This is a genomic window from Sphingobium sp. PAMC28499 (assembly GCF_004795815.1).
GTDB lineage: Bacteria > Pseudomonadota > Alphaproteobacteria > Sphingomonadales > Sphingomonadaceae > Sphingobium > Sphingobium yanoikuyae.
Window position 1 is genome coordinate 3,567,186 of record NZ_CP039248.1, and the last position, 90,315, is coordinate 3,657,500.

General features: G+C 65.1%; 74 protein-coding genes, 2 tRNA genes, 2 rRNA genes, 1 other RNA gene and 1 other annotated feature (2 of these 80 running past the window's edge). Of the genes, 40 read left to right on the top strand and 39 right to left on the bottom strand.

Going from position 1 to position 90,315, the window contains the following annotated elements; translation table 11 throughout:
- On the bottom strand, positions 1 to 454 hold the 5' portion of the coding sequence (locus E5554_RS17025) for an arylsulfatase (RefSeq protein WP_038292613.1). The gene continues 1,091 nt to the left of window position 1, outside the view; the window shows 454 of its 1,545 coding nt (coding positions 1-454); the start codon lies at positions 452 to 454; its stop codon lies beyond the left edge, outside the window.
- A gap of 242 nt (positions 455 to 696) precedes the next feature.
- Between E5554_RS17025 and E5554_RS17030 the strand changes: the two genes are divergently transcribed.
- On the top strand, positions 697 to 1,206 hold the full coding sequence (locus tag E5554_RS17030) for a hypothetical protein (protein ID WP_247594292.1): 510 nt from the start codon (positions 697 to 699) through the stop codon (positions 1,204 to 1,206).
- A 73-nt stretch (positions 1,207 to 1,279) separates the two neighbouring features.
- Here E5554_RS17030 and E5554_RS17035 read toward each other — a convergent pair whose 3' ends face one another.
- From E5554_RS17035 to ssrA, 4 genes are all read right to left on the bottom strand, one after another.
- Complete coding sequence (locus E5554_RS17035) at positions 1,280 to 3,979, bottom strand: TonB-dependent receptor (RefSeq protein WP_136187517.1); 2,700 nt, start codon at positions 3,977 to 3,979, stop codon at positions 1,280 to 1,282.
- A gap of 91 nt (positions 3,980 to 4,070) precedes the next feature.
- Positions 4,071 to 5,726, bottom strand: coding sequence for a hypothetical protein (locus E5554_RS17040; protein ID WP_136187518.1), 1,656 nt, complete (start codon positions 5,724 to 5,726; stop codon positions 4,071 to 4,073).
- 253 nt (positions 5,727 to 5,979) lie between these two features.
- Entirely contained in the window at positions 5,980 to 6,360 is a 381-nt protein-coding gene (locus E5554_RS17045) for a hypothetical protein (protein ID WP_004207460.1), read from the bottom strand.
- Positions 6,361 to 6,658: 298 nt separating this feature from the next.
- Positions 6,659 to 7,013: a transfer-messenger RNA gene (gene ssrA, locus E5554_RS17050) on the bottom strand.
- A 24-nt stretch (positions 7,014 to 7,037) separates the two neighbouring features.
- On the opposite strand from ssrA, the gene E5554_RS17055 reads away from it, so the two are divergent.
- Genes E5554_RS17055 through E5554_RS17065 form a run of 3 tightly spaced genes read left to right on the top strand, consistent with a single transcriptional unit; the run spans position 7,038 to position 8,485 of the window.
- Positions 7,038 to 7,802 carry an NRDE family protein gene (locus tag E5554_RS17055; protein WP_136187519.1) on the top strand — a complete coding sequence of 255 codons (765 nt, stop codon included), beginning with the start codon at positions 7,038 to 7,040 and terminating at the stop codon, positions 7,800 to 7,802.
- Between the two features lie 51 nt (positions 7,803 to 7,853).
- Positions 7,854 to 8,105, top strand: coding sequence for a type II toxin-antitoxin system prevent-host-death family antitoxin (locus E5554_RS17060; RefSeq protein ID WP_136187520.1), 252 nt, complete (start codon positions 7,854 to 7,856; stop codon positions 8,103 to 8,105).
- The gene (locus E5554_RS17065; protein ID WP_136187521.1) at positions 8,102 to 8,485 is read left to right on the top strand and encodes a type II toxin-antitoxin system VapC family toxin; all 384 of its coding nucleotides are present in this window, start codon (positions 8,102 to 8,104) and stop codon (positions 8,483 to 8,485) included. The genes E5554_RS17060 and E5554_RS17065 overlap by 4 nt, the downstream gene beginning before the upstream one ends.
- Here the strand turns inward: E5554_RS17065 and E5554_RS17070 are convergent, their stop codons facing one another.
- The 3 genes from E5554_RS17070 to E5554_RS17080 form a co-directional block, all read right to left on the bottom strand.
- Positions 8,486 to 8,827, bottom strand: a complete 342-nt coding sequence (locus E5554_RS17070; RefSeq protein WP_136187522.1) for a gamma-glutamylcyclotransferase family protein — start codon at positions 8,825 to 8,827, stop codon at positions 8,486 to 8,488.
- A 16-nt stretch (positions 8,828 to 8,843) separates the two neighbouring features.
- On the bottom strand, positions 8,844 to 10,241 hold the full coding sequence (locus E5554_RS17075) for an aldehyde dehydrogenase family protein (RefSeq protein WP_136187523.1): 1,398 nt from the start codon (positions 10,239 to 10,241) through the stop codon (positions 8,844 to 8,846).
- Positions 10,242 to 10,415: 174 nt separating this feature from the next.
- Complete coding sequence (locus E5554_RS17080; protein WP_247594293.1) at positions 10,416 to 10,820, bottom strand: cupin domain-containing protein; 405 nt, start codon at positions 10,818 to 10,820, stop codon at positions 10,416 to 10,418.
- A gap of 76 nt (positions 10,821 to 10,896) precedes the next feature.
- Between E5554_RS17080 and rnr the strand changes: the two genes are divergently transcribed.
- The 3 genes from rnr (at position 10,897) to E5554_RS17095 (ending at position 14,371) form a co-directional block, all read left to right on the top strand.
- Entirely contained in the window at positions 10,897 to 13,224 is a 2,328-nt protein-coding gene (gene rnr / locus E5554_RS17085; RefSeq protein WP_136187525.1) for a ribonuclease R, read from the top strand.
- A gap of 206 nt (positions 13,225 to 13,430) precedes the next feature.
- Positions 13,431 to 13,721, top strand: a complete 291-nt coding sequence (locus E5554_RS17090; RefSeq protein ID WP_234792173.1) for a hypothetical protein — start codon at positions 13,431 to 13,433, stop codon at positions 13,719 to 13,721.
- Between the two features lie 59 nt (positions 13,722 to 13,780).
- Positions 13,781 to 14,371 (top strand): aminodeoxychorismate/anthranilate synthase component II, encoded by a 591-nt coding sequence (locus E5554_RS17095; RefSeq protein WP_007708936.1) that lies wholly within the window; start codon positions 13,781 to 13,783, stop codon positions 14,369 to 14,371.
- Between the two features lie 71 nt (positions 14,372 to 14,442).
- On the opposite strand, the gene E5554_RS17100 is transcribed toward E5554_RS17095, so the two are convergent.
- Positions 14,443 to 15,933 carry a SulP family inorganic anion transporter gene (locus tag E5554_RS17100; protein WP_136187526.1) on the bottom strand — a complete coding sequence of 497 codons (1,491 nt, stop codon included), beginning with the start codon at positions 15,931 to 15,933 and terminating at the stop codon, positions 14,443 to 14,445.
- A gap of 64 nt (positions 15,934 to 15,997) precedes the next feature.
- Positions 15,998 to 16,053: a sequence feature (sul1 is cis-regulatory element that is thought to sense ions involved in sulfur or methionine metabolism; They are found in Alphaproteobacteria), on the bottom strand.
- Positions 16,054 to 16,119: 66 nt separating this feature from the next.
- Entirely contained in the window at positions 16,120 to 17,874 is a 1,755-nt protein-coding gene (locus E5554_RS17105; RefSeq protein ID WP_136187527.1) for a chloride channel protein, read from the bottom strand.
- Between the two features lie 132 nt (positions 17,875 to 18,006).
- Here E5554_RS17105 and trpD point away from each other — a divergent pair, with 132 nt between their 5' ends.
- The 5 genes from trpD to lexA all read left to right on the top strand — a co-directional run bounded on the left by trpD (position 18,007) and on the right by lexA (position 22,216).
- Positions 18,007 to 18,999 carry an anthranilate phosphoribosyltransferase gene (trpD, locus tag E5554_RS17110; protein ID WP_136187528.1) on the top strand — a complete coding sequence of 331 codons (993 nt, stop codon included), beginning with the start codon at positions 18,007 to 18,009 and terminating at the stop codon, positions 18,997 to 18,999.
- Positions 18,996 to 19,787 carry an indole-3-glycerol phosphate synthase TrpC gene (trpC, locus tag E5554_RS17115; RefSeq protein WP_136187529.1) on the top strand — a complete coding sequence of 264 codons (792 nt, stop codon included), beginning with the start codon at positions 18,996 to 18,998 and terminating at the stop codon, positions 19,785 to 19,787. The genes trpD and trpC overlap by 4 nt, the downstream gene beginning before the upstream one ends.
- Entirely contained in the window at positions 19,784 to 20,269 is a 486-nt protein-coding gene (gene moaC / locus E5554_RS17120) for a cyclic pyranopterin monophosphate synthase MoaC (protein WP_136187530.1), read from the top strand. The genes trpC and moaC overlap by 4 nt, the downstream gene beginning before the upstream one ends.
- A complete protein-coding gene (gene glp, locus E5554_RS17125; protein ID WP_136187531.1) occupies positions 20,266 to 21,450 on the top strand; it encodes a gephyrin-like molybdotransferase Glp in 1,185 nt (394 codons plus the stop codon). The genes moaC and glp overlap by 4 nt, the downstream gene beginning before the upstream one ends.
- Positions 21,451 to 21,538: 88 nt before the next feature.
- Positions 21,539 to 22,216 (top strand): transcriptional repressor LexA, encoded by a 678-nt coding sequence (gene lexA / locus E5554_RS17130; protein WP_097383507.1) that lies wholly within the window; start codon positions 21,539 to 21,541, stop codon positions 22,214 to 22,216.
- Here the strand turns inward: lexA and E5554_RS17135 are convergent.
- Complete coding sequence (locus tag E5554_RS17135; RefSeq protein ID WP_168708733.1) at positions 22,207 to 24,339, bottom strand: ComEC/Rec2 family competence protein; 2,133 nt, start codon at positions 24,337 to 24,339, stop codon at positions 22,207 to 22,209. The genes lexA and E5554_RS17135 overlap by 10 nt on opposite strands.
- A 19-nt stretch (positions 24,340 to 24,358) precedes the next feature.
- Between E5554_RS17135 and gltX the strand changes: the two genes are divergently transcribed.
- Together gltX and E5554_RS17145 are read left to right on the top strand one after the other, a co-directional pair.
- Positions 24,359 to 25,831 carry a glutamate--tRNA ligase gene (gene gltX / locus E5554_RS17140; protein WP_169861118.1) on the top strand — a complete coding sequence of 491 codons (1,473 nt, stop codon included), beginning with the start codon at positions 24,359 to 24,361 and terminating at the stop codon, positions 25,829 to 25,831.
- A gap of 20 nt (positions 25,832 to 25,851) precedes the next feature.
- Entirely contained in the window at positions 25,852 to 27,138 is a 1,287-nt protein-coding gene (locus E5554_RS17145; protein WP_010336542.1) for a citrate synthase, read from the top strand.
- A 60-nt stretch (positions 27,139 to 27,198) separates the two neighbouring features.
- Here the strand turns inward: E5554_RS17145 and E5554_RS17150 are convergent, their stop codons facing one another.
- The 5 genes from E5554_RS17150 to E5554_RS17170 form a co-directional block, all read right to left on the bottom strand.
- The gene (locus tag E5554_RS17150) at positions 27,199 to 27,540 is read right to left on the bottom strand and encodes a gamma-glutamylcyclotransferase (RefSeq protein WP_136187533.1); all 342 of its coding nucleotides are present in this window, start codon (positions 27,538 to 27,540) and stop codon (positions 27,199 to 27,201) included.
- Positions 27,541 to 27,616: 76 nt separating this feature from the next.
- Positions 27,617 to 29,008 (bottom strand): HAMP domain-containing sensor histidine kinase, encoded by a 1,392-nt coding sequence (locus E5554_RS17155; RefSeq protein ID WP_136187534.1) that lies wholly within the window; start codon positions 29,006 to 29,008, stop codon positions 27,617 to 27,619.
- Positions 29,005 to 30,090, bottom strand: coding sequence for a DUF2336 domain-containing protein (locus E5554_RS17160; RefSeq protein WP_210729762.1), 1,086 nt, complete (start codon positions 30,088 to 30,090; stop codon positions 29,005 to 29,007). The genes E5554_RS17155 and E5554_RS17160 overlap by 4 nt, the downstream gene beginning before the upstream one ends.
- 76 nt (positions 30,091 to 30,166) lie before the next feature.
- A complete protein-coding gene (locus E5554_RS17165; RefSeq protein WP_136187535.1) occupies positions 30,167 to 31,339 on the bottom strand; it encodes a hypothetical protein in 1,173 nt (390 codons plus the stop codon).
- Between the two features lie 89 nt (positions 31,340 to 31,428).
- Positions 31,429 to 31,731 carry an Hpt domain-containing protein gene (locus E5554_RS17170; RefSeq protein WP_037511783.1) on the bottom strand — a complete coding sequence of 101 codons (303 nt, stop codon included), beginning with the start codon at positions 31,729 to 31,731 and terminating at the stop codon, positions 31,429 to 31,431.
- Between the two features lie 81 nt (positions 31,732 to 31,812).
- On the opposite strand from E5554_RS17170, the gene E5554_RS17175 reads away from it, so the two are divergent.
- Positions 31,813 to 34,488 (top strand): hypothetical protein, encoded by a 2,676-nt coding sequence (locus tag E5554_RS17175; RefSeq protein WP_136187536.1) that lies wholly within the window; start codon positions 31,813 to 31,815, stop codon positions 34,486 to 34,488.
- 38 nt (positions 34,489 to 34,526) lie between these two features.
- Here E5554_RS17175 and E5554_RS17180 read toward each other — a convergent pair whose 3' ends face one another.
- Complete coding sequence (locus tag E5554_RS17180) at positions 34,527 to 35,612, bottom strand: anhydro-N-acetylmuramic acid kinase (protein WP_136187537.1); 1,086 nt, start codon at positions 35,610 to 35,612, stop codon at positions 34,527 to 34,529.
- Between the two features lie 55 nt (positions 35,613 to 35,667).
- Between E5554_RS17180 and tyrS the strand changes: the two genes are divergently transcribed.
- A complete protein-coding gene (tyrS, locus tag E5554_RS17185; protein ID WP_136187538.1) occupies positions 35,668 to 36,885 on the top strand; it encodes a tyrosine--tRNA ligase in 1,218 nt (405 codons plus the stop codon).
- 76 nt (positions 36,886 to 36,961) lie between these two features.
- Positions 36,962 to 37,318: a PilZ domain-containing protein gene (locus E5554_RS17190; protein WP_004207490.1), complete on the top strand. Its 357-nt coding sequence runs from the start codon at positions 36,962 to 36,964 to the stop codon at positions 37,316 to 37,318.
- Here the strand turns inward: E5554_RS17190 and E5554_RS17195 are convergent.
- Positions 37,290 to 38,393: a mechanosensitive ion channel family protein gene (locus E5554_RS17195; protein WP_136187539.1), complete on the bottom strand. Its 1,104-nt coding sequence runs from the start codon at positions 38,391 to 38,393 to the stop codon at positions 37,290 to 37,292. The genes E5554_RS17190 and E5554_RS17195 overlap by 29 nt on opposite strands.
- 166 nt (positions 38,394 to 38,559) lie before the next feature.
- On the opposite strand from E5554_RS17195, the gene E5554_RS17200 reads away from it, so the two are divergent.
- Positions 38,560 to 38,892, top strand: a complete 333-nt coding sequence (locus tag E5554_RS17200; RefSeq protein WP_247594296.1) for an endonuclease domain-containing protein — start codon at positions 38,560 to 38,562, stop codon at positions 38,890 to 38,892.
- Positions 38,893 to 38,906: 14 nt separating this feature from the next.
- On the opposite strand, the gene recG is transcribed toward E5554_RS17200, so the two are convergent.
- Positions 38,907 to 40,970, bottom strand: coding sequence for an ATP-dependent DNA helicase RecG (gene recG / locus E5554_RS17205; protein ID WP_136187541.1), 2,064 nt, complete (start codon positions 40,968 to 40,970; stop codon positions 38,907 to 38,909).
- Positions 40,971 to 41,057: 87 nt separating this feature from the next.
- Between recG and E5554_RS17210 the strand changes: the two genes are divergently transcribed.
- Positions 41,058 to 41,324, top strand: coding sequence for a succinate dehydrogenase assembly factor 2 (locus tag E5554_RS17210; RefSeq protein WP_136187542.1), 267 nt, complete (start codon positions 41,058 to 41,060; stop codon positions 41,322 to 41,324).
- 113 nt (positions 41,325 to 41,437) lie between these two features.
- Positions 41,438 to 44,914, top strand: a complete 3,477-nt coding sequence (mfd, locus tag E5554_RS17215) for a transcription-repair coupling factor (protein ID WP_136187543.1) — start codon at positions 41,438 to 41,440, stop codon at positions 44,912 to 44,914.
- Between the two features lie 1,035 nt (positions 44,915 to 45,949).
- Here the strand turns inward: mfd and E5554_RS17220 are convergent.
- A complete protein-coding gene (locus tag E5554_RS17220) occupies positions 45,950 to 46,279 on the bottom strand; it encodes a DUF2322 family protein (protein ID WP_136187544.1) in 330 nt (109 codons plus the stop codon).
- 478 nt (positions 46,280 to 46,757) lie between these two features.
- On the opposite strand from E5554_RS17220, the gene E5554_RS17225 reads away from it, so the two are divergent.
- Positions 46,758 to 47,165, top strand: coding sequence for a hypothetical protein (locus E5554_RS17225; protein WP_048936909.1), 408 nt, complete (start codon positions 46,758 to 46,760; stop codon positions 47,163 to 47,165).
- Positions 47,152 to 47,889, top strand: a complete 738-nt coding sequence (locus E5554_RS17230) for a TorF family putative porin (RefSeq protein WP_136187545.1) — start codon at positions 47,152 to 47,154, stop codon at positions 47,887 to 47,889. Before E5554_RS17225 ends, E5554_RS17230 begins: the two co-directional genes overlap by 14 nt.
- On the opposite strand, the gene E5554_RS17235 is transcribed toward E5554_RS17230, so the two are convergent.
- Entirely contained in the window at positions 47,878 to 49,890 is a 2,013-nt protein-coding gene (locus E5554_RS17235; protein WP_136187546.1) for a bifunctional diguanylate cyclase/phosphodiesterase, read from the bottom strand. The genes E5554_RS17230 and E5554_RS17235 overlap by 12 nt on opposite strands.
- Positions 49,891 to 50,011: 121 nt before the next feature.
- Here E5554_RS17235 and moaA point away from each other — a divergent pair, with 121 nt between their 5' ends.
- From moaA to E5554_RS17250, 3 genes are all read left to right on the top strand, one after another.
- Positions 50,012 to 51,025 carry a GTP 3',8-cyclase MoaA gene (moaA, locus tag E5554_RS17240; protein WP_136187547.1) on the top strand — a complete coding sequence of 338 codons (1,014 nt, stop codon included), beginning with the start codon at positions 50,012 to 50,014 and terminating at the stop codon, positions 51,023 to 51,025.
- Positions 51,022 to 51,798 (top strand): NAD kinase, encoded by a 777-nt coding sequence (locus E5554_RS17245; RefSeq protein ID WP_136187548.1) that lies wholly within the window; start codon positions 51,022 to 51,024, stop codon positions 51,796 to 51,798. The genes moaA and E5554_RS17245 overlap by 4 nt, the downstream gene beginning before the upstream one ends.
- Before the next feature lie 76 nt (positions 51,799 to 51,874).
- A tRNA-Asn gene (locus tag E5554_RS17250) sits at positions 51,875 to 51,949 on the top strand.
- 103 nt (positions 51,950 to 52,052) lie between these two features.
- Here E5554_RS17250 and E5554_RS17255 read toward each other — a convergent pair.
- Positions 52,053 to 54,173, bottom strand: a complete 2,121-nt coding sequence (locus tag E5554_RS17255) for a TonB-dependent siderophore receptor (protein WP_136187549.1) — start codon at positions 54,171 to 54,173, stop codon at positions 52,053 to 52,055.
- Between the two features lie 487 nt (positions 54,174 to 54,660).
- Here E5554_RS17255 and E5554_RS17260 point away from each other — a divergent pair, with 487 nt between their 5' ends.
- The 8 genes from E5554_RS17260 to E5554_RS17295 all read left to right on the top strand — a co-directional run bounded on the left by E5554_RS17260 (position 54,661) and on the right by E5554_RS17295 (position 63,735).
- On the top strand, positions 54,661 to 56,229 hold the full coding sequence (locus E5554_RS17260; RefSeq protein WP_136187550.1) for a PepSY-associated TM helix domain-containing protein: 1,569 nt from the start codon (positions 54,661 to 54,663) through the stop codon (positions 56,227 to 56,229).
- Entirely contained in the window at positions 56,226 to 56,516 is a 291-nt protein-coding gene (locus E5554_RS17265) for a DUF3325 domain-containing protein (protein WP_136187551.1), read from the top strand. Before E5554_RS17260 ends, E5554_RS17265 begins: the two co-directional genes overlap by 4 nt.
- The gene (locus tag E5554_RS17270; RefSeq protein ID WP_125985779.1) at positions 56,513 to 56,809 is read left to right on the top strand and encodes a hypothetical protein; all 297 of its coding nucleotides are present in this window, start codon (positions 56,513 to 56,515) and stop codon (positions 56,807 to 56,809) included. Before E5554_RS17265 ends, E5554_RS17270 begins: the two co-directional genes overlap by 4 nt.
- A gap of 2 nt (positions 56,810 to 56,811) precedes the next feature.
- The gene (locus tag E5554_RS17275) at positions 56,812 to 57,573 is read left to right on the top strand and encodes an energy transducer TonB (RefSeq protein ID WP_136187552.1); all 762 of its coding nucleotides are present in this window, start codon (positions 56,812 to 56,814) and stop codon (positions 57,571 to 57,573) included.
- A complete protein-coding gene (locus E5554_RS17280; RefSeq protein ID WP_136187553.1) occupies positions 57,570 to 59,624 on the top strand; it encodes a TonB-dependent receptor in 2,055 nt (684 codons plus the stop codon). The genes E5554_RS17275 and E5554_RS17280 overlap by 4 nt, the downstream gene beginning before the upstream one ends.
- Positions 59,621 to 59,983: a hypothetical protein gene (locus tag E5554_RS17285; protein WP_247594297.1), complete on the top strand. Its 363-nt coding sequence runs from the start codon at positions 59,621 to 59,623 to the stop codon at positions 59,981 to 59,983. The genes E5554_RS17280 and E5554_RS17285 overlap by 4 nt, the downstream gene beginning before the upstream one ends.
- Before the next feature lie 158 nt (positions 59,984 to 60,141).
- Positions 60,142 to 62,283 carry a TonB-dependent receptor gene (locus E5554_RS17290; RefSeq protein ID WP_136187554.1) on the top strand — a complete coding sequence of 714 codons (2,142 nt, stop codon included), beginning with the start codon at positions 60,142 to 60,144 and terminating at the stop codon, positions 62,281 to 62,283.
- A 114-nt stretch (positions 62,284 to 62,397) separates the two neighbouring features.
- Positions 62,398 to 63,735: an LLM class flavin-dependent oxidoreductase gene (locus E5554_RS17295; RefSeq protein WP_136187555.1), complete on the top strand. Its 1,338-nt coding sequence runs from the start codon at positions 62,398 to 62,400 to the stop codon at positions 63,733 to 63,735.
- A gap of 58 nt (positions 63,736 to 63,793) precedes the next feature.
- Here E5554_RS17295 and E5554_RS17300 read toward each other — a convergent pair whose 3' ends face one another.
- The 8 genes from E5554_RS17300 to E5554_RS17335 all read right to left on the bottom strand — a co-directional run bounded on the left by E5554_RS17300 (position 63,794) and on the right by E5554_RS17335 (position 70,896).
- On the bottom strand, positions 63,794 to 64,444 hold the full coding sequence (locus E5554_RS17300; protein ID WP_136187556.1) for a peroxiredoxin-like family protein: 651 nt from the start codon (positions 64,442 to 64,444) through the stop codon (positions 63,794 to 63,796).
- A gap of 95 nt (positions 64,445 to 64,539) precedes the next feature.
- Positions 64,540 to 65,331 (bottom strand): class II aldolase/adducin family protein, encoded by a 792-nt coding sequence (locus tag E5554_RS17305; RefSeq protein WP_136187557.1) that lies wholly within the window; start codon positions 65,329 to 65,331, stop codon positions 64,540 to 64,542.
- Between the two features lie 17 nt (positions 65,332 to 65,348).
- Entirely contained in the window at positions 65,349 to 66,302 is a 954-nt protein-coding gene (locus tag E5554_RS17310) for an ABC transporter substrate-binding protein (RefSeq protein ID WP_136187558.1), read from the bottom strand.
- A 1-nt stretch (position 66,303) separates the two neighbouring features.
- Positions 66,304 to 67,392, bottom strand: coding sequence for an LLM class flavin-dependent oxidoreductase (locus tag E5554_RS17315; protein ID WP_136187559.1), 1,089 nt, complete (start codon positions 67,390 to 67,392; stop codon positions 66,304 to 66,306).
- 21 nt (positions 67,393 to 67,413) lie between these two features.
- Positions 67,414 to 68,676: a rhodanese-like domain-containing protein gene (locus tag E5554_RS17320; RefSeq protein ID WP_136187560.1), complete on the bottom strand. Its 1,263-nt coding sequence runs from the start codon at positions 68,674 to 68,676 to the stop codon at positions 67,414 to 67,416.
- On the bottom strand, positions 68,673 to 69,287 hold the full coding sequence (locus tag E5554_RS17325; protein WP_136187561.1) for a cysteine dioxygenase: 615 nt from the start codon (positions 69,285 to 69,287) through the stop codon (positions 68,673 to 68,675). Before E5554_RS17325 ends, E5554_RS17320 begins: the two co-directional genes overlap by 4 nt.
- Positions 69,284 to 70,075, bottom strand: coding sequence for an ABC transporter ATP-binding protein (locus E5554_RS17330; protein WP_136187562.1), 792 nt, complete (start codon positions 70,073 to 70,075; stop codon positions 69,284 to 69,286). The genes E5554_RS17325 and E5554_RS17330 overlap by 4 nt, the downstream gene beginning before the upstream one ends.
- Positions 70,076 to 70,077: 2 nt before the next feature.
- Entirely contained in the window at positions 70,078 to 70,896 is an 819-nt protein-coding gene (locus E5554_RS17335; protein WP_029547546.1) for an ABC transporter permease, read from the bottom strand.
- 266 nt (positions 70,897 to 71,162) lie between these two features.
- On the opposite strand from E5554_RS17335, the gene E5554_RS17340 reads away from it, so the two are divergent.
- Positions 71,163 to 71,999 (top strand): LysR substrate-binding domain-containing protein, encoded by an 837-nt coding sequence (locus E5554_RS17340; protein WP_136187563.1) that lies wholly within the window; start codon positions 71,163 to 71,165, stop codon positions 71,997 to 71,999.
- A gap of 141 nt (positions 72,000 to 72,140) precedes the next feature.
- Here E5554_RS17340 and E5554_RS17345 read toward each other — a convergent pair whose 3' ends face one another.
- The 6 genes from E5554_RS17345 to E5554_RS17365 all read right to left on the bottom strand — a co-directional run bounded on the left by E5554_RS17345 (position 72,141) and on the right by E5554_RS17365 (position 77,768).
- A complete protein-coding gene (locus tag E5554_RS17345; RefSeq protein WP_136187564.1) occupies positions 72,141 to 73,085 on the bottom strand; it encodes an NAD(P)-dependent oxidoreductase in 945 nt (314 codons plus the stop codon).
- Positions 73,086 to 73,089: 4 nt separating this feature from the next.
- A complete protein-coding gene (locus tag E5554_RS17350; RefSeq protein ID WP_136187565.1) occupies positions 73,090 to 74,265 on the bottom strand; it encodes an acyl-CoA dehydrogenase family protein in 1,176 nt (391 codons plus the stop codon).
- 4 nt (positions 74,266 to 74,269) lie between these two features.
- Entirely contained in the window at positions 74,270 to 75,244 is a 975-nt protein-coding gene (locus E5554_RS17355) for an ABC transporter substrate-binding protein (protein WP_136187566.1), read from the bottom strand.
- Position 75,245: 1 nt separating this feature from the next.
- Positions 75,246 to 75,389 (bottom strand): hypothetical protein, encoded by a 144-nt coding sequence (locus E5554_RS23115; protein WP_168708734.1) that lies wholly within the window; start codon positions 75,387 to 75,389, stop codon positions 75,246 to 75,248.
- A 124-nt stretch (positions 75,390 to 75,513) separates the two neighbouring features.
- A complete protein-coding gene (locus E5554_RS17360) occupies positions 75,514 to 76,791 on the bottom strand; it encodes a DUF2264 domain-containing protein (RefSeq protein WP_136187567.1) in 1,278 nt (425 codons plus the stop codon).
- A gap of 2 nt (positions 76,792 to 76,793) precedes the next feature.
- A complete protein-coding gene (locus tag E5554_RS17365; RefSeq protein WP_210729763.1) occupies positions 76,794 to 77,768 on the bottom strand; it encodes a DUF4861 family protein in 975 nt (324 codons plus the stop codon).
- A 123-nt stretch (positions 77,769 to 77,891) separates the two neighbouring features.
- Here E5554_RS17365 and E5554_RS17370 point away from each other — a divergent pair, with 123 nt between their 5' ends.
- The 6 genes from E5554_RS17370 (at position 77,892) to E5554_RS17395 (ending at position 88,169) form a co-directional block, all read left to right on the top strand.
- Entirely contained in the window at positions 77,892 to 78,605 is a 714-nt protein-coding gene (locus tag E5554_RS17370) for a FadR/GntR family transcriptional regulator (protein ID WP_037520836.1), read from the top strand.
- A gap of 92 nt (positions 78,606 to 78,697) precedes the next feature.
- Complete coding sequence (locus E5554_RS17375) at positions 78,698 to 81,559, top strand: TonB-dependent receptor (protein ID WP_210729764.1); 2,862 nt, start codon at positions 78,698 to 78,700, stop codon at positions 81,557 to 81,559.
- Positions 81,560 to 81,621: 62 nt separating this feature from the next.
- Positions 81,622 to 82,932, top strand: coding sequence for an MFS transporter (locus tag E5554_RS17380; protein WP_136187569.1), 1,311 nt, complete (start codon positions 81,622 to 81,624; stop codon positions 82,930 to 82,932).
- Entirely contained in the window at positions 82,929 to 84,068 is a 1,140-nt protein-coding gene (locus tag E5554_RS17385; RefSeq protein WP_136187570.1) for a glycoside hydrolase family 88 protein, read from the top strand. The genes E5554_RS17380 and E5554_RS17385 overlap by 4 nt, the downstream gene beginning before the upstream one ends.
- 20 nt (positions 84,069 to 84,088) lie before the next feature.
- Positions 84,089 to 84,925 (top strand): 5-dehydro-4-deoxy-D-glucuronate isomerase, encoded by an 837-nt coding sequence (kduI, locus tag E5554_RS17390; protein WP_136187571.1) that lies wholly within the window; start codon positions 84,089 to 84,091, stop codon positions 84,923 to 84,925.
- Between the two features lie 10 nt (positions 84,926 to 84,935).
- Positions 84,936 to 88,169: a glycoside hydrolase family 2 TIM barrel-domain containing protein gene (locus E5554_RS17395; RefSeq protein WP_136187572.1), complete on the top strand. Its 3,234-nt coding sequence runs from the start codon at positions 84,936 to 84,938 to the stop codon at positions 88,167 to 88,169.
- Between the two features lie 70 nt (positions 88,170 to 88,239).
- Here the strand turns inward: E5554_RS17395 and E5554_RS17400 are convergent.
- From E5554_RS17400 to E5554_RS17410, 3 genes are all read right to left on the bottom strand, one after another.
- Positions 88,240 to 88,316, bottom strand: a tRNA-Met gene (locus tag E5554_RS17400).
- A gap of 110 nt (positions 88,317 to 88,426) precedes the next feature.
- Positions 88,427 to 88,541: ribosomal RNA gene (rrf, locus tag E5554_RS17405) — 5S ribosomal RNA — on the bottom strand.
- A 143-nt stretch (positions 88,542 to 88,684) separates the two neighbouring features.
- A 23S ribosomal RNA gene (locus tag E5554_RS17410) occupies positions 88,685 to 90,315 on the bottom strand; it runs 1,161 nt beyond the window's last position.

The window sequence follows — 90,315 nt, forward strand, 5'->3', positions numbered from 1 at the left end:
TGTCCGGTTCGTTGAGCGGATAATTTTCCATCTCCGGCTCTTCTTCGGCGTTCAGGTGATAGAGATTGCCGAAAAATTCGTCGAAGCCGTGATTGGTCGGCAGCATATGGTTGAGGTCGCCCAGATGGTTCTTGCCGAACTGGCCGGTGGCATAGCCCTGTTCCTTCAGCAGCGCGGCGATGGTGATGATCTTGTCGCTCATGCCCACCGGCGCGCCGGGAATGCCGACCTTGGACAGGCCGGTGCGCAGCACGCTCTGTCCGGTGATGAAGGAAGAACGGCCGGCGGTGCAGCTCTGCTCGCCATAGCTGTCGGTGAACTTCATCCCCTCCCTGGCGATCCGGTCGATATTGGGCGTGCGATAGCCCATCACCCCGTCGGTGTAGCAACTGAGGTTCGATATCCCGATATCGTCGCCCCAGATGACGAGGATATTGGGTTTCTTGTCGGCCATGGTGCTTTCCCTTCGCATGAACAGGAATTGGGTCGCCTTTGTCTGCATCCTGCCTGACCAGCCGGCTATCGGGGAAAACCCTGTGAAGCGTCCGCGATGATGCACGGACAACATGCTTGCCCGCGTCCAGCCCCTCCCCGAACGCGCGTCCATGCCCCCGTCCGGCCACGCGCACCGCCAGCCTCTTTCCTTTCGCACCCGTCATGGCATGATGGAAGAAATGCGCTGGGGGGGGGGCTCGCGTGATTACAGCCTATGACAGGAGCATGGCGCCGTTCGACTGGGCCGCGATCCTCTATCTGATCTTCTTTGCCCTCTTGTTCCTGGGCGCCCGCTGGTGGAAGCGATCCGGGCGACGGATGCCGCGCCATATGCCGGCCGCGATCCTGCTGGCCGGTCTGTGGTTCGGCGGCCTGCCGCTGTTCGACCAGTTGCGGGTCGGCGCCATGGACATGGACCAGATGAGCGTGACCAAGGGGCGGATCAGCAAATTATGGGACATCCGCACGCGCAGCCGGAATACCGACCCCCTCTCCTTCCAGAAGCATCAGGCCAATATAACCCATGGCTTCGACATCGGCGGGGAGAGTTTTTCCTGGCACGAGGGCAGCCGCTGTCCGGTGGCGACCTTCTGCGGCTTTGCCGGCGGCCCGCCCTATCTGCGCGAGGGGCAGAAAGTGGAGGTAACCTGGTTCGCCGACCCGCTGCGCTTCGGCAAGCGCCGGATCGTGAAGCTGCTGATCGAGAAATGAGCCCGCACCGCCGATCCCCCAACGCAAAAGGGCGCCCGATCGGGCGCCCTTTCCGTTTCGGCTGTGCCTGACGTCAGAAGGTCGTCGAAAGCGAGAAGTTGAAGGTCGTGCCATAATTATAGGCATTGTAGATGACCTTGTTGGTGCCGTTCGACTGGCTTTCCTCATAGTCGTTGCCCAGGATGTTGCGCACCTCGAACTTGGCGTCGAACTGGCGCCCTGCGACATAGACGCCCTGGCGCGCCACGAAGTCCAGGTTGATGCCGGGATGTTCATAGACGTCCGGCTGGTCCTGGTTGGCCAGGCCACGGCTGGTCACGCGCTTGCTGGCATAGGACAGGATCAGCGTCTGCTGCGACAGCTTGTCCTGATCTTCCAGGCCGAACTGGAAGTTGACCAGATGGTCCGACTGGCCCGTCAGCGGCGAACCGTTGCGGAAATAGTCGGTCGCCAGCGTCGACGACGCGCCGAACACGGCGGTCGTATCGCCTTCCTTCACCTTCAGCTTCGACTTGGTGTAGGTATAGTTGGCGATCGTCACCAGACGGCGGGTCGAGAAGAACGCGCTGTCAGACATGGACGACAGGTCGAAATATTTCTGCAGTTCGACTTCGCCGCCATAGAGGTCGGCCTTGGGCGCATTGGCGAAGCTGGTGATGAACGCGTCGCTGTTAAGCGAGATGAAGGTTTCGATCGGATTGTCGATCGTCTTGTAGAAGCCCGACAGCGTAAAGCGCTGATCCCGCGCGAAATACCATTCATAGCGCGCTTCCGCGTTGAACAGCTTGCTGTCCTGCAGATAGGGGTTGCCCTGATAGCGACGGTTGGTGTCCGGGTCGAAATAGAACTGATAGATCAACTCGCGGAACTGCGGCCGGGCAATGGTCTTCGACGCGTTCAGGCGCACCTGCATGTCGTCGCGCATCTGCCAGGTCAGCGTGCCGCTGGGCAGCCAGTAATTATTGTCGAGCTGGGTCGAGGCCGTGCCAGCGCCCGGCGTGCTGAACACCTGCAGTGGCGACACATTGAGCTTGGCCGTTTCATAACGCACGCCCGCGTCGAGTGACAGGTCGTCCAGTATCTGCCAGTTCAGCTTGCCATAGCCGGCATGGTTCTTGAGCGTCGCGCGGAAGGCGGGATTGCCTTCGTTGGTCTCGATCAGGGCAATGTCATAAGCGTTGACGATGCCCGGTGCCAGCAGCAGGTCGGGGCGCAGCACGCCCACGCCTTCGGGCATGTCGCTCGACGCGCGGAACTGGAAGTCGCGGCGCGAGCTGGTGCGGTTGGTGTCGACATAGGCATAGCCGGCGGTCAGCGCCATGTCGGCCGACGGCTTCCAGGTCAGGTCCGCGCCGCCCGACCACAGATCCTCGTTGAGGTCGGAGAAGCTGACCGTCGCGGTCTGGCCGGTATTGCCGTTCAGACGGTTGACGAACAGATTGCCATAGGGGTCGGCCGCCGCATTGGTGCGGATATATTCGAACGACAATTCATAGGGGGCTTCGCGCTGCGAATTGGCGAAGCCGCCGCGCACGTCCAGGCTGAACGCCGGGCTCAGCTTGAACTCGCCCACCACCTGCGTGTCGATCAGTTGGCGCTCATACCAAGCGGTATCCTGCTCCATGATGTCCGACGTCGGCTGGGTCTGGGTGTTGCCCAGGCCCATGCGGGTGTGCTTGAGCGTGTCGCGGATATAGAGGTTGGTCCAGCGGATCTTGTTGTCGCCAAACTCCAGGCCCAGGCCCAGCAGGCCGTTGACGACGATGCGATTGTCGGTGGTGACGCGCTGGAAATCCGAATTGAGCGCCGACAGGTCGGGCGTGATCGAATTTTGCTGACGCTGGTCGCGCGTGGTCCACTTGTTGCTGTAGCCCGCGGTGGCGATCAGCCCCAGGGTCGAACCGCCCAGGTCGAACGAGGTGCCGCCCGAAATGGTCGCCGAATAATTGGGGTCGATATCCTTGATGCGCTGGACGGTGCCCTTGCTGAAGCGCACCATTTCCGCCGCGATCGCGGTGGTATCGACATTGCCCGAGCTGATCCGTTCGCCGCTGGCGAAGAAGGCGGCGAGCGCCGGCGGAATGTCGCGGCTGCCATTGTCGAAGCCGGTCCAGTCGCTCTTGCTGCCATAATAGCTATAGCCCATCTGATAGGTGGTTTCGGTGTTGGCACCGATACCGCCGCTGACCGTCAGGAAGCTTTCCGCCGGCACCGCATTGGTCGTCAGGTTGATGACGCCGCCGCCGAACTCGCCGGGATAATTGGCCGAATAGCTCTTCTGCACCATCGAGGACGAGACGATGTTCGTCGGGAACAGGTCCAGCGGCACGACGCGCTTGAGCGGCTCGGGGCTGGGCAGCGGCGAACCGTTCAGCAGCGCGAGCGAATAGCGATCGCCCAGGCCTCGGACATAGACATAGCCGTTGCCGACCACCGACAGGCCGGTGACGCGGCCCAGCGCGCCGGCAATGTTGCCGTCGCCCGTCCGGGCGATATCGGCGGAAGACAGGACCGAAACCACCGCCGGAATATTCTTCTGGACGTTGGCACTGCGGCGGCCGGTGACGATGATGTCGGAACCGGGGACCGAAATGTCGGGCGCCGCCTCCGGATCCTCGGCGGTCGAACGACCGGCAGCGGCAGCAGGATCGGCCGCCTGCGGGTCGGACGTGGTGGCATCGGCGGGCGCGGGCACTTCCTGGGCCAGCGCGGCCGGCGCGACCAGCGCAGTGGAAAGCAGCAGCAGGCCCGCGAACTTGAGCGGCGTCGCCATCGAATATCCCCTAGATAAGGTCATTGCACGTTTCGGGGCGGGATGCGGCCGATCATGGCCGCGTCCCGCCCCGCATCAGGTCCGTCCCGTCTTAGAGCGGGATCGAGGTGCAGGCGCGGCGCGCGGTGCTGGTGCTGTCAAACGGCGCGTAGGCCGAGTTGCAGGTCCAGCCGGCGAACCAGGTGTCGTTGGCGTCCTTGACCGCGCCGACATAGGTCGTCGTGTCGAAGAAGCTGTCCAGCGTCTTGGCGTCGATCGCGGTGGCGGCGGTTTCGGCCGCACCGTTGATGAACACCGCGCTCAGCGAGGCCGTGTAGGCATCATTGTTGTTGTTGCCGCTGAAGATCGCGGCGACATCGGCGGCGGTGTAGGCGGTCGCGCCGCTGCCCGAACCGATATACTTGGTCGCGTTGCACTGCATCAGCACCGAACGAGCGGTCAGCGTGGCGCGGGTCGCGGCAGTGCCGGTGCCATGCAGGCGGACGCACTCGTTGTTCGGCGACACGACGATGCCGTTCACCAGCGACAGGTCGCTGTTGCCGCGGTTCAGGATCGATGCCTGGTCATTGGCTTCGTTGTTGCTGCTGACCTGCGACTGGATCGCGGTGAAGTTGGCGACGATGGTGTTCTGGCGCGGGGTATCGCTTTCCAGACCATTGCTGTCGACTTCCATCAGCGCGTCGCCCTGGCCCGGACGCTGCACGATCAGCACATATTGGAAGCGGCCCTGGATGCCGGTGTCGGCGTCGAGGCTGTCGTCATCCGCGCCGGTGGCGATATAATGCTTCATGTGGACCGTGCCGCCGAAGAATTCCGCGCCGTCGTCCGAGCTGTTGAAGCTCTGGATATAGTCCAGCGTGGTGGCGCTGCCGGTGCCTTCGGTCGTCAGCGCCTGCAGCTCCGAGTTGGAACCCAGAACATAGCCCGAATAGCGGATCTGCACATATTTCATCGTGCCCGCATTATAGGTGTCGTCACGACCACCATAGACGGCCGGATCGGCCGAACCTTCGGTCTGGCGCTCGCAAGTGTCTGCGCCAACGGAACCGCCGCTGTTGCAGTCGGTGACGCGCGCACGGCCCATCAGCACGACGCCGCCCCACTGGCCCATCGAGTTTTCAGTCGAGTTGCCGTTGATATTGTCGCGGCTGGTGAAGATGATCGGCGCGCTGGCGGTGCCGACGGCGTTGATCTTGTTGCCGCGGTTGACGGCCAGCCAGCTCGTGCCGGTGCCGCCATAGACGATGACGCCCGGCTCGATGGTCAGAGTGACGTTGGTGTCGGCGGTCAGTTGGCCACCGACCAGCGTGAAGCCGTTGGCGGTGGTGCAGCCCACGGTCGAGCTGGTGACGGGTGCCGAGGCGGTGGGCGCAGCGAAGCCGCTGTCGCAGCCGACGTCGACGCGGCCCTTCATCTGATAGACCAGGCCTGCGATCTTGGGCAGGGTGATGCTCTTGGCGATGATCGAAGGCAGCGTGCAGACGCGCCAGGCATCACCGTTCGCGCTGGAAATGGTGCCCTCGTCGGTCAGACCCTTGGGGTCGGCGATCGTCGGGCAGCCCGCAGCCGGGGTAACGGCGGCCGGGGTCGGCGTGGGCGTCGGCGTCGGCGTGGGGGTCGGCGTCGGATTGATGATGACGTCGCCGCCGGTGCCGGGCGAAGCGATATCGTCCGCGCCGCAGGCAGCCAGCGCCGCGCAGGCGCAGCCCGCCATCAGGATATTATGGATACGGTTGATCTTGGCCATGTCGTCTCCGCTCCGGCTTCTGCCGGGTTTGTTGCGATGCGGAGCGCAAGGGGGAAAAGCGAATCGGACAACGCCCCCTGTCGCCCTCGGAAGCGGCAGGTAGGCGCGGTAAATGACAGCCTCATTTTCCTTTTATGACATATCGGGGTCTGTAAAATTACAGTTCAAAGACAGTGGCCCAACCGCCACAGCCAACAGAAAGGGGCGCCGTCCACCGGACGACGCCCCTGCGCGAGCCACTGAAACAGGGCGTTCAGCGCATCGCATAGCTCGTATTCAGGCGGGCCGAAGCGCGCTGCGCGATCGAGCGCGAGGATTCCTCGCTGCCGTCGGCCAGCACCAGCGTCATGTCGGGCACGCGCGCAACCGCAGCATAGGCCTCGCGCGCATCGCTGGTGCGGCCCATGCCCGCATAGGCATTGCCCAGGTTGATCAGGCGCGCCGGATCGTTGATGGTGTCGGGCCAGACCGCCTGCAGCTTGCGCGCGGCCTTGTCGAAATCATGGGCGAGCAGCGCCGACGCGGCCAGACCCGCATCCGGCACGACGCTGACGATCACGTCATCCGCCGCCGATGCCATGGCCGGCACTGCCGAAGCCAGAAGAAAGCCCGCAACTGCCGCTGCCTTGAACATCGATTTTCTCCGAAAAAAACTTTCCAACATAGCCGGAATTATTTCATCTTGATGACATCGACACAAGATCAGGCATGGGCGCCGATTCCATTTTATATCGGCGTAATTTCAGCGCCTTATGCGTTTTTCACATCAATGTCATAAAAGTGAAATCGAATGCGACATGCAAATTTCACCCGATTCGAATCGCATCATGGACGCGCAAAAAGGCCATGCGCCGCAAGCGGCGTGGCCTGAAAAAACATCGTCGATGGATTGGGTCCGGAGGCTTCTGTTGCCCGGCGCCTCCGGGGGCCGCTGAATTCCCTTCTGTTGCCCGGTGGGTTCAACCGCGCTATTTTAGAGTAATGTCAGGCCGTGAGGCCCTCAATTACGCTGCAATGGCGAGTGCTTCGTTATCGTTGGCACTTGTGAGTTTTGCACAGTTTAACGGCTTACACGGGCCGGGTAAAAGCATCGCCTTTGAACACACGTCGATCCTAGTTCGGCCCCATCAGACGCCCCGCCAGACCAAAGGTCTTCCGGGACATGTGGTGGAACCGCCGGGTACTGCCCCCGGGTCCGCTGCGTCTATTATACGACACGATTTATCACCATAGCCGGGCGAGCCCGGCACCCCCTATATGGCGGCGGCCGCGCCATTTATCAAGCCGGTGTTGCAGGATGGAGGCGGCATTATGTGTATCGTGGCACTGGCCTGGCGGGCGCACCCGCGCTGGCAGCTCGTCCTGATCGGCAATCGCGACGAATATCATGCCCGTCCCGCCGCCGCGATGGCGCGCTGGGACGACCGGCCGGGCCTGATCGCCGGGCGCGACCTGCAATCGGGCGGCACCTGGCTCGGCGCGGACGAGGATGGCCGGGCCGCCGTCATCACCAATTTGCGCGGCTATGGCGATCCCCTGCCCGACCGCGCCTCACGCGGCGCGCTGGTGACCGACCTGCTGACCGGCAGCGGCACCTATGCCGATCCCCATGCGGCGGCGCTCGACGATTTCAACCCGTTCAACCTGCTGCTCGCCGACCGCGACCGGCTCGTCTTCCTCACCAATCGCCCCGAACCCCAGCGCAGCCTGCTCGCGCCCGGCCTCTATGGCCTCTCCAACGGCCCGCTCGACCAGCCCTGGCCCAAGACACTCGCGCTCAAGGAGGCGATGCTGCAATGGCTGGTCGCCGGCGCAATCGATCCCGAAGACCTGTTCGGCGCCCTGCGCCGCGAGACCCTGCCGGACACCGGTATCGCCCCGGCCACACCGTCCGACGCCCCGCTGGAGCCGCCCCTCTCCCCCATCTTCATCCGCAACCCCATCTATGGCACACGCTGCAGCAGCATCCTCGCCATCGCGCCCGACGGCACCGGCCTAGCGCTGGAACGCCGATTCGACGCGGAAGGCCAGATCACGGGCGACAGCCGCATCCCGTTCCATTGGCCGAAATCTTGATTTGGTCCATGTAATGGTCCATATTCAGACCCATTCATCAGGAGCTTTTCGATGCGCATTTCGGTCTCAGAAGCAAAGGGCCAGTTGACCGATCTCGTCCGCCGCGCAGAAGCCGGAGACGAGGTCATCCTGACCCGCCATGGCCAGGCCGCCGTCCGCCTTGTCCCGATCCGCCAACCTGTTGACGGTGCCAGCCGACGCGCGCTGATGGAAAAATTGCGCGCGGCCGCGCGCCCCGCGGCCGGGCCGGACGCCGCCCGCAGCCAGAACTTTCTCTATGGTGAGACGGGCCTGCCCGAATGATCGTCATCGACACGTCGGCGATCATGGCGATCCTGCTCGACGAGCCCGAAGCGGACCGCTGCATCTCCGCGATCGCGGGAAGCGAGATTTTGCTGATGTCAGCGGGCACGCTGGCGGAAACGCTGATCGTCGCCGATCGCCGCGCCGTCGGAACGGAAGCCGCCACGTTGATCAACGGCCTCGGTGTGGAGGTTGTCCCGGTCACCCCCGAAGACGCCCGCCGGGTTGCCGCTGCCTACACGCAATGGGGCAAGGGCCTTCATCCCGCCGCGCTCAATTTCGGCGACTGCTTCGGCTATGCGCTGGCGCGGGAGCGCGATTGCCCCCTGCTCTTCATCGGCGAAGATTTCGCGCGCACCGACATCGTCAGCGCCACCTGATCATGCCCCCTTGTCCCCATAGACAAAGGCCCGCCGCCCCGACCGCAGCAGCACTTCGCGCCGGACATAATCGACCTCATAGGCGTCGGCGCTGGCGACATCCGCTTCCGTCAGGCGGAACAGCGTCCCTTCCACCGCATCCTCGGGATCGTCGCTCGGCTCGACCATCGGGTGCCAGCGCGTGCCGCTCTTGGCTATCACGTCCGGGTCGCTGATCTCGATCATGCGCTGGCGATAGCCTAGCATCGCATCCGGCTCGCCCTGCACCAGCCGGCCGAACAGCGCCCTCTGCACCTCTGCCAGCCGCAGCGTGCCATAGGAAAAGAGCAATATCTCGGTCATCTGCGCGCTCCTCCGTTCAGCCCAGGGCCGCGTTGACGATGCGGATCTGGGTGAATTCCTCCACCCCGGCCAGCCCCTGGTGCCGGCCAATGCCCGATTGCTTGGCACCGCCGATGGGCACGTCGAAGGGCAGGTCGAACAGCCGGTTGACCCAGACCAGCCCGCTGTCGATCCGCGCCGCCATCGCCTGCCCGCGCGCCGCATCGGCCGTCCATACCGACGCGCCCAGCCCATAGGGGCCATCATTCACCCGGCGGACCAGTTCCGCCTCGTCATCATAGGCGAGCAGCGGGATGATCGGCCCAAACTGCTCCTCGCGCACCAGCCGCGTCGCGTCGGGCAGGTCGGTGACGATGGTCGGCGCAATATAATAGCCTTCCCCCTCGATCGCCTCACCGCCATGCAGCACCCGCCCCTGCGCCCGCGTCTCCGCCAACAGATCGACCAGCCGCGCATATTGCGCCCTATTCTGCACCGGGCCGATCGTTGTGCCGGCCGCCCGCCCGTCGCCGACCACCGCCCGCTCCGCGCATTCGACCAGCGCCGCGCCCAGCGCCGGCATCAGCGCGCGCGGCGCATAGATGCGCTTGACGCCCAGGCAGACCTGCCCGGCATTGCCCATCGCCCCGTCGAACAGGATCGGCGCCACCGCCGCGACATCGGCATCGTCCAGCAGGATCGCCGGATCATTGCCGCCCAGTTCCAGCGTGAAGCGCTTCACCGTGTCGGCCGCCGCCGCCATCACCCGTCGCCCGGTCGCGGTCGATCCGGTGAAGCTGACATGAGCGATCCCCGGATGCGCGGTCAGCATCGGCCCGACATCGCCGGCATCGCCCAGCATCTGCACCACCCCGGCGGGGAAGATGTCGGCCGCCAGCGCGCCCAGCATCAATGTCGTCAGCGGCGTCGTCGGCGCGGGCTTGGCGATCACGCAATTGCCCGCGATCAGCGCCGGCGCGAGTTTGAGCGCCAGCAGCAGCAGCGGATAATTCCACGGCACGATCGCCGCGACCACGCCCAGCGGATGGCGCTGCTCGACCACGCGCTCGGTCGCGCTATCCTTGAGCACCACCGGCTCCAGCCGCAGCCCGGCATGATAGCGCAGCGCCGCCACCGCCCCCTCTATCTCGCCCCGCGCCTCAGCCAGCGGCTTGCCCTGCTCCTGCGTCAGCCGCGCGGCGAAATCCTCGGCCCGGCCCTCCAGCGCATCGGCCAGCGCCGCAATCCGCGCACCACGTTCGGCAAAGTCCAGCGCGCGCCAGCCGGCAAAGGCCCGCTGCCCGGCCGCCACCGCCCGCTCCACCTGCGCCGTATCGGCACAGGGCGCGGCGGCAAAGACCTGCCCGTCCGCCGGATTGACAAGGTCGATCGCGCGCGCGCCATCGACCAGTTCACCATCGATAAGAAGCTGCATCCCGCCCCTCTACCGCCAAGCCTGTCCTACAGCCAGCCCGACAGGCTAGAATGTCGCCATGCCATGCACTCGCTTCCCGGACAGCCCCCTCCCCGATCCCGCAACAAGATTTCCAACAATTGTTCCAAAATATCAGAATGTGCAGGAAATATGCGAAGTTAAGCGGGGGATTTCCTATTTTTCCGCCAGCGCGTCGACCCGGTCGCCATGGCTTTTGGGCGTCGAATTGACCAGGAAATCGACCGGCGCACCGCTCCTGTTCTGCGCCCGGTGCGGCACGCCCGGCGGCACTTCCAGCCCCTGACCCGCTTTGAGCACATGGGTCACCCCGCCCGCCTCCAGCGTCAGTTCGCCCGACAGGACATAGAAGAATTGCCGGGCCCGCCGATGATAATGGCGCACTTCCGCCCCACCCGGCACGATCCGTTCCTGGATCACCGACATCTCGTCGCGCTCCACCAGATGCCAGCCGTCATTGCTGCCGCCCCAGACATAATGTTCGGCATTGGCCTTATCCATCGGCGTGATCGGGGCATCAGGCGCGGCAGCGAGCAACAGGGGGAGAAGCAATATCGTCATGCCCGTCCCAACGATCCGCCACCCCCATCCCGCCATGCCACTGGCGCCCATGCCCCCTGCCCCCTATAGCGGAGCCATGGCATCGACCCAGAAGCAGAAGAAGGCGGCCCCGGCCCGCGCGAAAGTCCGTCCCGCCGGGTTCCCCACCCGGCAGCAGGTGATGGACTTCATCACCGAGTCCGACACCCCGGCCGGCAAGCGCGAAATCGCCAAGGCGTTCGGCCTCAAGGGGCAGGAAAAGATCGCCTTGAAGGCGCTGCTCAAGGACATGGCGGACGAAGGCCTGCTCGACATCGGACCGGCCCGCGCCTTCCACAAGATGGGCGGCGTGCCCAAGGTGACGGTGCTGCGCATCGTCGATGTCGACGACACCACCCTGATCGCCACCCCCGAACGCTGGGAGGCCGAAGGCCAGCCCGCGCCGCGCATCCGCGTGGTCGAACGCGGCAAGCCCAAGTCTCGTTCAAGCGCGCTGACGATCGGCGACCGCATCCTCGCCCGCACCGAGGAAGCGGGCAAGGGCTGGCTCGCCCATCCGATGAAGAAGCTCGCCAAATCGACCGAGATGCTGCTCGGCGTGGTCGAGGAAATGGCCGACGGCAAGCTGTGGCTGCGCCCGGTCGACAAGCGCATCCGCAAGGATACGCCGATCAGCGACATCGGCACCGCGAAGAAGGGCGACCTGGTCCTGGCCGAGCCGACCGGCCGCCCGCCACGGATCAGCGCACGCGTCACCGACATTCTCGGCGATCCCTTCGCCCCGCGCAGCTTCAGCCTGATCGCGATCCACAAGCATGGCATCCCCCATGTCTTCCCCGAAGCGGTGGAGGAGGAAGCGGTCGCCGCGTCGAAGCTGCCGTTGCATGAGGACAAGCGCGAGGATCTGCGCCATTTGCCGATCGTCGCGATCGACCCGGTCGATGCCCGCGACCATGACGATGCCGTCTGGGCCGCGCCGGACGAAGACCCGGCCAATGAAGGCGGCTTCAAGGCGATCGTCGCGATCGCCGATGTCAGCTATTATGTCCGCCCCGGCAGCGCGCTTGACCGTGAGGCGCGCAAGCGCGGCAACAGCGTCTATTTCCCCGATCTGGTCGTGCCGATGCTGCCGCACCAGCTCTCGTCCGACATGTGTTCGCTGCGCGCCGGGCAGGACCGCGCCGCCATGGCCTGCCATCTGGTGATCGACGCGCAGGGCAAGGTGAAGAGCTTCCGCTTCTCCCGCGCCATCATCCGCGTCGCCGCCGTCCTCGCCTATGAAAATGCGCAGGCCGCGATCGATGGCGAGCAGGATAATGAGTTGCTCGAACCGGCCCTTAAGCCCCTCTGGGCCTGCTGGGCGCTGCTGCGCAAGGCCCGCGAAAAGCGCGATCCGCTCGCGCTCGACCTGCCCGAACGGCGGGTGGTCCTCGACGAATGGGGCAAGATCGTCAGCGTCGCGGTGCGCGAACGGCTCGACGCCCATATGCTGATCGAGGATTATATGATCGCCGCCAACGTCGCCGCCGCCAAGGCGCTGGAGGCGAAGAAGGCGCCGGTCATGTATCGCGTCCATGAAACGCCGGGCCGCGACAAGCTGGTCGCGCTCAAGGAATATCTCGCCACCTTCGACATCGACTTCGCGCTCGGCCAGGTGATCCGCCCGTCCACCTTCAACCAGCTGATCAAGAAGGTCGGCGAGTCGGAGGAGAAGGAGCAGATCATGACCCAGATCCTGCGCTCCCAGACCCAGGCCTATTATGCGCCGCAGAATATGGGCCATTTCGGCCTGGCGCTGGGCAGCTACGCCCATTTCACCTCGCCCATCCGCCGCTATGCCGACCTGCTGGTCCATCGCGCGTTGGTCGGCGCCTATGATCTCGAACTGCCCGCGCCCAAGGACAGGGCGATCCCCGATCGCTCCTCCCTTAGCCAGGAGGATTATGAGAATATGGGCCGGGTCGGCGAGATGATCTCGGGCCATGAACGCCGCGCGATGGAGGCGGAGCGCGAGACGATCGACCGCTATGTCGCCGCCTTCCTGTCGGCCCATGTCGGCGAAGTGGTGAAGGCGCGGATCACCGGGGTCCAGAATTTCGGCTTCTTCGCCACGGTCGAGGGACTGGGCGGCGACGGCCTCGTGCCCGTATCGACGCTGGGCGCCGAGCATTTCTTCTTCGACGAAGCGGGCAAGGCGCTGCAGGGCGTCGAAAGCGGCGACCGCTATACGGTGGGCCAGCGGCTTGAACTGCGCCTCGCCGAAGCCGATCCGATCAACGGCGCGCTGCGCTTCGAGCTGCCCGACAATCCGGCCCCGCGCGGCAGCCCGCTCAAACGCGACCGCACCCGCCCGAAAATCCACCGCGGCCGCCCCACCAACATCCGCCACATCGGCAGCAGCCGGGGCAAGCACAAGAAACGATAGGGGATAGCGGTGGAGCGCTGCCGCCCCCTTTTACTCGGTCATGCCAGCCTTTTTTTTACCGTCATCCCCGCGAAGGCGGGGATCCATCTCCCACCATAACCCCAGCCGCGAGGTCCGGTGATGGTTTCCCGCTTTCGCGGGAATGACGAAAGTCAAATGATAGCGGTCTGCTTTTCCGTGCCATCAATTATGTGTAGTCAGACTGCATGAAGCCAAACGAATATGCGCAAGCTCAGGCTTGGGATTCCATGATACGTATCATGGTCGTCGGCTGTCTGTTTCTCAGCGCCTTCATGGCTGCCTGTTCAGCCATCGTCCTCAGCATCCTGGCGGACTCTGGCGATGCCATTCTTCTGCGAAGCGCCCTTTTGGTGTTTGGCACATTGGCGTTCGCGGCGGGCTTGGCTTTCAGAAAAATCGATCGCCTGACCTGGAAGCACTGGTCAGTCATATGCTTGCTCGCCGCGCCAGGGGCAATTTACATGTTAGTCCACTAAGATCAGGCGTTGTTCGCCCCCTTCCCCCCATCGTCATCCGCGCCTATAGGCTGTGTCCCATGATCCTCGTCATCGACAATTATGACAGCTTCACCTGGAACCTGGTCCATTATCTGATGGAACTGGGGGCCAAGGTAGAGGTCGTGCGCAACGACGCCATCTCGGCGGGCCAGGCCCTGTCGAGCGGGGCCAAGGCCTTCCTGCTGTCGCCCGGTCCCTGCACCCCCAATGAGGCGGGTGTCAGCCTGGATCTGGTCGCGGCCTGCGCCGATGCCGGCGCACCGCTGCTCGGCGTGTGCCTGGGCCATCAGGCGATCGGCCAGCATTTTGGCGGCAAGGTGGTGCGCGGCGGGCTGATGCACGGCAAGACATCGCCGGTGCGCCATGACGGCACCGGCCTGTTCGCCGGCCTCCCCTCGCCCTTCACCGCGACCCGCTATCACTCGCTGATCGTCGAGGATATTCCGGCCGACCTGGTGGTCAACGCGACCAGCGAGGACGGATCGGTCATGGGCTTCCGCCACGCGACCCTGCCGATCCACTCGGTCCAGTTCCACCCGGAAAGCATCGCGACCGAACATGGCCATGACATGCTGGCCAATTTCATGAAGATCGCCGGCATCCCGGTCCGCGAGCGCGAAGCGGCGTAAAGCACCTCCGCCGCTTCACTCTTCTACGCCATCCCGACTTCCGTCAGGATGACGGCGGGGCAGGCCGCATGTCAGTGCGGCACCGCCCCCGTCTCCACCCCAATCTTGTCGTGCAGGGCGAAGCGGTCGACGATGTCGGCGCTCGCTCGGTTATAGCCGACCACTTCGACCATGCGCCCTTCGCGCCGCAGCCGGGCGATGATCTTGTCGAGCGCGCCGACGCCCGAAATATCCCAGAAATGCGCGCCCGACACGTCGATCAGCACATGGGTCGCGCTTTCCTCGCCCGTGAAGGCGCGGGTGAAGCGATCGACCGAGGCGAAGAAGATCTGGCCGGTGACGCGGTAGGTCGCCCGACCATCGGCCTCGCTGCGCTCCACCGCGAACATGCGCTGCACCTTGGCAGCGAAGAATATGCCCGACAGCAGCACGCCGGTCAGCACGCCCAGCGACAGGTCGCGGGTCGCCACCACGACCACCACCGTCGCCAGCATGACGGCCGAGGAGGTCGGCGGATGGCGCCGCAGATTGGCGATCGAGGCCCAGCTGAAGGTGCCGATCGACACCATCACCATCACCGCGACCAGCGCCGGCATCGGGATGCGCCCGACCCACGGCCCCAGCACCGCCAGCAGGAACAGCAGGAAGGCGCCAGCGACGAAGGTCGACAGCCGCCCGCGTCCGCCCGAGGTGACGTTGATCACCGACTGGCCGATCATCGCGCAGCCGCCCATGCCGCCAAACAGGGACGCGACGATATTCGCCCCGCCCTGCCCCATGCATTCGCGCTGCTTGTCGCTGTCGCTATCGGTCATGTCGTCGACGATCTGCGCAGTCAGCAGCGATTCGAGCAGGCCGACTGCCGCCATCGTCACCGAATAGGGCAGGATGATGCGCAGCGTCTCCCAGGTCAGCGGCACCTGCGGCAGGGCAAGGCTCGGCAGCCCCTCAGGCAGCCGCCCCATGTCGCCAACGGTATGGACCGGCAGGCCAAGGCCGATCGACAGCGCGCTCAGCAGCGCGATCGCCACCAGCGGCGCCGGCACCGCCTTGGTGATCCGGGGGAAGAGATAGATGATGGCGAGGCCCCCCAGCACCATCGCATAGGTCTGCCAGCCGACATTGGTGAGCTGCGGCAGTTGCGCCATGAAGATCAGGATCGCCAGCGCATTGACGAAGCCGGTGATGACCGATCGCGACACGAACTGCATCAGCAGGTCGAGCCGCAGCAACCCGGCGATGATCTGCACCACGCCCATCAGGATCGTCGCGGCAAACAGATATTCGACGCCATGCTCGCGCACCAGCGGCCCGACCAGCACAGCGACGGCGGCGGTCGCGGCAGAAATCATCCCCGGTCGCCCGCCGATCAGCGCGATGGTGATGGCAATCGCCACCGAGGCATAGAGGCCGACGCGCGGATCAACCCCGGCGATGATGGAGAAGCCGATCGCTTCGGGGATCAGGGCGAGCGCGACGACGATGCCGGCCATGATGTCATGGCGCGCCGTCCGGGCGTCGCTGAACCATTGGCGGCGATAGCGGCTGAAAAATTGGGTCATGTCGAAAATCCACATCAATGCACATGGCGCCGGCTCCGGGCGCGCGTTCGATAATCATGTGTGATGTTGTCCGGCGGATCGGCGGCCGGAATAGCCACCCGGAATTTCACCGGGTCCATGCGAATGGCCGCCTTCTACAGCCCTGCCCCGCCAATGCAAGCCCGCGCCGGCCCGCGCGCCCCTCCTCTACCCTTCCCCGAACAGCGCCCGCTGCGAACTCTCGATCTCCTCGAAATAGCGCCGCCGCGCATGTTTCTCGGTCAGCACGCCCAGCACCAGCCCGCTTTCGTCCACCACCGCCAGCTCGTCCGCCGCCGCCTTGTCGAACAGCGGCAGGATCGCGCGGATATCCGCGTCGGCGCGCAGCGCAATATCGGCCATCGTTGCCAGCGGCGCGATCGGTGCATCCTCCGCCAGTTCGGGGCGATAGGCGGCTGCCGTCGGCACGATGCCGCGATAGCCGCCCGCGCCGTCGATCATGATCGCCTTGCTCGCCGACCCCAGCGGCACCAGCGCACGAAACTGGCCAATGTTCATCGTATCGGGCACCGACACCCAGTCGCGCCGCATCATCCGCCCGGCGGTCAGGTTCATCACCCAGCCAATGTCCCGCGGGCTGCGGATGGTCGATCCGCGCAGATGCAGCCGCCAGGTGGAGAAGGAGTAACCGAACATTTCCCGCGTCACCGCGCTCGACAGCAGCGACGCGGTCAGCACCACGCCCATCAGCTGGAAATCATGGGTCGTCTCCAGCATCAGCAAGCCTAGCGTCATCGGCCCGCCGACGATCGCGACGCTCAGCGCTGCCATCCCGACCAGCGCCGCATCATTGGGGTCGAGCGACCAGCCGATCCCGACAAGGTCGACGATCTGCGCGAAAATCTGCCCCACCAGCGACCCCAGGAACAAGGACGCGAAGAACAGCCCGCCGCGAAAGCCGAAGCTCAGGGAAATCACCGACGCCGCGATCTTGAGGCACAGGATCATCAGCAGCACGGTCCAGTCGGGCAGCAGGATGAGGTTGAGGTGCAGTGCGCCATGCCCGGCCGACAAGGTCTGCGGCGTCAACCAGGCGAGCGGCATCAGCAGCACGCCGCCGATCACCGGCCGCCACCGCCCCGGCCAGGTCCAGCCCTGCACCCGCAGCTCGGCAAAGGTCACCATCCGCATGATGAGGATGCCCAGCCCCGCGCAGAGCAGGCCCAGCAGCGCGTAGAGAAGATAGTCCGCCGTCCCCAATATCCGGTCCGCCGTGGTCGCGATCAGCCAGGGTTCGACGCCCAGCGCGCGGGTCACGAAGGCCGCGCTCAAGGCCGCTGCCACAACCGGCGCGATCGCGGCCGGCGTATAATGGCCGATCACGATCTCGAACGCATAGAAGGCGCCGGCCAGCGGCGCGCCGAAGGCCGCGCCCACGCCTGCCCCCGCGCCCGCGCCGACCAGGGTGCGCAGATCATTGCGCCGCAGCTTTAGCCATTGGCCCAGCAGCGACGCAACGCCGCCGCCCATCTGCGCATAGGCCGCCTCCAGCCCAACCGAGGCGCCTGCCCCGTTTGACAAGACCGTCTGCCCGGCGATGACCAGATTGTCGGCCATCGGGATGCGCCCGCCATGCAGCGCATTGGCCTCCACCACGTCGATCAGCGGCCGTTGCCGCCGGCGCAGCAGCCGCGCCAGCAACACCAGCGCCAGCCCGCCCAGCGGCAGGCCCAGCAGCCGCCAGGGATGGCGGATCTCGCCCAACGCGCTCAGCCGGTTGATGCTGACGCCATAAAGCAGTTCCTGAACGCCGTGCGCCATCAGCTGCAACAGGTTGGTGATCACCCCCGCCGCCACGCCCGCCAGCACGGCGAGCAGGATGAAGGCCGCCTCGCTCTCGCGCAGCCGGCGGCGCTGGCGGATGGCAAGGCTCCAGAACAGGGTCGACCAGGAACGGCGCATGGCTTTCCCGACAACGCCCCTTTGGCGCCCGCGTCAAGCCAATTGCCGGACCACGCAACAAAATTCCAATTGGCGGGCAAATAGCATGTCGCCCTCGACTTTCGCGCGCGGCCGGGACTAAAGGCTTGGCCCATGACCCTGTTGCCCGATCCCAGCGCGCCCCTGGCCGCCGACGAAGCCGCCCGCGCCTTCGACCTGCTGTTCGACGCCGATCTGTCGGACGAGGCGATCGCCGGCTTCCTCGTCACCATGGCGCGGCGCGGCGAGAGTGCGACGGAAATCGCCGCCGCCGCCCGTGCGATGCGCGCCCGGATGATCCCGGTCGATGCCCCCGAAGGCACGATCGACGTCTGCGGCACCGGCGGCGACGGCCATCATACGCTCAACGTCTCCACCGCCGTCAGCCTGGTGGTCGCAGCCGCCGGCGTGCCGGTCGCCAAGCATGGCAATCGCGCCGCCTCGTCCAAGGCGGGGGCCGCCGATACGCTGGAAGCGCTCGGCCTCGACCTGGATCGCGCCGCCGCCACGGCGGAAGCGACGCTCAAGGATCTGGGCATCTGCTTCCTGTTCGCGCAAAATTATCATCCTGCGCTCAAGCGTCTCGGTCCGATCCGCCGGTCGATCGGCGAACGCACCATCTTCAACCTGATGGGGCCGCTCGCCAATCCCGCCAATGTCCGCCGCCAGCTCGTCGGCATCGCTCGCCCCGCTTATGTCCCCATCTATGCCGATGCGCTGGGCCAGCTGGGCGCGACCCATGCGATGATCGTGTCGGGCGACGAAGGGCTCGACGAACTCTCGCTCGCCGGTGGCAACGACATTGCCGAGGTGACGGCCGACGGCGTGGTCGCGATGCGTCGCCTGACGGCGGCGGACCTCGGCCTCTCGACCCATCCCGTCACTGCCATTCGCGGCGGCGACCCGGCCCATAATGCCGCGGCGCTCCGTGCCCTGCTCCAGGGTGAGGCCGGCGCCTATCGCGACGCCGTGCTGCTCAACGCCGCCGCCGCTTTGGTGGTGGCTGACGCTGCCCATGATTTCCAGGAAGGCGTCGAACAGGCCGCCGAGGCGATCGACAACGGCCTTGCCAACGCGCTCCTCAATTGCTGGATTGCCTATCAATGACCAACAAGCTCATCGAAATCTGCGATTTCAAGCGCGAGGACGTCGCCCGCCGCAAGGCCGCGACAACGATCGCGTCGCTCCACGCCCGCGCCAGCGAGCAGACCCCGCCGCGCGGTTTCCGCAAGGCGCTGGACGACGCCGCCCGTTCGGGCTTCGGCCTGATTGCCGAGGTGAAGAAGGCCAGCCCGTCCAAGGGGCTGATCCGCGCCGATTTCGATCCGCCCGCCCATGCGGTGGCCTATGCCGCCGGTGGCGCTGCCTGCCTTTCGGTGCTGACCGACGAGCCCTATTTCCAGGGTCATGACGATTATCTGATGGCCGCCCGCTCTGCCTGCGCCCTGCCCGTGCTGCGCAAGGATTTCATCGTCGATCCCTGGCAGATCCTCGAAAGCCGCGCGCTCGGCGCCGACGCGATCCTGATCATCGTCGCCGCGCTGGACGACGGCCAGATGCAGGAGATCGAGGATGCCGCGCTTGGCCTTGGCATGGATGCCCTGATCGAGGTGCATGACGAGGCCGAACTTGAACGCGCGCTCAAGCTCCGCTCACGCCTGATCGGCGTCAACAACCGCGACCTGCGCGATTTCAGCGTCGATTTCGCCCGCACCTATGAACTGGTGGGCAAGGCGCCCGACGGCTGCACCTTTGTCGCCGAAAGCGGCCTTGGTTCGCATGCCGACCTCACCGCCATGGCCGATCATGGCGTGCGCTGCTTCCTGGTCGGCGAAACCCTGATGCGCCAGGCCGATGTCGAGGCCGCGACACGCAACCTGCTGACGGGCGCATGACCGGCCTCACCCATCTTGATGAAGACGGCGCCGCCCGCATGGTCGATGTCTCGGCCAAGGCCGTGACTGCGCGCGAGGCGGTGGCCGCCGGCCGCATCACCATGGCCGCCGACGCCGCACAGGCGATCGCCGCCGGCCTCGTCAAGAAGGGCGATGTGCTGGCCGTCGCCCGCGTCGCTGGCATCATGGCGGCCAAGCGCACCGCCGAACTGATCCCGCTCTGCCATCCGATCCCGCTGAGCGCCGTCACCATCGACTTTACCCTCCACGACGACGGCGTCACCGTCACCGCAACCGCGCGCACCGCCGGCCAGACCGGGGTGGAGATGGAGGCGCTGACGGCCGCGACCGCCGCACTCCTGACCGTCTATGACATGGCCAAGGCGCTCGATAAGGGCATGATAATCGGCGATGTCCGCCTGCTCGCCAAGCGCGGCGGCAAGTCGGGCGACTGGACCGCGCCGGAGCATGCCAGCCGATGAGCCTGATGCCGGTCGCGGACGCGCAGGCGCGGCTCCTTGCCCTTGCCGATCCGCTGCCGGCCGAACATGTGCCCGTCGCCGCCTGTGCCGGTCGCTGGCTCGCCACCGACATCACCGCACTCCGCGACCAGCCCTGGGCCGATCTTTCCGCGATGGACGGCTATGCCGTGCGGGCGTCCGAAGGCGCCGGGCCGTGGCAGCTGGTCGCCACCAGCAGCGCGGGCGACGCCGATATCCCGGCCCTGCAACCGGGCCAGGCTTGCCGCATCTTCACCGGCGCGCCCTTGCCGGCCGGCGCCGATGCGATCCTGATCCAGGAAAATGCCACGCGCGACGGCGACAAACTGACCGCGCATGACGGCATATTGACGCCCGGCAGGCATGTCCGCCCGCTCGGCTCCGATTTCCGCGCCGGCACGCTGCTGGTCAGCGCCGGCAGCCGCCTCACGCCGGGTCAGATCGCGCTTGCCGTCCTTGGCGGCCATGGCAGCCTGCCCGTCGGCGCCCGGCCCCGCATCGCCCTGCTCTCGACCGGCAATGAACTTGTTCCCCCCGGCGCGCCGACGCCGCCGGGCTATCTCCCCTCGTCCAACGCGCCGATGCTCGCCGCCCTGCTCGCCGCCCTGCCCTGCGACGTGATCGACCTTGGCATCGTGCCCGACGATCTTGACGCCATGACGCAGGCGCTGGAACAGGCGGCACAGGCCGACATCATCGTCTCGACCGGCGGCGCCTCGGTCGGCGATCATGACTATGTCCGCCCCGCCTTTGCGGCCGCCGGCGGCACGCTCGATTTCTACAAGATCGCGATGCGGCCGGGCAAACCGCTCATGGCCGGGCGCCTCGGCAACGCGACCTTTCTCGGCCTGCCGGGCAATCCGGTCTCCGCCTTCGTCACCGGCACCCTCTTCCTCTGCCCGATGGTCCGCCATCTCGCCGGATCGCGCGCGCCGCTGCCGCCGATCGTGCAGGCCCGCCTTGCCGCGCCGCTCGGTGCGACCGCCGAACGCGACGATTATCTGCGCGCCTATCGCGCCACCGACGGTATTGTTTCCGTCACCGCGCAGGACAGCGCCGCCACCGCCGCCATGGCGCTGGCCGACTGCCTGATCCGCCGTCCGGCCGGTTCAGCCCCCGCCATTGCCGGCGACATGGTCGACATCATCCCGCTCACTGCCTGACCGGCAAAAGCGGGGCATGGCTTAACGCGCTTGACTTGCCCCCTTCCGTTTCCTATGCGTTCTTCATTCGTTCCATGGAGGACCGCCGATGTTGACGCCCAAGCAGCAGGAATTGCTGAGCTTCATTCAGACCCGGCTGGAAGAAGGCGGCGTGTCCCCTTCGTTCGAGGAGATGAAGGACGCGCTCGACCTGCGCTCCAAGTCCGGCATCCACCGGCTGATCAATGCGCTGGAGGAACGCGGCTTCATCCGCCGCCTGCCCAACCGCGCCCGCGCGCTCGAAGTGTTGAAGCTGCCCGACGCGATGCATCGCGCACCCGCGCCGGCCATTCCGACGCCCAAGATATCGGCTCCGGCCGTGCTGCTGCCGACCGCCGCCAATGACGTGATCGAAATCCCGCTGCACGGCCGCATCGCCGCCGGCGTCCCGATCGAGGCGATGGAAAGCCACACCATGCTCTCCGTCCCCGCCGCCTTGCTCGGCTCGGGCGATCATTATGCGCTCGAAGTCTCGGGGGACTCGATGATGGAGGCCGGCATTCTCGACGGTGACTTCGCGCTGATCCAGCGCACCGATGTCGCGCGCGAAGGCCAGATCGTCGTCGCCCTGATCGACGACGCCGAAGCGACGCTCAAATATTTCCGCCGCGAAGGCAGCCGGGTCAGGCTCGATCCCGCCAATGCCGCCTATGAACCGCAGATCTACGATCCGCGCCAGGTCCGCATCCAGGGCAAGCTCGCCGGCCTGTTGCGCCGCTACAACTGACCGGCTGTTCGGGGCCGGCGGCGCACGATCCACGGATGCGCGTCTCCGGGCCGATGGACGGTGTGAACTTTGCCGCTTTCAAGGCCAATCGATAGGCCGCTGGTGCGGGATAGCAGCCGGCGGTCGATCTTCATCCAGCGCGGCCGGCACCACCAGGGCAGGCCCCGGTCGCTGATGACGATATCCGCCGCCGCGCAATCCCGCTCCAATATCGGCCGATCGACCAGCATCGCATTGCGCGTCACCAGCAAGCGCCAGTCGCGCCCGCCCCGCGGCAACGTCACGGCGCACAGATCGGTCGAACAGCGCGCTTGCGGCATCTTCGCGATCGCCTCCAGCGTCCCGTCATAGCCCGCGCTCTCGCTCAGCACGTCGCGCACATAATCACCCGCCCCCTCGCGTAGCAGCGCCATCGCCCCCGCCGGCGTCCGCACCGCGACATGCCGCCCATCGCCCGTCACCACGATATCGGGCGGCGCCAGCAGCGCGATGCCGGCCAGGCCGATTGCGATTGGCCCCAACCCCAGCCAGCGCCAGCGACTGCGCCACAGCAGGCACCACAGACCACCAACGACAATGATCCCGAAAATCCAGCCCGGCACCGCCGGCGCCAGCATCACCGCCATCGGGCTGGCCGCCACGCCGTGCGCCACGGCCAGCAACAGCGCGATCGCCTTGGCCGTGAGCCACCAGAAGGGCGCGCCCAGCCCGACGAGGTCGAAGCCCAGTGCCAGCGCCTCCAGCGGCATGATGACGAAGGTGGTGAGCGGGATCGCGACCAGATTGGCCACCGCGCCGAGCAAACCTGCCTTGTGAAAATGGAAAAGGGCAATCGGCGCCAGCACCAGTTCGATGGCAAGGCCGGTCATCAGCATCGCCGCCACCGTCCGTCCGGCCTTGCGCGGCCAAGGCTCGTCCCGCGCCATCGCGAACGCCTTGAACCGCCGATGCTCGCCCAGCGCCACCAGCGCGACCACGGCGGCGAAGCTCATCTGGAAGCTCGGCCCGATCAGCGCCTCGGGCCAGAAGACCAGCACCACCAGCGCCCCGGTCGCCACCAGCCGAAGGGTGATCGCCTCGCGCCCCAGCGCCAGCCCGCCCAGCACCAGCAGCGCCGCGATGCAGGATCGCACCGTCGGCACCTCCGCGCCCGTCAGCAGCGTATAGCCGATCCCCGCCAGCGCGCCGCCGGCCGCCGCGATCAGCATCAGCGGCCAGTCCAGCGCCGCACGCGGGATCAGCGCCAGCAGGCGCAACAGCAGAAATATCACCGCCCCGATCAGCGCCGTCACATGCAGGCCGCTGATCGAGAGAAGATGGGCAAGGCCGCTACGCCGCATCGCCTCTGCATCCGCCTCGGCAATCGCGCCCTGGTCGCCGGTCGCCAACGCCACCGCAATCCCCGCCGATGCGCCTGCCACCTGTCCGCTGATATGATCGAACAGCCGCGCCCGCAGCATCGGCGCCTCGCGCGCCTGCTCCACCATCTCGACCGGCGCCAGCGCCCGCCCGGTCGCCCCGATCCCCTGGAAATAGGCGCGTCGCGCGAAGTCGAACGCCCCCGGCACGCTCGGCGGCGCGGGCGGCATCAGCCGCACGCGAAAGCGCAGCACCGCCCCCTTGCCCAGTCCTTCGGGCACCTCCGCCTCCGCGATATTCACCCGGATCGCCGCGGGCAGCGCCGGCGCCGCGATCGGGCGCAAGCCCACCCGCACCATCTGCTGCGCCGGCAGCTTGGCAACCGCCGTCACCGTGCCGGTCACCTGTGCGAATATGGGACGGGCCAGCGGCGGCTGACCCAGCCATGTCGCCTTGCCCCAGACCAGCAGGCAACCAACACAAGCCAACAAGCCGCCCGCCACCAGCATATGCCGCAATCGCGCGCCCACCGGCAGCAACAGCGCCAGACAGGCCAGCCCCAGCGCCCCGCAGCAGCAGGCCAGCCAGTGTGCCGGCCCCGGCAGCACGAACCAGCCGGCAATGCCCGCGCCCAGCGCCACCGGCACCCACAAGGCAAGCTGTTCGCGCTCCACCTCCAGCCATTGTTCGATCCGCGCAAATCCATTGTGCGCAATACGCACCGTCCTGCGCCCAACGGACGTTTGTCGTGGCTCAAAAGCCATGCTAGGGGGCGTCGCATCCATGGATCAGGCAGGAAGAATGTCAGCGAATATGACGGCAAGTGCAACGGGATTGAACAAGCAGGTGGTGACCCGTTTCGCCCCGTCGCCAACGGGCTTCCTGCATATTGGCGGCGCCCGCACCGCGCTGTTCAACTGGCTGTTCGCGCGCCATCATGGCGGCAAGTTCCTGCTCCGCATCGAGGATACGGATCGCGCCCGCTCCACCGAGGAAGCCGTGGCAGCCATCTTCGACGGTCTGGAATGGCTGAACCTGGGCGGCGATGAGCCCGCCGTGTTCCAGTTCGAGCGCACCCCGCGCCATGCCGAGGTCGCCAATCAGTTGCTCGCCAATGGCCATGCCTATCGCTGCTATGCGACGCAGGAAGAGCTGGCCGAGCTGCGCGAACAGCAGCGCGCCGCCAAGCAGCCGATGCGCTATGACGGTCGCTGGCGCGACCGCTCGCCCGAGGAAGCGCCCGAAGGCGCGCCCTTCGTCATCCGCATCAAGGCCCCTCGGACCGGCGAAACGGTCATCGAGGATGCGGTCCAGGGCCGCGTCGTGGTGCAGAATGCCGAACTGGACGACATGATCCTGCTCCGGTCGGACGGCACCCCCACTTATATGCTGGCCGTCGTGGTCGACGACCATGACATGGGTGTCACCCATGTCATCCGCGGCGACGACCATCTCAACAACGCCTTCCGCCAGCTCGCCATCATCAAGGCAATGGGCTGGGAAGAGCCGGTCTATGGCCATATCCCGCTGATCCACGGGTCGGACGGCGCGAAGCTGTCGAAGCGCCACGGTGCGCTCGGCGTCGACGCCTATCGCGACGAGATGGGGATGCTGCCCGAAGCGGTGCTGAACTATCTGCTGCGCCTGGGTTGGGGCCATGGCGATGAAGAGATCATCTCGATCGAACGCGCCATCGAACTGTTCGATATCGACGGCGTCGGCCGCTCGCCCTCGCGTTTCGATATCAAGAAGCTGGAAAATCTGAACGGCCATTATCTGCGCGAGGCCGACGAGGCGCGCCTGGCCGCCCTGGTCGCCCCGCGCGTTGAGTCGCGTCTTGATACGCAACTGAATGACGCCCAGCGCGATATTTTGACCCAAGCGATGGTTTCGCTCAAGCCGCGGGCCAAGACGCTTAACGAAATTGCAGAAGGCGCGGAGTTTCTGTTCAAATCTTGCCCGCTCGATTTTGACGAGAAGGCGTCTGCTCTGCTAGATGAACCCGCGCGTGAGCTGCTGAAAAAGACAGCCGACGCTCTCCAGCCCGTCCAGTCCTGGACGGTTGAAGCGATCGATGAAGTGATACGCCGCGTGGCAGAGGATGCGGGGCTTGGCCTGGGCAAGGTGGCACAGCCGCTTCGTGCGGCGCTCACCGGGCGTACGGTCTCGCCGGGTATTTTTGATGTCCTCTTCCTTCTGGGGAAAGAGGAAAGCTTGAAGCGACTGACCGCTGCGGGGCACGTGGTGGCCGGTTGACGGCAGTTAAGGAGAAAAACATGTCGGATAATAATGCCAGTTTGACCGTTGGCGGAGAGGCCAAGGACTATGCCATCATGGATGGCACCGTCGGTCCCCAGGTCATCGACGTTCGCAAGCTCTACGCCAACACCGGCATGTTCACCTACGATCCGGGCTTCACCTCGACCGCCAGCTGCGAGTCGGGCCTGACCTATATCGATGGCGACGCCGGCGTGCTGCTGCATCGTGGCTATCCGATCGGCCAGCTCGCCGAACAGTCCAGCTTCATGGAAGTCTGCTATCTGCTGCTGAACGGCGAACTGCCGTCGGCCAAGGAACTGGCCGAGTTCACCAACACCATCACGCGCCACACCATGGTGCATGAACAGCTGACCGCCTTCTTCCGCGGCTTCCGTCGTGACGCCCACCCGATGGCGATCATGGTCGGCGTCGTCGGCGCCCTGTCGGCCTTCTACCATGACTCGACCGACATCAACGATCCGGAACAGCGCCGCATTGCGAGCCACCGCCTGATCGCCAAGATGCCGACGATCGCTGCGATGGCGTACAAATATTCGGTGGGTCAGCCCTTCGTCTATCCGCGCAACGACCTCAGCTACACCGCCAACTTCCTGAACATGACCTTCTCGGTCCCGGCGGAAGAGTATAAGATCGATCCGATCGTTGTCGACGCGATGGACAAGATCTTCACCCTGCATGCCGACCATGAGCAGAACGCGTCGACCTCGACCGTCCGTCTCGCCGGTTCGTCGGGCGCCAACCCGTTCGCCTGCATCGCGGCCGGCATCGCCTGCCTTTGGGGGCCAGCACATGGCGGCGCGAACGAAGCCGCGCTCAACATGCTGCGCGAAATCGGCACCGTCGATCGCATTCCGGAATATATCGCCCGCGCCAAGAACAAGGACGATCCGTTCCGCCTGATGGGCTTTGGCCATCGCGTCTACAAGAATTACGATCCGCGCGCGACCGTGATGCAGAAGACCGCGAAGGACGTACTGGAGAAGCTGGGCGTCAACGACCCGATCTTCGACGTCGCCAAGGAACTGGAGCAGATCGCCCTCAACGATCCCTACTTCATCGAGAAGAAGCTCTACCCGAATGTCGACTTCTATTCGGGCGTGATCCTCTCGGCGATCGGCTTCCCGACCGAAATGTTCACCGTGCTCTTCGCCCTCGCGCGCACCGTCGGCTGGGTCGCGCAGTGGAACGAAATGATTTCGGACCCAGCGCAGAAGATCGGCCGTCCGCGTCAGCTCTACACCGGCCCGACGCAGCGCGACTATGTCGCCGTCGACAAGCGCTAAGACGCGGTCACAGAGACAAGAGGAACGGCGCCCCATCGGGCGCCGTTTTTCGTTCAGGGCTCAGCCGCCTACCCCTGCATGGACATAGATCCAGGCCGGCACCCGCCCCTGATCGGTAACGACATCGATCGCGACACGGCGATAATCCGCCCCCTCGAACGCATCGAGCCGCGCCCAATGCGCCGGCAGGTCGGGCGAGCGGAACAGTTGGACCGGCACCGCCCCGCCGCCCTCGTCGGGAATGAAGGCGGGAAAGCCCATCGACGCGGCCCAGCCATGCGCGACCAGATGGCCGGTCACATGCCCCGCCTGCCAACTGCCCTGCAGCTGCGCCAGTTGATGATGATTGGCCCGTCCGGGCGCCAGCGTGCCATAGGTGGCCAGGCAATGCGATCTGTCCATGCCACCACCCTATCGGGGCAGCATCGGCCGGACAAACAAGCGCTCTTTATCTCATATAAGCGCGATCGCGCACCCGTCAGTCGAACACCGGCAAAGTCAGGATGAAGCGCGCGCCCTCGCCCGGTGTGCCGCCGACGCTGATGTCGCCGCCCATCGCCCGCGCCAGCTTGCGCGAGATATAGAGGCCCAGCCCGCTACCGCCCGGATCGTCACGTCCCAGCCGCTCGAACTTGTCGAAAATCTTCTCGCGATCCTCCAGCGCCACGCCCGCACCCTGGTCGATCACCAGCACCCGTGCCTGCCGGTGCTCCCGCTCCACGACGATGCGCACGTGCGATCCCTCGGGCGAATAGCGCACCGCATTGCCGACCAGATTGACCAGGATCTGCAGCACGCGGCGGAACTCGCCCCTCGCCATCAATATCTGGTCGACATCCGGGCAATGGATCTTGATGTGCCGATCCAGCGCCTTGACCGTCAGCAGGCCGCCGGCCCGCCGGCCCAGGTCGGCGAGGTCGACATCCTCGATGATCACGCCGAAATCGGGCCGGTCGATCGCCTGCAGATCCGCCAGATCGTCGACCAGCGCCATCAGGTGACGGCCAGCGGTCGCGATATCATTGGCATAATCGGCATAATCGGGCCGCAGCGGCCCTTCCAGTTGCGCGCCGATCGTGTCCGCATTCGCGATGATCCGCCCCAGCGGCTGGCGCAGCGATCGATCAAGCCGCTTGCCGAACTCACCGGGATAGAGCGACAATTGCGTCGTATCCGCCCGCGCCAGCGCCGGCGGCCGCTCGATCGGACAGGCCTTGCCGCGATAGCCGACCAGATGGCCGGCCAGATCGAACAGCGGAAAGCCCGCCAGCCGCACATGCTGTTCGGGATCATGCACCAATGTCGCGACCTGATCACGGAAGGCGCGGCGCTGGGTGAAGCCACGCAGGATCGCCATGTCACCCTCACCATCGCTCTGCAGCTCGAAATAGCTGGAGAAACGACTGCCCGGCAGGGGCGGCTGCGTCGGCAATGCGCCCTGCCGGTCGGTCCCGGCAATTGCCATCTGGAACTGCAACTGGGTGTCGATCTGCCAGGTCCAGCCATCGGCCAGCGCCGCCAGATCGGCCTCGCGCCGGCTATGATCGCCGGTATTGGCGAGCGGCGGCCGCTCGCTCCAGTCGACCACCGCCAGCGACACGATGCGCCCGTCCGGCCCTTCGTCGCTGCGCGCCCGCACCCACATGTCGATATCGCCTCGCTCGGCGGCCGCGACCACCGGCCGCGATACGGTGACACCCAATCGCGCCGCCAGCCGCACCACGGCGGCCAGTTGCGGAATGGCGAGCGGCCCCAGCAGATCGCTCCCCGCCTCCCGCTGCAAGGCGAGCAGCGGCGCATCGGCACTCAGAAGCGTGCCGTCCGCCGATGCCGTTGCCCGGACGATGGAGGGGTGGAGCGTCATGTTCATCCGGTGACGCGCCGCAAATGATCGAGCTTCGCGCGGAAGGCGGCCGGCGCGCGCAGGGCGCCCACCACGGCTTCCGCCTTCACGTCGCTCAGCAATTGATATTGGTCGGCCTCGGCCACGATCACCGCGTCCGACAGACCCGGCCGCACCGGCCGCAGCGCCAGCAGCAGATGGCGATAATCCGCCCCGGTTCCGCCCAGCGCCCGGCACAGTGTCGCCACCTGCATCACCGGCCCCATGATCAATATGTCCGTCACCTGCGCGGTGCCAAGGCGCAGCCGTCGCCCGGCCAGCGCTGCAAACAGCAGGAAACGCCGCTGCCCCAGCGCCGCGCCCAGAAGGTCGGGCGCATCGGCCTGCGGCCCCAGCCGGCGCACCAGCTGGTCGGCGGCCGCGATCGGGCCGTTGCTTTCGTCATGGCTGGCAAGCAGCGCCCAGCCCGCCCGCTCGAACGCGCCGAGCAATTGATTGTCGGGCTCCAGCGCGGTCCGCTGCACCACCGCCGCCAGACAGGCCGCAGCCGTCCATACCAGTTCGGCGAAATGTTCGGCCGGCAGATCGGGCCGCATCGGCTGATCCTCGCCCCCCATCGCCTGCCACTGCCCCTCGGCCAGCGCCAGCGCGACGATCGCGTCACCAATTTCGGGATCGTCCGACGACAGGATCGACTCGGCCTCGGGCTGTTCCGGCGGCTCGCCATCGGGGCGCCCGATCTGCCGCAGCAACAGGCTGACCCCCGCGCGCATCTGCATATGGGCCAGCAGGGCCGGCCCCAGCAGGGTCGGCTGCGCACAGATGGTCGGCCAGCACAGCCCCTCGGGCCAGCGCCCCAGCGCTGCCGCAATGGCAGGATCGCCCGCCAGGCTCAGCCGCAATGCGGTTTCGATCGCAGTCAGGCATCCGCCCAGATGACGGCGGGTCTCGGCGATCAGCGCATCATGGCGCGCCCGGTCCTCGACCGGAAAGAAAAAGGCGAGATCAATCGCATGGCCGACGGGCACGGCCGACATGCCGGCCATGACATGTGCCATGGGCCAGCTGTCCGCCATGATGGATCCGGCAAGGGACGTGTGGGCGCTCATGCAAGGCAGCATAACCCCACGTCGTTAAAATGCACTAAACCCTGACAGAAAATCAACGATCTCGATGCGACAAAAATCATCCGCCCCGACGCGACAGGATGATCGCCCCGATCGATCCGATCGCCGCCAGCATGGCAACGTCGAAACCAAATGCCTCCGCCCCCGTCAGTAGGGCTGCCAGCAGCACCAGCAACGCGGTGCCGGGCGTGAAGATCATCCAGGGGCGGGCCGCCCCGGTCCGGCGCCAGCGATCGGCAAGCGTGATGATGCCCAGCAGCAACGCCAGATAGTTGGGCACCATCCCGCTGCCCGACAGCATCACGCCGATCAGCGCCAGCCCCGGCGCCAGAAAGGCGATCCAGCCGCTCGGCGGCCGGCGCAGCGCCATTTCATCGAGCCGATCGGCCAGTTCCGCCAGCAGCAGCGCCAGCAGCAACAGGCTGAGCCCGGTGCCCGGCCAGCCCAGTTCCAGCGGCATCAGCGCAATGCCGGCCAGCGCGATCGAACCGATCCGCACCTGCATCGCCGGCACCTGGCTGCGCATCAATGCGGGGCCGAGCAGCCGGGCCAGCGGCCCGAACAGATAATGTTCGATCCCGCCGCGGCTGGACGATCCCGACCGCGTCCCGGTCGACATCACCGCCTGCGCGGCGAGGTCCGCCTGTTCCTGCCCGTCGACCAGCGCGACTCGGCCTTCCAGCAGATCATCCTGCGGCACGGTGATTCGCACCGCACCGCCCTGCACCGCCGATCGCACCAGCGTCAGCGCCAGATCCCAGTCGCCGATCATGTCCAGCGTGCCGAACAGCAGCGCCGGATTGATCCGCGCCAGCCCGGCCCAGCGCTGCCCCGCGTCAATGCGCTCGAACGGCGCACTGGCGCGGCTGTCGTCGGTGACCAGCAGCGCATTGCCCGCCTGCCCCGCCAGCGCGTCATAATGGCCCTGCGCCACCACCGCGCCATCGGCCACCAGCAGCACATCGGCGTCGCGCGGCGCATCGCGCACCATCGACACCATGTCGCGGATCAGGGCGACGGCAATGCCGTCCGCGCTCAGCCGGTCGACCGCCTGCGAAATGGCCGGCGTGATGACGCTGACCAGGATCATGATCCGGTCCGCACCGGCCCGGACCGCCTGTCGCGCCTGATATTCGACCAGCGTCTGGCCGGCGAAATGCAGGGTGGCGCGAAGCGCTGCAGGCGAATCGCTTGAAGCCCGGCTGGCACTGAGAATGGCCGCGAATGTCATATTGTCTGGAAACCGACCCGTTTTGATTGCGACGATCTTCTTGCAAGCCGAACGACGCAGCGCAAGCAGCCGCTTTCAAATCACCGGTTTCAGCCCTGCTGAAGCAGCGCGATCGTGCTGCGCAAACGCTGCAAGGCGCGCGGATCGCCCGGCGCGGCCTCGACCGCCTCGTCCGCCAGCGCCATCAGGCTGGTCAGGCCGAAACTCGCCGCCAGGCCTTTCAAACGCCAGGCCGCCAATTCCCAATTGGCGTCGCAGCGCGCCCGGCTCATCAGGTCGAGATGGCGCTCCGCGCTTTCAAGGAAAGCCACGCGCAGATCGGCGATCAGCACCGCGTCTTCGCCGACGGCGGCGGCCAATGCCGCATTAAGAGCGCCAGGATCATAGGACATGGGGACGGAAGCTATCGAAATTGCGTTAAGTTTTGGTAACAAGGCATTTGCGCAGACGGAAAAGATGATAGGATCACACCCATGAATGGGGGCAGCACAATCGTCGAATTCTGGCGAGACGAGGGAAACGCGACCGGCAACGCGCCGGCCGCGGATGACATCCTGCTATTGAAGCAGGCCGTACTGGACATTGATGATGCCCCTGACGACGCGCAGGGGGAAGGCGAAAAGCTGGTGCGCAACGCCCGGATCGGCCTCGGCCTGCTGGCCGCGTTCTGGCTCGGCTTCGCGCTCTGGGCAACGATCGTGTCGGATCAGTGGCGTGCCGGCCCGGCCGCCTGGCCCGCGCTCGTCGCCACGCTGCTGGTGCCGATCAGCCTGCTCGGCATCGCCTATCTGCTGATCGTGCGTAACAGCCGCGCCGAATCGCGCCGCTATCTCGATACCGCCCATGCGCTGCGGACCGAGGCAGAACTGCTCGAACTGCGCCTCGGCCGGATCGCCGACCGGCTCGAATCCGCGCGCCAGACGATGCAGGACCAGGCCGAACTGCTCGACAGCTATGGCGCCGCCGCCAGCAGCAATATGGAGGCATCGGCCGAACTGATCGCCGGCCGCGCCCAGACCACCGCCGATCGCGCCGAAAGCGCCGAGCGTGCTGGCACCGCCCTGGTCGCGCGCATGGACGCGCTGATCGCCGCCATGCCGCAGCTCGAAGAACGGGCCGTGCGCATGGCCGCGCAGATCATGGACAATGGCCATGCGCTCGCCGAACGGATCGACACGCTCGAAGCGCGCCTCCACGCGCTGGGCGAACTGTCCGACGACACCCGCACCCGCACCCTGTCCGCGACCAAGAGCCTGTCGAGCCAGCTAGGCCAGTTGCAGGAGACGACCCGCAGCGCCACCGACGAGGTGAACGGCCTCGCCGACATCGCCGCCGGGCGGATCGAGACATCGGCGCAGAGCGCGCGCGCCGCCATGGACCAGACCCGGCAGGACATCGATGCCCAGTCGGCCGCACTGGACGTGCTGGTCAATCGCGTTGCCCTGTCGCTCGGCGAAACCAGCGATGGTGCCGTTCGCGCCCTCACCCAGGATCTTGATCTGGTCGAGGCATCGCTGCGCGGTCGCCTCGAAACCTCGATGGATCAGGTGCGCGACACGATGGAGCGCGCGCAGGAAGGGCTTTCGACCCAGCGCGCCACGCTGGAGGCGCTGGTCGCCCGTGCCCAGGCCAGCATCACCGCCACCAGCCAGAATGCGCTCGCCGCGCTGGGCCAGGATCTTGGCTCGATCGAGGATGATCTGCGCCAGCGGCTCGACGCAACCCTGCTCCAGGCCCGCGAAACGCTCGCCCTGACCGATGCCGGGCTGCGCGATCAGGCCGGTGCGCTCGACAGCCTCATCACCCGGTCGCGCGATAGTATCGCCGCGATCGGCACCGACACCGTCGCTGGCCTTGCCGACGATATTGGCGAGGTCGAAAGCCGCCTGCACCAGATCAACGATCTGGTCGAAGGACAGCGCAGCCTGATGGCCGGGCTGCACGGCACGCTCAACCAGACGATCGACCAGGCCGAGGCCCGCTTTGCCGCGCTGGAGGATAATGCCCTCGCCCGCAGCCAGAAGCTGACCGACGCGCTGACCCGCCTGACCGAGGAAACCCGCCGGATCGACACGGCGCTGCATGACGGCGGCACCACCGCCGAAAAGCTGATCGGCAATGCCGAAACGCTGATGGTGGCGCTCGACTCCAGCGTCCGCGAGCTGGACGAAACCTACCCCGGCGCGCTCGCCCGCTTCGACGCCCGACTGGAAACCAGCCGCGCCATGCTGGGCGCCGCGACGCCCGAACTGGAACGGCTGGAAGCCATTTCGGAAGCGCTGGTCGGCCGCACCCAGGAAGCCGAAGAGATGCTGCGCGGCCAGGGCCGCCGTCTCTCCGAATGGCTGGAAAGCACGCAAAGCGGCATCGAATCCAACCGCGAACTGGTGGAAAAGCTGCGCACTGCGCTCGACGCGGCGCATGAGGATACGACCCGCATCACCGAAGGTGCCGGCCCGCTGCTCATCACCGCGCTGCTCCGCGTCAAGGACACCGCCGAACAGGCCGCCGAACGCGCCCGTCAGGCGCTCGGGCGCGCCATCCCCGACGCCGTGCAGAACCTGGCCGAAGCCAGCGAACAGGCGATGCAGCAGGCGGTCGGCGATCAGGTTTCGGCCCAGATCGAGAAGCTGGCCGATGTCGCGGAAGAGGCCGTGCGCGCCGCGCACAATGCCTCGGACCGGCTGACCCGCCAGTTGATGACGATCGCCGATACCAGCGCCGGGCTGGAACAGAGGATCGAGGAAGCCGGCCGCGCGGCCGAGGAACGCGATCGCGACCATTTCTCGCGCCGCTCCGCCCTGCTGATCGAATCGCTCAACAGCACCGCGATCGACGTCGCCAAGATCCTGTCCAACGATGTGACCGACACCAACTGGTCGGCCTATCTCAAGGGCGATCGCGGCGTCTTCACCCGCCGTGCGGTCAAGCTGCTCGATGCCGGCGAATCCCGCGAAATCGCGCTCCATTATGACAATGACGCCGATTTCCGCGAGCATGTGAACCGCTACATCCACGATTTCGAGGCGATGCTGCGGATCATCCTGTCGGCGCGTGACGGCAATGCGCTGGGCGTCGCCATCCTCTCGTCCGACATGGGCAAGCTCTATGTCGCCCTTGCCCAGGCGATCGAGCGCCTGCGCCAATAAGGATCAGGGGCGGCGCCCGGCCGCCCCATCCCCCTTTTTCAGGGCTGGAACAACACGCCACCGGTCATCGGTTCAGGCACGCCGGTGGTGCCGGGAAAGCTGATCGGCAGGCCCTTGAGGTGGCGCACCGCCATATAGGCAAAGCCCTGCGCCTCCAGCGCGTCGCCATCCCAGCCCAGTTCGTCGACCGACCGGACATCGGCGCCGGTCCGCGCCGCCAGCATCGCCATCAGCGTGGCATTATGACGCCCGCCGCCTGCCACATAGATGCGCGCCGGCCGCTCGGGCAGATGGTCGACACCGCGCGCCACCGCCTGCGCGGAAAAGGCGGTCAGCGTCGCCGCCCCATCCGCCAGCGACAATCCCTCGACCGGCGCGATGGTGAAGGCTTCGCGGTCGATGCTCTTGGGCGGCGGCGCGGCGAACCACGGGTCAGCCATCATCGCCGCCAGCCGCGCCTCGTCCACCTGGCCCCGCGCGGCGGTCGCGCCGCCCGCATCATAGGCCGCGTCCCCATACGCCTGCATCCAGTTGTCGATCAGGCCGCTCGCCATCCCGGTGTCGAAGGCGACCAGGCTACCGTCCGATCCGATCGCGGTGATGTTCGCCACCCCGCCCAGGTTGAGGATGCCGACCGGCTTGGCCAACCCGTCGGACAATGCCCGATGATAGACCGGCATCAGCGGCGCCCCCTGCCCGCCCGCCTGCACGTCGGCGCTGCGCAGGTCGGCGACCACGGGAATGCCGAACGCGCCGGCCAGCACCGCGCCATCGCCAATCTGCCAGGTCCAGCGCCGCTCGGGTCGGTGGGCAACGGTATGACCATGAAAGCCGATCACCCCGATATCCTCCGCCACATGGCCGCTGCGGCCCAGCATGTCGGCGATCGCATCGATGTGGAAATTGGTGAGGTCCATCTCCACCGCGCGGATCAGCGGATCCTCGCCCGGCGCGTCCATCGCCATCGCCCGCGCGCAGGCTGCGGCCAGACGTTCGCGAAAATCATCGCTATAGGGCTGGGCGTGGAAAATGATTGCCTCGGCCTGGCCCTCGCCATCCGTCTCGATCAGCGCGGCGTCGATCCCGTCGCGCGAGGTGCCGGACATCAGACCGATTGCCAACATGATCGAAAACTCCGCCTCTTTTCCAGTTGCTGCCCCAATGCTACAGGCGCGCGTCATGAGCAACTATCAGTCCGATCTCCTCCGCCTGCTCGAAGCACGCGGCTACATCCACCAGCTGACCGACGCGGAAGGGCTTGATGCCATGGCCGCCAAACAGGTGGTGCCGGGCTATATCGGCTTCGACCCGACTGCGCCGTCGCTCCATGTCGGCCATCTCGTGTCGATCATGATGCTGCGCCAGTTGCAGAAGGCGGGTCACAAGCCGATCGTCCTGATGGGCGGCGGCACCGGCAAGATCGGTGATCCCAGCTTCAAGGATGAAGCGCGCAAGCTGCTGACCGTCGACCTGATCCAGGAAAATGTCGCCAGCATCAAGCGCGTGTTCGAACGCTTCCTGACCTTTGGCGACGGCCCGACCGACGCGATCATGGTCGACAATGCCGACTGGCTCGACAAGCTCGAATATATCCCCTTCCTGCGCGACATCGGCCAGCATTTCTCGGTCAACCGGATGCTGAGCTTCGACAGCGTGAAGCTGCGCCTCGATCGGGAACAGTCGCTCAGCTTCCTCGAATTCAACTACATGATCCTCCAGGCCTATGACTTCCTGGAACTGTCGCGCCGCAGCAATTGCCGCCTGCAGATGGGTGGATCGGACCAGTGGGGCAATATCGTCAACGGCGTCGAACTGGCCCGTCGCGTCGATGGCACGCAGGTGTTCGGTCTCACCACGCCGCTGCTGACCAATGCCGACGGCACCAAGATGGGCAAGACCGTGGGCGGCGCCGTCTGGCTGAACCAGGACCAGTTGTCCGACTATGATTATTGGCAGTTCTGGCGCAACACCGCCGACGCCGACGTGTTCAACCGGCTGCGCCTGTTCACCGACCTGCCGATGGACGAGGTCAATCGCCTCGCCGCGCTCCAGGGCGCGGAGATCAACGAGGCCAAGAAGATCCTGGCCAACGAGGCGACCGCACTCTGCCGTGGCGTCGAAGCCGCCGCTCTGGCCGCCGAAACCGCGCGCAAGACTTTCGAGGAAGGCGCGTCGGACGCCAACCTGCCCACCGTCGCGCTGGGCACCGAAGGCCTGACCGTGGTCCAGGCGACCACCGGCCTTGGCTTTGCGACGTCCAACAAGGAAGTCCGCCGCAAGCTGGCCGAGGGCGCGATCAAGGTGAATGGCGAGGTCGTCACCGACCCGGCCGTTACGCTCAAGGCCGGCGACAAGCTCAGCTTCGGCGCCAAGAAGCACGGCCTGGTCACCGCCTGAGGACAAACAGGGTTTCAGCCTAGTTAACGCTACCAGGTAGGAAAGCCTCCACTTTCCGCCCGCTAGGCTGAAACCCATGTCCTCCTCGGTTTTCGCCAATCTTGGCCATGTCATGCGGTCGCGCGACCCGTCCGTCGATCAGCGGCGGGTGGCGCGCGACTTGGTCGACATGGTCAGCCATATTACAGCGGACGGCCGCACCCATGGCGTGCGGATCATCAACATCTCGCCACTCGGCCTGATGTGCCGCACGGAAGAGTTGCTCACGCTGAGCGGCCGGGTGCTGATCTGGCTGCCGGTGCTCAAGGATCGTCGCGCCCTCGTCCGCTGGAGCGAGGAAGGCCGTATCGGGCTCGAATTTGTCGAGCCGATCCCGACTGCCGGCTATGACGCCATGATGGCGCTCATCCCGCCACGCCGGACCGCCTGGTAAAGGCCTCATCCCTCTCCAGCGTCTGACGCCCGCGCACCAGCGCCTCGGGCATGTCGGTCCGCAGGAAGGTCAGCATCGCCTCCCGCACCTCGCAGCGCAGATCGAACGCGATCCCGGCATTGCGCGCCGACAGCAGCCCGCGCAGTTCCAGCGCATCGGCGCGATGGTCGGTCACCTGCAGGATCGCCACCCGCCCATCCCAGCGCCCGTTCGCCTTCACCGCCTCGACGAAGCGCGCGCGGATCCGCTCGATATCGGCGGTCGGATCGACATAGAGGAAGACGGTGCCCAGCAGGTCCGACGTCTTCGTGGTCCAGTTCTGGAACGGCTTCTCCAGGAAATAGGATACCGGCACCACCATGCGCCTGTCGTCCCAGATGCGCACGATCACATAGGTCAGCCTGATCTCCTCGATGCGCCCCCATTCCCCTTCGATGATGACGACATCGTCCAGTCGGATCGGCTCGGAAAAGGCCATCTGGATGCCCGCGATCAGATTCTTGAGCGCCGGTTGCGCCGCCGCGCCCACCGCCAGCGCGGCGAGGCCCGCCGACGCCATCAGCGACACGCCGATCGTCCGAACGCCCGGAATGGCGATCAGCATCATCGCGATCACAAAGAAGCCGACGATGCACTGGCAGATGCGATAGAGGATGCTGATCTTGGTGCGCTGCCGCCGCGCCTTCAGATTATCCTCGACGCTGATGTCGGCGCGCGCCTCCAGCATCGCCTTGCCCGCCCGCATCGCGCGAAAGATCAGCCAGCCCACAAGCAGCGCAAACACCATCCGCGCCCCGATCGACCAGATATCCTCGATCCGCGGCCCCATCTCGATCGACTTGAGCCCCGCGCCCAGAGCCAGCAGCACCACCAGCCAGCGCGTCGGCTGGAAGATGGCCGGCAACAGCAGCGGCTCGATCCGCGCGCGCTTCACCAGCCGCACCGCAATCCAGTAAAGCGCGCCATGAACGGCGAAGGCGACGACCACCGACAGCGCGATCGAAAGCGCGGCCATCGGCGTAATATGGGTCAGGCTGATGTCGGTCATGCCAAGGGCAACGCGACCGCCCCGCATTTTGTTTCGCAGGTGCAGCAAATTTACGCAGGAAGGCCGGGCACTTCTAGCCCTCTCCCGTCTTCACGGGAGAGGGTTGGGTGAGGGTCTTTCTTCCTTTATGATGCGATGAATGTTCCCGGTCCGCCGCCAGATCAGTCCCCACGCAGCACGTCTAAGGCGCGACATGACCGATGCCGAGCGCATGCTATGGAGCATCTTGCGCAACCGCCAGTTGGACGGATTCAAATTTCGTCGTCAGGCAACGATCGATCCATTCGTCGTCGATTTTCTGTGCGTGGAAGCCGCATTGGCCGTGGAGCTTGATGGCGGCCAGCATGATGAAGATCGCGATCGCCGTCGCACTGCCTATCTGGAGGCGCGCGGCTTGCACATCCTCCGCTTCTGGAATCATGATGTAGTAGAAAATATCGAGGGCGTTGCAGACGCCATTCGATCAGCGCTTTCGAAAAAGAAGACCCTCACCCAACCCTCTCCCGCGAAAGCGGGAGAGGGCTAAGACGACAAGCCTCTTCACCCGCCGCGCAGCAATCCCACTGCCGCGTCCTTCTCGAACAGATAGAGGCAGGTGCGCGCTGCCTGCCCGCGTTCGCTGTCCAGCCCGCCGTCGCGGTCGATCAGCAGATGAGCGTCGTCGCGCGCCGCGTCCACCAGTGCCGACACATGTTCGGGCGTCGCGATCTTCAGTTCCGCCTCGCCCGACTGGCGCGTGCCCAGCACCTCGCCCGCGCCGCGCAGCTTCAGATCCTCCTCGGCGATGCGGAAACCGTCATTGGTCTCGCGCATCAGCGCCAGCCGCGCCCGCGACGTCTCGCCCAGCGCATTGCCGCGCAGCAGCAGGCAGACCGACGGCTTGTCGCCGCGCCCCACGCGGCCGCGCAACTGGTGCAACTGCGCCAGGCCAAAGCGCTCCGCCCCCTCGATCACGATCAGGCTTGAGTTGGGCACGTCGACGCCGACCTCGATCACCGTGGTCGCCACCAATATCTGGGTGCGGTTGGCGGCAAAGGCCTCCATCGCCGCATCCTTGTCCGGCCCCTTCATCTTGCCATGGACGAGGCCCACCCGGTCGCCGAAGCGCTGGCGCAGCGTCTCGGCCCGCATCTCGGCCGCCGCCTGGTCGCTGGTCTCGCTCTCCTCGACCAGCGGGCACACCCAATAGGCCTGCCCGCCCCCTTCGACATGGCGGGCCAGCCCCTCGACCACCTCGTCCAGCCGGTTGGCGGACATCACCAGCGTCTGGATCGGCTGGCGGCCCGGCGGCATCTCGTCCAGCCGCGACACGTCCATCTCGCCATAATAGGTCAGGGTCAACGTGCGCGGGATCGGCGTGGCCGTCATCACCAGCAGATGCGGCGATCGCTCGGCCTTGCTCGGCAGCATCATCCGCTGCGCCACACCGAACCGATGCTGCTCGTCGATCACGGCCAGGCCCAGCGCCTTATACTGCACCTTCTCCTGGAAAATCGCGTGCGTGCCGACCAGGATGTGGATGCTGCCATCGGCCAGCCCCATCAGCGTCGCCTCGCGCACCTTCCCCTTCTCGCGCCCGGTCAGGATCGCGATCTCGATCGGAAGACCCGACGCCATCTTGCGCAGCGTCTCATAATGTTGCCGCGCCAATATTTCGGTCGGCGCCAGCATCGCGCCCTGCATCCTGGCCTCGACCGCGTTCAGCAGCGCCATCAGCGCCACCAGCGTCTTGCCTGATCCGACATCGCCCTGCAGCAGCCGCAGCATCGGCGTCGCCTGCGCCATGTCGCCCTCGATCTCCCCGATCGCGCGGCGCTGGGCACCGGTCGGGGCGAAAGGCAGCTTCAGCATCGCGCGCAGCCGCCCGTCGCCGCTGATCGGCACGCCGCGCCGCCGCCGCGACGATTGCCGCACCAGCATCAGCGCCAGTTGCCCGGCGAAAATCTCGTCATAGGCCAGCCGCTCGCGCGCCTGTGCGTCGGTTGGGTCGGCGTGGAAGCGCTCCAGCGCCGCGCGCCAGGCCGGCCAGCCCTTGCTCGCCAGCAGGCTCGGCTCGATCCATTCGGGCAGTTCGGGCGCACGGGCCAGCGCCTGCCCCACCAGGTCGCGCATCCGGTTGTTGGTCAGCCCTTCGGAAAGGCCATAGACGCTTTCGCGCGCCGGCACGGTATCCGCCTCCTCGGGCGGCAGCACATAGTCGGGATGGACCATCTGCAGATTGTCGCCATAGGCTTCCAGCTTGCCCGACACGAATTTCGGTTCGTTGAGCGGCAGCAGCTTGCGCGGCCAGGCGCTGTTGCGGCCGAAATAGACGAGGGAGACGGCATTGCCATGGGCGTCCAGCGCCTGCACCCGGAACGGCGCGCGCGCATTGCCGCTGGCGCGATAATCGACCGGGGTCAGCATGATGCCGATCACCTTGCCGGCGTCCGCCATGTCCAGTTCGTCGATCAGTTTCCGGTCGACATAATTGACCGGCAGGTGAAAGGCGACATCGACCGCCCGCGCCAGCCCCAGCCGTTCGAGCGGACGGGCCAGCGCCGGGCCAATGCCCTTGAGCGCGGAGATTTCGGCAAAGAGCGGATTGAGAATATCGGGTCGCATGGCTATCTGAGGCTTCTCTAACGCAGCCGGGACGGTCATTCAAATATCCGATCGGCTGTTTCGGCACGTCCGTTAAAGGAACAAATTGTGAACGACAACCCGCTGATGCGTCGCCTGAAATTCCGCGCTTGGCACCGGGGCACGCGCGAGGCGGATTATACGGTCGGCGGCTTCTTCGAGCGCTATCATGCGAGCTGGAACGAGGAGCAGATCGCCTGGTTCGAGCGCTTCATGGACGAACAGGATGCCGACATCATCGGCTGGGCGCTCGGCACCATTGCCGTGCCCGAAGAATGGAAGGGCCCGATGATGGACCAGTTCCTGAAGCTCGATTTCGTCAAGATCGAGAACTGACAAGTCCCCCCCTCCCGCAAGCGGGAGGGGGTTAGGGGGTGGGCCTGCGCCACCTCTGTTGCATTTGCCCACCCCTAGCCCCTCCCGCTTGCGGGAGGGGAACAGAGAAGACAATGACCGATCTCCAGAAAATCCTGAAGGCGAAGGCGCCGCTCACCTTGTCCGGCGTGCCGGCCGGCTTCCAGCCCTGGCTGCTGGCGGACATTGCCCGCGCCGCCCATGGTTCGGATGCGACCCGCGCCGTCTTCGTCGCCTCCGACGAGCAGCTGATGCGCGCGGTCGCCGACACTGCTCATTATTTTGCGCCAGAGATCGAGCTCATCGAAATCCCTGCCTGGGACTGCCTGCCCTATGACCGGGCCAGCCCCTCGCTGCGCACCGCGTCGGCGCGCCTCGCCGGCCTCCATGCGCTGCAGGCAAAGCCAAAGGGACCGCAACTGGTCCTCACCACCCTCAACGCCCTGACCCAGCGCACCCTCACCCCGTTCCGCGTCCGCCAGCTGGTCGCGCGCCTCGCGCCCAAGGAACGCATCGCGATCACGCGCCTTGCCGACATGCTGCAATCCAACGGCTATGTCCGCACCGACACCGTCCATGATCGCGGCGAATTCGCCATTCGCGGCGGCATCGTCGACCTGTTCCCCGGCGGCGAGGACCAGCCGCTGCGCCTCGACTTCTTCGGCGACGAGATCGAGACGGTGCGCCGCTTCGACCCGACCGACCAGCGCACCACCGGCAGCGTCGACGGCTTCACCCTGCTCCCCGCGTCCGAGGCGCTGCTGGACGAAGACACGATCAAGCGCTTCCGTGGCCGCTATCGCGAAACCTTCGGCGCGACCGCGACCGGCGACCCGCTCTATCAGGCGGTGAGCGAGGGCCGGCGCCTCGCCGGCATGGAACATTGGCTGCCTTTGTTCGAGGAAAAGCTGGTTCCGCTGACCGAGCATCTGGGCGAAAACGCGATCATCGTCCGCGACCATGGCGTGGTCGGCGCAGCCGAGGCCCGGTTCGAGGCGATCCGCGACTATCATGCCAACCGCATCGCCGCGAAATCGGCCGATCCCGGTGCCTATCGCCCGCTGAAGCCCGAAGCCCTCTATCTCGACGCCGCCGAGTGGGATGCCTCCGCCGCTGTCTGGCCGATGCACGCCACCACCCCCTTCCACGAGCCCGAAAGCGCCACCGTCCTCGACTTCGCCGTCGACGGCCCGCGCGATTTCGCGCCCGAACGCGCGCAGAACGTCAATGTCTATGAGGCGGTCGGCAAGCATATCGACGCCCTGCGCCGCACCAAGAAGAAGGTGGTGATCGCCAGCTATTCGGCCGGCGCGCGCGAGCGTCTGTCGGGCCTGCTCGCCGATCATGGCGTCGCCCGCCTCGCCACCGCCGACAGCTGGCAGGAGGCGCTTGGCACCGCGGCGGGCGGCAGCGCCGTCCTCACCGTCCTCGGCCTCGACCATGGCTTCACCGCGCCCGACGTCGCCGTCCTCACCGAACAGGATATGCTGGGCGACCGCCTCGTCCGCCGCGCCAAGCGCAAGAAGAGCGCCGACGCCTTCCTCGCCGAACTCGCCACCCTCTCGCCCGGCGACCTCGTCGTCCATATGGACCATGGCATCGGCCGCTATGAGGGGCTGACCCAGATCCCGGTCAGCAAGACCGCGCATGACTGCGTCGCCCTCTCCTATGCCGGCGGCGACAAGCTCTATGTGCCGGTCGAAAATCTCGAAGTCCTCTCGCGCTACGGCTCCGACAGCGAGGGCGTGAGCCTCGACAAGCTGGGCGGCGAGGCCTGGCAGCGGCGCAAGGCGCGGATGAAGGAGCGGATCCGTGAGATTGCGGGCGAACTGCTCAAGACCGCCGCCGAGCGCGCCCTGCGCCCGGCCGAGATCGCCGAGCCCGACGCCGCCGGCTATCCCGCCTTCGTCGACCGCTTCCCCTATCAGGAAACCGACGATCAGGACCGCGCGATCGGCGATGTCATCGAGGATCTGGGCGCCGGCCGCCCGATGGACCGCCTCGTCTGCGGCGATGTCGGCTTCGGCAAGACCGAGGTCGCGCTGCGCGCCGCCTTCGTCGCCGCCATGGCCGGCATGCAGGTGGTGGTGATCTGCCCCACCACCCTGCTCGCGCGCCAGCACCACATGAATTTTGTCGAGCGCTTCCGCGGCTTCCCGCTGGAAATCGCCCGCCTTTCCCGCCTCGTCCCCGACAAGGAGGCGAAGGCGACCAAGGCGGGCCTGGCCGACGGCACGATCGACATTGTCGTGGGCACTCACGCCCTGCTGGCCAAGGGGCTGGAGTTCAAGCGCCTCGGCCTCGTCATCGTCGACGAGGAACAGCGCTTCGGCGTCACCCACAAGGAACGGCTGAAGTCCCTCAAGACCGACGTTCATGTCCTGACCCTCACCGCCACGCCGATCCCGCGCACGCTCCAGATGGCGATGTCGGGCCTGCGCGAACTCTCGGTCATCCAGACCCCGCCGGTCGATCGGCTGGCGGTGCGCACCTACATCATGCCCTGGGACGGCGTCGTCATCCGCGAGGCGCTGCTGCGCGAACATTATCGCGGCGGCCAGAGCTTCTTCGTCGTGCCGCGCATCTCCGACCTGACCGAGGTCGAGGAATTCCTGCGCACCGAAGTGCCAGAGGTGAAGCCGATCGTCGCCCATGGCCAGATGAGCGCCACCGATGTCGAGGAGCGCATGTCCGCCTTCTACGACAAGCGCTATGACGTGCTGCTCTCCACCACCATCGTCGAATCCGGCCTCGACATTCCCAGCGCCAACACCCTCATCATCCACCGCGCCGACCGCTTCGGCCTTGCCCAGCTCTATCAGCTGCGCGGCCGCGTCGGCCGGTCGAAGACGCGCGCCTATGCCTATTTCACCACGCCCGCCAACCGCATCATCACCGAAACCGCGGAAAAGCGGCTCAAGGTGCTGTCCGATCTCGATACGCTGGGCGCCGGCTTCCAGCTCGCCAGCCATGATCTCGACATTCGCGGCGCCGGCAACCTCGTCGGCGACGAACAGTCGGGCCATATCAAGGAAGTCGGCTTCGAACTCTACCAGTCGATGCTGGAGGACGCGATCATGGACGCCAAGGCCGGCGGTGCCGGCCTCGAAGCGCGCCGCGACAGCTTCTCGCCCCAGATCAGCGTCGACGCGCCGATCATGATCCCCGAAGAATTCGTGCCCGATCTCGACCTGCGCATGGGTCTCTATCGCCGCATCAACGAGCTGGAGGATCGCCAGGGGCTGGAGGCCTTCGCCGCCGAACTGATCGACCGCTTCGGCAAGCTGCCCGCGCCGACCCAGAACCTGCTCAAGATCATCGAGATCAAGCAGAATTGCCTCAAGGCCAATATCGCCAAGATCGATGTCGGGCCAAAGGGCGCGCTGGTCAGCTTCTTCGAGGATCGCTTCCCCAACCCCGCAGGTCTGGTCGCCTATGTCCAGCGCCTCGACGGCGTCGCCCGCCTGCGCCCGGACAGCAAGGTGGTCGTCACCCGCGCCTGGCCCGACCCCGCCGCCCGCCTCAACGGCGCGCTGCAATTGTCGAAGGGGCTGGCCAAGGCAGCTGGGTGAAGCCGCATCCTGCCCCCACCCTGCGGGGAGAAAACGACCAGCAGCGGCTGTAAATTCCTCCCCTGCGAGGGGGGCCACGAAGTGGTGGAGGGGTGTCGCCCTATCGAGAGGGAGATACCCCTCCGTCTGGCCTTGGGCCAGTTCAAGGGAAACACGGGTCTCCCTTGAACTCCCCTTGCAGGGGAGGATGGCCTGAAAACGATCAAAAACAGACATGTTCCCCCTCCCGTAAACGGGAGGGGGTTAGGGGTGGGTTGGACGTTGCGAGAGCCCACCCCGCTGCGACTAATGCGCTTCGCGCCTAAGTCTCGCGCCCCTCCCGTAAACGGGAGGGGAATGGCAGGAAACCACCCCTGATAGACACTCATCGCGCCGATCGGCGCCAGGCACACCCGATAGCGGTCGGTCCGCTCCTGGGTGGAAAAGCTGCCCAGCAAGAAGCGACCATTTTTTGCCGGAAATCGGTGCTGGTCGTTTCGTTAGACGCAGACAATAATCACCGTTCCGTGAAAATGCGAACCGCCGCCCAGCCAATGAGCGTTAGGGACGCACTGACCGCAGCGATTATAGCAAGCACTATTAGGCCTTCGTCGCCGTCTTGAAGGCCCATTGTCACTGCTATCGGATGGATCACCGCACGGGCAACCACGGGGCCAAATCGTGAGCATAGTCCCAGCAACAGCATGACTGTCGACAACGCAAAAATGATAGTGGCAAAGATTGTTGCTCGCCTAACTGCGGCTCGGCCCTGATTGAATGTAGGAAGCACGCTAAATCCTTATCCGGCAGTGGCTGCTTCTTTGCATTTTGCTGCATTGGCGGACTGTCCGCAATCCACCCCTCCCGGCCATTGCCAATTACCCTCTCCCGTTCACGGGAGAGGGAGGGCCCCGCGCCGCAGGCGTGGGAGGGTGAGGGTCTTTCGGATCAGTCTGTCCTCATCCGATTTCACCCGCCCGACTTGGCAGGCCCTGCGTCATGCCCCGACAGCGGCAAAAGAAATGGCGCATCAAGGAAATGATTTACCCGCCTTGTTCAGCCCGCGACCACCCCGATCGCCAGCGCGTCGCCACCTTCCACGATCGCGATCAGCCGATCGACATTGGGGTGCGCGCCCGGCCGGTTGCGAGCATCGGCTGTATGTTCGGCAAACACCGCCAGCCCATGTTCGGCAGCGGCCGCGTCGAGCGTGCCAAACACCTTCTGCAGATAATGATAGACCGCCAGCGAGCCCTGCTTGCCCGGCTGGTTCTCGATGCTGGCGACCACCTTGCCGCTCGCGTCTTTCAGGTCGATGCGGGCAATGCCGTCAATCGGCGGCAGCAGCTGGAGATTGTCTTTGAACGTCACATCCGGTTGAATCATCAATGGTTTCCCGCCTCGAATTTGGAATGAGCGCGCCTAGCAGCTTCCCTCCCGCCCGGCCAGCCAGGCCATCGACCACATCTTTCCTATTTGGATTTTCCCTGCTCTATCCTGTCGGATGAAACAGCACACGCCCATCGCCTTGCCCGCATTACCGACCCGGTCCCGCCACCCCCGCAACACGCCAGATCATCGCCCATGATCGTCGCTTTGCTGTCGCCTCACTGTCGCGTCGCAGCTGCGTTACAGGCGCGCCACTGTCGCTTCGTCGGCGCGTGACTGTCGCCTTCTCGGGCAAAAACGCCCAAATGCGCACGACATCGACACTATGTACTTTCAACTGTCGCGTCGGCTGCCTCCCCATCCGACCTTCATGTCGCCATTCATCATCAACCGGAAAAGAAGCAGCAACAGTAGAAACCTACATGCCTTCGTGACGACCGGGCAACAAAGCGCGGCGTCACAGCAGGAGAATGCAATGAGTTTGATCCTTATGGCGCTTGCCGCCGCCGCGACCCATAATGTCTCGGTCGAGCATCATGGCAACCAGGTCGGTGCCACCTACACCGCCCGTGCCGACATCCGCACAAAGACCATCGGCGCCAAGACGCCCAACCGCATGGACGGCCAGCGCTGCCAGTGGACCGCGACGATCGTCGTCGACCGCAAGCTGGACCATGGCCCTGCGCTCGCCCGCACCGTGTCGAGCGACAAGCGCTTTTCGGGTAGCGAGGCTGGCGCCTGCACGACCGGCCGTCAGTCGGGCGAACGCAACATGGCCCAGTATCAGGACAAGATCGAAGCGCACCTGATCGCCGTGGCAGAAGCCGATCGCGCGCCGCTGCTGGCCGAACTGGACTCGGTGCGCAATCTTGCGTCGAACTGATCGGACCATCGGCCTGGCATGGCTGGGCGGGCTTGGCCTCGCCCTCCATGCCGTACCGGCCGCCGCCCAATATGCCAGCGGCCCCAGCGCCACGATCGAGGTCGCCAGCGACGAGCGTCGCCGGGGCCTGAGCTGGAGCGACGGCGATCCGGTGCTGCGCGGCAGCGTCTCCGTGCCGGTCGCGCAGGGCCTGTCGCTCGATGGCGCCGCGACCAGTCTCTGGGGCAGCGATCGCCATGGCGGCGCCGACGCCGTGATCGACCTTGGCCCTTCCTATGTCCACCAGCTGGGCGGCTGGCGGCTGTCGCTCGACGCGCGCTACCATCTCTTCCCCGGTGCCGATCATCAGGGCTATGGCGAATTTGGCGCCGGCGCCGGCTTCCTGATCGGCCCTGCCAGCATCGACATCGGCGCCCAATTTGCGCCGCGCCAGTCGGCGATCGGCGGCGACAATCTCTATCTATCCTCCGCCGCTTCCTTCGCCATTCCGGGCACGCCGCTCACCGCCTCGGCGCGGGTCGGCCATAGTTCCGGGTCGGATCGCGATCCGATCGCCTCGCAACGGCTGCGGCCGGGCGGGGATTATTGGGATTATGGCGCAGCCATCGCCTGGTATCGCGGTCGCTGGTCGGCGGAGTTGCGCTACAGCGACACGGACATCGACAGCCGCGACGCGCGCCACGCCGGCTCGGCCCTCATCGGAAAGGTTGGCCTAACCCTGTAGCACCAGCGATATGAGTTCGGGCGAGGAGACGCCCGCCGAGCGCAGGAAGCCCTGATAATAATCACAGCCTTCCCGTGCCAGCAGGTCGAGCTGCTGCTCCGTCTCCACCCCTTCGGCGATGACGTTGAGGCCCAGCGACTTCGCCATATGGATCACCCCGCGCACGATGATCCGGTCCCGCGCCGACCCGGCGATATCCTGGGCCAGGCTGGAGTCGATCTTCAGATAATCGAGCGGCAGGCCCTTGAGGTAGGCCAGGCTCGAATAGCCGGTGCCGAAATCGTCGATCGCCACCGCCAACCCTTCGGACCGCAGCGCCGTCAGCAGCGCCGCCGCCGCGTCGACATCCTGGATCAGCCCGCTTTCGGTAATCTCCACCGTCAGCCGCGAGCGGGGAAAGCCGCTGCGGTCCACCTGGCCCAGGAAATCGGCCATGAACCCCGGCTGCGAAATATCCGCCGCCGTGACGTTGATCGACAGGCGCAGATTGGACAGCGCGCTCGGCCAGGCCGCCGCCTGCCGCAATGCCTCGGCCTGGATATGCGCCGACAGCGGCAGCATATAGTCGGACCGCTCCGCCGTGCCGAACAATATGCCGGCCCCCAGCGGGCCATAGATCGGGTGGTTCCACCGCGCCAAAGCCTCGACCCCGCTGATGCGATGGTCATAGACCGGATATTGCGGCTGGAACACGATGCCGATCTCGCCCCGGTGCAGCGCCAGCCGCAGGTCGGTTTCCAGTTGGTCGGCGTCGAGCTGGCGGCTGCGCTTCTCGGCGGAAAAGATGCGAACGCCCTCGCCCCCGCCCTGCCGCGCATCGGCCAGTGCAGCCCCTGCCCGCCGCAGCAACTGTGTTGCGTCATCCTCCGCCCGCGCCTGCGCGATGCCGCAACGGGCAATCAAACGGATCAGATGGTCGCCCGCACTGAACGGCCGGCTGATCGCCTCGATCAACTGCCGCGCCAGATAGGTCGCCCGCTCCGCCGCCGCTGGCTCGCCGGTCAGGCCGACCAGAAATTCCGTGCCGGCGATCCGCGCGACCATCGCATGGCCCGCCACGCTGTCGACAATCTGTTCGATCCGCCGCGCAATCCGCCCCAGCAGTGCGTCACCCACCACCTGGCCATAGGCCGCATTCATGCGATCGAACTGGCTGATCGACAGCAGCACCACCGTCGTCGGCAGCCCCGACCGGCGATCCAGCCAGTCCAGTGCCGCCTGGCGTGAACGCAACCCGGTCAGATTGTCGCGGCTCGCCACATCCTGGTCCTGCGCGTCGGACAGCCACTCCACATCCGCCGCCACCGTGCCATCGACGAAGCGCAGATGATGCACCAGCCGATTGCCCGGCCGCCCCGGCACGGCATGGGCGAACGCCGCCGGACGCCCCGACTGCATCATTCCCTCCAGCGCGTTCAGCACTGCCTTGCGCTCATTACGCGCCAGCCGGTGGATCAAGGTCGATGGCGTCGGCTGCCACGCCTCTATCCCCAGATTGCGGGCCAGACTCTCGCTCAGCCGCAGCCCGGCACCGTCGCGGTCCATCTCCCAGTACAGCGCGTCGCCCCGACGGATGCGCTGCGCCCGCTGGCTCTGCATCGCGCCACCGCCCAGCCGCTCGACCAGCCGCTGCGCCGATGCCAGCGTCGCCTGCAACAGGGGTTGCGTCACCGGCGCCACCAGAAAATGGGTCGCGCCGGCGTCGAACAATTGCGGCAGGATCGCGACCGCCGCCGCATCGACCAGCACCACCAGCGCGCAGCCGCCCGCATCCACCGCCGGCACCAAGGGCGCGATCAGCTTGGCCGCCGTCCCGCCGCGCATGTCGACCAGCGCGATCTGGGCATCGCTGCGCAGGAAACGTTGCGGGGCATCCGTGGCACGCCGCGCACCGATCGCGCGCCAGCCCGCCTCCTGCGCGGCACGGCACAGGGGGTCGCGGTCGCCGGGCGACAGGATGAAGATGCTGCGCTGCCCGTCCGGGGCGGCCTGCCCGCTCACTCTTTTATCGACTCCCTGACAAGGCGCATGCCGCTCTTGTAACAGCAACCGGTTACCGACCTCTTCACCGCCCCGCAACCGGCCAGCTTGCGCCCGCCATGCCCATGGCTTAGCTAGGGGCATGGCCATGGTCGATCCTGCCGCAACTTCCATGACCGACGGCCTTGGCCGCCGGATCGATTATCTGCGGATTTCCGTTACGGATCGATGCGACTTGCGCTGCCGATACTGCATGGCGGAACGGATGCAGTTCCTGCCGAAAAATCAGGTTCTGACGCTGGAGGAAATCGCGCTTCTCGCCGATCTCTTCATCGCGCGCGGTGTGCGCCGCATCCGCCTGACCGGCGGCGAACCGCTGGTGCGCCGCGACATCATCGACCTGATCCGTCGAATCGGTCGCCATCTGGAGGCCGGCCTTCAGGAACTGACGCTGACCACCAACGGCACGCGTTTGGCCGATCATGCAGAGGCGCTGCACGACGCCGGCGTCCGCCGCATCAATGTCAGCCTCGACAGCCTGCAGGCCGATCGCTTCGCCCATATCACCCGCGGCGGCGACCTATCGGCCGTGCGGCGCGGACTGGATGCCGCGCGCGCGGCGGGGCTTGCGGTAAAGATCAACATGGTCGCGCTCAAGGATATCAATGCCGACGAGATCCTGCCGATGCTGCGCTGGTGCGACAGCCAGGGCTTCGACCTGACCCTGATCGAGACCATGCCGCTGGGGGAAACCGGCGAAGATCGCACCGACCATTATCTGCCGCTGTCGCATGTCGCGCAGGAGATTGACGCCCATCATGCCCTCACCCCGATCGCGGCGCGCACGGGTGGCCCGGCGCGCTATCATGATGTTGAGGGGCTGGGCATCCGCCTTGGCCTCATCACCCCGCTCACCCGCAATTTCTGCGCCGACTGCAATCGCATGCGCATGACCTGCGAGGGCAAGATCTACATGTGCCTGGGCCATGACGACCATGTCGATTTCAAGGCCGCCCTGCGCAGCGGCGGCCTCGCCGCAGTCGAGCCGCTGGTCGATCGCGCGCTGCGGCGCAAGCCTGCCGCCCATGATTTCCGGATTGGCGCCGGCGCACCGACTGCCGCGGTCCAGCGACATATGAGCGTCACCGGCGGATGAACAGCGAACCCCGGCGCGCCCTCGTCGCGTCCCCGACCCAGGCTGCACGGGCAGCGGAAGAGCGGTTGCGCGCCGCCTATGATTTCGTGCCACTGGATCAGGCGGACACGGTCATTGCGCTGGGCGGCGACGGCTTCATGCTGCAGACGCTGCACGCCATGCTGGAATCCCGCCGCATATTGCCGGTCTTCGGCATGAACCTCGGCACGGTCGGCTTCCTGATGAACGAATGGCGGCTGGAACGGCTGGAACAGCGGCTGGAAAAGGCCAAGAGCTTCAAGGTCAACCCGCTGCGCATGGTGGTCGATACGGTCGATGGCGAGCGTTTCTCCATTCCGGCGATCAACGAAGTCTCGCTGCTGCGTGAAACCCGCCAGACCGCCAAGCTGGAAGTGCAGGTCAATGATCGCCCCGTGCTGCCCGAACTGGTGTGCGACGGCGTGCTGGTAGCCACCCCCGCCGGGTCCACCGCCTATAATCTGTCCGCCCACGGCCCAATCCTGCCGCTGGGGTCCGCCTTGGTCGCCCTGACCCCGATCAGCCCGTTCCGGCCGCGCCGCTGGCGTGGCGCCATCCTGCCGGAAAATACCGCGATTCGCTTTACCGTGCTCGATCCGGTCAAGCGTCCGGTCAGTGCCGTCGCCGACCAGCGCGAAGTCCGCGACGTCGCCCAGGTCGAGGTCAAGATCGACCGCGCCACCCCGCTGACCCTGTTGTTCGACCCCGAACATACGCTGGACGACCGGATCGCGGCCGAACAATTCATCGCGTAATTTTCTGCAATTTCACGCTTGCCATTTGGGACAAGCCGCTGCATATGCGCGGCCTGCCCGGCGCAAGCGGGGCTGCTCCCCGATAGCTCAGCGGTAGAGCATTCGACTGTTAATCGAATGGCCGTAGGTTCGAATCCTACTCGGGGAGCCACTATTTCAGCCCTTGGCAAGGCCGGGCTGGCTCCAGACAATCCGAAATTCAGCGCATCGCACGATTGCGGCGCTCGCCAACCATGGCTGGCGAGCGCATGCCTTCAGATTCTGCCGCGCAGCGTCACCAGAATATTGCGCGGATCGCCATAGGCATCGGTCGAGCCCCAGCGGATATCATAGCCGATCGCCTTGTAATAATGCTTGTCGAACAGATTGTTGATGTTGGCCTGAAGATCGAACCGGTCGCTGATCTTGTATCCCAGCATCAGGTCGGCAACGGCATAGCCCCCCTGTTCGACGCGGAAGGCGACATTGTTGAAATTGGCGCCGTTATTGTCGTTGTATATGCGACTCTGCCAGTTAAGTCCGGCGCCGACACGCAGCCGGTCGAGCTTCCCCGGCAGAGTGTAGAAGGTCGACAATTTAGCCATGTGGCGGGGCATGTCGGTGTCGAAATTCTTGCCGCCATTTTCGGGGTTGGTGTCCCGCACAAATTGAATGCTGGTATAGGTATAGCTGAGCGAAATGTTCCAGTCGGGCGTAATCGCGCCCTGAAGCTCGGCATCAATGCCCTTGCTGCGCACCAGACCTGCAGCCGTCGAGCAACTGCTGGCCGGGAAGCTGGGACAACCGCTCTGATCGGTCGGCACGAATGCCCTATTTCGTTGGTCGATGCGGAAGAGTGCGATCGCCGCATTCAGCGCGCCGTCGAGATATTCGCCCTTGATACCCACCTCGTAATTCTGGCCGGTGATCGGCTTCAGGATCGTCTGGCTATCGGTGTCGACAGCAAAGCCCCTGGCCGTTTGCGGCTGGAAAATGTCGGTGAAGCTGGCATAGAACGAATGATGACGATAGATGTCCAGGATCGCGCCGGCATAGACGGTCTGGTGGGCATCGACCTTGTAATCGCCGGTCGCAGCCGTGCGGTTATCATAATCGTACCAATCCAGCCGCCCGCCCAGGATGACCTTCAGCCCATCGAACGGATTTAGCCGGGTCGAGGCATAGAGACCGCTCTGGCTGATGACGTTCCGGCTGTAGGTCGTCGGCACGAAATTGGGCCGAGCACCGCTGGCCGGGTCGAAATCGAACATGTCGACATTGCCTGCGAGCAGCCCGCCCCCGCTGTAATTTTGCGTGCCTGTCGAGGTCTCGCGTCGGCTGGCGCCGAATGTCAGATCATGGTCGCGGCCAAACAATGTGACCGGCCCGCTGGCATAGAGGTCGACACTGGCCTGATCCTCGTCATAGGCGGCCTGATAGGCGGAATGGGTGAGCGTCAGGTCGGGCCGGCGATAGACATAGGTGCCGGAGAACATGGCATCCTGCCACACCTTCATGCTCGCCAGCCGGACGCTCCAGTCGTGGCCGAAACGATGGATCAGTTCGCCAAAGACGGTGTTCGACTTCTGGCTTTTGCCTTCCCAGTCATAGCTGGGCCGGGTCGAGCGCGGCAGGTCGAGATGCGTGCCGGTGGCGCTTAGCGGCAAGCCGCCCCAGAAGCTGTTGAAGAAATCATCCTGATGTGTGACGCCCACCATCAACGTCGTATCGGGACCGATATCATATTCGCCGATCGCATGGATCAGACCGCGATGAATGACCTCGCCATCGCGGAAACTGCTGCTGTCCTGATAGGAGCCGATGACCCGCACCCGCAGATTGCCGGCCTGATCGACACCGCCCGACATGTCGATCTGCCCGCGATAATTGTCCCAACTGCCGGCCGATCCTTCGAGATTGAGTTGAAAGTCGCGGGTCGGGCGCTTGCGCACCAGATTGATCGCCGCCGATGGATTGCCGCTGCCGGTTACAAGGCCCGTAGCGCCGCGCACCACCTCCACCCGGTCATAGATGGCCATATTGGCCTGACTGCCCACGACCCATCCCTGATAGCGGGACGGCAGGCCGTCATACATGATGTTGTCGATATCGAAGCCACGCGCGGTAAAGCTCGGGCGGCCAGGTCCGCTGGAATAGTTGAGGAACAGGCCTGGCGTATTTTCCACCACGTCGGTGATGTTGGTCATCACCTGATCGTCCAGTCGCTGGCGGGTGACGACGGTCACCGACTGCGGCGTCTCCCGGATCGACATGGGCAGCTTCGTCGCGGTCTTCATCGACCGGGTCGTGTAAGAGCCGGTCCCCTCGGTAGATGCGGGATCGCCGGTCAGCCCATCATCAACGGCCTCCCCTTCGACCCGGACCGACCCGAGCATGACAGCCTGACTGGCTTGTTCCTGCCCAAACGCAGGCACCGCCGCGGCAACGATACCGCCCCCAGACAGCAACGCCCCCATCCATCTCATATGTCGCATACCAGCCCCTTTATTGCTATTGATTCGCATATGCGAATTAGGGGCTGTGATTTATGCTGTCCAGTACGGGGCACATTACGCCTTCGACAAGGACTATTTGCCGTGCAGCGGCAGGCTTTGCGAACCGCGCAAAAATCAAATGTCTTGTTTTGCAAATAAATCGCATTTGCGTTAATGGCACCATCCCAACGTGGCGATGCGCAAAGCGAACCACTCGCATGGGGTATGCATTTTGTAGGCGACGGGGCGGCTTTCCAATTTTTCTCGACGTTTTTCTTTGGAAATCCAGTCACGCCAAACGTCAACCGAACAGGGCATTGATGGGCATTAGCGAACAGCGGGTTATGCACGAGCACAGGTCAGTAGAGATCGCTGGAGGCAAGGCATCATGAAGGCATCGTTGCGCCAGACCATGTCGACGCTGCACACTTGGACCGGGCTGCTGCCTGGCTGGCTGCTGTTCGTCATCTTCCTGTTCGGCACGGTTGCGTTCTTCCAGCAGGAAATATCGCAATGGATGCGACCTGAACTGACACCCGCCCCGGTCAGTGATAAGGCAATCGACGCCGCCGACACGATCCTGCGCAAGGAAGGCGCGGGTGCAGACGACTGGACGCTCTCCCTTCCCGGTTCGCGCGGCGGCGAAGGCTTCTCCATCGGCTGGACACCGGCGGGCGGCGACCGCTCAAGTCAGCAGGAACGGACGCTCGATGCCACCAGCGGCGCCCTGACCAGCGTGCGCGATACGCGCGGCGGTTTCTTCCTCTATCGCATGCATTTCGACCTTCATTATATGCCGGTCATGTGGGCGCGCCTCCTCGTAAGCCTGGCTGCACTCGCCATGCTGGTCGCGATCCTGAGCGGCGTCGTCACCCACAAGAAGATCTTCACCGACTTCTTCCTGCTGCGCTTCGGCAAGGGCCAGCGCTCCTGGCTCGACGCGCATAATGTGACCGCCGTCCTCGCCCTGCCCTTCTATCTGATGATCACCTATACCGGGCTCGTCACCCTGCTTTTCACCCTGATGCCATGGGCGATCAGCGCAAATTTCCCGTCGACCGACGCCTATTATGAGGCGGCCTTCCCGTCCGGGCCAAAGAGCGAACCGAGCGAGGCGAAGGCCGATCTGCGCCCGATCCCCGAACTGCTACAGCGTGCCCGCATTTTGCGTCCCGGTTTCGAGCCCAGCTATGTCAGCATCAGCCATCCCGGCAATGCAGCCGCTATCGTCCGCATCTGGCCCCGCACCGAAACGCTGGGCGGCCACCAGCCGATGCTCTACCTCAACGGCGCCACCGGCAAGCCGCTGGCTGGCCCGCGCGAAGGCGGCGCAGCGACAGCGACCAAGGGGGTGATGGTCGACCTTCATGCCGGCCGCTATGCCAACCCGGCCTTGCGCTGGCTCTATTTCCTCTCCGGCGTGGGCGGCACGATCATGGTCGGCAGCGGGCTGGTGCTGTGGACGGTCAAGCGTCGCGCCAAGCTGCCCAATCCGGCCCGACCCCATTTCGGTTTCCGTCTGGTCGAACGGCTGAACATCGGCGTCATCGCCGGCGCATCGGCAGGGATCGCGGTCTATTTCCTCGCCAACCGGCTGCTCGATCCGACCATGGCCGAACGCGCCGATTGGGAGGTCAACGCCCTCTTCATCATGTGGGGTGCGATCTTCGTCTGGAGCCTTGGTCGCCCGGCGCGCCGCGCCTGGATTGAAGGACTGGCCGCCTGCGCCCTGCTCTATGCCGCCATTCCGCTGGTCAACGCCGCTACCACGCCCCGTGGCCTGCCCGCCAGCGTGATGGCGGGTGACGCTATCTTCATCCTGTTCGACCTGATGATGATCCTGACCGCCACTGGCTTCGCCTTTGCCGCCCGCAAGGTGGCAACCCACCAGTCCAAGGCCAAGGCGCGCAGCCGCACGCGCCAGCCCAAGCAAGATTTTCAGGAAGTGCCGGCATGACCCATGTCGCAACAGCCCTGCTGTCGCTCAGCGGCTTTGCGCTGCTGTTTCTGGCGATGGCCCGCCACCAGCAGGACTGGCTTCGTCGCAAGCTGCCCGACCAGCAATCACGCCGATTGCGCCAGGCGGGCTTTGCGCTGCTGAGCATCGCCTTCCTGATCGCAGGCCTTGGCCTTGGCTGGGGTTATGGCAGCGTCGCCTGGTTCGGCTGGCTGAGCGCCGGCGCCGTCACGATCGTGACGCTCAATTGCAATCGCGAGCGCATCCTCACTTGGGTGCGGCCATGATCGGGTTCAGCTCTGTCGCTCGTGCGCGCTGGGCCAATGCCGGACGGATCACGGCCTGCACGCTGGGTGCCTATGGCCTGACCGCGCTCGTCACTGCGGCCCTTTCCCGCCTGCTCGTTCGGCTTGGCACCGATGCGGTCGAAGCCGTCACCGGCGTTACGCTTGCCAGCTTTGCCTTGTTCGCGGTGATCGCAATGAGCGCCTTTCACGCGCGCAATCCGGCGCGCGCATGGAGCGTCATGATCCTCCTGGCCCTGCCCCCCGCCATGCTGCTGCTCATGCTTTCGGAATAGATATGGCTTCACTTCCTCTCGCCCGTGCGCCACTGACCAATCGCACGCCTTCACGCATCGAACCGGCCTGGAGCTATAGCCGCTACAGCGACCAGGCGATGCCGCTTCGCACGCGCCTGGCGGGCATGGGCGGCGTCGGGGCGATCGGACTGGCCGTCCTGGCGGTGAGCTTTGTCACCTGGCACACCTATGTCGCGCCGAAATCGACGCCGACGCTGAGTATTTTTGCCGTTGCTCCGCCGGCTGCGCCGCTGGAACCGGCACGCGAAGTGCCGCCTAGTCCCGAACAGGTGCAGAAGGAAAAGTCGCAGCCCACGCCCCAGCAACCGATGCTGGAACCGCCCAAGATCATCGTTCCGAGCGCCAATGTACTACCGGCCGTGGCGGCCAAGCCTGTTCCCGATCCCGGACCGCCGATCAAGGAAACCACTGCGCCGGAAAGCAAGCCAGCACCGCCGGCACCACAGATATCGACCGGCAAGCCCACTTGGGAAGGACTGGTGCTGGGCGCACTTAACAAGGTGAAGCATTATCCCCGCGATGCCCATTTCGCGCGGCAGCAGGGTGTTCCCTATATCCGCTTTGTCATGGACCGGGACGGCAAGCTGTTGTCGGCACGGATCGAGCGCTCGTCCGGCGTGCGATCGCTCGATCAGGAAGCGCTGGCCTTGCCCAGGCGCGCGCAACCGCTGCCCAAACCGCCCGAGGATGTGAAGGGCGACAGCATCGAACTAGTCGTGCCGGTCGAGTTTTTCCTGCGATGATGTTGTTTCCTGCGCTGATGGCCGGCCTCGCCATGACGGCGGGCGTGATGGCGAACGAACAGGAAGGGGCGCAGGATAATAGTCCGCCGGCCCATCCACCAATCGTCCCGACCGGTCCTGATCCGGTTTATCCGGCCGATTTCTACGCGCCCTTTCAGCCCCAGACCGCGCTCGACATGCTGGAGCGCACCCCCGGCTTCCTGTTGAGCGAGGGTAACAGCCTGCGTGGTTTTGGCGGCGCGGCCGGCAATGTGCTGATCGATGGTCAGCGACCTACGGTGAAGGCCGGCGGCATTACCGAGGTACTGCGCCGGATCGGTGCCGCACGCGTCGAGCGGGTCGTGCTGTTGCGCGGGACCGACGCGGCCGAGGCACAGGGACAGACATTGGTGGCCAATGTCATCCTGCGCACCGATGGGGGCGGATCGGGCAATGCCTCGCTGAAGCTCAGCCATACCCGCGACGGCCGAATATCGCCCTCTGCCCAGATCAGCCACGCACGCAAGATTGCCGGCTGGCAAAGCAATGTGGAACTGTCGGTCGAGCAGGTCCGCTACCCGATCGACGGCATCTATCATATCAGCAACGGCAATGGCATGCCGACCGAGACCCGGCATGAGCGCATCATCGGCAAGGCGCCGGAGATAGGGCTTGCGGCATCGACATCCGGCGTGCTGGCCGGCGGTACGCTGACGCTCAATCTGCGGCTCAATCGGGATGGCTATGAATCCGATCGGGCGATCATGATCACGCCGGCTGACGGTGCAGCGATGATCGAGCGGACCATCGGCTATGACGAAAAGGGGCGCAGTGGCGAATTGGGGCTCGACTGGACCCGCACCCTTGGCAAGGACTGGTCGGCAAAGCTGGTGGGGCTCGGTCGGGTCGAACGCCTGACCACCGACGAGGACTATGTCGAGCCGGGCTATCGTGGCGTTTCGGCGCTGGCGCAGAAGCCGTTGGAGCTGGTCGGTCGCACGACGCTGACGCGGGGTGGCGACCACGTACTCCGCCCCGAACTGGGGATGGAGATCGCCTATAACCGGCTCAACAGTGCCCTCGACTATGCGGAGGATAATGGCAGCGGCCTGACGCCGATCACCCTGGCAAATGCCAATAGCCGTGTATCCGAACTGCGGGGCGAGGCCTTTGCCAATGTCACACTGCGCCTCGGCAAGCGCTGGATGCTGGAAAGCGGCATGGCGTTCGAACTGTCGCGCATCCGCGTCACGGGGGATGCTGCGAACGAGCAAAGCCTGTCCTATTGGAAACCGTCTGCCGCTCTGGTCTGGTCGCCGCGCGATACCAGCCAGTTGCGACTGGGCATTCGCCGCACGGTCGATCAGCTCGACTTCGGCGACTTCGCTGCGTCGGTAAATCAGGCCGACGGCCGGCCGCTCGGTGGAAATGCGCAATTGCGCCCAGCCCGCGTTACCCGCGCGCTTGCCCGTGCCGACCATCGCTGGGGCAAGGGCGGCGCGCTGGCGGTCGAGGCTTATCATCAATGGCACCAGGGGATGCTCGGCTATCTCCTCCTCCCCACGGGCGACGAAGCGCTGGGGACGATCGGCAATGCCCGCCAATGGGGTATCAGCACGCAAGCAACGCTGCCGCTCGATGCCGCCCTGCGCGGCGCGCGGCTGACGCTCGACGGTACGCTACGGGGATCGCGCATGCGCGACCCTGTAACCGGAGACAACAGAAAGATGGATGATATCGCGCCACGCAGCCTGACCGCCGAGTTCCGCCACGACGTGCCGAAACTGCGTTCATCCTGGGGGATCAGCTATACCGCCGCCGAACAGGGCGATGTCTTCTACACCGGTGAGCGACTGACCTGGCGCGACGATGCCACATTCGATGCCTATGTCGAAACCACGGCGCTGGCCGGGTTCAAGACGACGCTGCGGGCCAGCGCGCTCAACGGTCAGGATTATCATCGGCTGCGCCGTTTCTACAGTCCAAGCCGGGCAGGCAGCTATAGCGGGCAGGAACAGCGCAACCAGTGGGAGGGTGCCGTCGTCTCGCTGACATTGGCGCGTGCGCTGTGAACCGCTCCACCCTGCCCCTCCACCGCCGTACACGGACCGAGCGCCGGGTGCTCGCAATGCTGCGGGGCGAGGAGCAGCGGATCGGTCTCGCGGCCATCGACAGCTTCGCCCGCCTGCGCGGGCTCGCCATCGAATGCGGCCTGCGAATCCAGCCGCCCGGCACCCGCTATGTCAGTGACGACGAACTGGTCCTGCTTGCCTCGCTGGCCGACGCCCAGCGTCTCACCTCTGCCCCCACAATACCCCTGGACGAACGACTGACCGCCGATACCCGCGCATGCGCGGAGCTGCTGATCCGGAATAATCTGCGGCTATCGCCCCTGACCCTATATAGCGGACGCGGAGCACGCCGAAGCTGACCACAGCCGATGATCGGCGCGCCCATCTCTGCCGCGCAAATCTATGAGCCATTCTCCCGCCACATTGCCCGAACTCATTTGCGCAAATTGTCTACAACTTTAGTTGACAGTTAACGCTCGGCCCGAAGCCGCGGCGGATCACGGTTGAGTGGGGAACAATGACAAAAGGGATTTTCCTGGCCGCCAGCGGCAGCGCGATCATGGCTGCGGCAATGGCCGGGTCGGCCTGGGCACAGGCACCCGCGCCGGCAGAGGACGCTGGCGGCGGCATCATCGTCACCGCCGAACGACGCGCGACCGATCTGCAGAAGACGGCGATCGCGATTTCCGCCTTCACGCCCGAGACGCTGGAGCAGCGCAACATCACCAATGTCCGCGACCTGGCCGGCCAGGTGCCCAACCTGTTCGTGGCGCGGACATCGATCAGCCACACCACCCAGACCTTCTCGCTGCGCGGCGTGGGTGAATCCGATCCGATCCAGGAGCCGGTGCTCGCCATCTATGTCGATGACGTCTACATCCCCCGCCAGATCGCCTCGATGAGCGAATTTGTCGATCTGGAACGGATCGAGCTGCTGCGCGGGCCGCAGGGGACACTCTATGGCCGCAACTCGTCGGCCGGTGCGCTGCGCATCATTACCCGCGCGCCCGACGAAACCACCCATGTCACCGCAGAACTGGGCTATGGCAGCTATAATGACGTGCAGGGCCGGGCGCTGGTCAGCGGCAAGATCGCGGGCGACCTGTCGGGTAGCATCGCCTGGATACATCGTACCCGCGACGGTGTCACCTATGATCCAACGCTGGGGCATGACGTCAACCGGATCGACCTCGACGCCTGGCGCGGCAAGCTGCGCTATACCGGCATCGCCAATCTCGACGCGCTGTTGACCGTCAACATCCTGCGCGATCGCAGCGATACGCGGTCCTACATCCCCGTCAACCAGCCCGGCAGCTTCAGTCGTCGTCGATCCTATTCGGAAGTCGAACCGGACCAGCATCTCAATTCGCGCAGCGCCTCGCTACGGCTGGTCTATGACCTGTCGCCCAGCCTGTCGATCAAGTCGATCAGCGCCTATACCGGCTTCAACCTCAATCCCGTCAATTACGAGAATGACGGCGAGGCCGCGCTGATCCAGAAGAACCTGATCCATTATAATGACCGGGCCTTCAGCCAGGAGGTGCAGTTGAACGGCGACTTTGGCGACCTCAGCTTCACCAGCGGCCTCTTCTACCTGCACGAACGTTTCTTCGTGGAGCGCGACGGCTTCAGCCGCACCGGCACGGCCGCGACCGCGCCCATCAACCGGCTGCGCGCCCACAACATCACCTATACCGATGCCTATGCCGTGTTCGGCGAGGGCACCTGGAAGGCGAACGGTATATTCAGCCTGACCGCCGGCCTGCGCGGCACCATCGAGAAGAAGCGCTTCGTCTTCGACAACAAGGTGATCGACGATGATCGCAATGTCGTGGCCCAGTCGATCGCCGGCGAGGCGGAAAAGACCTGGAAGGCGCTGACACCGAAATTGTCGGTGCAGGCGCAATGGACGCCCAATCTGCTCAATTACCTCACCTATTCGCGCGGGTTCAAATCCGGCGGGTTCGACAATCGCGCGACCCGGCTGGACCTGGCTACCCTGCCCTTCGATCCGGAAAAGGTCTCGACCTATGAAGGCGGCCTCAAGGCCACCTTGTTCGGCGGCGCGCTGCGCAGCAATCTCGCCATCTTCTACAATGATTACAAGGATCTCCAGGTATCCTTCTACGACCCTGCCTATGTCGGATCACGCCGCGGCAATGCCGGCAAGGCGCATAGCTGGGGCGTGGAGCTGGAAAATGACCTGCGCCTGTCGGATCGCTTCTCGCTTCAGGGGTCGGCTGGTTATCTCAAGGCCATTTATGACGATTATAAGGGTGCGGGGGGCAATGGCGTGGACGCCGATAGCAATCCGCTGCTGAACGCGCCTAAATGGTCCCTGTCGGGCGGCGCCAATTATGCGCTGCCGCTGGGCGCATCCGGCAGTATATTGCGCCTGTCGGCCAATGCCCAATATCAGAGCAGCTTCTATCAGAACGCCCTCGCCCGGCCGCAGGACGAAGTGCCGGGCCAGACCTTCGTCAATGGCTCGATCACCTGGATATTGCCGGACGATCGTTTCCAGTTCGCCATCCAGGGCAAGAATATCCTGGGCGCGAACAAGCCGGTCAGTTCGACCTACATCCCCTCGACCGGGGTCTATTATAAAAATTATGCCGATCCCGCGACGATCCTGCTGAGCGCCCGCTTCTCCTACTGACGCCCGCCCTATTGGCCCATTTCATATGCGCTTGAAGAGTCCGCGTTGGTCGCGCGAACCTGCCGGGCATAGATGGAATGGGCTCACCCTCCCCTCCAGCAGAAGGACAAGGCCATGGCCCGTTCTCCGCATATCAAGCTCGGCTTCATCCTGCATGGCGTCGGCCGCACCTGGCATGACTGGCGCCATCCCGATCGTGACGTGAATGCCAGCACCAGCCTTGCCCGCTATCAGGAACAGGCGGCGACCGCCGAACGCGGCAAGTTCGACTTCCTGTTCGTCGCCGACAGCCTGTCGATCACCGAACGATCCAGCCCCCATTATCTCAACCGCTTCGAGCCGATCACGATCTTCTCCGCACTGGCCGCGACCACCAGCCGGATCGGCCTGGTCGGCACGCTGACGGTCAGCTATTCCGAACCCTTCAACGTCGCGCGGCAATTCGCCTCGCTCGATCATCTGAGCGGCGGGCGCGCAGGCTGGAACGTCGTGACGTCCTGGCTGGGCGACACCGCCGCCAATTTCAGCAAGAGCGAACATCCCGCCCATGCCGTGCGCTATCGCATCGCCGCCGAATATCTCGATGTGGTCCAGGGGCTGTGGGATAGCTGGGAAGACGGCGCCCATGTCGCCGACAAGGAAAGCGGCCAATTCGTCGATCCCGATCGGCTGCATGCGCTCGATCATAAGGGCGAGTTTTTCCAGGTGCGCGGCCCGCTCAACATCAAACGCACGCCGCAGGGGCAGCCGGTGATCTTCCAGGCCGGCGCGTCGGATGATGGCCGCAACTTCGCCGCCCGCCGGGCCGAAGTGATTTTCACCCATGCCGAGACGATCGAGGCAGGGCAGGCCTATTATGCCGACGTGAAGGCGCGGGCGAAGGGCTTTGGCCGCGATGCCGACCAGTTGTTCATCCTGCCGGGCATCGCCGCGATCGTCGGTGACAGCGACGAGGAGGCCGAGGCGCGCTACCGCGAACTCGCCGCGCTGGAGTCGATCGACACCGGCCTCGGCTTCCTGTCGCGCACCTTCAACGACCATGATTTCCGCCAATATGATCTGGACGCCCCCTTCCCCGATGTCGCGCATCTGGGCCTCAACAGCCAGCAGAGCGGGACGCTGCGCATCCTGGCCGAAGTCGAAGCGGAGGGGCTGACCCTGCGGCAGGTGGCCGAACGGCTGGCGACGCCGCGCGGCGCTTTCGTGGGCTCGGCCGAGACGGTGGCGGATCAGTTGCAGCGCTGGTTCGAAAGTGGCGCGGCCGACGGCTTCGTCCTGTTCGAGCCACTGCCGGGACAACTGGCGCTGTTCGTCGACAAGGTGATCCCGATCCTGCAGCAGCGCGGCCTGTTCCGCATCGACTATGAAGGGACGACCTTCCGCGAGCATCTGGGCCTCACCGTGCCCGACAATCGATATAGCGCAGCACGGGACGCCCGGTCAGCCGCCTGATCCCATCGAACAAAGAAGGGCCCGGCAATTTGATTGCCGGGCCCTTCTTTTTTTGCGTTTAGCGCAGCCAGGCGAGGATATCGTCCGCCTCCGGTCGGTCGAGCCAGTCGGGGCTGACCTGCAAGCGCTGCACCACCCGCCCCGGCCCCAGCAGCAGCGCCGTGGGCTGCGGCAATTCCCAGCTGCCCGTGCCGGTCACTTCGCCGATCCAGCCGGCGGGCGGCGGCGACGGTCGATCATCGGGGACGAAGGCGATGCCGAGCAGGCGGGCGAGCTGATTGTCGCGATCGGTTGCGACGGCGAAGGGCAGATCGTGGCGGCGCTTGATCTCCGCCAGCCGATCGGGCTGCTGCGGGCTGAGCGCAACCAGCGGGATACCGCGCGCGCGCAGCACCGGCCAGAGCGTTTCGGCATAATAGGGCAAGGCGATATTACAGGCCGGGCAGCCGGCGAAGCGGAAGAAGATCAGCAGCGCCGGCCCCTGCGCCGTCAGCGCGTCGAGTGTCAGGCTGCCACCATCGACATCATCGAACCCCAGATTGGGCAGAACATCGCCGGGCTGCGCCACCGTCGCTACATCGAAGCGCGCCACCAGCTGCTGCCGCTGCGCCGCGTTGCGCGCCAGTTGGGCGGGCGGCCAGTCCCGTTCCCGTTCCGCCTGAAGCGCGGCATAGCGCGCCCTCAAATTGTCGCCGACGATCGTCGCCATCTGCCTGTCTCCTTTGCTGGAGATAGGAAAATGGCGCCGCGGGACACGCGACGCCAATGAGACTTGGCGGAAAGCCGCCGATTAATCCTTATAGATCAGGTGTCATAGCCCGGTGCCTGGCGCGATGCCTTGCGCAGCGCCGCTTCCCAGACCAGATCATAATGGGTGCGCCGTCCCTCGACCGGCTGGCGCTCGCGCGACATCTGGCGCTTCACTTCCGCCTGCGCCTCCTCCGGCGCGATCAGCACATTGTCGCGCCCGACGCTGAGCGAACGAACCTGTGCGATGCAGGCGGATTCGAGCTGATAGATGCCGCTCCACGCCTCGCCCGGAGACGATCCCAACGCCAGCGTGCCATGGTTGCGCAGCAGCATGACCTTGGTGTCGCCCAGGTCCGCCACCAGCCGTTCGCGCTCGTCCAGGTTCAGCGCCACGCCCTCATAGTCATGATAGGACAGGCGCGGGATCAGGGCCAGCGCGCGCTGGTTCAAGGGTAGCAGCCCTTCGGCATGGGCCGAAACCGCCATGCCGTCGGCGCTGTGGAAATGGGCGATATAATGGGCGTCGTCGCGCGCGCCGTGGATCGCCGAATGGATGACATAGCCAGCATAGTTGATGCCATAGTCGCTCTCCCCGATGACATTGCCGTCGAGGTCGACCTTGACCAGGCTGGATGCCGTGATCTCATCGAACATCAGGCCGAACGGATTGATCAGGAAATGATGGTCCGGTCCCGGCACGCGGGCCGAGATATGGGTGTAGATGAAATCGTCCCAGCCGTAGAGCGCCGAGAGGCGATAGAAGGCGGCGAGATCGACCCGCACCTTCCATTCGGCTTCGCTGATGCCGGTGCGCGAAAAACGATCATCCTTGAGGATGGTGGCCATGGGGAAAGCTCCTTGCGTCAGGATCCGAAATTGGTGTCGAAGGCCTGCGCCACGTCCCGTTTGGGATCGATCAGGCCGGCGCGGCGGTAGCGGTCGACGATCGCCTGTTCATGGGCGATCACCTTGGCATCGACGGGCTGCGAAATGCGGTTGCTGCGCTCGAAACTGGCGCGGGCGATGTCGATCGGCAGGCCGGTTTCCTTGGCCAGCACGGCGGCGAACTGGTCAGGATGGGCGCGGGCCCAAGCAACCGCCTTCGCCTCGCGCTTCAGGAAGTCGGCCAGCAGCGCACGCTTGGGTGCGATCGAGGCATCATGGGCGATGTCGATATAGAGCGGCAGGCCATAATCCCTGGCATCGACAGCCGCCCGCGCGCCTTCCTTGACCGCGACATTGGTATAGGGGGTCCAGGTCGACCAGGCGTCGATCGATCCGCTGTCGAACGCAGCCTTGGCATCGCCCGGCGGCAGGAAGGTGACCTTGACCTTGTCGGCCGGGATATGCGCCCGCTCCAGCGCCTGGAGCAGCAGATGATGGCCGATCGATCCGCGCGTGGTGGCGATCGTCCTGCCGACCAGATCCTGGGCAGATCGGATGGGCGAGCCATTTTTCACCAGGATCGCCAGCGCCTCGGCCGCCTGGTTGGCGGGTGCCTGCACCGCGATCGCCTTGACCGGGCTGCCGCTCTGATAGGCGAAGATGAAGGGCGCGTCGGCGGCAAGGCCAAGGTCCGCGGCGCCACCACCGACCGCTTCCAGCAGCGGCTGGGCGGCGGGAAATTCCGACCATTCGACCTTGTAGGAGGCGCCGTCTAGCGCGCCAGAGGCAAGCATCATCGCCTTGACCTGCCCCTTCTGGTTGGCGACGCGCAGCACCGGCACCTGTTCAGTGCGATATTGGGTGACAGCGAAGGCGACACCGGCGGAGGCGATCAGCGCGCCGACGATCAGGATCGATTTCTTGCCCGCCATGTCAGCCCGCGAGCGCGACGTCGACCTTCTCCCGCTCGGCCACCTTGCGGCGGACGACCGGCAGCAGTTCGCGGCCATAGAGGATGGAATCGCCCAGCGGATCGAAGCCGCGGATCAGGAAATGATCGATGCCGATATCATAATAATCGAGCATCGCGTCGGCCACCTGATCGGGCGTGCCGACCAGGCCGGTGGAATTGCCGGCCGCGCCGGTGAGCGCAGCGACGCCGGTCCACAGCCGCTTGTCCTGCCGATTGGCCCTGGCCGCCTCCAGCAGGCGCAGCGATCCGACATTGGGCGGGCGATGACCGGTCAGTGGCAGGCCGGCGGCGACGCGATTGTCGCGCACCTGCTCCTCAATCTCCGCCGCGCGCTTCCAGGCTGCTTCCTCGGTATCGGCGATCACCGGGCGCAGCGACAGCGAGAAGCCGGGATTGCGGCCATGGCGGGCGGCGGCGCGACGCACCTGGCGTACCGTGTCCTGCACCGCTTCGAGCGTTTCGCCCCAGAGCGCATAGACATCCGCATGGCGCCCGGCGACCTCGATCGCCTCGGCCGAGGAACCGCCGAAGAAAACCGGCAGATTGTCCGGCTTGATCGCGCTGAAGGCCTGGCGAATGTCGTAAAAGTCGCCCTGATGGTCGAACGGCTGGGCCGCCGTCCATTCCTGGCGCAGGATGGTCAGATATTCGTCGGTGCGCTGATAGCGCTGCGCCTTGACCGTGCCGGTGTCGCCGTCACGCGCCATTTCCTCGTCGGCACCACCGGTGATGATATGCACCGCGACCCGCCCGCCCGACAACTGGTCGAGCGTGGCCAGCTGGCGCGCGGCCACGGTCGGCTGGGTGAAACCGGGGCGATGGGCGACGAGGAAGCCGAGCCTGCTGGTCAGCGCGGCGGCATGGGCCGCGACGATCTGACTTTCCGGACTGTTGGAGCCGAAGGGGACGAGGACGCGGTCGAAGCCGCCATCTTCCTGCGCCTTCGCCGCAGCCTCGACATAGTCCTTGTCGAGCACACGGCTGCGCACCGCCGCTTGGGTTTCCGAGCCATTGTTGAAGCCGATATAGCCGATGAACTTGACGCTCATGGGGTCATTCCTTCCCGCTGATCAGATGACGTAGAAGCCGTGGGTGCCGTCCTTTTCGAGCTGGGCGACAAGGCCATATTCCCAGTCGAGATAGGCCTGCATCTTCTCGGCCTTGTTGTCGGTGCCCTCATAGGGGCGCTTGTAGCGGCCCTCGGGTCCACGCGGGGCCGGCGCGCCGTCACTGCCGCGTTCCAGCACCACCGCCGACCAGTCGACGGACAGGACATAGACTTCCCAGCCAAGCTGGGCGAGCCAGGATGCGCTCATGTCGGCACGCGGGCCAAGATCGTCGGTGACGACGATGCGGGCGCCGCGCACCGGGGCATTATGGTCGGTTTCCTGCACCAGCTGGCCGCCCTGCGCATTACGGAAACCGGGCAGATGCCCCGCCTCATATTCGCGCGGCTGGCGCACATCATAGAGATAGAGGGTGCGGGCGGTATCAGCCTTCAGATGCTCCAGATCGTCCCAGCCGATCCATTTGACCCCGGCGCGATAGGCAACGTCGCGGGCATGGGCACGGGCCGCCTCGATCGCCTTGCCATCGACCTCCGGCGCGGCGCGCACCTGGCCGGTTTCCAGCCCCTGCCCGGCCAGCGTCCAGCCGATCGTGCCGTTGCGCAGCGCATAGACCTTGTTCGGCAGGCCGGCATTGACCAGCGACTGGGTGCCGATGATCGAGCGGGTGCGACCGGCACAGTTGACGATGATGGTGGTGTCGGGATCGGGGGCGATCGTTCCGGCGCGCAGCACCAGTTCGGCGCCCGGCACGCTGGTCCCGGTCGGGATGCTCATCGTGTGATATTCGTCATAACGGCGCGCATCGAGGATCGCGATGTCGGCCTTTTCGTCGATCAGCGCCTGTACATCTTCGGCCGCGAGGCTGGGCGTATGGCGGCGATGCTCGACCAGTTCGCCGAACGCCTTGGAGTAACTGTTCACATCCTCGAACAATTCAAAGCCGGCGTCGCGCCAGGCGCTGAGCCCGCCTTCCAGTTCGCGCACATCGGTGTAGCCGAGGCCCTGCAATCGCACGGCCGCGCGGCGCGCCAGCCCCTCGCCCGCATCATAGACGATGATCGGCGTGTCGAGCCGGGGGATGCGCCAGCGCGCTTCGTCATCGATGCGGCGCAGCGGAATCTGGGCGGCGAACAGTGGATGGCCCTGCGCGAACTCATGCTCCTCGCGCACGTCGATCAGCGCGATCTCGTCGCGAGCGATCAGCGCGGTGCGGATATCGGCCGGGGTGGCGACCTCTATACGGTCCAATATGTCGGTGGTCATGCGTTTCTCGATCTGTCCCAGAGGTTGGGGATGACGCGGTTGGCGTATCCGGAGATGAAGCTTTTGGGCGTGCCGTCCGGCGCGAAGGTCGCGCGCTCGACCGCACCGATATTGGCGCCATAGACATGGATGCTGACCGACGGGGCGTCGGCCCGGCCGTTGGAGACGCGATGAATGTCGCCGATCCGGGGCGACACGGCATCGACCTCGCCCTCGCGCAATATATCCGTGCCCTGCGCGACCAGTCCGCCGCCGGGCAGGCGATGGAACCGCTCCACCTGCTCGCTGCCGCGCAGCACGCCGACCAGCCCCCAGACGCCATGGTCGTGGATCGGCGTCGACTGGCCCGGTCCCCAGACGAAGCTGACGATGCTGAACCGCTCGCGGCTGTCGCAATGGAGCAGATATTGCTGGTAGCGATCGGGATCGGGCCGGGCATATTCGGGCGGCAGCCAGTCATCGCGGGCGATCAGCCGGGCGAGCAGGGTGCGGCCGCTTTCCAGCAGCGCCTGTTCGTCGCGGGTGCAGGCGATCAGGTCGGCCAAGGCCGTGACGAAACCGCGCAGCCGACTGGTATCGACCGGCCGATCGATGGTGGTGACGGCGTTCATTCCGCGGCCTCTGCCTGGCGGGCGAAGGGCAACACGCCCTCGCCATGATGGTCGCCGCCCAGATGGGACAGAAGCTGTTCGCGCAGCCGGCCAGCGAGCCCCGCGCGCTCGCCGCGCGCGGCGTGAATGCGCTCCTCCGCGACGATCCGCCCCTTGTCGAGCACCAGCACCCGATCGGCCAGCGCGATGGCTTCCTCGACATCATGGGTGACGATCAGCACGGCCGGCTTGTGCGTCCGCCAGAGCGAGAGGACGAGGTCGTGCATACGATAGCGAGTCAGCGCGTCGAGCGCGGCAAAGGGCTCATCGAGCAACAGCAATTGGGGTTCGCGCACCAGCGCACGGGCCAGCGCGGCGCGCTGCGCCTCTCCACCGGACAGGGTGAGCGGCCAGGCGTCGAGCCGATGGCCAAGGCCGACTTCCTTCAGCGCGGCTTGCGCCCGGTCGCGGATGGCATCGCCTTTCAGGCCCAGCGCGACATTCTTCCAGACCGGTTTCCACGGCAGCAGTCGGGCATCCTGGAACACGACGGCGCGGCTGTCGGGCACCTCCACATCCTGCGCGCCGGCATCGTCCAGCCCGGCGAGGGTGCGCAGCAAGGTGGTCTTGCCCGATCCCGACCGGCCCAGCAGGGCGATGAACTCGCCCGGCGCGATTTCCAGGTCCAGCCCGTCGATGATGCGGTTGGCGCCAAAGCTGCGGGTGAAGTGCTGCAGGCGAACGACCGGTTCGGGATGCGGCTGGTGCGCCGCGCTGTCGATGGTGGAAAAGCCGAGGCGCGCGTCCATGATCAATTCTCCACTATGCTGGGGCGCCAGACGAGGGCGCGGGCTTCGAGGGACCGGACCAGCCAGTCGGCACCGAGGCCGAGAATGGCGTAGACCATGAGACAGACGACGATGATGTCGGTGCGCATGAAGTCGCGGGCATTGTTGATGAGATAGCCAAGCCCGGCCGAGGCGTTGATCTGTTCCGCCACCACCAGCACCAGGATGGAGATGGACAGGGCATAGCGCAGCCCGACCAGCAGCGAGGGCAAGGCGGCAGGCAGCACGACATGCCAGACCTGTTCCCAGCGGCTGAGGCCGAAGCTCTTGGCGGCATCGAGCAGGCGCGGATCGACGCCGCGAATGCCGGCATAGAGGTTGAGATAGACCGGGAAGATGGTGCCGAAGGCGATCAGCGCGATCTTGGGCGTCTCGCCAATGCCGAACCAGACGATGAAGAGCGGCGTCAGCGCCAGTGCGGGAATGGTCCGCTTGATCTGCATCAGCGGGTCGATCGCCAGTTCCGCGCCGCGCGACAGGCCCGCTGCCAGCCCCAGCGCCAGCCCCAGGCCGACGCCGATCAGCAGGCCGACCGCGACGCGGGCAAAGGAGACGAGCAGGTTGGAGGGCAGTTCGCCGCTCAGCACCATCTGGATCAGCGTGCCGATCACGGCGGAGGGCGCGGCCAGCGTGCGTTCGGGGATAAGGCCGGTGCGCGAGCCCAGTTCCCACAGCAAAAGTAACAGCAAAGGTGACAGCCATCGGCCGCCGAAGCGGGCGAGGGAGAAGCGGCGTCTGGCGCGCTGTAGCGGCGTGTCGCCCCTTATTGCCAATGCGGTCATGTCCATCCGTCATGCTGGTGAAGTCGCCTTCATCCAACATCAATTCTCTACTCATTCAATTGAGTTTTATCGTGCCGGTCTATTAGGGAAAATCATAAGTCGCCATTCGCCCCTGATTCCGGGCGTTTCGGCGCGCGACGAGCGGGATAGCTTTTCCTGACCCCGGACAAACTCTACTATTTTGATTGATATATTTCCATGGATCATAAGCACAGGCCCGTGCCCGGCATCGGATCGGCCCCCTTTCACCATCAGAAGGATATGCCGTGCCGGTCAATCTGCCGACCAATCTCCTGCGCAGCTTTGTCGCGATCGTCGACACCGGGTCGATGCTCAATGCGTCGGAACAGGTGTTCGTGACCCAGTCCGCCCTCAGCCTGCAGATCAAGCGGCTGGAGGAACTGGTGCAGCAGTCGCTGTTCCTGCGCGAAGGCCGCCGCCTGCACCTGACCGCGGCGGGGGAGGTGCTGCTCGACTATGCGCGCCGGGTGCTGAGCCTGCATGACGAGGCGGTGGCGGCGGTCAGTGCCGGCCGCTTTGCCGGCCCGGCGCGGATCGGCATGGTCCAGGATTTCGCCGACAGCTTGCTTTCGGGCCTGCTCTCCCGCTTTGCCGAGCTGCATCCCGACGCGCAAATCTATGCGCGGGTCGCGGGCACGGCGGAGTTGCAGGCGCTGCTCGACCGGCGCGAACTGGACATATTGCTGGGCTTTGCCGCCCCCAACGACGGCAGCGCGGTCACGGTGGCGCCGATGAGTTGGTATGGCACCGTCGAACTGGTTGATCGCGACACCATCCCGCTGGCGGTGCTGGAGGAGCCTTGCCGTTTCCGCGAGGCGGCGATCCGGGCGCTGGAGGATATGGGTCTGCAATGGCGGATCGCGGTCGAGACGCCCAACCTCGCCACGCTGCGCGCGGCGGTGGCTGCAGGGCTGGGCATCACCGCACGGACCCATTTGTTCCAGGATGACATGACGGCGCTGGAGCATGAGCGGCTGCCCACCCTGCCCCGCGTCGCCGCGATCCTGCGCACCAGCGACAAGCTGGACCGCGCCGCGCATCGACTGGCGGAACTGGCGCGCGAGACAGTGACCGGGCTTTAGATCGGAATGATGTAGACTGATCCACTGCGTCATTGCGAGCGCAGCGAAGCAATCCAACATCGCTCGGGTGGATTGCTTCACTTCGTTCGCAATGACGTTTCAAGGGCAAGCCATCGCTCTTTTACGGCCGTCTTCCAGACCTCAGTAGCCGCGCGCCGGATCGACGATGTCGGACGGCGCCTCGCCCCGGACGAAGCGGGTCAGGTCATCCTGGATCTTTTCCAGCAGGCGATGCCGCACAAGCTGGTAATTGCTGGAAATATGCGGGGTCAGCCGCACCCTGGGATGGGTGTAGAGGACATGCCCCTCGGGCAGCGGTTCGGGGTCGGTGACGTCCAGCGTCGCAAAGCCCAGCCGGCCATCATCCAGCGCCCGCACCAGGGCCGCCTGATCGACCACCGATCCGCGCGCGACATTGATGAGGTGCGCGCCCGGCCGCACTCGCGCCAGCAGCGCATCATCGACCAGATGGCGGGTCTGGGCGGTGGCTGGCACGGCGAGCAGGATATGATCCGCCTCCTCCACCAAAGTCCCGACATCGCCGACCAGTTGCACGCCCGGCACGCTGGGCCGCGCGCCGGATCGCCGCACGCCGATCACTTGCGCGCCCAGCGCCAGGCCGCGCCGCGCGACCGCCGTGCCGATCGCCCCCATACCGATGATGCCGATGGTCGTGCCCGACACCCGGCCCAGTTGCGCCGGTCCCCATTGCGCCCGCGAACGGACGGTGACGGCATCCAGATTCTTGGCATGGGCATAAATGGCGGCGATCGCATAATCGGCGATCTCCTCCGACGCGACGCCCCGACCGCAGGTGACGAGCGGCGCGTCGAGCAGCCAGTCGGGATAGAAATCGACCCCGACCGAGGCGCTGTAGACCCATTTCAGGCGCCCCGGCCAGGGTGCGGGCCGGCGCACCTCCGGCGCGCGCCAGGCCGGCGACGGGCGGATCAGCAATATGTCGGCCTCGTCGGCAGCGCTCCAGGGCGCGTCCTCGGCAACGTCGATCAGCACGGGGGCGGACGGGTGACGGGCAAGGCTCCGGTTGAAATCCGGCTCCATCTGGCTGGCGATGATCAGGGACATGGGCTCAATTCCCCAGCGCCGCGCGACCGGCGGCAATCAAGATGGTGTCGGTCTGCGGCGAATGGATGCGGCTGCACAGCACATCGCGATAATGGCGCTCCAGCGGGTTATGGCGGCTGATGCCGGGGTTCCCGGTCAGCTCCAGCCCGATCTCGACCGCGCGGATGGCGTTGGCGGTGGCGACATATTTGATCGCATTGGCCTCGACCGCCGGCGGCAGATCGCCCGCGTCGATCCGCGCGGCGGCGTCGCGGACCAGCGTGCGGTTGACCTGCAACAGCGCCTCGATCTCCCCGAACTTCTCCTGGACGCGCGGCAGAGTGGCGAGCGACGCGCCGAGGTTGCTCGGCACCCGATCGTTGAGATAGGCGCGCAGCCAGTCGCGCGCGGCGCGCGCCACCCCGTCATAGATGGCCGAGATGGAGAGCGCATTCCACAGCGTCTGGACCGGATCGGGCGCGCCCCACTCCTCTGGCCGGCGAATGTCGACCGCATGGTCGGCCGGCGTCGGCGTATCGGTGAAATGGACGGCATGACTAACGGTGGCGCGCATCCCCAGATGATCCCAGGCCGGCTCGATCTCCACCCCCGGACTGCCGGCCCGGACCAGGAAATTGCCGACGCGTGGGCTTTCCTCATCGGTCTTCGCCCAGACCGAATACCAGTCGAGGCCAGTCGATCCGGTCGAGTAGATCTTCGTGCCGCTGATCGCCCAGCCATGGGCCGTGCGCCGCGCGATCGTGGCAGGCAGGCCACCGCGCACGGGCGTGCCCAGTTCCGGCTCGACCCGCAGCCCGCCGATCAGGCCCCGGCCCGCGACCGCATCGCGCGCCAGCGTCTCGTAGATGTCGGCTGGCCAGCCGCGCGTCCGGTTGGGCGTGGCGTGATAATGATAGGTCATGAACAGGATCAGCGCGGTCGAAGGATCGCCCTTCGCCACCGCCGCCAGCACCCGCAGCGCTTCGGAAACCGATGCGCCCCGCCCGCCATGCGCGCGCGGCACGGTCAGCGCGATCAGCCCCTGTTGCGCCAATATGTCGAAATTGGCGCGGGGAAATTCGGCGCTGCGGTCATATTGTTCCGCATTGGCCGCGAGCAACCGGGTCAGCCGGTCGAGCTGGTCGGCCGGCACCGGCCCTTCGGGCGGCTGCGGCTGCACGGAAATTGCCTGGGTCGCCATGCTATCAGCCTCTCTTGGGAATGGCGTCGTTGAAGCGGGCGTCCCACAGCGGGCGGACGTCCACCCGCTTGGGAACCAGCCCGGCCTTGAAGAAGACGTCGGCGACCTGCTGCTGCGATCCGATCGCCTCGGGCGTGACCGGGCGCAGTTCATAGGTCGCGCTCTTGCGACGGAACTGGTCGAGCACATAGTCGCGCGGCACGCCGATATCCTGGGCGACGATGCCGGCCCACTCGTTCTGATGCGCCGCCGCCCAGCCGAAGCCCTGCTGCACCAGCGCCAGATATTCGCGGAGGATCGCCGCCTTGTCGGGATCGGCCAGCGCGTCGACATGGGCGGAGACGAGATAATTACCCGACAGGATGCCATCGGCCGTGCGCAAGATCCGCGCCCCCTCGGTCGCGATCGCGCGCTGGATCGGAAAGCCATAGATCGCCCAGGCATCGAGCGCCCCTTGCGAGAAGGCCGCTGCGCCATCGGACACGCCCATCGCGACCGGGATGATGTCGTCCCAGCTCAGACCGACCTCCTCCAACATGCGGATCAGGAAATATTGGGCGGTGGTGGCGCGGACATAGCCGACGCGCTTGCCCTTGAGGTCGGCGATGGAGCGCGCCTTCGATCCCCTGGGCACCAGCACCACCTGGTTATTGACGTCGCCATGGGCGACCGCGATCTGGCGGAAACTCTGGATGGTCGAAGCGGCAGCGAAGATCGGCGGGATCTCGCTCATCCCGCCATAATCGAGCGATCCGCCATTGAGCGCCTCGACCACGAGATGTCCGGACTGGAACTCGCTATAGACAAGGCCAAAGCCCTTGGGCTGGATGCCCGCCGCCTTGAACAGCAGGCGGGTGTCGCCATCGCCCTTGCCGGTGATCGACACGCGCAGTTTCGGCCGGCCCTTGCCAGCGGTGCCACAGGCGGTGAGCAGCAGGCTGCCCGCCGCCGCACCCAGCAGATTGCGTCTGGAGAACATGTCAGCGACCGCCGGCCACTTCCCGTCCGCGCGCCCCGCTATCGTCGCGTTCGAACAGGATCACCGTGGAATCGCGCAGCAATTCGCGCCGGGCCGCCGCCCTGAACCGGGCCAGCCTATCCGTCCACCGCTGCGTCCACGCCATGATATCCAAGTCCTCGTCTGATATGAGAGGACTTTATCTGCCAATTAAGTAGAGATATGTCTGTCAAGCTTTGCTGGGCCGCTTATTAGAAAGCCTTGACCTTCGCAGGGCGGCGCCGGCCGCCTCAATTGGCGATATAATAGTCCTTCGGGAAATCCTGCCCGGCATAGGCCTTGCGCATGGTCCAGGGCTGGGCCGGCGCGGTCCAGTAGCTATCGGAGGCAGGCAGGCCGAGCGCCAGCAGGCTTTCCGAGGTGATATACATGCTGCCGGCGTTGGAATAGACGTCGCCCAGGCTAGGCTGGTGCCGGGCGAAGCCGATGGTCAGGAAACGATCGGCATCGAAATTGCTGGGGTCAGCAAAAATGCGGCGCTGTGTCGCCATGGTTGCCGCGCGCACCTGGCCCTCGGGCAGCTTGGCATGGAGCAGCTTGCGCCAGGCAAGATAGGCGAGCGGCTGGTGGACGGCGGTGCGGTAGGTGAGCGAACGGCCGACCGGCGGGAAGGCGCCATCCGGGCCGATCATCCGCTCCAGCGCCTCACCGAAGCGCTGCATCCGCTGGATCTGGATGGCAAGCCGCTCCCTGGGATCGAGCGCGTTGAAGCGCGCGTTGCAGCGGACCAGCACGTCCCAAATCTGGGTCAGCATCGGGTGGATGACATAGCTGTTATACATGTCGAAATGGAAATGCTCGCCGTCGGCATACCAGCCGTCGCCGACATACCATTCGCTGAACTTGCGCAGCGCCAGGTCGACCCGGATCGGATCCCATTGCGCCCCGACCGACAGCAGGAACACCTCGTTCATCGCCGCAAACAGCAGCCAGTTGGTATAGGGCGGCGCGACCCGGCGCAGCCCCTGTATCTCCTTGATGATCCGGTCCTTGGTCGCCCGGTCGAGCGGATCCCACAATGTCTGCGGCGCGCGCAGCAGGGCGCTGGTAAAATAGGCGGAATCGACCAGCGGTTGTCCCTCCGCCTGCCAGAGCAGATAGTCGGGGCTCTTGGGATCTACACTATGGACATAGCTCGCCAGCGCCTGCTCACGTAGCCGGGCGCGCAGTCGCCCTTCCGCGCCATCGGTATCGGGCAGCGCAAGCCAGGGCGCGATGCCGTCGATCAGCCGGCCAAAGGCTTCCAGAAAGGCGACCTTGGGATTGCGGCCATCCCAGGTCGTGCTGAGTTCGGGCTTCCATTGCGCCTGCAACTGCCCCCTGGCCATGCGCGACAGCACGGGGCTGGCCATGCGTTCGAGCAGCGACAGGGCATAGCTGCGGTCGTCCGCATCGGCGGCGACGGGCGCGGCCTCCCCGGCATTGGCAAGCGAGGGCATGGCGGCGAAAGCGGCAGTGCCGGTCGCCATGCCGGTCAGGATCGCGCGACGATCGATATGGCTGGTCATGGTCAATCCTTGGGCGGGGTGAAGTCGAGGGTCTGGCCGGCGGCATAGGCATCCCAGGCGGCACGGGTGGTGAAGCCACCCTCCCCCTTGTTCCAGGCGCTGCCGGAATAATAGACGAAGGGCTGGCCCGGCTTGACCGTCAGCAATATGAGTTGATTGTCGGCATCCGCGCGGATATCGGCGATCTGCGCCGGATCGACCCGCAACGCCAGCGCCATGCGGCCATGCGCGCCATCTTCCGGGCCCCACCAGCTCACCAGGCCGCGGGCCCGATCTACGGTCAGGTCGCCCGCCCCCTGTCCCGTGGTGCGCTTGCCGATGCCGACGCCGACCGTCAGCGGCGTCGCCTTGTCCGATCCTATAGTCGAGACCAGCCGGGTAAAATGGGTGCCGAGCGGAAGGGTGAAACGCCGCGTTTCCCATACCTTGCGATCGACATCGACTGGCCAGGGCGCATAATCGACGCTGAAGTCGGCGACCTGTCCGCCCGATTTCAAAATATGGGCACGGACATAGTTGCGCGAGGTCCACAGCTTGTTGTCATGCCAGATGCCAAGGCCGCCCGCGCCGCGCGTGGTGCCGACATTGTAGAAGTCCAGTCCCTCGCCATGATAGCCATGCTGGTCGCCGCTGCGTAGCTGGCGATCGGCGAAGGGCCAGGCGACATTCTTGCCCCAGCTGTCGATCCCCGATCCCGATGGCGGCTCGGCCGCCTCCAGCGCATGGCCATAGATGCGATGGGCGGTCTTGTCATTTTCCCACAGCAGGTCGTCATAGCGATAGGATGCAACCAGTGCGACGGCGGCCGCCGCCTGGCCGGGCGGTGGCGGCAGGCGTTTTTCGACCGGCAGACGATCGCCCGCCCCACCGCCCTGCGCCAGGGCCGCGCCGACGCAAAGACCGATCGCCACCAATCCGATCGACAGATAGGGCGTCCGGATCCGGCGTGACGATGCTGTTGGCTGGGGGCGGTTCACCACAGGCTCCTCTCGATTATTTGTATGATAAGCTGATAAATCATCGAATCAGACTTGCCAAGCCCTTGCTCACATTGCCGCAGGCTGGCAGGCTCGAAAAAGAATATTCACTGGAACGACATCATGGCTAAAGCCGCCTCACTCGCCGACATGCTCTACACCAAACTGGAAGAGGACATATTGTCCGGCCGCATCCCGCCCGGATCGCGCCTGCCCGCGCAAAAGGACATTGCCGAGCAGGAAAATGTCAGCCGCACCGTGGTCCGCGAAGCGGTCGCCCGGCTGGAGGCACAGGGCTTTGCCGTCGCCCGCCAGGGATCGGGCGTGTTCGTGTCGGATGCCGCACGCTACCGCGCCTTTCAGGTCACCAAGGATGAATTGTCCGAGCTATCGGACGTGATCAAATTGCTGGAAATGCGCCTGGCGATCGAGACCGAAATGGCCGGCCTTGCGGCTGCCCGTCGCACGAACGAAGATATTTCGGCGATGCGCGACGCGCTACGCCGCATCCGCGAGGCTGAGGATCCGGCCGTCGCCGCCACAGCCGACAGCCAGTTCCACATGGCGATCGCCCGCGCGACCCGGAATGACTATTACGCCCGCTTCGTCGAATTTCTGGGCGTCCGCCTGGTGCCGCCAAGCAGCCTCTACCTCAAATATCAGCCGGAAAGATCGCACGACGCCTACACCCACAAGGTCAGCGACGAGCATGACGCGGTGCTTGACGCCATCGTCCGCATGGACATCGAAAAGGCGCGCCATGCCGCCCGCCATCACATGCAGGAAAGCCTTTTGCGCCATTCCGAACTCAACGACCTGATCAGCCGGGACGAATGATTGCATGACTAAAGTCTGACAATTGACATCCCCCTCAAAGTTGTATGATAACCCGATCAACACGATCAGAGTCGTGATGAGGGAGGATGGATATGAACAAGGCGTTTCCGTGCGTCGCCATGTCGGTGAGCATGCTGGCCATGATTGCGGCCTCGGCCCCCGCACTGGCCCAGGCAGACCCCCAACCGGCACCCCAGTCCGATGCAGCACAGGGCGAAGCCACCACCGCCGACATCGTCGTCACCGGCTTTCGCGGCAGCCTGCAAAAGGGGATCGAACTGAAGCGCGAAGCCGTGGGCGTGCGCGACTCCATCGTTGCCGAGGACATCGGCAAATTCCCGGAGGCCAATGTCGCGGATTCCCTGCAGCGTATTCCGGGCGTGTTCCTCAGCCGCGACGGCGCATCGAACGAGGGCCAGCGCATCAGCATTCGCGGCCTGGGATCGGAATTCACCGTCACCACCATCAACGGCGCGCCGGTGCGCACGACATCGTCACAGAATGTCGGCAGTTCGACCCGCGACTTCAATTATGACGTCTTCCCATCCGAACTGTTCGGCCGTGTCGATGTCTACAAGACCCCGCTCGCCAATCTGGAAGAAGGCGGCATCGGCGGCAATGTCGACCTGCAGACGCCCCGCCCCTTCGACAGCAAGGACCGGGTCATCCGCTATACCGCGCAGGCCAATTACAATACCCAGTCGAAGAAGTGGCAGCCGCGCGGATCGCTGCTGCTGAGCGACACATGGGGTGATTTCGGTGTGCTGCTGGGCGCGGCCTATGCCAAGAATGTCAATGAACGGTCCGGCTTCCAGTCGACCGGCGGTTATAATAGCTCGGTTATCGGTTCGCGTGCCTATGCCGGCCCGACCACGACCGGCGGCCCGTTCCAGTTCCAGCTCGACCTCGACAATCCGCTGGCCAATTATGGGGCGCTGACCCGTGACCAGGTGGCCAATGCCTATATGCCGCGCTTCTATCGTGTCTTCACTTCGAACAATGAGCGTGAGCGGCTGGGCCTGGTCGGGTCGCTGCAATATAAGTCGGATCGGCTGGAACTGAGCGCCGACGGCATCTTCTCGCAGCTCAAGGATCAGGCGGACGAGTTCACCTTTGGCGTCGCGGTGCGCAACTCCCGCACTGTGCCGGGGTCGACCAGCGCGCCGGGCACCGGCACCAATTCCGGCCTGATCCCGCTCGACGTGAAGATCGACGAATATAATAATCTTTACGGCACGTTCGGGAACAGCAGCTTCATCAACGAGAATTTCTTCCGCAACGCCCGCACCCGGTTCAAATATGGCATCATCCGGGGCGTCTATGACTTCACCGACAATCTGAAATTGTCGGCCCAAGCCAATCTGAGCGAGAGCAACGCCCGCTACACCGCCAACCGGATCGTCAGCAACATCTATGGCGTGACCAGCACCTTCGACCCGACCGGCAATGTCACCTATCCGACCATCAGTTCGCCGGTCGATTTCACCGATCCGTCAAACTACACCACGCCGACGCTGGGCTTCTCGCTCAACCGCGAGATCGACAAGCAGAAGACGGCACGCGCCGTCCTCGACTGGTCGCTGCTGGACGATGGCGAACGCCGGTTCGCACTCAAGATCGGCGGCAGCTATGTGAACACGGGCAAGCGCATCTCGACCCAGGACGGCAGCAGCATCGCGGCCGGCAAGCTGGCCGGCCTCGACGTCTTTTCCTACATGGATCCCTATATCCAATATGGCGCGATCCGCGACGGCGGCAATTCGGGCTATCCGTCCCAATTTGCGAGCTTCCCGCGCTCCTTCGTGATGGACTATCTCGACGCCAACGGCGCGAACGAAGCGGCCAAGGTCAATCTCAACGCTGCCTTCAACGCGAAGGAAATCGTCAAGACGGCCTTCTTCGAGAGCAATTTCGCCCTGCCGCTGTTCGGCAAGGAACTGCGCGGCTATGCCGGCCTGCGCTATTCCGACACCCGCACCATCATCAACAATTATCAGAGCGCGGGCGCCGGCGTCTTCCTGCCGCAGCGGCGCGAGGGCGGCTATGAAAACTGGCTGCCATCGGCCAGCCTGGCCTATGACCTGACGTCCAACTTGCTGCTGCGTGCGTCAGCCGGCAAGACGATCACCCGCGCAGCGCTGACCGCCATTGCCGGCGGCACCATCGTGCCCAATGTCTTCAATCCCGACGTCACGGTCGGCAATCCCAATTTGCGGCCCCAGGTCGCGACCCAATATGACGCCGGCGTCGAATGGTATTTCGCCCCCGGCGCGCTGCTGAGCATCGGTGCCTTCAAGAAGGACATTACCGATCGCGCAACCGCGGTGCAGGACTTCGTCACCTTCGGTTCGCTCGGCCTGCCGTCGAGCGCGTTCAACACGACCTCACTGGGCTTCCCCAGCGGCACCATCCCGGATGATTTCCTGATCCGCCGTACCCAATATATCAATCAGGGCCAGTTGAAGCTGAAGGGGCTGGAATTTGCCTATCAGCAGAATTTCACTTTCCTGCCCAAGCCGTTCGACGGGCTTGGCTTTACCGGCAGCCTGACGCTGATCGACCAGAAGGGCGATGATTTCGTCACCACCGAAGGAACGCGCGTGCCGATCTCCTTCGTGCCGGAATATAGCTACAGCGCGACGCTCTTCTACGAAAAGGGCCCGTTCGCGATCCGCGGTTCCTATAATTACCGCGCCAAGACCGGCATCACCTCGCAAAATACCGGCAACGACCAGATCCCCTATACCGCGCCGCAGGGCTTCCTCGACGGAACGATCAGCTACCGGTTCAGCGACGCGCTGGAGGTGCGCGTCGATGCGCTGAACATCACCAACGAGAATGTGTACATCTATTATCAGGATCCGGACGGACCGAAGGGCAATGGCCAGTCGCGGCGCGACAACAGCTTCTTCAACGGCACCACCATTTCGCTCGGCATTCGCGGCAAATTCTGACCCCTCCCCCCTTGGGCACCGGGGACTGCACGCCCCGGTGCCCATCTTTTCGTGAGACGATCATGACCATGCCGCATCCCGCCCCGGATATCGTCGATGATGCCGTTGCCGGCGCCATCGATCGGGCCAGCCGCTATCGCTGGATGATCTGCGGGCTGCTGTTCGCGGCGACCGCGATCAACTATGTCGACCGACAGATGATCGGCGTGCTCAAGCCCGTGCTGCAGGCCGAACTGGGCTGGCGCGAAAGCGACTATGCCAATATCGTCTTCTGGTTCCAGTGCGCCTATGCACTCGGTTTCCTGGCGATGGGCCGCTTCATGGACCGGGTCGGCGCACGGATCGGCTATGCCGCCGCCTTCACCTTCTGGACGCTCGCCCATGCCGCCCATGGCCTGGTCAGCGGCATCGCCCAGTTCATCGCCGTCCGCTTTGCCCTGGGCGTTGGCGAGGCAGGCAATTTCCCGGCCGGCCTGAAGGTCGTGGCCGAATGGTTTCCCCAGAAAGAACGGGCGTTGGCGATCGGCCTGTTCAACGCCGGCGCCAATGTCGGCGCGATCGCCACGCCGCTGATCGTGCCCGCCATCACCATCGCCTATGGCTGGCGCGCTGCCTTCATCGTCACCGGTGTTGCCAGCCTGGTCTGGGTGGCGGCCTGGCTGCTCCTCTATCGCCGGCCAGAGGATCATGCGCGCGTATCCCCCGGTGAACTCGCCTATATCCGCAGCGATCCGGTGCGCGCCAGCGCGCCCATCCCCTGGTCGCGCCTGTTCACCATCCGCCAGACCTGGGCCTATGCGCTGCCCAAATTCTGCATCGATCCGATCTGGTGGATGTTCCTCTTCTGGCTGCCCGACTTTCTCGGCAAGCGCTATGGCCTTGACCTCAAAAGCTTCGGTCCGCCGCTGGTCGTCATCTATCTGATGTCGGACGCCGGCAGCGTGCTGGGCGGCTGGGCATCGTCGCGGCTGATCGCGCGCGGCTGGAGCGTGAATGCCGCGCGCAAGGCAACGTTGCTGGCGTGCGCGCTGGCGGTGCTGCCGGTGGTGACCGTCCAGTCGATCGACAATCTCTGGGCGGCGGTGCTGCTGATCGGTCTTGCGACCGCCGGGCACCAGGCCTTTTCCGCCAATATCCTGACCTTGCCGTCCGACCTGTTCCCGCGCGCCGCCATCGGATCGGTGGTCGGCATCGGCGGCACGGCCGGCGCGATCGGCGGGATGCTGATCGCCCAGTTCGTCGGTTATGTGCTGGACATGACCGGCAGCTATGCCCTGATCTTCGCCGTCGCCGGCAGCGCCTATCTGGTGGCGCTGGCGCTGCTCCACATCATCAGTCCCCGTCTCTTGCCTACTGGAGAGCTTGCATCATGACCTTCCGCTCCTTCGCGCCGATCATGCTGGCCTGCGCCATCGCCGCGCCGGCCCATGCCGCCCAGCCCGCCCGCACACCGATCGAGGCGGCCGTGAAGCTGGCCGACTGGCAATTGGCGCGGCTCGACGATTTGTCGCACATCCCCAGCGCCACCGACGAGACGCGCAAGACGCGCGGTTGGGAACAGGCGGTGTTCTGGGTTGGCATGACCGCCCTCGCCGACGCCGGCGCGCCGCCCCGGATCAAGGAGGCGATCCTGGCGATGGGCCAGCGCAATGGCTGGAAACCCGGCGATAATCTCTATTTCGCCGACGATCAGGCGATCGCCCAAGCCTATCTATGGGCCGCAGCCCATGGCGCCGGCAAGGATGCGCTGGCGCCGACCCGCGCCGCGTTCGACACGGTGGTCAACAAGCCGGCGGTCACCACCCTTGCCTTCGCCATCCCGCCCCAGGGCTATGGCGCGACCGAATGTCTCAAGCGCTGGTGCTGGTGCGATGCGCTGTTCATGGCGCCGCCGGCCTTTGTCGAACTGTCGCGCCAGACCGGCGATGATCGCTATATGCGCTTTGCGATGAAGGAATTCTGGGCAACCACCGACTTCCTCTTCGACCCTGCCGAGCATCTCTATTATCGCGACAGCCGCTTCTTCGAGCGGCGCGACGACAAGGGCCGCAAGCAGTTCTGGAGCCGGGGCAATGGCTGGGTATTCGGCGGCATCGCCCGTGTCCTCCCGCAGCTGGCACAGGACAGCCCCGACCGCAGCCGTATGGAAGCGCTGTTCAAGGAGATGGCGGCGAAGATCAAGACGCTGCAGAAGCCGGACGGCTATTGGGCACCCTCGCTGCTGGCGCCGGAAAATGCGCCGCCCGAAACCAGCGGCACCGCCTTCTATACCTATGGCCTTGCCTGGGGGATCAAGGCCGGGCTGCTGCCCCGCGCCGAATATGAGCCGGTGGTGCGCAAGGGCTGGTCCGCGCTGCAAAAGGCGATCCAGCCCGACGGCCGACTGGGCTGGGTCCAGCAGGTTGGCGACCGGCCCGACAAGGTAGCCGCCAGCGACACCCAATATTATGGCGTCGGCGCCTTCCTGATGGCGGCGACGGCGGTGGCCGCGCTCGACGTGCAACGCTGACGCGCGGGAGGACGAGCGGCATGTTCGAAAAAACCTATTACGCCACCCATCCCGCGATGATGGACGGCGCCAGCAATGAGGATCTGCGCGACCGGCATCTGGTATCCGGCCTGTTCCGCGGGGGGAAAATCACTCTCACCTACTCCCATGGCGAGCGCTTCATCATTGGCGGCGCGGTGCCGGGCGCGGGGACGCTGGACCTGCCATGCCAGAGCGCACCGGAAAGTGCGGCCGGCCATCCGCTGCTGGAACGACGCGAGATGAGCGTCGTCAATATCGGCAAGGGCGACGGCACGGTCCGCGTCGATGGCATCGACCACAGGCTCGCTCGCTATGAGGCGCTCTATATTCCCATGGGGTCACAGGCGGTCAGCTTCAGCGGTGAAGGCGCGCGTTTCTATCTGCTCAGCGTCCCGGCTCATGCTGCCTTTCCGCTACGCAAATTGTCGCAGGCGGATAGCAACCCGATGCAGCGGGGCAGCCTGGAAACGTCCAACGAGCGGACCATCTATCAGTTAATCCTGCCCCATCTGTGCCAGAGCGCGTCGCTGTGCCTGGGCCTCACCCGGCTGGAACCGGGTAGCGTCTGGAATACGATGCCGCCCCATGTCCATGAGCGGCGATCGGAAATCTATCTCTATTTCGATCTGGAAGAGGAAGATAGAATCTTCCACTATATGGGCCAGCCGGACGCATTGCGGCACATTGTGATGGAGAATGAGGACGTTGTGATCTCGCCGCCCTGGTCAGTGCATATGGGCGCGGGCACCCGCAACTACAGCTTCATCTGGGCCATGGCCGGCGAAAATCTCGATTATGAGGACATGGACGTCCTCGATATCTGCCAGTTGAAATAAGGGGATGGCAATGCACGGACGGATCTGGACCCTGGCGGCGGTCAGCACAGTGGCGCTGGCGGGCGGCGCGCTGGCGCAGGGCAGGCCGCCGCAGGTGCAGCCCGTGCAGGTCGATCCCACCCGACCCGACTGGGAAAATCCCGCCATCTTCGCAATCGGCAAGCTGCCCGCCCGCGCCACCGCCTTTCCGTTCGAGAGCCGGGACCGCGCGCTGGCCGGCCATCGCACCCAATCGGACCGCTTCCTGTCGTTGAACGGAGAATGGAGGTTCGGCTTCTCGCCCGATGCAAACACGTTGCCCACCGGGTTCGAGCGGCCCGATTACGACGTGTCGGGCTGGAAATCGATCAAGGTGCCGGCCGACTGGCAGGCCGAGGGCTATGACCAGGCCCGCTACAATAATATCACCTACCCCTTCCCCGCCAACCGGCCGCTGATCCCCCATGCGACCAATCCGGTCGGTTCCTATCGTCGCGACATCGACCTGCCGACGGGCTGGACCGGGCAGGATATCGTGCTGCATATCGGGGCGGCAGGCTCGGCTTATTATGTCTGGGTCAACGGCCAGAAGGTCGGCTATTCGGAGGACAGCAAGCTGCCGTCGGAATTCGACGTCACCCGCTTCCTCCGTCCCGGCCGCAACAGCATCGCCATCCAAATATTCCGTTGGTCGGACGGCTCCTATCTGGAGGATCAGGATTTCTGGCGTGTGTCGGGCATCGAGCGCGAGGTGTTCCTGATGGCCGCGCCCCGGACGCGCATCCGCGACTTCTTCGCCCATGCCGGCTTCGACAATAAGACGGGCGCCGGCAAGCTGGCGGTCGATGTCGCGGTGACGCCGGGGGCCGCGACCAATGCCCGCTATGTACTGATGGACGGCGATCGCACCGTGATCGAAGGCCGCCAGCCCGTTGCGGCGGGCCAGGCCGAACGCGCCGTGACGCTGACCGGTCTGGTCGACAAGGTGAAGCCCTGGACGGCCGAGACACCCAATCTCTACATGCTGCTGGTCGAACTCTATGATGCGCAGGGGCGGATCATCCAGTCCAGCTATGCGCGGATCGGCTTCCGTACCGTGGCGATGCAGAATGGCGTCGTGACAGTGAACGGCAAGCCGATCACCATTCGCGGCGTTAACCGCCACGAACATGATCCCGAAACCTTCCACGTCATCTCGCTGGAATCGATGGAGCGCGACATCCAGCTGATGAAGCGCAATAATATCAATGCGATCCGTACGTCGCACTACCCCAATGATCCGCGCCTCTACGAGCTTGCCGATCGCTATGGCCTCTATGTCATGGACGAGGCGAATATCGAGAGCCACGCCTATATGGACTATGCCAACAAGCATGGCGAACGGCGCGCCGAATTCCAGATCGGCTTCGACCCGGCCTGGAAGGATGCCCATGTCAGCCGCGTAGCCAACATGGTGGAGCGCGACAAGAACCATCCCTCGATCATATTCTGGTCGCTGGGCAATGAAGCCGGGATCGGCCCCAATTTCGCCGCCGCCGCAGCCGCCGCCAAGGCGCGCGATCCCGATCGGCTGATCAGCTATCTGGGCTGGGGCACATGGGACGGGATCGGCGATCACCGCCCCAATGACTATGCCGATATCTATGCGCCCATGTATGATCCGGTCGCCAAGCTGGTCGATTATGCCACCAACTGGAATTTCCGGCAGCCGATGATCCAGTGCGAATATGCCCATATGATGGGCAATTCGGGCGGCAATCTGAAGGATTATTGGGACGCGATCTACGCCCATCCCGACAAGCTGCAGGGCGGCTTCATCTGGGACTGGGTCGACCAGTCCATGTATCGCTACACCAAGGACGGGCGGCGTTATTGGGGTGATGGCGGCGAATATGGCCCCAATCCGGGCGGCGACATCGAATTTGGCGACGGCCTGCTCCAGTCCGACCGCACCCCCAATCCCGCGCTTTACGAACTGCGCAAGGTCTACGCACCGGTCCAGTTCGACGGCTTCAATCCGGCGAGCGGCCGCCTGACCGTGCGCAACCGGCATGACTTTATCGACCTGTCGGGCTTCAGCTTCGACTGGGCACTGCTGGAGGATGGCGTGGAGGTTGCGCGTGGGTCGCTCGCCGCGCCACATGTCCCCGCCCATGGCGCGGCTGCAATGACGCTGCCGATCGCAACCATGCCGCGCCGGGCCGGGTCGGAATATTTCGTGACGATCAGCGCCCGCGCAAAAGCTGGGACCATCCCCGCCGTGGAAGCCAATGTGCTGGTCGGGTGGGAACAGTTCGCCCTGCAGCAGGACACACCTACCCTGCCCGCCGCCGCCAGCGGCATCGTCGTGATCAGCGACAAGGGCGGCGCGATCAGCCTGAGTACCGGTGACGCTGCGCTGGTGATCGACCGGGCGAGCGGCCTGGTCCGTTCCTACAGCAAGGGCGGCCGGATGCTGGCACAGGGTGGCGCGCCGCATTTCTGGCGCGCGGTGACCGACAATGACCTTGGCATCGGCACCGACAGGCAGTTCGCGATCTGGAAAGGGATGAGCGAGCAGCGCAAGGTCAGCGCGATCCGCCTGACGCCCCAGACCGACGGCAGCCGCGCCGTCGAGGTCGACTATCAACTGGGCGATGGCGCGGCCAGCTTCACCAGCATCTACCGCATGGCCGGCGACGGTTCGGTGACCGTCTCCGGCAGTTTCACCCCCGTCAAACCCGACCTGCCGCCCCCCTTCCGCATCGGCCTCGCCTTCAGCCTGCCGAGCGATCTCGACACGGTCGAATGGTATGGCCGCGGCCCGCATGAAAGCTATGTCGATCGCAGGACATCGGCGCCGATCGGCCTGTGGCGCGGCGCGCTGGCGGACCAGAATCACGACTATATCCGGCCGCAGGAGACCGGCAACAAGGTCGATGTCCGCTGGATGGAACTGTCAGGAAGCGGTGCAGGCCTGCGCGTACAGGGCGAGCAGCCAATGATGATGAACGCCCTCGCCTTCCCCTATGCCGATCTCGACCGGCACAAGCCGGGCACATGGAAATCGTCGGACATCCGGCCGCACGACCAAGGCACGCTGCTAATCGACGCGGCGCAATGGGGCGTGGGCGGCGACACCCAGTGGAGCGAGTTTGGCAAGCCCATGGCCGCCTATCGCACCACCAGCGCGCCGACGCGCTTCAGCTTCCGCCTGAGTTCCTTCGCGGGCACCGGCACCACGCCCGGCAAGGCGAAGTCAGCGCGGGCGACTGGGGTTGAGTGAGAGAGGCCGCTAAGACGCGGACACAGAAAAGCCGCCTTGGGGAGATCCGAGGCGGCGTGTGTGTGTGATTTGGTTGCGGGAGTAGGATTTGAACCTACGACCTTCAGGTTATGAGCCTGACGAGCTACCGGGCTGCTCCATCCCGCGACACTGGGCTTTTGTGTGGCCCTGACATGCAAAAAGGGCGGCTTTGCGGGCCGCCCTGTTTTGTAACATTGTGATGGGTTTTTGATCCGTTGCTATGCGCGTGCTTCAATGCCTGGCGACGCCCTACTCTTCCAGTGCTTGAGCAATAGTACCATCGGCGCAGACTGGTTTCACGGCCGAGTTCGGGATGGGATCGGGTGGGTCACAGACGCTATGGTCACCAAGCAATGAAGCAGGCGCATAACTGCGGGTTTTTAATCGATACCGTGCACAATTTTGGAGTTTGTATGTTCGTATATCTGGGCTGGCTTAAAACCACGCCATCAGCGTCTTAGCTGTTTCCAGCATTGTCGTTGATGGTGGGACTCTTAAGCGCGAACAGAGCAATTAGGACTGGTTAGCTCCATGCGTTACCGCACTTCCACATCCAGCCTATCAACGTCGTGGTCTACGACGGCTCGATGAAATCTTATCTTGAGGGAGGCTTCCCGCTTAGATGCTTTCAGCGGTTATCCCGTCCATACATAGCTACCCTGCTGCGCCACTGGCGTGACGACAGGTACACCAGAGGTATGTTCAACCCGGTCCTCTCGTACTAGGGTCAACTCCTCTCAAATTTCGACGCCCACGGCAGATAGGGACCAAACTGTCTCGCGACGTTCTGAACCCAGCTCACGTACCACTTTAATTGGCGAACAGCCAAACCCTTGGGACCTGCTCCAGCCCCAGGATGTGATGAGCCGACATCGAGGTGCCAAACGATTCCGTCGATATGAGCTCTTGGGAATCATCAGCCTGTTATCCCCGGCGTACCTTTTATCCGTTGAGCGATGGCCCTTCCACGAGGGACCACCGGATCACTATGACCGACTTTCGTCTCTGCTCGACTTGTCAGTCTCGCAGTCAGGCGGGCTTATGCCATTGCACTCTAACAGACGGTTTCCAACCGTCCTGAGCCCACCATCGCGCGCCTCCGTTACTCTTTAGGAGGCGACCGCCCCAGTCAAACTACCCGCCACAGAGGGTCCCTGCACCGGATAACGGTGCGAGGTTAGACATCAGAAAACAACAGGGTGGTATTTCACCTATGGCTCCACATCAACTGGCGTCAATGCTTCAAAGCCTCCCACCTATGCTACACAGTTCTTTCCTAATGCCACTCTGAAGCTGCAGTAAAGGTGCACGGGGTCTTTCCGTCTAACCGCGGGTACTCCGCATCTTCACGGAGAATTCAATTTCGCTGAGCATATCCTGGAGACAGTGGGGAAGTCGTTACGCCATTCGTGCAGGTCGGAACTTACCCGACAAGGAATTTCGCTACCTTAGGACCGTTATAGTTACGGCCGCCGTTTACCTGGGCTTCAATTCAGAGCTTGCACTCCTCCTCTTAACCTTCAGGCACCGGGCAGGCGTCAGGCCCTATACGTCGTCTTGAAGCCGACTTAGCAGAGCCCTGTGTTTTTGCTAAACAGTCGCTACCCCCTGGCCTGTGCCCCCCATCAAAAGTTGCCTTAAGATGGGGCCTCCTTCTTCCGAAGGTACGGAGGCAATTTGCCGAGTTCCTTCAGGATACTTCTCTCAAACGCCTTGGTATACTCTACCATTCCACCTGTGTCGGTTTAGGGTACGGTCTATACGGTGGGGCTATTTCCTGGGACCCCTTCACTGCCCGGAGCAATCCAATAAGCCCGAACAATTTACGGCATCCGTCACACACCACCAGGCCCACGAATATTAACGTGGTTCCCATCGACTACCCCCTTCGGGCTCGTCTTAGGGGCCGGCTTACCCTGCTCAGATTAGCTTTAAGCAGGAACCCTTGGAATTTCGGCGAGAGGGCATCTCACCCTCTTAATCGCTACTCATGTCTGCATTCGCACTTCCGATACCTCCACGGTCGGTTACCCTTCCGCTTCAACGGCCTACGGAACGCTCCGCTACCGCTCAGTCAAAGACTGAACCCTAAGCTTCGGTGCATCACTTTAGCCCCGTTACATCT

What these genes read in the sequence shown, in the direction of transcription:
- E5554_RS17035 (WP_136187517.1), bottom strand. Translation starts at nt 3,979, where the DNA reads ATGGCGACGCCGCTCAAGTTCGCGGGCCTGCTGCTGCTTTCCACTGCG.
- E5554_RS17040 (WP_136187518.1), bottom strand. Translation starts at nt 5,726, where the DNA reads ATGGCCAAGATCAACCGTATCCATAATATCCTGATGGCGGGCTGCGCC.
- E5554_RS17045 (WP_004207460.1), bottom strand. Translation starts at nt 6,360, where the DNA reads ATGTTCAAGGCAGCGGCAGTTGCGGGCTTTCTTCTGGCTTCGGCAGTG.
- E5554_RS17055 (WP_136187519.1), top strand. Translation starts at nt 7,038, where the DNA reads ATGTGTATCGTGGCACTGGCCTGGCGGGCGCACCCGCGCTGGCAGCTC.
- E5554_RS17060 (WP_136187520.1), top strand. Translation starts at nt 7,854, where the DNA reads ATGCGCATTTCGGTCTCAGAAGCAAAGGGCCAGTTGACCGATCTCGTC.
- E5554_RS17065 (WP_136187521.1), top strand. Translation starts at nt 8,102, where the DNA reads ATGATCGTCATCGACACGTCGGCGATCATGGCGATCCTGCTCGACGAG.
- E5554_RS17070 (WP_136187522.1), bottom strand. Translation starts at nt 8,827, where the DNA reads ATGACCGAGATATTGCTCTTTTCCTATGGCACGCTGCGGCTGGCAGAG.
- E5554_RS17075 (WP_136187523.1), bottom strand. Translation starts at nt 10,241, where the DNA reads ATGCAGCTTCTTATCGATGGTGAACTGGTCGATGGCGCGCGCGCGATC.
- E5554_RS17080 (WP_247594293.1), bottom strand. Translation starts at nt 10,820, where the DNA reads ATGACGATATTGCTTCTCCCCCTGTTGCTCGCTGCCGCGCCTGATGCC.
- rnr (WP_136187525.1), top strand. Translation starts at nt 10,897, where the DNA reads ATGGCATCGACCCAGAAGCAGAAGAAGGCGGCCCCGGCCCGCGCGAAA.
- E5554_RS17090 (WP_234792173.1), top strand. Translation starts at nt 13,431, where the DNA reads ATGAAGCCAAACGAATATGCGCAAGCTCAGGCTTGGGATTCCATGATA.
- E5554_RS17095 (WP_007708936.1), top strand. Translation starts at nt 13,781, where the DNA reads ATGATCCTCGTCATCGACAATTATGACAGCTTCACCTGGAACCTGGTC.
- E5554_RS17100 (WP_136187526.1), bottom strand. Translation starts at nt 15,933, where the DNA reads ATGACCCAATTTTTCAGCCGCTATCGCCGCCAATGGTTCAGCGACGCC.
- E5554_RS17105 (WP_136187527.1), bottom strand. Translation starts at nt 17,874, where the DNA reads ATGCGCCGTTCCTGGTCGACCCTGTTCTGGAGCCTTGCCATCCGCCAG.
- trpD (WP_136187528.1), top strand. Translation starts at nt 18,007, where the DNA reads ATGACCCTGTTGCCCGATCCCAGCGCGCCCCTGGCCGCCGACGAAGCC.
- trpC (WP_136187529.1), top strand. Translation starts at nt 18,996, where the DNA reads ATGACCAACAAGCTCATCGAAATCTGCGATTTCAAGCGCGAGGACGTC.
- moaC (WP_136187530.1), top strand. Translation starts at nt 19,784, where the DNA reads ATGACCGGCCTCACCCATCTTGATGAAGACGGCGCCGCCCGCATGGTC.
- glp (WP_136187531.1), top strand. Translation starts at nt 20,266, where the DNA reads ATGAGCCTGATGCCGGTCGCGGACGCGCAGGCGCGGCTCCTTGCCCTT.
- lexA (WP_097383507.1), top strand. Translation starts at nt 21,539, where the DNA reads ATGTTGACGCCCAAGCAGCAGGAATTGCTGAGCTTCATTCAGACCCGG.
- E5554_RS17135 (WP_168708733.1), bottom strand. Translation starts at nt 24,339, where the DNA reads ATGGCTTTTGAGCCACGACAAACGTCCGTTGGGCGCAGGACGGTGCGT.
- gltX (WP_169861118.1), top strand. Translation starts at nt 24,359, where the DNA reads ATGGATCAGGCAGGAAGAATGTCAGCGAATATGACGGCAAGTGCAACG.
- E5554_RS17145 (WP_010336542.1), top strand. Translation starts at nt 25,852, where the DNA reads ATGTCGGATAATAATGCCAGTTTGACCGTTGGCGGAGAGGCCAAGGAC.
- E5554_RS17150 (WP_136187533.1), bottom strand. Translation starts at nt 27,540, where the DNA reads ATGGACAGATCGCATTGCCTGGCCACCTATGGCACGCTGGCGCCCGGA.
- E5554_RS17155 (WP_136187534.1), bottom strand. Translation starts at nt 29,008, where the DNA reads ATGAACATGACGCTCCACCCCTCCATCGTCCGGGCAACGGCATCGGCG.
- E5554_RS17160 (WP_210729762.1), bottom strand. Translation starts at nt 30,090, where the DNA reads ATGAGCGCCCACACGTCCCTTGCCGGATCCATCATGGCGGACAGCTGG.
- E5554_RS17165 (WP_136187535.1), bottom strand. Translation starts at nt 31,339, where the DNA reads ATGACATTCGCGGCCATTCTCAGTGCCAGCCGGGCTTCAAGCGATTCG.
- E5554_RS17170 (WP_037511783.1), bottom strand. Translation starts at nt 31,731, where the DNA reads ATGTCCTATGATCCTGGCGCTCTTAATGCGGCATTGGCCGCCGCCGTC.
- E5554_RS17175 (WP_136187536.1), top strand. Translation starts at nt 31,813, where the DNA reads ATGAATGGGGGCAGCACAATCGTCGAATTCTGGCGAGACGAGGGAAAC.
- E5554_RS17180 (WP_136187537.1), bottom strand. Translation starts at nt 35,612, where the DNA reads ATGTTGGCAATCGGTCTGATGTCCGGCACCTCGCGCGACGGGATCGAC.
- tyrS (WP_136187538.1), top strand. Translation starts at nt 35,668, where the DNA reads ATGAGCAACTATCAGTCCGATCTCCTCCGCCTGCTCGAAGCACGCGGC.
- E5554_RS17190 (WP_004207490.1), top strand. Translation starts at nt 36,962, where the DNA reads ATGTCCTCCTCGGTTTTCGCCAATCTTGGCCATGTCATGCGGTCGCGC.
- E5554_RS17195 (WP_136187539.1), bottom strand. Translation starts at nt 38,393, where the DNA reads ATGCGGGGCGGTCGCGTTGCCCTTGGCATGACCGACATCAGCCTGACC.
- E5554_RS17200 (WP_247594296.1), top strand. Translation starts at nt 38,560, where the DNA reads ATGACCGATGCCGAGCGCATGCTATGGAGCATCTTGCGCAACCGCCAG.
- recG (WP_136187541.1), bottom strand. Translation starts at nt 40,970, where the DNA reads ATGCGACCCGATATTCTCAATCCGCTCTTTGCCGAAATCTCCGCGCTC.
- mfd (WP_136187543.1), top strand. Translation starts at nt 41,438, where the DNA reads ATGACCGATCTCCAGAAAATCCTGAAGGCGAAGGCGCCGCTCACCTTG.
- E5554_RS17220 (WP_136187544.1), bottom strand. Translation starts at nt 46,279, where the DNA reads ATGATTCAACCGGATGTGACGTTCAAAGACAATCTCCAGCTGCTGCCG.
- E5554_RS17225 (WP_048936909.1), top strand. Translation starts at nt 46,758, where the DNA reads ATGAGTTTGATCCTTATGGCGCTTGCCGCCGCCGCGACCCATAATGTC.
- moaA (WP_136187547.1), top strand. Translation starts at nt 50,012, where the DNA reads ATGGCCATGGTCGATCCTGCCGCAACTTCCATGACCGACGGCCTTGGC.
- E5554_RS17245 (WP_136187548.1), top strand. Translation starts at nt 51,022, where the DNA reads ATGAACAGCGAACCCCGGCGCGCCCTCGTCGCGTCCCCGACCCAGGCT.
- E5554_RS17255 (WP_136187549.1), bottom strand. Translation starts at nt 54,173, where the DNA reads ATGCTCGGGTCGGTCCGGGTCGAAGGGGAGGCCGTTGATGATGGGCTG.
- E5554_RS17260 (WP_136187550.1), top strand. Translation starts at nt 54,661, where the DNA reads ATGAAGGCATCGTTGCGCCAGACCATGTCGACGCTGCACACTTGGACC.
- E5554_RS17265 (WP_136187551.1), top strand. Translation starts at nt 56,226, where the DNA reads ATGACCCATGTCGCAACAGCCCTGCTGTCGCTCAGCGGCTTTGCGCTG.
- E5554_RS17270 (WP_125985779.1), top strand. Translation starts at nt 56,513, where the DNA reads ATGATCGGGTTCAGCTCTGTCGCTCGTGCGCGCTGGGCCAATGCCGGA.
- E5554_RS17275 (WP_136187552.1), top strand. Translation starts at nt 56,812, where the DNA reads ATGGCTTCACTTCCTCTCGCCCGTGCGCCACTGACCAATCGCACGCCT.
- E5554_RS17280 (WP_136187553.1), top strand. Translation starts at nt 57,570, where the DNA reads ATGATGTTGTTTCCTGCGCTGATGGCCGGCCTCGCCATGACGGCGGGC.
- E5554_RS17290 (WP_136187554.1), top strand. Translation starts at nt 60,142, where the DNA reads ATGACAAAAGGGATTTTCCTGGCCGCCAGCGGCAGCGCGATCATGGCT.
- E5554_RS17295 (WP_136187555.1), top strand. Translation starts at nt 62,398, where the DNA reads ATGGCCCGTTCTCCGCATATCAAGCTCGGCTTCATCCTGCATGGCGTC.
- E5554_RS17300 (WP_136187556.1), bottom strand. Translation starts at nt 64,444, where the DNA reads ATGGCGACGATCGTCGGCGACAATTTGAGGGCGCGCTATGCCGCGCTT.
- E5554_RS17305 (WP_136187557.1), bottom strand. Translation starts at nt 65,331, where the DNA reads ATGGCCACCATCCTCAAGGATGATCGTTTTTCGCGCACCGGCATCAGC.
- E5554_RS17310 (WP_136187558.1), bottom strand. Translation starts at nt 66,302, where the DNA reads ATGGCGGGCAAGAAATCGATCCTGATCGTCGGCGCGCTGATCGCCTCC.
- E5554_RS17315 (WP_136187559.1), bottom strand. Translation starts at nt 67,392, where the DNA reads ATGAGCGTCAAGTTCATCGGCTATATCGGCTTCAACAATGGCTCGGAA.
- E5554_RS17320 (WP_136187560.1), bottom strand. Translation starts at nt 68,676, where the DNA reads ATGACCACCGACATATTGGACCGTATAGAGGTCGCCACCCCGGCCGAT.
- E5554_RS17325 (WP_136187561.1), bottom strand. Translation starts at nt 69,287, where the DNA reads ATGAACGCCGTCACCACCATCGATCGGCCGGTCGATACCAGTCGGCTG.
- E5554_RS17330 (WP_136187562.1), bottom strand. Translation starts at nt 70,075, where the DNA reads ATGGACGCGCGCCTCGGCTTTTCCACCATCGACAGCGCGGCGCACCAG.
- E5554_RS17335 (WP_029547546.1), bottom strand. Translation starts at nt 70,896, where the DNA reads ATGACCGCATTGGCAATAAGGGGCGACACGCCGCTACAGCGCGCCAGA.
- E5554_RS17345 (WP_136187564.1), bottom strand. Translation starts at nt 73,085, where the DNA reads ATGTCCCTGATCATCGCCAGCCAGATGGAGCCGGATTTCAACCGGAGC.
- E5554_RS17350 (WP_136187565.1), bottom strand. Translation starts at nt 74,265, where the DNA reads ATGGCGACCCAGGCAATTTCCGTGCAGCCGCAGCCGCCCGAAGGGCCG.
- E5554_RS17355 (WP_136187566.1), bottom strand. Translation starts at nt 75,244, where the DNA reads ATGTTCTCCAGACGCAATCTGCTGGGTGCGGCGGCGGGCAGCCTGCTG.
- E5554_RS23115 (WP_168708734.1), bottom strand. Translation starts at nt 75,389, where the DNA reads ATGGCGTGGACGCAGCGGTGGACGGATAGGCTGGCCCGGTTCAGGGCG.
- E5554_RS17360 (WP_136187567.1), bottom strand. Translation starts at nt 76,791, where the DNA reads ATGACCAGCCATATCGATCGTCGCGCGATCCTGACCGGCATGGCGACC.
- E5554_RS17370 (WP_037520836.1), top strand. Translation starts at nt 77,892, where the DNA reads ATGGCTAAAGCCGCCTCACTCGCCGACATGCTCTACACCAAACTGGAA.
- E5554_RS17375 (WP_210729764.1), top strand. Translation starts at nt 78,698, where the DNA reads ATGAACAAGGCGTTTCCGTGCGTCGCCATGTCGGTGAGCATGCTGGCC.
- E5554_RS17380 (WP_136187569.1), top strand. Translation starts at nt 81,622, where the DNA reads ATGACCATGCCGCATCCCGCCCCGGATATCGTCGATGATGCCGTTGCC.
- E5554_RS17385 (WP_136187570.1), top strand. Translation starts at nt 82,929, where the DNA reads ATGACCTTCCGCTCCTTCGCGCCGATCATGCTGGCCTGCGCCATCGCC.
- kduI (WP_136187571.1), top strand. Translation starts at nt 84,089, where the DNA reads ATGTTCGAAAAAACCTATTACGCCACCCATCCCGCGATGATGGACGGC.
- E5554_RS17395 (WP_136187572.1), top strand. Translation starts at nt 84,936, where the DNA reads ATGCACGGACGGATCTGGACCCTGGCGGCGGTCAGCACAGTGGCGCTG.